Here is a 113,571-nt window from a genome sequence, read left to right as displayed (position 1 = left end):
GGTCGTGGCGATAATGCGCAAAGCTTTCGGCGGTGACGCGACGCAACTGTGCAGGGTTCATGGACGGCTCTCGGTTATACGGATGTGGGGGCTTGCGAGGCTGGCGCCTGAGCGCCGGGCGACAGGTCCAGCTGCATGAAGGTCAGGTCCAGCCAGCGACCGAACTTGGTGCCAACCTGCGGCATCTGGCCAGTGGTCTTGAAGCCTAGTCGTTCATGCAGATAAATAGAGGCCGCGTTACCGCTTTCGATGGCGGCGACCATCATGTGTTTGTCGCAGGTACGGGCGCGCTCGATCAGGGCCGACATCAATTTCGGCCCCAGGCCTTTGCCACGCTGATCGGCGCGTACGTACACCGAATGCTCGACGGTATGGCGAAAACCTTCGAAAGGACGCCAGTCGCCAAACGACGAATAGCCCACGACGTCGCCTGCCGCATCCACGGCCACCAGGATCGGATAAGCCTGTGTCTGGCGGGAGGCATACCACGCCTGACGGTTGGCCAGGTCGACCGGCTGTTCGTTCCAGATGGCCGTGGTGTTGAGCACCGCATCGTTGTAGATAGCGAGGATGCCGGGCAGATCGTCCGGCAGCGCATCGCGAATCACGTCTGGCATGGTCGAATCCTCAGGCAATCGGCTGATGCACGGTGACCAGTTTGGTCCCGTCTGGAAAGGTCGCTTCCACCTGGATTTCCGGGATCATTTCCGGAATGCCTTCCATCACTTGCTCGCGGGTCAGCAGCGTCGTGCCGTAGTGCATCAGGTCGGCGACCGTCTGACCGTCACGCGCGCCTTCCAGCAGTGCAGCGGAGATGTAGGCCATCGCTTCCGGGTAATTGAGCTTCACCCCGCGCGCCAGACGCCGTTCGGCAACCAGTCCGGCGGTGAAAATCAGCAGCTTGTCTTTTTCGCGTGGCGTCAGGTCCATAGCGTTTCCGTGTTGTAGTGTTCCGATTGCCGTGCAGTCGTTGTTGGCGCTTTTGTGGGAGGTGGCAAGCCGTCTCCCACGATTCTATGTGTGCCAGCCTTCATGTATTCCAGATTCTCGGCGTTACCGCCTCGCGTCCCAGCAGGGCCGGGCGCAGCCTTTTCCAGAGTTCGATCAGCCAGGCCCGAGCGTGCAGGGCTTCGTCGGCCAGGCAACGCGCCAGTACCAGCCCCGGCAATTGCGTCAGGTCACCGCGTACCGGGTTGGGCATCGACAGGCTGCGGCAGGCTTCAAGCAGTTCGCTGTCCACGTCGCCTGTGATCAGCAACGTGGCAAACACCGTATGGCCATCCAGCCCGATCGGCGAATCCAACAGCCCGTCGCCCCCGATGATGCGTTGGCGTTCGTGCCAGATCAATGTGCCGTCGCGGCGTATATCCAGCGCTGACTGAAAATGTCCGTGCTCGAAACGCTCGCCACTGGCCGGACGGCCCAGGGCCACGACATCCCAATAGCACAGCTTTGCGTCGCCCTGCAGCTCGATACGGGTGGTCAGTTCGGCCTGAGCGTTGCTGAATACGATGGTTTCCTGAGGCAGCCATTCCAGGGTCGCGCCGGGCGCTACCGTAAGGTCCAGTTGCTGAAACGCCGGGCTTGCTGCGCGATACCATTTGGCCGCGCCGGGGCTGGTCAGTTGTGCCCAGGCATCGGGGCCGACGTTCGCGCAGATATCCAGACGGTCGCCGCCCGCGATACCGCCGGGAGGATGAACGATGATGTGCTGACACACTTGCGGACCTTCGGCATACAGGTGCTTTTGCACCCGCAGCGGGCCTTTGTGGCGGCGCTGAACAGGGCGCGTGCTGTCGTCAAAGCGCCCGTAACCCAGCTCCAGCTCGGCGTGCCAGCTGGGGGTGAACAGGGCAGTGTTGGCGGGCAGATTCATGGTGTCTTCAATTCTGTGTCGAGGGCTGCACGATAACGGATTGGCGCATCAAATAGTCACCAGGCCGCGAACGCCTTCGGTTTCCATGTTCTCGCCACGGCCCTGCTGGACGATTTCTCCGCGTGACATCACCAGATACTGGTCCGCGAGCTCGGCTGCGAAATCATAGAACTGCTCCACCAGCAGAATCGCCATGTCGCCACGTTCGGCGAGCTTTTTGATCACTGCGCCGATCTCCTTGATCACCGATGGCTGAATGCCCTCGGTAGGCTCGTCGAGAATCAGCAGGCGTGGGCGGCTCGCCAATGCGCGGCCGATAGCCAACTGTTGCTGCTGGCCCCCTGACAGGTCGCCGCCACGGCGATGCTTCATTTGCAGCAGCACCGGGAACAGTTCGTATATGAAGGCGGGCACTTCCTTGGCCTCCGATCCGGGAAAGCGCGACAGGCCCATCAGCAGATTTTCCTCGACCGTCAAACGCCCGAAGATTTCCCGGCCCTGCGGCACGTAGGCAATACCGGCATGTACGCGCTGATGCGGTTTGAAGCCGGTGATGGCTTTGCCTTCCCATTGCACCGAGCCTTCCTTTGACGGCAACAGGCCCATCAGCACGCGCAGCAGCGTGGTCTTGCCCACTCCATTGCGGCCCAGCAGGCAGGTGACTTCACCGACCTTCACGTCGAACGACAGGCCACGCAGAATGTGGCTGCCGCCGTAATATTGATGAAGCTTTTCGACCTGCAGCATGGTTCATGTTCTCTTTGTGACAGCTTGATCTTTGGTCATGAGCGGCTTGCCAGTGACACCCCAGTGCCTGTTTTTCGCGGATAAGTCCGCTCCTACGGGCTGGATGTATCAACGGCCCAGGTACACCTCGATCACGCGTTCATCGGCCTGCACGTCATTCAGCGAGCCTTCGGCCAGTACACTGCCTTGGTGCAATACGGTGACGTGGTCGGCAATCGAGCCCACGAAGCCCATGTCGTGCTCGACCACCATCAATGAATGTTTACCCGCCAAGGTCTTGAACAGTTCGGCTGTGAACTCGGTTTCCGCGTCGGTCATGCCTGCAACCGGCTCGTCGAGCAGCAGCAGTTGCGGGTCTTGGACCAGCAGCATGCCAATTTCCAGAAACTGCTTCTGACCGTGGGACAGCAATCCTGCCGGGCGCTGCACGGAGCCTGTCAGGCGAATGGTTTCCAGCACCTCGTTGATCCGGTCGCGCTGCTCGCCATTCAAGCGGGCGCGCAGACTGGCCCACACGGATTTATCGGTCTTCTGTGCCAGTTCCAGGTTTTCGAACACGCTCAGCGCTTCGAACACCGTGGGCTTTTGAAACTTGCGCCCGATCCCGGCCTGCGCGATCTGCACTTCACTCATCTGGGTCAGGTCCAGCGTCTCGCCGAACCAGGCCTTGCCATGACTGGGCCGGGTCTTGCCGGTGATCACGTCCATCAGCGTGGTCTTGCCTGCGCCGTTGGGGCCGATGATGCAGCGCAACTCACCGACGCTGATGTACAGATTCAGGTCATTGAGCGCCTTGAAGCCGTCGAAGCTGACGCTGATGTCTTCCAGGGTCAGGATGGTGCCGTGGCGCGTATTCAGTCCTTTGCCTGCGCTTTTGCCCAGCCCCAGCGCGTCACGGCTGGTGCCTGCGTCGGAATTGGGGTCCAGCACCGGTTCCAGCATGAAAGAAGGCGTTGGCGTGGTTTTCATGACTCGCTCCTTTTCTTCAGTACGCCAATGACGCCTTTGGGCAGGTAGAGCGTGACGATGATGAACAGCGCGCCGAGGAAGAACAGCCAGTATTCCGGGAACGCCACGGTGAACCAGCTTTTCATGCCATTGACCAGACCGGCACCCAGAAGCGGGCCGATCAGCGTGCCGCGTCCGCCCAAGGCCACCCAGACCGCAGCCTCGATGGAGTTGGTCGGCGACATCTCGCTCGGGTTGATGATGCCGACCTGCGGCACATACAGCGCTCCGGCCAGGCCGCACAAGACCGCACTCAGGACCCAGACGAACAGCTTGAAACCGCGTGGATCGTAGCCGCAGAACATCAGCCGGTTTTCCGCATCGCGCAGGGCCGTCAGCACCCGGCCGAACTTGCTCTGCGCCAGACGCCAGCCGATGTACAGGCTAGCGACCAACAGGATCACGGTCGCCAGAAACAGCGTCGCTCGCGTGCCCTGTGAGCTGATGCTGAAGCCCAGAATGCTGCGGAAGTTGGTGAAACCGTTGTTGCCGCCGAAACCGGTTTCGTTACGAAAGAACAGCAACATGCCGGCGAAGGTCAGGGCCTGGGTCATGATCGAGAAATACACGCCCTTGATCCGTGAGCGAAAGGCGAAGAAGCCGAACACCAGCGCCAGCAAGCCTGGCGCCAATACCACCATGCACATGGCCCACAGGAAGTTATCGGTGCCCGCCCAGTACCACGGCAGCTCGGTCCACGACAGGAAGGTCATGAACGCAGGCAGACCATCGCCCGCCGCTTCGCGCATCAGGTACATGCCCATCGCATAACCGCCTAGCGCGAAAAACAGGCCGTGGCCCAGCGACAGCAGCCCGGCATAGCCCCAGACCAGATCAAGCGCCAGGGCGACGATGGCATAGCAGAGAATCTTGCCCACCAGTGTCAGGGTGTAGGCCGACACTTGCAGGCCGTTGTCGGCAGGCAGGAGCGAAAGCAGCGGCAGGGCCAGCAAAACGGCCAGTACCAGAATGCCCACCGTCAGCGTGCCCTTGGGGCCGACCTTTTGTGCAGCGGTTACCATCAATGGCTGGCTCATCAGTCAATCACCCGTCCTTTCAATGCGAAGAGGCCTTGCGGACGTTTCTGGATAAACAGAATGATCAGCGCCAGGATCAGGATCTTGCCCAGCACGGCGCCGATTTGCGGTTCGAGAATCTTGTTGGCGATGCCCAGCCCGAAGGCCGCCATCACACTGCCTGCCAGTTGCCCGACGCCGCCGAGCACCACCACCAGGAACGAGTCGATGATGTAGCTCTGGCCCAGGTCCGGGCCGACGTTGCCGATCTGGCTCAGTGCGACGCCGCCCAGGCCTGCGATCCCGGAGCCGAGCCCGAAGGCCATCATGTCGATGCGCCCGGTCGGCACGCCGCAGCAGGCGGCCATGTTGCGGTTCTGGGTCACGGCGCGCACGTTCAAGCCCAAGCGGGTCTTGTTCAGCAGCAGCCAGGTCAGCACCACCACGAACAGCGCGAAGGCGATGATGACGATGCGGTTGTAAGGCAGCACCAGATTGGGCAGCACTTGAATGCCGCCAGACAGCCATTCGGGGTTGGCAACTTCAACGTTCTGCGCGCCGAAGGCCAGGCGCACGGCCTGAATCAGCATCAGGCTGATGCCCCAGGTGGCGAGCAGGGTTTCCAGCGGGCGCCCATACAGATGGCGAATCACCGTGCGCTCCAGCGCCATGCCGATCAGCGCAGTGACGAAGAACGCCACCGGCAGCGCCACCAGCGGGTAGAACTCGATAGCGCCCGGTGCGTAGCGTTGGAACATCAACTGCACAACGTAGGTCGAGTAAGCGCCCAGCATCAGCATTTCGCCGTGGGCCATATTGATCACACCCAGCAGGCCGAACGTAATCGCCAGGCCCAGCGCGGCCAGCAGCAGAATCGAGCCCAGCGACATGCCGCTGAATGCCTGCCCCAGGATCTCGCCGATCATCAGCTTGCGTTTGACTTGCGCCAGGCTGGTTTCGGCAGCGATGCGCACCGATGCATCGGTTTCCACCCCAGGCGAGAGCAGCGATTCAAGGCGGGTGCGGGCCAGCGGGTCACCGGTTTCGCCCAACAGGCGCACTGCGGCAAGGCGCACGCTGGGGCTGCTGTCGACCAGTTGCAGGTTGGCCAGCGCCAGGGTCAGCGCGTCTTTTACGCTTGAGTCTGTTTCGGTCGCGACACGCTGGCTCAACAGATCCAGTTGCGCAGGGCGGGCGCTCTTCTGCAGTTGCAAGGCCGCCGCCATGCGCAGCTTTACGTCGGCCGCCAGTAATTGATGGCTGGCCAGCGCGGTCTCGACCAGACCCCGCAGCCGGTTGTTCAGGCGCAGTTTGCGCGGTTCATCGGGTGTCGGTGCGTCGGCCGCGGGTGACGCGTTGGGGTCTACGGCGACGTATTGATCGTTGTTCTCGATCCAGGCCCGCTTGCTGCTGTCGGCAGCCACCCGGCCATCGCGCAGCGCTTCAAGCAATTCGACCCGCTCAGGCATGGGTTTGGCCGCCCAGGCTTCAAGCAGTTCTGCCTGTTGCGAAGAGTTGGCCGCTGCAAAATCGCCCGCATCACTGGCCTGCGCCGCGAAAGGCAGCAACAGGGTGATGGCGAGGATCAGGCGGTAAAAGTAAGAGGGCATATCAATGGCCTTGCTGCACAAGTCTGGACAAATCCACGGCCCCGAGGGAGCGAGCGGGCTCGCGAAGGCGTTCTATCGAGCTGCACCTCTCTAAAAAGATGCACTGGCTTCTTCGCGAGCACGCTCGCTACCACTGGGCGGTGGAAGCGAGCATCCGTGATCAGTTGCTCTTCACCGCGTGATCCGGCTTCTTGTCGTTGCCTGGGATATACGGGCTCCACGGCTGGGCGCGGATCGGTTCTTTGGTCTGCCAGACCACGTTGAACTGACCGTTTTCCTCGACTTCACCGATCATCACCGGTTTGTGCAGGTGGTGGTTGGTCTTGTCCATTGTCAGGGTGAAGCCGGACGGCGCGGCGAAGGTCTGCCCGGCCATCGCTTCACGAACCTTGTCCACGTCGGTGGACTTGGCTTTCTCGACAGCCTGTGCCCACATGTGGATGCCCACGTAGGTGGCTTCCATCGGGTCGTTGGTCACGGCCTTGTCAGCGCCTGGCAGGTTTTTCTTTTTGGCGTAGGCGGTCCAGTCAGCGACGAACTTCTTGTTGACCGGATTCTCCACCGACTGGAAGTAGTTCCAGGCCGCGAGGTGACCGACCAGCGGCTTGGTGTCGATGCCGCGCAGTTCTTCTTCGCCGACGGAGAAGGCCACGACCGGTACGTCGGTGGCTTTCAGGCCCTGGTTGGCCAGCTCCTTGTAGAACGGCACGTTGGAGTCGCCGTTGACGGTGGAGATGACCGCCGTCTTGCCGCCCGCCGAGAATTTCTTGATGTTCGCCACGATGGTTTGGTAATCGGCGTGACCGAAGGGGGTGTAGACCTCTTCGATGTCGCTGTCCTTCACGCCTTTTGAATGCAGAAATGCACGCAGAATCTTGTTGGTGGTACGCGGATAGACGTAGTCGGTGCCCAGCAGGAAGAAGCGCTTGGCTTCACCGCCGTCTTCGCTCATCACGTACTCGACCGCAGGGATAGCCTGCTGGTTGGGTGCTGCACCGGTGTAGAACACGTTTGGCGACATCTCTTCGCCTTCGTATTGCACCGGGTAGAACAGCAGGCCGTTGAGCTCTTCAAACACCGGCAGCACCGATTTGCGCGACACCGACGTCCAGCAGCCGAATACCACGGCAACCTTGTCCTGGGTCAGCAACTGACGGCCCTTTTCTGCGAACAGCGGCCAGTTGGACGCCGGGTCCACAACCACCGGCTCCAGCATCTTGCCGTTCACGCCGCCCTTGGCGTTGATCTCGTCGATGGTCATCAACGCCATGTCTTTAAGCGACGTCTCGGAAATGGCCATCGTCCCGGAAAGTGAATGCAGGATGCCGACCTTGATGGTTTCGGCAGCCTGGACAGTCCACGACAGGCCCATCGCTGCGATGGATGCGGACAGGGTGAAGGCTTTGATCAGACTGCGACGCTTCATTGGACGGGCTCCATTGATCTGTTTTTTTTGGTTGGGCAGAACGACTCTTTAAAGGCTCCCAAGCAAAGGCTGTGCCCAGCCTGAGAAACGGCTTTAGAACGGGCGTTTGGGGGTGTCGCAACGGTCGGGATGCACTGAAGTGGAGCCGGGAAGGAGGGGTGGTGCGCGGCGGCGTGCCGTATTGGTGCGCAAGGTGCGCAGAACGAGAAAAGCCGCCCGAGGGCGGCTTTTTTGTATCTTGAAAGAACGAGGCCTGATCCTGTCAGGTGAGGAATTCATCACAAAACCGCCCGCCGGTTTCAGGCCTCGTCGGGTGCAATTTAAGCTGCTGCCGAAGAATTAGCAAAGCGGGAGAAAACTATTCGGTCAAAAAGCCAGACCACCACCAGCGAAACGCCAACCAGCGGGAACGCAACCGCGATCCCGAACATGATCACCATCGCGGTTTTCCAGCGGGGCAGGTCATGGCGCAGCGCAGGCACACCCAGGCCTCCCGCGGGGCGACGCTTCCACCAGATTACCAATCCGCTGACCGCGCTGAGCAGGATCATCAGGCAGGCGAGGAAGATTAACAGTTGGTTGATCCAGCCGAAAAACTTGCCCTCATGCAGCATCACGCCCATCTCGGTTGCCTTCGAAACCAGGCTGTAGTGCTGCCAGCCGACGTCCGCCAGCACCTTGCCGGTGTACTGATCAATATGCAGCGTGGCGTCGTTGCGCGGGTCGTCGGCGAACACCGACACTGTGAATACACCCTCGGCGGTCTTGGGCGCGGTAATGCTGTAGCCGGGCTCGACGCCTTTGGCGGTTGCGATGTCGACCACCTGTTGCAGGCTGATCTTAGGCGCCGCCGGGCCTGCGGACATACCGTGCTGATGCATGTGCTCGGCATGCTCGCCGGTGGATTGCGGCATCGGCGTGTTTTCCATCGCCCACGGCACGGTCTGGCTGCTGGCGGTGTTGAGTTCGCCAGCCAGTTGCGTGGACTTGGGAACGTCCGTCCACATTGCGGCAGGGAAGGTGTTCCACACCGCTGCGTACTGCTTGCCCCACATGCCGGTCCAGGTCATGCCGCTGAGCAGCATGAACAATAGAATCAGCGAACCCCAGAAACCTGTAACCGCGTGCAGATCCTTCCACAAGACACGACCGCGCGTGGTCAGGCGTGGCCAAAGCACACCTGCGACGCGGGAGCCGCGCGGCCACCAAAGGTACAGCCCGGAAATCACCAGCATGATGCCCCAGCCGGCCGCCAGCTCAACCAGCCGGTCCCCGACAGTGCCGATCATCAACTCGCCGTGCAGGGCGCGGGCAATCGCTTGCAGATTTTGCTTGGCGTCCTGAGTGCCCAGAATGTCGCCGCGATAAGGGTCGACGAAGACATTCACTTCACGGCCCTGTTCACGGATCACGAACTGGGCGCTGCCCTCGGCGTTTACAGGCGGAAAAAATTTACTGATGGCGGCTTGTGGATAAGCGCTCAAAACGCGCTGTTGAAGCTCATCGGCGCTGATCGTGTGATGGGCAGGCGTCACGCTCAGCAGATCGCTGTACATCAGATTGTCGAGCTGCGGCTTGAACAGGTAAATGATCCCGGTCAGCGACAGCATGATCATGAACGGTGCAACGAACAATCCGGCGTAGAAATGCCATCGCCAAGCCAGGTTATAGAAAGAAACAGTGGGTTTTGACACGGTAAACGCTCCCGAATAGGGATAACACAGCACGACTCGCACGCAGCTTTGGCCGAGAGCGGTCATGAAATTTTTCTGGTTCTAGGCTGTGAAAAGCGTTGGCGGCGCGCGACTTCGAGCATTGGGGAAAATCGCTCGCTGCGCATGACCGTGTCGGGTCAGCGCTGTGAAGAAGTCCGCAGGACGGGGCGGGTTGGCTGCAAGCAGCTCAGGCACGTGGGGCAGGGCGGGGCAACTGAACAGAAGGGTGCAATAGCCACATTTGGCCCACAGTGCATGATCGCTCATGCCGGTGTCGGCCGTTTTGGCGTGTTCGCTGCCGTGGTGCGCGTGTTCGTGCGATGCGCTGTCCATCGGTGCGGACATTGAGGATGGCATTGATCCACCGGCGTGCTGATCCATCGGCATCGACTGGGAAATCAATGGGCCGACGAAGATCATCAACATGGCGAACAGGCTCAGCCAAGCGCCCCGGTGTTTAACAGGGATGGCCGGTTGTTCGCGAGTACGGCGCCTAACGCTCAATCTGCAAGTCTGCTCAGTGCTGGTGTTTGGGTGCCTGCTTTTGTACCACGACCTGCACCTGCACATCTCCGGCTTGCTCGAAATGCAGCGTCATCGGGAAGCGTTGTCCGACGAGCAGCTTCGAACGGTCTTTGATGTCCAGCAGCATCACATGCCAGGCCATCGGTGCGAAGGTCACGGTGGCACCGGCGGGAATGTCCACGGCCTGAACCTGCTGCATCTTCATAAGACCGTCTGCCTGGATGTGCTCATGCAGTTGCGCCTGGCCTGCAATCGGGGTGTCGACGCCAAGCAAGCGATCCGCGTGATCGCCCTTGTTTTCGAGCACGAAATAGGCGGCGACGGTCGGCGCGTTGGGCGGCAACGCCATCGACCAGGGGTGGGCGATCATGATGTGGCCAGCGGTGTACTGGTGAGCATGTGCAAAACAGGCAGGCAACAACAGCGCGGCCAGCACAAGGGCTTTCTTGAGCATCGGGGCTCTCCGGTCAATCCATTCAGGTGCATCGAGGCACGGGCAAACGGGTGATCAGACCGGCGGAGAGGCGCGGGGGTTGGCACTCGGCCACTGCAGGCGCGGCGAGGGGTGGATCATGAACATCGCAGGCGCGAAGCGCTCCGGCTCAAGGCGGGCCACCAGGCCATGACTGAAGCCCGGCGGGAGGAGAACAACTGCCGAGCCTGAACAGCACGGACAATGCTGCATCGTGGATTGATGCCGCTGCTCATCAGGCGTGCCGTTTGACGCGCTGCCCAGATCAATAGCGATCAGCCTGGTGCCGCCGCCACAGAATGTCCCCCACAGCACCTGCTCCCCGGCCACGTGTGGCGTGCTGGGAGACAATGGCATGGCCAGCAGACTGAACAGCACTGCAAAGCAGGCAATCCAGACCGATGTCGTGCGTCGTGAAGACATTGCAGGTTCCGTTCTTATTTGAGCGATCAGCCCGGCCATTTAGCCTGAATGAGGGGGATAAGTAAAAAGGACGGGGCGTGGTGGTGTGTCGCGGGCCAAGGGTGATGATCAGCGAGTACTGGCGTGTAGCTTGAGACCAATGGCCCGCATCACTTTCATGACCGTCGTAAACTCCGGATTACCGGTTGCTCCAAATGCCTTGTAGAGGCTTTCACGGCCCAAGCCGGTATCACGCGCAATCTGCGTCATTCCATAGGCTCGAGCGATATCGTTGAGAGCGGCGCGTACCAAGGCTCCGTCACCTGAATCTTCTTCAAGGCATGCGTCCAGATAGTTGGCCATGTCTTCAGGCGTCTTCAAATATTCAGCAGTGTCGAAAGGGGTGGTGTCGTGGTTCATGATGGACTCCTCTCACAGAGGTCTTTTGCCAGTTGTATGGCGTGTTTGATATCTCGCTTTTGGGTGGATTTATCGCCTGCAATCAGGAGCAGATAAATCAGACCCGCCCGACGCGTCATGTACACCCTGTAGCCGGGGCCGCAGTGAACGCGCATTTCCAAACGCCTTGCCCGACGCTTTCGCAATCGCCGAAATTATCCTGCTCGGCTGCTTTGATACGAGCCAGAATTCTGGCCTTGCCTTTTGAGTCTTTCAGACCAGACAGCCACCTGGCAAAGAGGGAGGTTTGTTCAAAGCTATTCATCACTTTACAGTATCCCGTGGGATACAGCCTGGTCATTTATCAGCCGGTAGGGAGACTCAGGCTAGTGAATGACTTGGCAAACACAATGCGTTGTAAACGCTTCAGAACGTTCACGCAGGATGCTCGGAAAAAGATGACTGGAAAGAGAGCATCAGCCCTATCAATACGGCAAATGACGTGGCGCTGCGCTACTGCTCCAAAGCCTCCAGCACCTCTTCCACACGCCAAAACACCCGATCCGCCTCCGGCAGTTCGGGTCGTTTCAGGATCAGCACGGGCAAGCCACGTTCGCGGGCGATGTCGAGTTTGGGTTCGGTGGAATCGCTGCCGCTGTTCTTGCTGATCAGCACGTCGATGCGGCGCTGTTCGAACAGTTGGCGTTCGTCTTCCAGTTGGAAAGGGCCGCGGGCGCCGATGATGTCGCACCGCTCGTTGCCGGGGTAGCTGTCCAGTGCGCGCAAGGTCCAGAATTGGTGCTCCGGGATGTCGTCCACATGTTGCAGCGGCTCGCGACCGAGGGTAAAGAACGGTCGCTTGAACGGTGCCAGCGCGGCGATAAGCGCTGACCAATCGGCCACTTCGCGCCAGTCATCGCCAGGGCCGGCTTGCCACGCTTTACGGCGCAAGGCCCAGCAGGGAATGCCCGCAGTCTTGGCGGCGACGGCTGCGTTGTGGCTGATTTGCGCAGCGTAGGGGTGCGTGGCGTCCAGCAGCAGGTCGACGTTCTGCTCTCGTATGTACTGCGCCATGCCCTCGGCACCGCCATAACCGCCGACTTTCAATCGACACGTCAGGTCGGTCGGCACCCGTCCAACGCCCGCCAGGCTGTAAATGTGCTCGGGTCCCAAGGTTCGGGCAATGGCCAAGGCCTCAGTAATACCACCCAACAACAAAATGCGTTTCATGCCTATTCTCCAGAGACTGTGACGCCCGCCTGGCCGACGATCCCGCCTTGACGGTCAATGGCGAACACCTCGACCTGCACGCTAGCGGGCACCACGCTGCGAGCGAAATTCAACGCGTGCTGGCAAACGGCATCACCCAATGGCACGCCGACCGCAGCGCTCATCGCCAGTGCCTGCTGACTGGTGTTGGCTTCGCGTATCTGCTGTTGCAGCGTAGCGTCGGCCCCCACGTCAGATGCCCATAGCGCCAGTTGCGGCAGGTCGATGCTGGAATGACGGCTGTGCAGGTCCATGTGCCCTGCGGCCAGTTTGCTGATCTTGCCGAAGCCGCCGCACAGGCTGAGTTTAAGCACCGGCACTTTGCGCAAGTGCTTGAGCACCGCGCCCACGAAATCGCCCATTTCGATCAGGGCGATGTCCGGGATGTTGTAGAACCGGCGCATGGTGTCTTCGCTGGCGTTGCCGGTGCAGGCAGCGATGTGCAGATAACCGTTGGTGAAGGCGACATCGATACCCTGATGAATCGAGGCGATATACGCCGCGCAGGAAAACGGCCGGACAATGCCGCTGGTACCCAGAATTGACAGGCCGCCGAGAATGCCCAGGCGCGGGTTCATGGTCTTGAGCGCCAGTGCCTCGCCCCCTTCGACGCCTAGGGTGATCTCGAACCCCCCGTCATAGCCCAGCGATTCAGCCAGGTTCAGCAAGTGCTCGGTCATCATGCGGCGCGGCACAGGATTGATGGCGGGCTCGCCGACGCCCAGCACCAGACCGGGGCGCGTCACGGTGCCAACCCCGGCACCCGCCACAAAGCGCACGCCTGGCGAGGATTGCAGCCGGACGCGGGCAAAGACCAGCGCTCCGTGGGTGACATCGGGATCGTCCCCCGCGTCCTTCAGGGTGCCCGCTTCGGCGTAGTCGCCCACGCAGCGGCAGAACTCCAGACGCATCTGCACCTGCTTGCCCTTGGGCAGCACAATCTCGACCGCGTCGCTCACCTGCCCGCTGAGCAACAGTCGGGCCGCCGCAAGGCTGGTCGCGGTCGCGCAACTGCCCGTGGTCAGGCCACTGCGCAGCGGGGCGGGTTGTTCGGCGGTTTCGTCGCGCATCAGGGCTTGACCACATCCAGCAGCGTGATGGGCAGGGCCTGACGCCACGTATCGAACTCGCCCAACGGCTGGGCGTGGGCCACATGGAGGCGGGTCAACTCGCCGCCGTGCCGCTCGCGCCAGGCCATCAGCGCCGTTTCGCTTTGCAGCGTGACTGCATTGGCAACCAGCCTGCCGCCCGGGCGCAGATGCTCCCAGCAGGTTTCCAGTACGCCGGTGCGCGTCACCCCGCCGCCGATGAAGATCGCGTCCGGACGCTCGAGGCCACTCAGCGCCTGAGGTGCGGTGCCGCGCACCAGTTGCAGGCCTGGAACGCCGAGCGCATCGCGATTGAATTCGATCAATTGCTGCCGCCCTTCGTCAGCCTCGATGGCCAGCGTGCGACAGGTCGGGTGGGCGCGCATCCATTCGATGCCGATGGAGCCGCAACCGGCGCCGACGTCCCATAGCAGCTCGCCCGGCACCGGGGCCAGGCGGGCCAGTGTGATCGCTCTGACGTCACGCTTGGTGAGCTGGCCGTCATGTTCGAACGCGCTGTCCGGCAGGCCGGCGAGCGTTGTCAGGCGCGTGGCGTTGGCGTCGGCGCGGCAGTCTATGGCGACCAGGTTCAGCGCTGCGATGTCCGGGTTGCCCCATGCGCTGGCCAGGCCGTCAACCCGCCGCTCGGCGTCGCCACCCAGATGTTCCAGCACCGTCATGTGGCTCGGACCGAAACCCCGCTCGCGCAGCAGGCCGGCAATGACCGCCGGGCTGCTGCCGTCGTTGCTCAGCACCAGCAGGCGCACGCCGTGATGAATATGGGCGTTCAACGCGGCAACGGGGCGGGCTACCACGGAAAGCATCACCACCTCCTGCAATGGCCAGCCCAGCCGTGCCGCCGCCAGAGAGTAGGAGGAGGGCGCAGGCAGGATATGCATTTCTTCGAGGGCGACGATACGACTCAGGCTGGCTCCGACGCCGAACAGCATCGGATCACCACTGGCCAGCACGCAAACCTCTGCGCCGCGCTGTTCAAGGACCGGGTTGAGCGAAAAAGGGCTTGGCCATGCGCGGCGTTCGGCGCGGATGCAGGGCGGTAGCAGGGCCAGTTGACGCGGCCCGCCAAACACCTGATCGGCGCGCAGCAGAGCGTGCCGGGCGTTCCTGCCCAAGCCTTTGTAACCGTCTTCTCCGATTCCCACCACTGTCAGCCAAGGCGACATGCATACCCCTCAATCCGAACTTCCGACAGAGCGCCTTTTCATGCCTGCGGACAAAGCAGGCATAATACCGCGCCCGACGGGGTACAAGTGCTCTAATCCACGTACGGTGAAAGCCAGTCCAGTCAGTTCCTGCCAGGTGATCCATTGAACGAGCAGAAGTTCGCTCGCACATCCAGCGCAACGCTACGCCCCTCGGCCTGTCCGGGGTTGCTGCGTATCGTCCCGGCGCTGGACGGCGGTATCTGCCGGATCAAACTGCCCGGTGGGGTGTTGCTGGCCGCACAGGCGCAGGCCGTGGCTGATGCAGCGCAGACGTATGCCCAAGGCGTGATCGAGGCCACCAACCGCGCCAATCTGCAGATTCGCGGTGTAGGTGATGATCACGACGGGATGATTCAGGTCCTGATGGACGCAGGCCTGGGTCCGGAAAATCCCGACAGCGATGACGTGCGCAACCTGATGCTCAGCCCGTTGGCAGGACTGGATGCGCAGAGCCTGTTCGATGCCCGGCCGCTGGCAGCGCAGATCCTGGCGACGCTGGAAACCCATCCGCGCTTTCATGAGCTGTCGCCCAAGTTCGCGATATCGCTGGATGCTGGCGAAGCGCTGGTGATGCTGGAACACCCCCATGATGTATGGCTCTCGGCCTTGGAGTTCGACGGTCAGGTGATGCTGGCATTCGGCCTGGCAGGCTGTCCGGCCCACGACAAGCCCCTGGCTGCGGTGACGTTGGCTCATGGGCATGCGCTGGTCGTGACGTTGCTGGAGTTGTTTCTCGACCTTGCCCGCCCGGAGCACACCCGCATGCGGCATCTGCTGTCCGAGGTGTCGACTGACGAGATTCTGCGCCAGCTTTCAGCGCGACTGAACGTCGTCCTATGCGCTGAACCCGGCATCAGGAACTGGCGACGTCATGCCATCCAGCCCAATCGCCATATCGGGGTTTATCCGCAGGCCGGCCCCGACCTGGTCGCTGTCGGTGCTGTCGTGCCGCTGGGACGTCTGAGTGCAGGAATGCTCTCGGCGGTTGCGCAACTGGCCTTGGCGCACGGCGACGGCACCTTGCGCCTGACGCCTTGGCAAAGCCTGATGGTGCCCAACGTGCCGGTCGAGCGAGCGCACAAGGTGCTTGATGCGCTGCAGGCTGCGGGCCTGATCGGCTCAGAGGGGGAGCCACTGGCGCAGATGGTGGCCTGTACCGGTGCTGTCGGTTGCGCCAAAGGTCTGGCCGATACCAAGACCGACGCCCGTGTGCTGGCAGCCTGCTTGCATGAAAGCCGGGCGGTACACCTGACCGGTTGCCGACGGTCGTGCGCGGCGGCGCATGTGGCACCCGTGACCCTGCTGGCCGTCTCGCCCGGCCGCTATGACCTTTATTTTCGCGACGCAGCCCGCACCGGTTTCGGTGTGCTGCGCGCGCGTGACCTCACTATTGAAGCAGTCGGTGCGTTGTTGAACGCCGACTCACGGAGCAGCACTGCATGATTGATTACATCCGCGATGGTCAGGAGATTTATCGCAACTCCTTCTCGATCATTCGCGCTGAGGCGCGCCTGGACACGATCCCTGCCGACCTGGAAAAACTCGCTGTGCGCGTGATCCACGCCTGCGGGATGGTCGAAGTCATCGAAGACCTGCGCTTCTCGCCGGGTGCCGGTAAGGCCGGGCGCGATGCGCTGGCAGCCGGTGCGCCGATTCTGTGCGATGCGCGCATGGTGTCCGAAGGCATCACCCGCACGCGCTTGCCTGCTAACAACGAGATTATCTGCACCCTGCATGACGAAGGCGTTCGCGAAATGGCGCTGGAACTGGGCAACACCCGCTCCGCCGTCGCGCTGGAGCTGTGGCGTCCGCACCTGGAAGGCAGCGTGGTCGTGATTGGCAACGCGCCGACCGCGCTGTTCTATCTGCTGGAAATGCTGGATGCCGGTGCGCCGAAGCCTGCGCTGATCCTCGGCTTCCCGGTTGGCTTCGTGGGGGCTGCCGAATCCAAGGCCATGCTCGCCGCTGACAGTCGTGGCGTGCCGTTCGTGATCATGCAGGGCCGTCGTGGCGGCAGCGCGATGGCTGTTGCCGCCGTCAACGCACTGGCTACGGAGATCGAATGATGGCACGCGGTCGATTGATTGGCCTGGGCGTCGGCCCCGGCGACCCTGAGCTGATTACCGTCAAGGCATTGCGCCTGCTGCGTGAGTCGCCGGTGGTCGCCTACTTCGTGGCCAAGGGCAAGAAAGGCAACGCGTTCGGCATCATCGAAGCACACCTGCAGGATGTGCAGACCCTGATGCCACTGGTTTACCCGGTCACCACCGAAGCGCTGCCTGCGCCGTTGTCCTACGAGAAAGTCATCAGCGACTTCTACGACCAGTCGAGCGAGCAGGTGGCCGCGCACCTTGATGCCGGCCGCGACGTGGCGGTGATCTGCGAAGGCGACCCTTTCTTCTATGGCTCCTACATGTACCTGCACGACCGCCTGGCGGAGCGTTACGAGGCAGAAGTGATTCCGGGCGTTTGCTCGATGCTGGGGGGCGCTTCTGTGCTGGGCGCGCCGTTGGTGTATCGCAATCAGAGCCTGTCGGTGCTGTCTGGCGTGTTGTCCCATGACGACCTGAAACGCAAGCTGGCCGATGCTGACGCCGCCGTCATCATGAAGCTGGGCCGCAACTTCCATAAGGTGCGTGAAGTGCTGACAGAATTGGGCATGCATGGACGCGCGCTTTACGTCGAGCGGGCAACCATGTCCAACCAGAAAATCGTCCCGCTTGATGAGGTCGATCCGATGTCCTCGCCCTATTTCTCGTTGATCATCGTTCCCGGCGACAGGTGGCAGGGCTGATGGCGCACAACATTCCGGCCATCGTCATCCTGGGCAATGGCAGCCTGGCGACCGCACGACGTATCCAGCGTCTGTATCCCGACGCAGTGATCCACGGCCTGGCCGAGCGGGTGCAGGGGGCTGACAGCACCTACACCGAATTCGGCACCACCGTGCGTCAGCTGTATCAACAGAACACCCCGATCATTGCCCTGTGCGCGGCGGGCATCGTGATTCGCACCCTGGCACCGCTGCTGTTGGAGAAGGGCGTCGAACCGCCGGTGCTGGCTGTGGCCGAAGACGGCAGCGCGGTGGTCCCGTTGCTGGGCGGGCTGGGTGGCGTCAATGTCATGGCCCGCACGATTGCCGCAGGCCTGGCGGTCAACCCGGCGATCACCACCAGTGGCGAGCTACGTTTTGGCACCTGTCTGCTTAATCCGCCCAGCGGCTATGCGCTCGGCGATCTGGAATTGGGCAAGCGCTTCGTTTCCGATCTGCTGTCCGGCGAGCAGGTGCGCATCGAAGGCGACGCGCCGTGGCTGGCTCAGGCGCAACTGCCCGAAGACCCGCAGGCCGAGCTGGCGATTCACGTGGGCCATGCCTTGCGTACGCCGTCGGCCAACGAGCTGCTGATCTACCCGCGTAACGTGCTGGTGGCGGTGGACGACTGCTCGCCCGAACTGGCCGCTCAGGTTCGTCAGGCCTTGTGTGAGGCGCGCATTGCCGCACCATCGTTAGCCTGCCTGTTGGCAGGCGAGCAACACATGGCCGATGCCCTGCTGCATCGGGCAGCCGCAGCGCTGGACGTGCCGGTGCGCTTTGTCGCCGCAGGGTCGGCCAGTGAGATGGCGATGAGCGCCGTGCCGCAATTGCTGCCGCCCGTGAGTGGTGCAGGTATTGCCATCACCGTCGCTGCGCACCCTTTGGACATAAGCCATATCGGTCGCGGCCGTGGGCGTCTTGCCGTGATTGGTCTGGGGCCGGGCGCCGCGGACCTGATGGTGCCTGCGGTCAAGACCGAACTGGCGCGGGCCAATGATGTGCTGGGTTATGAAACCTATGTGCGCATGGCCGGGCCTTTTCGGCCCGATCAGGTGCTGCATTGCACCGATAACCGCGAAGAGATGATGCGTGCCCGCCACGCCTTCGAACTGGCTGCGCAAGGGCGTTCGGTGGTTGTGGTGTCGTCGGGCGATCCGGGCGTCTTTGCGATGGCCTCCGCCGTGCTCGAAGCCTTGCATGAGTCCGATGATCCGCAGTGGCACGCCGTCGAGCTGGAAATCCTGCCGGGCGTTTCTGCGTCGCTGGCCACCGCCGCACAGGCCGGTGCGCCGCTGGGGCATGACTTCTGCGTGCTGTCGCTGTCGGACAACCTCAAGCCGTGGGAGATCATCGAAAAACGTCTGGATTTGGCGTGCCAGGCCGATCTGGCGCTGGCGTTCTACAACCCGATATCCCGCTCACGCCCTTGGCAACTGGGGCGCGCGCTGGAGATCGTCCGTCAGCATCGCACCCCGCAAACGCCTGTCACGCTGGGCCGTGATGTGGGGCGGCCGGGGCAGACCCTGCGCGTCATCACGCTGGGCGAGTTGACGCCGGAGCAGGTGGACATGCGAACGATGGTGCTGATTGGTTCGTCTCTGACATGCACCTTTCCTCGCAACGAGGGCGGGCACTGGGTCTACACGCCACGCTGGTACGGGGCAAAGCCTCAGAAATGAAGTAGTCGTCCTCGAACGTTTTCCCGCAAGGAGGTGGGAAAACGCTTAAAGCTATCGGTGACATGCTGCCTGCGATGAGACGTTCTGTCCCGCGCGCCCGTTGAATTCAATACCAATCAAACTGCACGCCCTGTAGTTCGTTTCCCGGTATCGCCTAGGTACTTTCCTTTGGCCTGTATCTACGGGAGCCTCAGGCGCGTGGCTGTTGCCAGCCCTTTGTAAGGTGTCGCTTTGTGCCATCAGCGAAACCATCCTGAACCGCCTCGGTGACCCAACCCATCTGTTCCAAGAATTCGCTAGTCTCGCCTCGGTCCATACGGACTCATGAATTAACGGACTAATGAAATGGAACAGGACACCCTCATGAACACTAACGAAACTCTGGATTACATCGCCGGCTGTGAACTGGCTGATGATTGTGCTGCGCAGGTAAAGGGTTATGCCGCCGCAGGCATGATGGCATTTCTCGGTGCCGATGTAGCGGACGCACCGGGACTGGATGAAAGTGGCGAAGACAAGGCCGAGGGAGGCGCGGTTGTCGCGAGCAGCCTGGTCGCCTTTGCCGAGGGCGTTTCGCGGCAAAACAAGAACGACGTCATGGAGTCTTTCCTGTTCGCGACCCTGGTCGCCAACAAGGCGTTCAGCCCTGAAACCCAGGGTGATCAGTGGTACGACAAATTCAACGAAGTACTCGCCAAGATCGGTTGGCTCTCCACTCATTGGAACTATGCACGGTATCGCGGCGCACAGCAGCGTTTCACGATGGATGAGGTCGGGCTCGAAATTCTGGGGTCAGCCGTCGCGGCTGCTGCATTGCCTGGGCCTGCTTCGCTGGCGATGCTGAAAGTGGCCGGTGACGCCATAGCCGCACTGAGGGCCAAAGAGGAGCCGTTGCGCCTGTTCGAAAGCCAGACCAAGGCACACCGGGGCGGCAACTTCCGTATCGCGTCTTGTGTTGAGTCGCAGGATGGCACTGTCAACCTGGCAATGGGCGCGGTTAAATTCCAGGCGGACAGCGCGGTTACCAATGTTCTGTTCTGGGAGTGGCAAAACACACACGTTGAAACCTGGCTAGGCGAGAGCCATCTGGTGTTCAACACCGCGTTCTATGCACGTCACCGTGAACTGATTCAAGACAAGCTGGGCAGCAACGCCAAGCGTGCGATTGAAGAGTTCGACATCTGACCGATTCACTTGCGCAGGCGTCAGTCGCCTCCGTGCTCTTGTCTAAAAAGGAATTTTTCATGGAGCATGAGTTGAAAAGTGCGGTGGTCGATGCGGGCTGTCTTTTGTTCTTTTCCGAACAGCAAGACCTCGCTGCGCAACAGGATGTGCTGGATTCGCTGTTGTATGTCCAGTTGGCCGCCTCGAAGAAACACTCGAAATTTGTCACCTTCGATAAGTGGAATGAAACCTGGCTGGCGGCGGCGTCGCGTTTTGGATGGGTACTGAGTGCCAACGAGCGTATCAGTGAGCCTTTACCGGACGGCACTGTTCATGCGGTCTGGAGCCTTGCCAGTGATCTGGCAGGCCGGTCAGTCGATGCGGCCCTGATGAAGTATGCCGAGTCCTTGGGCCGCAAGATCTGTTTACAGGTTCCCGAACACGAGGCGGTTCAGCTGTTGACCAGCGAGACGCTGAGCCGTGAGGCGATGCACGACGGGCACCCGCTGACCACTGTGTCGTTGCAGATAGGCTTTGTCTGCGCTGACCGAAACATGATCCTTACGCAGATCCGCTTGGCCACGTGTCAGTCGCTCACGTCAGGCTTGCTGTTCGACACGCTCGACCCCGGCCTGATCAAGGGTAACGTCACGTTGACGTATTACTCGATGCAACTGATTGAACAGGTGTATGCGACCTTTCGCAGCGCGTTCGATGTTGCCCTTTCAGGCAAGCGCGCCACACTCCTCAAGTCACTGGGGGAGCTGTCTCATGTCCGGCAGGGATGAAAGCCTGCTGGCGGGCTCGGATCTGGTGTCGTTTGCACAGAATGTGGCCCCGGACCTGCGGCAGGACATTCTCGACTGTTTGCTTTACGCGAAAGTAACCGCTGACGCTCGTTTCTCCTCTCGGCAGGCGTGGCGCCTTTGGCTGAACGCCTACCAGCAAGCACTGGCGTCTACTGGGGGGCTGCGCTGTGCAGACATCACGGACAAACGACTGAAGATCCACAGCTTCAAGGATATCCGCAAGCTCCCCTTGCCTGTTTTTCCGGGCGGCCTGGCGCTCAGCCCGTTGTACATCAGGTCTATCGACAGGCTGATGACCAGTGAGCATGCGCAGCTGTTTTTCAGCACATGGTTCAGTTCCGGCCGTTCAGAGAGCTTTCAGGTGATGCCATGCGCGATGCAGGACGAACACGAGGCTGTCGTTCTGTCGTGCGCATTACAGATGACAACGCTGGCGCTCAGGCCTGCGCTCTATTTCTGGCAAATAATGAGCGGGGAGATGCACGTGCATGCCGTGTGTACGGCGTTCAGATTCAGTCGTATGGGGTACGAGCCGTTTCGTCAGAGGGTTAACGAAAGGATTGCCGAACATGCAGCGCAGGAAATCATGCGTCTGTAACACGCAGCGTTTTATCCAGGGAAGGAAGACGTAATGACTGCTGATGCAAGTAATGCTGCTTATCTGGGGGCCAGCTCCAGTCTGGTTGCCTTTCTCCCGGGGCTTTCGGTACAGGCGCGCGAGGACATCCAGGATGTCCTATTGGACGCCCAGTTATTTGCCGACCGATTGAATGATTTCGACACGCAGTGGAGCAACTGGATGCATTACTACCGCCGTCGGTTGAGTTCGCGCGGACTGTGCCAGACAGGTCTGGTGGTGGGTGACTCGATGGTGGTCAGCTCTATCGACGACTTGCTGGAGGCCAGCTTCAAAATCGCCGGCTCGACGGGCCGTCAGCCCTTGGGGAGCATGGTGCAGCGTGCGTTCGGCGCGCTGGGTATCCGGGAAGCTGTAGAGTCCTATTTTCAACACGGCATCGATCAGGGGCGTCTGGGCAGCTTCCAGATCGTACCCTGCGAGCACTACGACTCGAACCGTATCCTGATGGTGCTTTGCAGCTTGCGTCTGACCGTCGATGAGCGTTCAGCGGGTGGTCGACGGCTGCTGTTCTTTTTCAAGGGCGGCAGTTATGTCTTCGACCTTCACGCCTATGCTGCATGCCGCGACGATGTGAAGCGTTATCTGAATGGCAAAGCCCGGAGTTTGATCAGGGAACTCGTTATCTGAACAGTCAGGGGACCAGATATCCCCTGACGCCGGTAAAGATGATTTGTGCTGCGAGTGCGCACACGAACAGCCCCATCAGGCGACTGACAATTTGCAGCCCTTGGTCGCCAAGGATGCGCTCGATCCGGTTGGAGAGGTAAAGCACGACGCCGACCGTAAAGCTGGCCAGTGCGATGCTCACGATAGCGGCGAACTTGTCGTCCCAGTGCGGCTGGCTGACACCCATGACAAGCAGGGCGCCAATCGTGCCGGGGCCTACGGTGATGGGAATGGTCAGCGGCACGATGGTCACATCCTGCTGAATGTTATCGGTCTGTACCGCCGATTTGCCCTGAGCCATGCCCAGCGCGGAAATGAACAGCACCGTGCCCGCTCCGATGCGAAAGGCATCCACGGTGATGCCAAAGACGTCGAAAATCACCCGCCCGAACAGGTACAGCAGTACGCTGGACACCAGGGTCGCCAGGGCGACTTTCCAGGCCAGGCGCTTTTGCTCCTTGCGTGAATGGCCACGTGTCAGGCTGATGAAGCAGGACAGAACGAAGAATGGGCTGTAAAGCACCAGCATCTTCAGGTAAACGCTGGACAACACATGGAGCATGGCTTGGGCTCTTGGCGGCAGGTGACGGCCAGAGGAGTCTATCAGGCACGAGCCTGACTGACCCTGGCGTTGTCAGTTTTGCTGGTAAAGTTCGCCAGCCGAGGTCAGCCCGCGCACTTTGTCGCGTTGCGCCACCCAGTGCTCGACCAGCTCACGCAGTTGCGACAGCTCGATAGGCTTGGCCATGTGTCCGTCCATGCCCGCTTGACGTGCGCGATCCTTGTGTTCGGTCAGGATGTGCGCGGTCAATGCCACGACCGGTGTGCGCACGCGCTGATTGCCGACTTCCCAGGCACGCAGCTGTTCGGTGGCCGAGAAACCGTCGAGTATCGGCATTTCGCAGTCCATCAGCACCAGATCGTAGCGCTGCGCTTTCATGGCACGCAGTGCTTCTTCGCCGTTACTGGCCGTGTCGGGATGCAGGTTGAGTTTGCCCAGCATGCCGCGGATCACCTTGGTCGAGATGCTGTTGTCCTCGGCCACCAGAATTCTGAAATCGCTGGGCACGCGAACCGGCATGTTCAGCACCGGTGCCGGATTGATCGGCGTAACGCCCTTGTTCAGTTGCGTCAGTTCATCAGCCAGCGTGGTCTTGAGCGTGTAGCCTGCCACCGGTTTGGCCAGGATGCGCTTGATGCCGGCATTACGGGCAATGATCTTGCTTGGCGCATTGCTGATGCCTGTCAGCATGATCAGCAGGATGTCGTGGTTGAGGCTTGGGTCTTCCTTGATCTTGGCGGACAGTTGCATGCCCGTCATGCCCGGCATGTTCTGATCCAGCAGCACCACGTCGAAGTAATCCCGCAGGTGCGCCTTGGTGCGCAACAAGGCCAGTGCTTCCTTGCCGGACGCCACGGCACTGACGTTCAGGCCCCAGGCGCTGCATTGCTGCACCAGCACCTTGCGGCACGTGTCATTGTCGTCGACCACCAGCACCCTGGCATCTTTCAGCGGGCTGTCGAGGTCGACGATGGGTTGTTCGAGCAGTTTGGCGTCCAGCGGCAAGGTCAGCCACAGGGTATTGCCCGGCGTGCCGCTGTTCTGGATGCCGAATTCGCCATCCATCAGCACGATCAGTTGCCGCGCAATTACCAGCCCCAAATGGCCGCCCAGCTTACTGCTGGCCAGGAAGTTCTTGCTGTGCAGTTCGGCGTGCAGCAGAGCATCACGCTCCTCGTCCGACAGCGACTCGCCGGTGTCCTGAACGGAGATGCGCAGCCGCGGCGTGCCTGACTTTGTGGCATCCAGCGCCACGGCCAGCAGAATCTCGCCTTCCTCGGTCTTCTTCAGGGCGTTTTCCAGCAGGCTCAACAGTGTCTGGCGCAGTCGGGTCGGGTCGCCGCCGATGACGCGAGGCACTTGCGGCTGGATCAGGCTGATGAGTTCGACCTGTTGCTGCTCGGCCTTGGCGCGGAAAATGTTCAGGCAGTCCTCAACCAGCGCGCCGATGTCGAACTGCACATCGTCCAGCTCGATCTGGCCCGATTCAAGTTTGGTGATGTCGAGGATTTCGTTGATCAGCGTGAGCAGTTCGTTGCCCGCACTGTGGATGGTTTGCACGTAATCGCGCTGCTTGACCGACAGCGGCGTGCCCAGCAGCAGTTCGGTCATGCCCAGCACGCCGTTCATAGGAGTGCGGATCTCATGACTGATTTTGGCCAGAAATTCGGCCTTGGCGTTGATTTCGGCGGTGCTGGCGGCCTGATCGCGGCTGAGGCTGAACCGGTCTTCGGTGATGCTGCGATGTCGCTCGCTCAAAGCGATGCTCATCAGCAGTCCACTGACGCAGAATACGCACAGCAGGGCCAGGATCAACCATTGCGGCGGCACCAGACTCAGCCACAGCAGGCCGGGCAGCACCACCATGTAGCCGATATTGAAGGTGATCATGCCCAGCACGAACAGGCGCGCCGAGCGGTAGCCTTTCTGCCAGTGCCACACCGAGACCGCCAAAATGCTCAGTGTGGTCATGGAAACCAGCACGAAGGTCAGGATGTTGATAGGCAGGTTGTCGTCGAGCATCACCAGCAGCGCGCCGATGCCCATGAGGACAGCGTTACCCAGCAGCAGGCGGTCCAGCACTTTCACATTGCGATGCACAAAGAAGCAGTAGGTGTAGATCAGTCCGGCGATGGCGGCCATCAGCAGGGCGAGATGGGCACCAGGCGTCTGTGAGATGTGCCACGATTCAAGCGGGCTGAGCAGGTTGAGCAGCAACAAGGCGCTGAGTGCCAGCAGTGCTTCACAGGCCGCCAGCCAGAGGTTGCTGCGCGAACGTGTGTGTCCGTAACGGGTCAGGTTTTGAACGATCAGCATGGCGAGCGCACCGAACAGCAAGCCGAACAGGAACGGCTCGGTTTCGTCGGCCGCGCTTTCGACGGCGGATTCGAGCGTGATGCTGGGGCGCATTTGCTGGGTCGATACCAGCCTGAGGTAGATGTCGAGGGGAACGCTGCTTTGCGGGACGGTCAGCAGGAAATCGTTGGAAGGCAGCCGCTGATCCTGCTTGGGCACCTCGTTGCCGGTGCGCATATAGTCGACGATACGGTCGCCATCCATGACGTACATGTCGGCGCTGGCAAGATCCGGTGCGAAGATGCGCAGCAATTGTTCGTGTTGGGTCGGGTGCAGCCGGTAGTGCAGCCAGACGGCGCTTTGTCTTCCGGCGGCAGCGACCCGTTCAAGTTCAATGGGGCTGAACTGATTCTGGTAACGCGCCGAACGGATCTCATCCAGATCCAGGGAGGCCTTTTCATCGAGCAGCGTAGACCAGCCCGATCCATGATCGGCTTGCGCCGAGAGCATGAAGAGCAAGGTCATCAGCCCCACGGTCGAGGCTATGGCAATCCTGAGCCAGCGCACAATGAAATCCCTTCGTGAGTGAATAACCGATAACACTGCGTAGCGTCGGGTCAACCGGCCAGCCTCCGGGTTCAGAGGCTGGCCGGGCTGTTTATTCCTGACTTTCACCACGCTCACGGGCAATGGCACGGTAGCCAATGTCCTTGCGATAGAAGCAACCTTCCCAATCGACTTTAGCCGCCAGCGCGTAAGCGTTTATCTGAGCGCTGCCCACGCTGTCGCCCAATGCTGTAGCACACAGTACACGACCGCCACTGGTGACGACACGGCCATCCTGCAGGGCGGTGCCTGCGTGGAAAACCTTGCCGTCCAGCTTCGCCGCTTCGTCCAGACCGCTGATTGCTGCACCTTTGGCGTAGTCGCCAGGGTAGCCGCCTGCTGCCAGGACGATCCCCAGGCTTGGGCGTGGATCCCATTGGGCTTCAATCTTGTCCAGCGCTTGTGCCAACGCCGCCTCGACCAGCAGGACCAGGCTGGACTGCAGACGCAGCATGACTGGCTGGGTTTCCGGGTCGCCAAAGCGGCAGTTGAATTCGATCACTTTCGGGTTGCCCGCTTTGTCGATCATCAGACCAGCATAGAGGAAGCCTGTGTAAACGTTGCCTTCCTCTGCCATGCCCCTGACGGTCGGCCAGATGACCAGATCCATGACGCGCTGATGAACGTCCGCGGTGACCACAGGTGCAGGGGAGTAAGCGCCCATACCGCCGGTGTTCGGGCCGCTGTCGCCATCGCCGACACGCTTGTGGTCCTGACTGGTTGCCATCGGCAGCACATTCTTGCCGTCGACCATGACGATGAAGCTGGCCTCTTCGCCATCGAGGAACTCTTCGATCACGACACGCGAGCCTGCATCGCCAAAGGCATTGCCCGCCAGCATGTCGCGGACGGCGTCTTCGGCTTCGCTCAGGGTCATCGCAACGATAACGCCTTTGCCGGCAGCCAGGCCGTCGGCCTTGATCACGATCGGTGCGCCTTTTTCGCGCAGATAAGCCAGCGCCGGTTCGATCTCGGTGAAGTTCTGGTAGTCGGCGGTCGGGATCTTGTGGCGTGCCAGGAAGTCCTTGGTGAACGCCTTGGAGCCTTCAAGCTGCGCGGCACCTGCGGTAGGGCCGAAGCAGTCGAGGTTGCGGCTGCGGAACAGGTCCACAACGCCCGCCACCAGTGGCACTTCCGGACCGACGATGGTCAGCGACACGTTTTTCTCGGCGAAGTCAGCCAGTTGCTCCAGCGCCAGCACGTCGATCGCGACGTTTTCGCACTTGGCCTCAATGGCGGTGCCTGCGTTGCCGGGGGCGACGAATACTTTTTCTACGCGTGGATCCTGAGCAACTTTCCATGCCAGTGCGTGTTCACGACCGCCACTGCCGATGATCAAAACATTCATGTCAAAAACCTCGATGACGCTGATTCTGGGAGGTAGCGCGGCAGTTCATCGTCAGATGACCCCGCGGTACGAGGTCGCAATGGCGTAGGTGTATGCAAGGCGGATGGAGCTTCGCTGAGCGGAGTTGCCTCCTGGCAATGAGCATCAGCGGAGCCCCATCCAACGCAGCAGACGCCTGCGGCAGTGCGGCCGTTTCCTGAGTTAGTGGCGGAAATGGCGCATACCGGTGAACACCATCGCGATTCCGGCTTCGTCCGCCGCCGCGATGACTTCATTGTCGCGCATCGAGCCGCCTGGCTGGATGACAGCGGTGATACCCACCTTGGCTGCATTGTCGATGCCGTCGCGGAACGGGAAGAACGCGTCGGACGCCATGACCGCGCCCTGAACCTGCAGACCGGCATGTTCAGCCTTGATGGCGGCAATGCGCGCCGAGTTCACGCGGCTCATCTGGCCCGCGCCGACGCCGATGGTCTGGCGGTTCTTGGCGTAGACGATGGCGTTGGATTTGACGTACTTGGCGACTTTCCAGGCGAAGATCAGGTCGTGGATTTCCTGCTCGGTCGGCGCACGCTTGGTCACGACCTTGAGGTCGTCCGCAGTGATCATACCGATGTCACGGCTCTGCACCAGCAGACCACCGTTGACGCGTTTGTAGTCCCACGCCGGCGTGCGTTCGCTCCACTGGCCGCACGTCAGCAGTCGCACGTTGGCTTTGGTGGCCACGACAGCCTGAGCTTCGGCACTGACGCTTGGGGCAATGATCACTTCAACGAACTGGCGCTCGACGATGGCCTTGGCCGTTTCGGCATCCAGCTCGCGGTTGAACGCGATGATGCCGCCAAACGCCGACTCGGTGTCGGTGGCGTAAGCCAGCTCGTAAGCCTGGCGAATGCCACCTTCCTCGTCCGGGCAGACCGAGACGCCGCATGGGTTGGCGTGCTTGACGATCACGCAGGCTGGCTTGACGAAGCTCTTGACGCACTCCAGTGCGGCATCGGTATCGGCCACGTTGTTGAACGACAGCTCCTTGCCTTGTAACTGGGTCGCGGTCGCGATGCCCACTTCGGCAGGCTTGGCTTCCACGTAGAACGCCGCGCTCTGGTGCGGGTTCTCGCCGTAGCGCATTTCCTGGGCCTTGACGAACTGGGTGTTGAACGTACGCGGGAACTGACTGCGGCCTTCGGTGCTCAGGGTTTGCGCGGTCTGATCCACGCCACCCAGGTAGTTGGCGATCATGCCGTCGTAGGCAGCTGTGTGTTCGAAGGCCTTGAGCATCAGGTCGAAACGCTGGGCGTACGTCAGGCCGCCAGCCTTGAGGCTTTCCAGCACTTGGCCGTAATCGCTGGCGTTGACCACGATGGCGACGTCTTTGTGGTTCTTGGCGGCGGAGCGGACCATGGTCGGACCACCGATGTCGATGTTCTCGATCGCGGTCGGCAGGTCACAGCCCGGCTTGGAGACGGTCGCTTCGAACGGATAGAGGTTGACGGCCACCAGGTCGATCGGATTGATGCCATGCTCGTTCATGATGGCGTCGTCGATGCCGCGACGACCCAGAATGCCGCCGTGGATCTTGGGGTGCAGGGTCTTGACCCGGCCGTCCATCATTTCAGCGAAACCGGTGTAGTCGGCCACTTCCACTGCCGCGACGCCATTGTCCTTGAGCAGTTTGAACGTGCCGCCAGTGGACAGGATCTCGACGCCAAGCGCTTCAAGCTCGCGGGCGAATTCAAGGATTCCGGTCTTGTCGGATACGCTGATCAAGGCGCGGCGGATCGGCAGGCGGGTAGTCTGGTCGGTCATCTCAATTTCCATCAAAAGCAAAAGGAGTCAGCAAAAAAAGGCGACCGCTGTCAGGTGGGTCGCCTTTTCTGTTTTGAATGCTTAAAGCAGATCGTACTGTTTGAGTTTCTTGCGCAGCGTGCCGCGGTTTAGGCCCAGCAGCTCGGAGGCCTTGGTCTGGTTGCCCTTGACGTAGTTCATCACGCTTTCCAGAAGCGGAGCCTCGACTTCCGACAACACCAGGTTGTAGACGTCAGTGACGGATGCGCCTTCGAGGTGGGCGAAATAATTGTGCAACGCCTTTTCGACACTGCCGCGCAGGGTCTGGCCCTCTTCGCTCGGCGTGTTCAGGTGTTGTTTCAAATTGACGTTGTCGCTCACGGGTGTTGTTCCACTCACTAAAGTCTCGGTCATCATCGTCATGCGGCCACCTCTTTATCATTCTGGTTATCCGGGCCCTTGCAGCCTTGGCTGAAGAACTCCCGAACGTTGGCGCACTGTGCTTCCGTCTCTTCCAAACGATTGAATCGGGCGCGAAACTCCCTGGCGCCCGGCAAGGTTGCGAGATACCAACCGACATGTTTGCGTGCAATGCGCACGCCCATCACATCGCCATAGAAAAGGTGGAGCGCTGCAAGATGCTCTAGCAGAATGCGTTCCACTTCGTCGGATTCCAGGACCGGAAGCTTTTCGCCGGTACGCAGGAAGTGTTCGATCTCGCGAAAAATCCACGGTCGCCCTTGGGCGGCCCTGCCAATCAATAGTCCGTCCGCGCCGGTGGCCTGTAGCACGTACCGGGCTTTTTCGGGTGAATCGATGTCGCCATTGGCAAACACCGGGATCGACACCGCCTGCTTGATGGCGGCAATGGTGTCGTACTCGGCATCGCCGGTGTAAAGATCGGCGCGGGTTCGTCCGTGGACCGCCAGCGCCTGAATGCCGGCCTGCTCGGCGATCTTTGCCACGGTAAGCCCGTTTTTGTTCTCCCGGTCCCAGCCGGTGCGTATCTTCAGCGTGACCGGCACATCGACCGCCGCCACGACGGCGTGCAGGATATCGGTCACTAACTGTTCGTCTTTCAACAGCGCTGAACCCGCTGCCTTGTTGCACACCTTCTTGGCCGGGCATCCCATGTTGATGTCGATGATCTGGGCACCCAGTTCGACATTGGCACGCGCCGCGTCCGCCAGCATCTGCGGATCACCACCGGCGATCTGCACCGAGCGGGGCTCGGGATCACCTTCATGGATCATGCGCAAACGCGATTTACGGGTGTTCCACAGGCTCATGTCACTGGTCACCATTTCCGATACCACCAGCCCGGCCCCGAGTTCTCGGCACAGCTGACGGAAAGGCTGGTCAGTGACACCCGCCATCGGGGCGAGAATCAAGCCGTTCTGCAATGTATATGGGCCGATGCGTACCGCCGACATAGCCTTACCTATAGTGGGGCCGAATCATCCGCAGGCCGTGTAAAAAACCGTTTCACACGGTCTGCAACGGGTCGTCCAGCCAGTTGCCTGAGCAACCGTCAGACCGAGCCGAGAGTTTGAAAAAGGGTTGGCATGATACCCGCTCTCGATGACTGGATAAAGGCTGAATTGGATAAAATCTGAACAGTTACGTTCTTGTCACCAACAGCCCTGTTCTAAAGCGATTGGCGCTTCAAAATCGTCGATCTTGCGGCCTTTAGCCTCGAAAGTCGGAAGAGGGGCTCGCTGTCACAAGGTCATCGCGTCGGGCACAAGGCTTATTCGGGTGAGCGAAAGTTCAAGCTGTAATTCACGGCCTTGGCGCCCGGATCGAGGATGTCCAGCGCAATATGGATGGGTGTCTGAGGTGGCATTTCTTCCTTGCCCGCCATTTCGCCGCTCAGGTACTCACTCGGTTTGAACCGACGACTGGCAATGAGCTGACCACCGGTATCGGCGAATCGCAGCTCCAGCAGGGGAAAGGGCTGAGAAAAAGGCGCACGGTTGTAAATGATCGCGTCCACGATCAGGGCGCCCTGAAAGTCGGGGTGACTGCGTACTACCAGATTGCTGCTCTTGAGTTGGGAAATGTCGACTTTTGACGGCACTTTGCACCCGATCTGCGGGCAGAGCTGCTGAAACCAAGGCCGATACTGGTCTTGTCGCGCCAGTTGATCGAAGTGGTACCAAACGTACTGCGCAGCCAGGCCTGCCACTGCCAACAGAATCAGTACGCCCCACATCAGGCGGCGACCCCAGCGCGGTTTGGGTCGTTGCCAGTCCAGTTGCAGCGGATCGTCGGTGAGGTCCAGCAGGGTCTGGTCTCGCACGGCAGGCTCGTTTCGCGCGCGTTTGCCGCGCGAGTCAGGCTCTGGCTCGTCGTGCGTGTCGTCATCTTCGTCGATGTCGTGGTCATCGACCGCCGACCAGCGCTCGACCTTCTCTGTCTGCGGCTGTTTGCGCAGGCTGATAGGCGGCGCCATCGGCTCGTCATCGTCCAGCGGGCTGTCAGCCGAAAACGAGGGCTCGGTGCGATCGTTGTCATGAAGGGGGGCGGGCGACGTCACCTGTTCCGAATCGTCGATCACATGCGCCTGTACTTCGGGCAAATGGCTGACGTCATCGTTGTGCAGCGTGTCGACCCAGGCCGCGTCGTCGGTCTGTGGGGTGTCCCGATGGGCTGTCAGCATGCTGTCGTCGTGACGCGTGTTACGTACAAACGTATCCGAGCGCTGATTATCGCGCTTTTCCAGGCGAGCCAGCTCTTCGTCCAGATTCAGGTTGTCCAGGTCCATCTCGCTGACCTGCCAAGTGTCTTCATCGTCTTGCTGAGGCTGGCTGTGCGCGAGGCGCGGCGGCTGCACAGGCTCGGCAACCGGCATTACCGGCACGACGGGCACAACCGGCACGGGTGTGTCAGGTACGGCAGGCTCGACGATCAACGGCTCGCTGGCCTGTGCCGGCTTTTCGGGCTCGTCAACGCCTCGCTGCTCAAGCAGTTGTCTGGCGGCATTGAAGACCTGCAGGCACGCTCCGCAGCGCACCACGCCGCGTGCCACGCTCAGTTGTGCGTGGCTGACTCGGAAACTGGTCTGGCAGTGGGGGCACTGGGTGACGAAACTGTCGGTCATGCGGCGGTCCGGTTCAAGCAGCGGTTAACGGCGACGGCCCGTGATGCGTACCCAGCCATCACGGTTTGCAATTGGGTCCAGATCAAATGTAGCCGCATAGGCAGCGGCCACTTCCTCCCCTTGCTCGGCGAGGATACCGGACAGCGCAAGACGCCCGCCCGGCTTGACCAGTTCTGCCAGTTGAGGAGCCAGCGATACCAGCGGACCGGCCAGAATATTGGCGACCAGCACGTCGGCGGGTTCGCGGGGCAGGTCTTCGGGCAAGTAAAGCGTAAAGCGTTCGGCGGCGATGTGGTTGCGCCCGGCGTTGTCGCGTGAGGCTTCCAGCGCCTGAACGTCGATATCGGTACCGACGGCCTGCTCGGCGCCCAGCAACAGTGCGGCGATGGCCAGAATGCCCGAGCCGCAACCGAAGTCCAGTACGTTGCAGTGCTTGAGGTCCTGGCCGTCCAGCCACTCCAGGCACAACGCGGTCGTCGGATGGGTGCCGGTGCCGAATGCCAGGCCGGGGTCGAGCAGAAGGTTTACGGCGTCAGGCTCGGGGGCCGCATGCCAGCTTGGAACAATCCACAGGCGCTCGCCGAAACGCATGGGCTGAAAGTTGTCCATCCAGCTGCGTTCCCAGTCCTGGTCTTCGATGACTTCGCTAGTATGTTCAGGCAGTTCGGCGTCGGTCAGCAGGCGCAGGTGCGCCAGCGCCAAATCGGCGTCGGTGTCCGCTTCGAACAACGCCAACAGGTGGGTGTGTGCCCACAGTGGCGTGGTATTGAGTTCGGGTTCGAAAATCGGCTGGTCTTCAGCGTCCATGAAGGTCACGGACACCGCGCCGACTTCGAGAAGGGCGTCTTCGTAGGTTTCGGCTTGTTCTGGGCTGATGGCGAGACGGACTTGCAGCCAAGGCATGGCGGATTACCTTCGATTCAAAAATAAGTGCGGGCTTGACCGCGAGAAGCGGGCAAGTTTACTTCCAAGCGGTGCAAACAACAAAGCCGCATCACTGCGGCTTCGTCGTTCTGAAACACACTGGCTTATTGATTGGCCAGTTTGTGTTCCAGGTAGTGGATGTTGACGCCGCCTTCGCAGAAGCCTTCATCACGGGTCAGATCACGGTGCAGCGGGATATTGGTCTTGATCCCGTCAACCACGATTTCATCCAGGGCATTGCGCATGCGAGCCATCGCTTCTTCGCGGGTCGCGCCCCAGGTGATCAGCTTGCCGATCAGCGAGTCGTAGTTCGACGGCACTTTGTAACCGCTGTACAGGTGCGAGTCGACACGAATGCCGTTGCCGCCCGGTGCATGGAAGTGCTTGACCAGGCCAGGGCTTGGAATGAAGGTTTTCGGGTCTTCAGCGTTGATCCGGCACTCCAGCGAATGGCCCTTGATGACCACGTCATCCTGGGTAAACGAGAGCTTGTTGCCGGCGGCGATGCTGAGCATCTCCTTGACGATGTCGATACCGGTGACCATCTCCGAAACCGGGTGCTCCACCTGAACGCGGGTGTTCATTTCGATGAAGTAGAAGCGGCCGTTCTCGTACAGGAACTCGAACGTGCCTGCACCGCGGTAACCGATGTCGACGCATGCTTTTACGCAGGCAGCGAATACGTCTGCGCGTGCCTGCTCGTCGATGAACGGTGCCGGTGCTTCTTCCAGTACCTTTTGGTGGCGACGTTGCAGCGAGCAGTCACGATCACCGAGGTGAATCGCATTGCCCTGGCCGTCGGAAATGACCTGGACTTCCACGTGACGCGGATTGGTCAGGTATTTCTCCAGATAGACCATCGGGTTGCTGAACCAGGCGGCCGCTTCGGCGCGGGTCTGGGCAGCGGCTTCGATCAGGTCTTCTTCCTTGTGAACCACGCGCATGCCGCGACCACCACCGCCACCGGCGGCCTTGATGATCACCGGGTAGCCGACTTCACGGCCGATGCGCAGTGCGGTGGCTTCGTCTTCAGGCAACGGGCCGTCGGAACCCGGCACGGTGGGCACGTTGGCGCGCTTCATGGCGTCCTTGGCCGATACCTTGTCGCCCATCAGGCGGATGGTGTCGGCTTTCGGGCCGATGAAGGCAAAACCCGATTTCTCGACCTGCTCGGCAAAGTCCGCGTTTTCTGCGAGAAAGCCATAGCCTGGGTGAATCGCCGTGGCGCCAGTCACTTCGGCGGCCGCGATGATTGCAGGGATGTGCAGGTAGGACAGATTGGCTGGCGCAGGACCGATGCAGACGGTTTCGTCCGCCAGGCCCAAGTGCATCAACTCGCGATCTGCCGTGGAGTGTACAGCGACGGTCTTGATGCCCAGTTCTTTACAGGCACGCAAGATGCGCAAGGCAATTTCGCCGCGGTTGGCGATCAGAACTTTTTCCAACATCGCAGGCTCTCCCCGGTTCAAACGATAGTGAACAGCGGCTGGTCAAATTCAACCGGCTGACCGTTTTCTACCAGGATGGATTCGATCACACCGGCTTTTTCAGCCGTGATGTGGTTCATCATTTTCATTGCTTCGACGATGCAGATGGTATCGCCGACCTTGACGGTCTTGCCCACTTCAACGAATGCAGGCGAAGTCGGTGCCGGGGTGCGGTAGAACGTACCGACCATTGGCGACTTGACGACGTAGCCGTTCAACGCAGGGGCTGATGGCGCTTCGGCGGCAACTGGTGCGGCAGCAGGAGCAGGCGCAACGGGCGCGGCCATCGGAGCCGGTGCTGGCGCGTAATACGGCTGCGCAGGCGTCTTGCTGTGGCGGCTGATTCGTACGGACTCTTCGCCTTCACGAATTTCCAGTTCGTCGATGCCAGACTCTTCCAGCAATTCGATCAGTTTCTTGACTTTGCGAATATCCATCAATCATCAACTCCCAAGGGGTCTGTCAGTCGGTTCGGTAGCCGGTTCAAGCCATGAGGTCAGCTTCTGGCTGCGCCGTTCATGGCCTGGAACTCACGGCCAGTTGTTCCAGGGCGGCCTCCAGGGCCAGTCGGTAACCGCTGGCGCCAAGGCCGCAGATCACTCCCACAGCGACATCTGAAAAGTAGGAGTGATGGCGGAAAGGTTCGCGCTTGTGCACGTTTGACAAATGCACTTCGATGAATGGGATGCTCACTCCCATCAGCGCGTCACGTATTGCCACACTTGTATGCGTAAAAGCCGCCGGATTGATCAAAATAAAATCCACGCCTTCATCGCGTGCAGCGTGAATGCGGTCGATCAGTTCGTACTCGGCGTTGCTTTGCAGGTACATCAGATGGTGGCCAGCGTCGCGAGCGCGCTGTTCCAGGTCCTGATTGATCTGGGGCAGGGTGATGGTGCCGTAGACCCCCGGTTCCCGAGTGCCCAGCAGATTCAGGTTAGGTCCGTGAAGAACCAGAATGGTCGCCATGTGTGTAGTCCTTTTATTGTCTGCGAGCGTTTACGCCCGGCGACTATGCCGGAAGGGCAATGGACTGTCCAGTTAACTACAATAGGCAGCACGATGAGCGATATTCGCGCAAAGTTTGTGACTCAAGGGCTAGGTTTGGTCATTTGCTCCATTCAGACGCTCAATCAGCGCCGCAGCGTCGATTTCCCCGACGACCCGAACGTTTTGCAGTTCTTCGCCGCTTTTACTGAAAAAAAGCAGCGCTGGCGGGCCGAACAGCTTGTAGCGATCCAGAAGCGCGCGTTGCTCTGCAGTGCTGTCAGTCATGTCGAATTTGATGAGTCTGTAGCCCGACAATCGAGCGACAACGCCGGGGTCTGGCAGCACTTCATGTTCGATGACCTTGCAACTGATGCACCAGTCGGCGTACCAGTCCAGCATCAAGGGCTTGCCGTCGCGCTTTGCTTCATCGAGCACGCGGTCCAGTTCTGCGGAGGTGGTGATGGTCTGCCAGCTATTGGTGGTCAACGCTACCGCACCGCTGCTGGCCGTCGCTTGCGCCCGGCCCAGCGGGCGTGTGGGGTCGGTCTGGCCAGTGAATGCGCCGTACCAGCATGCCAGAGCGTAGACCAATAGAAACAGCCCGAGGAGCTGGGCGAGTTTTTGACGGTGCGTTTTTTCGGTGAACTCCAGCGTGCCCATGAACAGCGCGACGCCCGCGCTCAACAGGCCGACCAGCAGCAAAGTGATCTGACCCGGCAGAACGCGACTGAGCAGGGCGATGGCCAACCCCAGCAGGAGCACGCCAATGGCGTTCTTGACCGTCACCAGCCACGGCCCGCTTTTAGGCAGCCAGGCCGCGCCGCCCGTGGCCACCAGCAGCAGCGGTGCGCCCATGCCCAGGCCCAGTGCGAAGAGTTTCAAGGCGCCGCCCAGGGCGTCGCCGCTGGCGCTGATGTAAAGCAGGGCGCCCGCCAGAGGTGCGGAAACGCAGGGCGATACCAACAGGCTGGACACCACGCCCAGTACGGCAGCGCCCCACAGCGAACCGCCTTCGGTCTTGCCCGCAATCCGATCGAGCCGGTTGCTCAGGCCTTGCGGCAGTCGCAGTTCGAACAGGCCGAACATGGCAATGGCGAAGATCACGAAGAACGCCGAGAACGGCACCAGCACCCAGGCCGATTGCAGACGTGCCTGCAGGTTGAGACCCGCGCCAAACATGCCCATCAGCGCGCCGAGCAAGGCGAAGCAGACGGCCATCGGCAGCACGTACGCCAGTGACAGGCTCAAGCCGCGCAGCCCGCCTACCTGACCGCGCAGCACCACACCGGACAGAATGGGCAGCATCGGCAGGACGCAAGGGGTGAAAGTCAGGCCAACGCCTGCAAGAAAGAACAGCGCCAGCTCTTTCCAGCTCCACTCGGTCTTGGGGACGGACGCTGATGCTGACGCGGGCGGATTAGCCGCCACATCACCGATATCGATGCGCTCGGTTTCAGGCGGGTAGCACAGGCCTTTGTCGGCACAGCCCTGATACGTCACCGCCAGGGTGAAGGGGCGCTCTTCGCCGGGCTTGCGCGGCAGATCGATGTCCAGAATGCCGTGATAGACCTCCACATCACCGAAGTACTCGTCGTGTTTCTGCTCGCCTTTGGGCAGTTGTGCCTCGCCCAGGCCGATGTCGGCGGGTTCGGTGCGGAACTGGAAGCGATGGCGGTACAGGTAATAGCCGTCGGTGGCGACGAGGCGCAGTTTGATCGACTGCGGTGTGGTTTCGATCAGGCTCAGTTGAAAGGCCTGACGGACGGGCAAAAATTGCTTGCTGTTATCAAGCGCAGCGCCGCCCAGGGTGGGGGCTGGGCGACTCTCCAGCAGACTCGCTCCGAAGGCGGGCAAGGTCAGCATCAACAGCATCAGGCATAGCAAGCGGCGCATGGCGGTCCAGAATCTCTGAGCTCAAAAGTCAGCGCATGATAACGGAGTGCTTGGCTGCGTGCTGCTGCAAGGATTGTAAGGGCCAATTTCAAGACGATTCCTACAGCTTTTTGGCGCAGTGATTACCTGTCTGACGAAAAGCTGCCTCCTGATTCCTGCTCGTAGAAGGGCGGTATTGGGTGTTTGTAGGTGTCCAGCCAGCGCTGCAGGCTCAGGTCGCGCTCGGAGGGCGTGCTGGTTTGTCGAATCGTTGACGCTGCCGCGCCGCTGGCCTGCAGTTGCAGCCAGGTTTCGGTCTGGCTCTGACGCTGAGGCCGTTCGCGTGGCGAAGGGGAATCGTCTATCGCCAACGCGTTCGACGACAGTGCAATCAGCGCGGCACCGCACATAAGCAGTTTGTTCATGGTCGTACTCCGTGTGTTTGACGGCCATCTTGATCGAGCACCGCTGTCGCCTGCGTTTTCAAGGCCGCAGGCCGGGTGGCGGCGACCTTGAGCTTTTCTGCACGAGCGGTCGCGTCGGTGATCTGCGCAGGTGTCAGGCCCGCTCGCGAGGCCAGTTGGGCGGCCTGTTTCCAGTTGTCCTGATAAATCAGCAGGGTGACCAGATTCACGGCTGCCAGCGTGTCTGCCTGTTTGAGTTCCATTGCGGTCAGAAACTGGAAGCGCGCCTGCTCAAGCTGCAACTGGTTCAGGTAGACCACGCCCAGGTCGTTGCGAATCTTTTCGTCGGTGGGCTCCAGTTTGCTGGCCCGCAGCAAATGCTGCTGAGCCTGGACGTTATCGCCGCGTGCGGCAGCCAACTGGCCCAGCCCGTGCTCACCCTGCGCCGCTCGACAGGTGCCGAGCAGGCTGCGGTACAAAGGTTCTGCTTCGTTGCTGCCAAGCAATCGCAACACACGCGCCTTGCGCAGGCGCACTTCCCCCAGGCTGTCCGGCAGGCTTTCCAGGTTGGCAAGGCTGGCGTGCAGTCGGCCTTCGTCCGCCATGTTCTGCGCCAGGTTCAAGGCGAACTCCTGATCCGAGGTCAGTTTGGGGCAACTGTTACCCTGGCTCGATCCCTGCGTCCACGGCATGCTGCCATCACTTGCGCAACCGCTGAGCATCAACAGACCGAGTAGGGTAATGACTGTTTTCATGGCGTGTCTTCCTTGAATAACGTGAGCTTCAGCCGCCCAACGCGCGACTCAACGCGATAAAGCTAGGGCCTGCCAGTACGATCAGCAGGGCCGGAAACAAAAACACCATCATGACCACCGACATCTTCGCCGACAGCTTGGAAATGTATTCCTGCAAGCGTGTATGGCGTCGATCATCGATCAGTTGCTTGAGCGTCAGCAGCGATTTCAGCGCGCCGCCGCCCTGGTGAATCAATTGGTTGAGGATCACGCAGGTGTCGCTGAACTCATCCACGGCCAGCAGAACCGAGGCCTTGCGCAACTCCTCGCCCAGTTCAAGGCCTGAGTCGACGCGGGTCAGGATGACGCGAATCTCTTCGGACAGGACCGGCAACAGGTCCTTGCCTTCGCTGCTGAGCACCCGCAACGCCTGCTCCACGGCCATGCCGGATTCGAACAGGATGCGCAGCAAGGGAATGAACGTTGAGATCTCGACGACCACCTGTTTTTGGCGGGCTTTGGCATACGCCGCCAGCACGCGTTTGGGCAGTATGTAACCGATGCACAGCGCAAAGATGGGCGCGACCAGCGGTTGCGAAACCTCTTTGAACAGCAGCATCTGAGCCAGCACCACCACCGTCACCAGCCCGAACGGGACGCCGATCTGGCAGGCTGCGTACAACGAGCGCTTGCTGGCCCGCCGCCAGCCGATCCGGTTGAGCAGCAGTTGGGTTTCGCTGTCGAGGCTGATGGTGCGCTGGCCAAGGCGCGTGTCGCCCAGCAGGCGCAGCCAACTGCCGATGCGGCTTTCCCGCACCGTCTGGCCCTGTAGACGTTGAACCACCAGCCGTTCGCTGCGCCGCTGGCGGGCAATGTTGGAAATCGCCAGCAGCGCGGCAGCCAGCAGCATCATTGCGCAGAGCAGAATGGCCATTTCAGATACTCCGCAACATGCGCCAGAGCGCCAGACAGCCCACCACTTGCAGAATGAACGCGGCCATCAGCAGGGTTCTGCCGCCGCCATCGTTCCACATGTGGATCAGGTAAGTGGGGTTGACCGCCAGAAAGTAACCGGCCATGCCGACAGGCAGCAGGGCCAGCACGATTGAGGTCATACGCGTTTCGCCGGTCATGGCGCGCAGTTGTCGGCTGGCCTGTTCCCGCTCGCGAATCAGCCGGATCAGGTTTTCCATCAGTTCGCTGGCGTTGCCGCCATAGCGGTGGTTGACGCGCAAGCCCAAGGCGAACAGATGAAACTCGTCTCGCTCATACAGTTCGGCAAAGTCCCGGGCGGCATCCGGCAGGCTGACGCCGAGTTGCACGTTGCGTTCGATGCGGCTCATGCCGTCCTTCAGCGGCTGGTCTGCGGCTTCGATCCCGTGCAGGACCGCGTCCGCGAGGGTTCTGCCGGATTTGAGGCTGCGCACCGTGTGGTCAAGCAATTGTGGCAATTGCTCGACCATACGCCGCACCCGCTTGTGGTAGCGCCAGGACACGAAAAGTCGCAGTAGCATCGGCATACCGATCAGTCCGGCCACCGCACCGAACCCGTCAAACAGCGCGTAGCCGATCACAATGGTTGCCACCCACGTCAGCAGCAGCAGACGCACTCGCTCGGTAGGATGGCCAAGGCCTGCGCGCAGGAAGGCCCGGTCCAGATACACCCAGCCCGGCGTTACCGTGGCCGGTTGCACCTGCCCTGCAATGAGGCGCTCCATGACGCGCTCGCTGTCGCTCCGGCTCAAAGCCAGCAGAAACAGCCAGGCCGAGGTGCCGAGCAGCAGCACGGCGATGATCGCCAGCCACAATGACGCACTCATGTCATGGCCTCCTTCGTTTCAATAGCCGGGTCGCAGTTTTTCGCCCGCGGCGTGCATGGCCTCGCGCTGAAACCCGATGCCGGTGCGGCGATCGAGACGGAACAGGGTGTTGGTGACGTAGACGTCATCGCGAATGCCGACCACTTCCACCACCTCGCTGACCGCACGGCGTCCGTCTGGCAGGCGGGTCAACTGGATGATCACGTCCAGCGCGGCGCAGATCATCTGCCGGAGGGTCTTTTCCGGAATCTGCCGACCGGTCAGGCCCACCAGGGTTTCCAGCCGCAGCAGCGCATCCTGCGCATTGTTGGCATGCACCGTGCTCATCGAACCATCGTGACCCGTGTTCATGGCCGTGAGTACGTCCAGCACCTCGACGCCTCGAATCTCGCCAAGAATGATGCGGTCCGGGCGCATCCGCAGGGAGTTGCGGATCAGGTCGCTGGCGCGGATTTCACCATGACCTTCGGCGTTAGGCGGGCGGGTTTCCAGGCGCACCACGTGCGGGTGGTTGAGCTGCAGTTCGGCCACGTCTTCGATAGTCACCAGGCGCTGATGCGTGTCGATCAACTGGCTGAGCACGTTAAGCATCGTCGTCTTGCCGGTGCCGGTGCCGCCGCTGACCAGCACGTTGCAGCGCTTGCCCACGGCCTCGGCGAAGAAATCGAAGATCGGCTGGTCGATGGTTTGCATTGCCACCAGGTCAGCGCTCTTGAACATTTCCCGGCGAAATTTCCGGATCGACAGGCACGGCCCGTCCAGGGCGATGGGCGGGATGATGGCATTGACCCGGCTACCGTCGGGCAGGCGGGCATCCACCATCGGTGACGACTCGTCGAGCCTGCGTCCGAGCGGGGCCAGAATGCGCTGCATGACACGCTCGACGTGGTGTGAATCGATGAAGCGCAGGTCGGTGTGATGCAGCACCCCGTCACGCTCGACGAAGACCTTGTTGGGTCCGTTGACCAGAATCTCCGTGACCGAGTCATCACGCAGCAGCACTTCCAGCGGCCCGAAACCGGTCAGCTCGTCGACCAGCTCCTCTGCCAGGCGCTCCATTTCATAGCGTGAGATCGCCAGTCTCAGGCGAGCGACATATTCGGCGACCTTGTCGATGACAAACTGGGCCAGGACCGGGCGTGACCCTTCCAGCAAGTTTTTGCCGCTCTCCTCGATGCCGTCGATGATGTAGCGATGCAACACCAGTTTCAGGCCTTGACCGTCATCGGCACTGTTTTGTGAACGCGACGAAATGCCAAACAGTTTTTCGGGCATTACCTTTTCTCCCACAGACGGGCCAGCCAGCCTTGGTCAGGCTTTTCATAGGCTTCGGAGTTGTGCGCCAGGTGCTCGCCCAGTTTGCGCAGGCCGGAACACAGCGCATCCCGCGACGCCAGGTCGAACAGGGTCACGCCCTGGTTCTTGGCGTTCAGGCGCAACTCCGGGGCGTAGGGCAGCACGGCACGGATGGGCAGGCCGAATGTCTTGCCGATGGTCTCCGAGTTAGGGGCGACCGCGCGCAGGTAGCGGTCCACCAACAGCCCGGCATGCTGCAGCTTCATGCCTTTTTCGCGCCACAGGGTCAGTACGTTGAGGTTGCGTCGACAGCCCATTACGCTTTGGTCCGAGTACCACAGCAATTGGTCGCAATGGCTGACGAGCGTACGCAACGCCTCGCTGTCCGGCTGGCCGACCAGGTTCACGATCACGTGTTGAAAGTGCTGACGCAAGGCGCTGAGCAGCATGTACAGCTCGGCGGCGCTGGATTGCTCCAGATGATCGTCCGCTTCGGTGTAGGCCAGGATGCGCAAGCCACTCTGGTGGGTGGTAAAGGCGCTGTCGATCAGGGTCGAGTCGAGCCTTCGCAGGTGGCGCAGGGCGTCGCCGAAGCTGAATGACGATTCCAGGCCCAGCATGGCCAGGCTGTCGCCGCGTGGCAGACCCAGATCCAGCAACAGGGCGCGTTGTCCGGTTTTTTGCACCACCATCGCCAAGTGCGTGGAAATCAGTGCGCCGTCACCGTCGCTCTGCGCGCCATACAGCATCGACAGGCCGCTCATGTTGGGGTTGGGTGCTACGGCGGGCAGACGTTTGCTCAGGCGACGAACCAGACCCGCCACTTCGCTGGAACGCGAACCATACGCCACAAAATCCCTCGCCCCTGCACGCATGGCGTTGAGTACCAGCTGGTTATCCATGCCGTCGCCCAGTGCGACAATTGCCAGCATTGGCTTGGCTTCCAGGGCGCCTTCGATCAAGGCGCTCTGGTTCATCAGGTGTTCGCGGTCCAGCCCCACGAACACGACGCTGGCGAACGTGACGTCCACCAGCGCCAGCAGGTCATCCAGACTCCCGCTGCCCGCGCTGACCACTTGGCCCAGCGAGCCGAGTGCGCCTTGCAGCCATTCAAGGTCAGTGGTGTTGCGGGTGATCGCCAGAAACGTCTGGCTCAGGCTCTGGCTCATTGGGATAACCCGTCGCGGCGGTCGAAATCGCCGTTTTCAAGGAAATACATGCGCAGAAAGCTTGGGTCATAGTTGCGCAGGCCTTCGCCCGGCAGTGAGGGCAATTGCGCGTTGGCGGCCAGCGGCTGAACGAGGTGCGGTGTGACGATCATCAGCAGTTCGCGTTCTTCGCGCTGTATCTGCGAGCTGCGAAAGAACGCCCCCAGGATCGGGATATCGCCCAGTCCGGGAAACTTATCCACAGACGACACATTGCTGGAGCTGATCAGGCCGCTGACCACGAAACTTTCGCCGTCCGCCAGCGAGATGCTGGTGTCGGTGCGGCGAATGTTCAGGGCCGGAACCGTGGTGCCTGCGATGGTAATCCCGGCGGTAAAATCCAGTTCACTGACCTCAGGGGCGACCTTGAGCAGAATCCGGTCACGGCCGACCACGGTGGGAGTCAGGGTCAGGCGCACGCCGAACTCCTTGTACTCAATGGAGATGCCGTTGCCTTCGCCGTTGGGCACCGGCACCGGGAATTCGCCACCGGCCAGAAAGCTCGCGCTTTGCCCGTTCAAGGCCACCAGGCTCGGCCGCGCCAGGGTATAGGCAAAGCCGCTGTTCTCCATTGCGTTGATCATGCCCAGCACTTTGCTGCTGCCGCCGCCCCAGACAATGTTGAACGTTTCGTTGTTCAGCGCAATATTCGGTCGGGTGGCGCTTACGGAGCCCGGCGTCACGTTCACCCCCGGCACCGTACCGGGGCCGCCGAACAGGAAGTTGTTCGAGCCTTTGCCGAAGATCGAGGTGCTGGCCTCCTTCAGCTTGCGGCGGCTGACTTCGACGAAGCGAATGTCGGTCTGCACCTGGCTTGGCAGTTGGGCATCGGTAGAAGGCAGGGGCTGTGCATCGACCATCGACGCCGTTGCCCGGCCGCGCACGAACACCATGCTTTGGCGCGGCGCCTTGGAACACGCGGTCCAGACCATCAGGCTGGTGGTGCCGGGCGACACCCCGGTCAGCAGAAAGCCGTCATCGCTGCTGACGTGTACATCGGCCACTTTCGGGTCGCCCACGGCGATGCGGGTGATCGCCACGGGCGACTGGACGTTCTGTTGCACACCCTGACTCACTTCCACGACTGCCGGTAACGCTGCCAGCCCGTCACACGGGGCGGACGCAGCCCAGATCGATTGCGTGGACAGTGCAGTCACCATCAACACCAGCAGCGTGCGTTTTGTTACTGGCACAGAACAACAGCTCATCAAAGGCAATCCTTGCTCAATCAGGGAGTTTGTTGCGTGATCGTATTACCGCGTATGACCTCGACGGCATGTTTTGCTTGGGGCGTACCGGCTTGTGCAGGCCCGACCTTGGGGCTCAGGCTCAATTGGCTGAACGTCACCAACTGGCGATTAGCCGAATCCAGCCGTTCAGCCGCCATGCGCGTAGTGCTCTCACTGGCCCAGTAATCCTGCAGATTGCCTTCCGAGGCGCTGCGCACTGCCAGGCGCAGTACGCCGCTCTGGGTGGCGAGCATCAGACGGCCGAGCAATGCCTGTGGTACGGCGACGACCACCGTGCGTGCCGTGACGCGGCGCTCTTCCTGTTTGATGCGCTCATCGGGGCTGACGGACTGAACCGGCTTGCCGTCAAGGTCGTTGCCTAGCAACTCGCCCACACCCAGGACGCGTAGCGCAGGCACCACCACTTGACCTGAGCGATGGAGATTGTCGGCGTCGTTAGGCAAATACAGCAGCACATCCACGTAGTCGCCGGGACTCAACTGGCCGGCGGCGCTGGTCACTTCATCCACTGACAGCGCCAAGGCACGTTCCTGCGGGCGGATCATGCGTGCCAGCGTGCCCCCGGCTTCGAAACTGCTCTCGTTCAGCCAGCTGCCAGCGGTCAGGGTGCGCCAGCTGGTGCGGCCCACGACCTTGTCAATGGTGTCGAAGCTGCCTGCCGGGGCGACCTTGAGGTGCTCGACAGTAAGGTCTTGCGCCGTAATCGACGCGTAGGCTGGAACGTTGCGGGCCAACACCACGACGCTCTGGCGCATGGCGTCTTCGACAGGCACTGGAGGCGGTGAAGGGGCCTGGATCGCCTCGACTGTTTCCTTCTCGACTGACGGAGCGGCCACAGCAGGCGGCGCTTCAGGTTGCCTGCTGACAATGATCCCCAAATACCCGGCGACTACGGCCCCGAGCAGAAACAGCACAGCGAGCACCATGGTAATACGACTGCTCATGGCAACTTTCCCTTTGTCATCGCACAACTACCCGGCCCACTGCGTGAACGCGCAAGAGGGCAAGGATGAACTCATCCGTTTCGTTCTATGAAAGTAGCTCAACGTGTTCAGAACGCCATCAAAGGGCTTGCGAAAGTACCTTGCACCTTTGTCGGATTGCGTCCTCAAGCATGCTCGATAAGTGCGCTGTCATCCGGGCGTAACCGCGATTCAGCCTGTGCTCAGTCGGCTGCTTATTACTTTGCGACTAATGCTTTATTACGATTGTGGGTTTAAGAATTGGGGACAATGCTGTAGATGCAGACGGTTTCACATGTGTTGCGCATGTCGCGCCTTTCCTGGGCGCAAGGAGAAATAAGATGTTCCTTACAGTGCTTTATGTGCAGTGTTACACCCGGATCAGTTCGTTCATCAAGGACAGGGAGGGGGCGTCAGGTATTGAATATGCGCTGCTGGCGGCGATGGTAGCGGTGGCGATTGTCGCGTTTGTGCCTACTATCAGTGGGAAGGTTTCCGCATTGTTTGCTCAGATCCACGATGCGCTGTGATTTAAGCGGTTGTTGTCCGTGAGGCTCTTTTTCACTCGTGGAAATCTGGATATCCTGCTTGCGACGACTCATGTTTAAAGGTGTTCACAATGGCCGTCCAGCCTACCCGCCAGCAGTTGCTTCTGGTTGATGATGAAGAAGACGCCAACGAAGAGTTGGCAGAGCTGCTCGAAGGCGAGGGGTTCTGCTGCTTCACGGCATCGTCGGTCAAGATGGCCCTGCAGCAATTGACCCTTCACCCCGACATCGCATTGGTCATCACGGATCTGCGCATGCCCGAGGAAAGTGGTCTTCAGTTGATCAGACACCTGAGGGAACACACCTCGCGCCAGCACCTGCCGGTGATCGTTACCTCCGGCCATGCTGACATGGACGATGTGAGCGACATGTTGCGGTTGCAGGTGCTGGACCTGTTCCGCAAACCCATCTACCACGTGCGCCTGCTGGAAACCCTCAACAACCTGTTTCCCGAGCCGAAGATCTTTCAGGTTCAGTGAGTCAGTGGCTGACCGTTTTGGCGGACGCAGCGTTTCCTTAACGGTTTACCTGATCGTGTCAGCGTAGAGCGTAGGAACGATCATTAGGGGAGCCTCAATCCACCACGCTGAATTCCACCCGCGCCGTCTGACCGCTTTCGTCGAGCACGCTCAGTTGATAGCGCCCCAGCCGGTTCAGGGTCGGGGCGAAGTCCTGCTGGTTGTCGGTATCTGCTACCTGCGCGCCATCGATGAACCACCATCGTCTGCCACTGCCGCCCAGCGCCGAGAGCTTGAGGCGCAAGGTCTGTAGGCTGCCGGCGGGCAGGCGCAGGTGGTCGCCCTCGCGTACGCCGACGATGCTCAAGGGCGGAGCGAGGTTGAGGTTCTGCGGCGGGCAGTCAGGGTCGGCGGCGGGCAGTCGGGCCTCGCGGCGCTCGGCTTTGGGCAGCCAGGGTTCCAGCGGCGCAGGCCACACGGCGATGTCGTGTGGCTGAGCATCCGGGCAACCGGCCGCGACCCGCAATCCCTTGGCATTGGTCCAGATTCTCTCCTGCAATCCCAGCCCCAACGGTTGATCGGCGGCTTGCAACGTAGGCGGCGTGGTGCCGTCCAGCGTCCATGCAAAGCGTTGGCGACGACAGTTCGGGTCGCTCTTGCTCATTGGCTGGCCCAGCGGCCAACAGATGGCGGCCACCCCCACATTCATCGGCACCGGCTGTACCGGCGCGGCGATGCCACGCTGACTGTCTCGATTGACCAGCACATCGTGTACCTGGAGCATCAGAGGCGCTGCCGAGGCCAGTCCGAATTGTCCAGGCACCGGTGTGCCGTCCGGCCTGCCGATCCAGACACCCACCAGAAAGCGCGGCCCGACGCCAATGGCCCAGGCATCCCGAAAACCATAACTGGTGCCCGTCTTCCAGGCCAACTGTGGACGCTGAACCAACTCGGCACGCGGGTCGATGTCCGGCCGTGACTGACCGCTGAGAATCCGCCGAACAATCCACGCCGCCCCCGGCGACATCATGCGCCGCTCGCGCAGGCGGTCCTGTGGTTGCAAGCGCAGATCGGCACTGCGTCCGCCGCGAGCGAACGCGCTGTACCCGGCCACCAGTTCTTCCAGCCGGCTGCCCGCGCCTCCCAGAATCAGTGCCAGATTCGGTTCGGCCAAGGGCGGCAGGGTCAGCGGGACACCGCCATTGCGCAGTTCGGCGGCAAAACGTTTCGGTCCGTACACTTCCAGCAACTGCACCGCCGGCAGGTTGAGCGACATCGACAACGCGGAACTGGCCGCTATCGGGCCGCCGAAACCGGTCGAAAAGTTGCCCGGGCGATAATCGCCATACCGACGTGGCACATCCTGCAGCAGCGATTCGGAGTGAATGAGCCCGGCGTCCATCGCCATGCCATACAAGAACGGCTTCAGCGTCGAGCCCGGCGAACGCAGTGCGGTGATCATGTCCACATGGCCGAAGCGCTTGGCATCATTGATGTCGACCGACCCTACATAGGCGCGCACCGCCATTGTCTCGGCCTCGACCACTAGAATGGCCGCTGACGTTCGTTCCGGCAGACGTGCGCGCCATCCCAGCAGCAGGTCTTCCATCCGCCGTTGCAGACTGGCATCCAGCGTGGTGCGGATCAGTGGCGGGCTGTTCGGACGATTCAGGCGACGGGCCAGCAGCGGGGCAAGGCTCGGTTCCTGACGCGGCGCCAACCACAGCGGTTCTTCAAGCGCCTCGTCCACGCTGCTTTGCGGCCACACCTGAAACTCGGCCAGACGCCTGAGCACCTTGTCCCGCGCCACTTGGGCCCGTTGTGGATGACGATCCGGGCGTAGACGGCTTGGTGCCTGCGGCAACACCGCCAACAGCGCCGCTTCGGCACGGGTCAGGTTGTGTGGCGACTTGCCCAGATACGCCCAACTGGCGGCGGCCACCCCTTGCAACGTGCCGCCGAACGGGGCGCGATTGAGGTAGATGCCGAGGATCTGGTCCTTGGACAGGTGCCATTCCAGCTGTGCCGTGCGCCACAATTGGCGCAATTTGCCGAGCATCGTGCGTGAGTGTGGGTCGAGCAAGCGTGCAACCTGCATCGACAGCGTGCTGCCGCCCGACACCACCCGCGCACCGCTGACGTTCTGCCAAGTGGCGCGCACCAGCGCCAGCGGGTTCACGCCGGGGTGGCTGTAGAACCAGCGATCCTCATAGGTCAGCAGCGCTTCAAGGTAGTACGGCGACACCTGCTCGTTGCTGACCGGGTAGCGCCACACGCCGTTGGCATCGGCAAAGCGCCACAACGGCGTGCCGTCCTCGGCCAGCACCACGCGGGCCAGATCGTCCTTGGGCAGTGGCAGGGGCCAGATGCGGTCGGCCAGCCAAAGCAGGGCGATCAGCAGCAACACCACGCAAATGGCTGCGCGCAGGCATCTGTACAGGCGTGAATGTCGCAACGAGCCCGGCGCAGGTGTTCCGGGCTGGCTCAGGTTGTGCATCCATCGCACAAGAAATTCAGGTTTCAATGCAAAGAGCCTTTATCATCCACGGAACCTGACACGCCTGGCGACAGCCAAAGCGCACAGATCATTTTATTCATGGCCCCAATCAGGATGGACATATGCAGGTAGAAGGCTTTTTTGAATGGCTCGGGCAGGCAATCGGCGCGGTGATCCGCTTCTTCGTCGATGGCCTGGCGTGGCTGTTCAATGGATTCACCCACGCGGGCGGCAACTTCGTCGACGGATTGTCCCGCACATTGGGCATGGACACCTCGCTGATCAGCATTGTGGCACTGGTCATCGGGCTGATGCTGCTGTATTCCGCCGTTCGGGCTTTCATGCGAGCGTCGATTGTCTTGGGGATCATCTGGCTGGCACTGGGCCTGTGGCTGCTGAGCTGGATCATTCACTGATTCAACCCGTCACCCTGCAACGTGCCCCTGCGCAAGCGGGCACGTAAGGCAGATCACTTGCCCTTCACGACCATCTGCGCAGGCGCATCACCCAAGGCCTGCCAGTTAGGACGATACATCGACTCAACCTGCGGCGGCGGCACACGGTAAGTGCCTGGCGTCACGGCGCGGGCCAGGTACAACAGGTGCACACTGGTGCCACCGTTGATATCCAGCGCGGCCACGTAACGATCGCCCCGATATTCCTGATGCTTGATGCCGGCGTTTTCCATCGACTCGCGAATGGTTTTCACCTCTTCGCTGGCGTCTGCCAGACTGGCCGAGCTTTGTGCCAGGTTCTGGTTTTCCAGCTCAAGCCCTGCAGGTAGCAGGTCCACCACCAGCGCATCCGGTACGCGCTGACGCGCATTGACTTCAAGATGCACCAGCACCAGTTGCCCGGTTTTCAACGCGCCGACGTTCAGCGGCGCGCCGCTCAAGCTCAGGTACTCGCGGCGAATGCTGAGGTTCTCGCCACCGGCAACCGGTGCCTGAGTCGGGTAACCCGATACAGTCAGTTGCTGGTACAGCGGATCGCTGCCTTCGTTGTGGACCGAGAGTGGCGACGTCAGCAGCGGGCCGTCGAGTTTCAGGGCGGGCTGTTTGTTGCTCAGGTCGCGTGTTTCAGTGCCGCTGGTGAGTTTCGCCGCCCAGTCCTTGTCCGGCTTGTTCAGCAGGTTGCGACCGGCCAGGAACAGCGAGTTGCTTTCCTGAGTGGACAGGTAGCGATTGGCAGCCACTTCATCGGCCAAGGCAAAGAGGCGGTCATCGCGCTTGTCCTTGGCCATGTCGTTTTCTTCCAGCAGCGCCAGAATCAGTGCCTGGTCACGCAACGAGCTGCCATAGTCGGCCAGCCATTCGTTCTTGCGAGTGATCGCCAGACCCGCCGTCAGGGCCAGGTCGGCACGTGGCTTGTCGCCCATTTTTTCCAGGGCGACGGCCAGTTGCACCAGCGGCAGGCCGGAGCGTGCGTCGCTGCGGCGGTCGAACAGGCTGCGCAGGGCCGCCAGCGGCGCCTGCTGACTGCGCGACAGCACCAGACCGGCATAGGCCTGAACGGCAAAGCGGGTGTGCTCGGCGTTCTGGCTGTAGTTGACCTGAATCTGACCGGCATCCTGCAAGTAACGCAGCAGGCGTTCGTTGGCTTTCTTCAGCGAGTCCGGCGCAACGGCATAGCCCTGATCACGTGCCCGCAGCAGGAAATCGGTGACGTAAGCGGTCAGCCAGTATTCTTCTTCGCTGTCCGAACCCCACAGCCCGAAGCTGCCGTTGTAACGCTGCATGCTCAGCAGGCGCTCGATACCGATTTCGACCTTGCGCTTGCGTTCGGCGTCCGGCTCGCCGGTCAGGCCCAAGCGCTTCAACGTAGCGGCATCGGCATACAACGACGGGTACAGGCCGCTCGCGGTCTGCTCCAAACAACCGTAAGGGTAGGCTTTGAGGGCCCGAATCTGCTCGCCCAGGTTCAGCGGCGGACGACTAGACAACGACAGCATGGCTTCGCGGCCGGCAGGCTCGAAGGCTTCCAGCGCTCCCTCGGGCAGGCTCCACGGCTGATCGTTCAGGGTTGTGCGGTAATGCTTGAGCAGGGCCGGGTAGGCCGGACGCACGCCGACGGTCCACTCCCGCGAGAAGGCAGGCAGGTTTTCGCCCGGCAGGTTCAGGCCTTCCACCAACACCTTGATCTTGCCTTGACCCAGACCGCCTTGCGCCAGCACCGGTATTTTCAGGGTGGCGCGTTGGCCTTGCTTGAGTTGCAGCGTCTTGAGCTGATCGCCACCCGGAATGCTCAACTGGTCCTCGGCACTGATTTTCACGTCAAGCTTTTGAGCGGTGCCCGACAGGTTCGAGACGTCCAGCGCGACCGTGGTCTGGTCGCCACCGGCCAGGAAGCGCGGTGTCGACAGTTCGGCAATGATCGGCGCGGCGACCACGGTCTTCGCTTCGGCCATGCCATAGCGATCTTCAGTCCAGGCCTGCGCCATGACGCGCAATTCGCCGTTGAAGTCTGGAATGTCCACGCTGACTTCGCCTTCACCGGCGTCGTTCAGCGTCACGGGCGCACTTTGCAGGGCAACGATAGTGACGCTGGTGTCAGGGCGTTTGCCGCCCTTGGCCAAGGCGTCACCACCAAAGGCTAGGCTGGCCAGACGACCCTGACCGGCTTCGATCAACTGACCATAGACATCCAGTTGGTCGGCACCGTATTCCTTGCGACCGAACAGGCTGGCGAACGGATCAGGCGTGGCGTAACGGGTGATGTTCAGAATGCCCACGTCCACAGCCGAAACCAGCACATGCACCTGTTTGGGCACGCTGCCATCGGCGTTTTTCGCAGCGACCGTGAGTTTCAGCGGTTGCTTGGGACGCATCTTCTCTGGCGCAGTGACGGTCAGCGCCAGCTTGCGCTGCGAACGGTCCAGCGGCAGGTGCAGAACGCCGACGGCGCGCTTGGGCGTGACATTGGCTTTGCGCTCACCGGGACGGACCACCAGTGCGGTGACGTACAGGTCATGACGTGCCCACTGCTTGTCCAGCGGGATGTCGAACGACTTGCCTTCGACCGGCACGTCTATTTCCTTCCACCACAGCGGGCCTTCGCTCGACTCGATCAGCAGATAACCCTTACCTGCGGCAGGCGGCGTCACTGTGATTTTGGCGGTGTCGCCATCGTTGTAGGCTGGCTTGTCCAGTGCGAGCTTGACCTGGTCCGGCCGGACTGCGCCGCCATCGGTGTTGTCCTGCCAGCGATAACCGGCCCAGAAACGCATGCTGCTGACCATGCCGGTGGACGGATCTTCCACCTCGACGCGGTAAGGGCCCCACTCGACAGGAAAGCTGATCTTGACCGTTGAGTCTTTCTTGAGGCTGACGGTTTCTTCGTTCAGGTTGAGGAATTTCTCGTTGAAGTGGTAGCTCCAGCCATCATCGGCCGAGTAGTTCCAGTAGTAATCGCGGCGCTCGCGAATCAAGCGCACCTTGACGTTGTCGGCCGCCAGTTTGTTGCCTGCGGCGTCTGCCATGACGATTTCGAATTCGGCCGGGCCGTCGCCATCGGTCTGGGCTTGGCCTTGACTGGCTTCTTCGCCGTACTCATCGTCGCCAGAGCTGCTGCCGAACAGCGCACGCACACCGGGCAACTGCTCTGCAGGCCAGATCGGTTGCACCAGCCGACGCGTGATCGGGCGACCGCCGGACTCTTGCAAACTGGCTTGCAGGATCAGTTGCAGCGGGGATTTGGCGTCGGCCCACTTGGTTTCAACGTCGAGCGTGGTATGACCGTTGGGGTCGAGAGTGACCGGCTCCAGATCGACGTCGTGCTTGAGGTCTTCTTCGGTGATCGAGCCGAACTGATAGCCCGGCAGCTTGGGCACCGCTTCACGAAGAGGGCGCACGTACACTTGGCCGGTCAGGGTATTACCCGACGCTGGCGCACCATAGAGGTAGCGGCCGGTAATGTCGAACTGTGGGTTATCGGCAGGTGCTACGGGGACGTCGCTGCCCTTGAGCTCCAGTGCCAGGCGCTCCGGCAGGAAATCCTCGACCTTGAATTCGTAAAGCTGCGGCTTGCCGTCACCCAGGTCGAACACCAGTTGCCAGCGCCCGGTCGGGGCTTCGTCGGCAAGCTGCAGTTGATATTGGTAGAAGCCGTCTTTGTCGGCTTCCCAGACGAACTTGCGGCTGACCTGATCGTCAGGGCGGCGCACTTCCACGGTGATCGGCTGCGGCTTGACGTTCTTGCCGTCGTTATCGCGCAGCAGGCCGTTGAGCAACACGGTTTCGCCGGGACGATAAAGGTCGCGCGGGCCGAAGATGAAGAACTGTAGCGGGTGCGCCTGAGGGCCTGATATGTCGAACTCGGCCAGGTCCAGCGCTGAGCTGTTCAGGCGCAGCATGCTGGTCTGTTCGTCCTTGTGCGCCAGTACGACCGCCGCCTTGGCAGGCAAGGGCAGTTGCGTGTGGCCGTCGCCTTCGGTCTTGCCTTGGGCAACCACCTTGCCGTTGTCATCGTAGACATCAATGTTGACGCCGCTGATGGCCTTGCCTCCCTCCAGCGCCTGGGTGAATACGTCCAGACGATTGCTGTAACGGTGGACCGACAGGCCGATATCGCTGAGGGTAAACAGGGTCGCAGGCTGTGAATAGCTGTAAGTGCCCGAGGCGCGCATGACGGCCAGATAAACGCCTGGCTGTTGCAGGGCCTTGATCCCTGCAATCGGCAGCAGCAGGGTTTCGCGGGTGTTGCGGGCAGGCTTGAGGTCGAAGCGGCCGCCGTACACCAGATCAGCCATCGGCAGCAGTTCTTCGGAGCTGTAGCTGGACAGGCTGGATGCGCCATCCCACTGCGCGAGGAAATTGGGCATCGAGTCCGCTTTGACGCGGAAGAACTCGACGTCGACCTTATCGACGTTCAGCGCAATCACCGGCAAGCCTTCGGCGAGTCGGGTCGGCAACAGGCTGCCACGGCTGGCAAAGCCTACCGAGGGTTGCAGGTCACGGGTTTCCAGACGACTGATGAACTCGGCAGCCAGTTTGGCTTTGTTGACGGCCAGCAATCCGGCATCGACGGTCAGCACCAGCTTGCGTTGCGGCTCCAAATGGCGCAGACGCAGCTCCATCAGGTTGTCGGACAGCTCCCATGCGCCATCGATTTTGCCGTTCTTGCTGTCCACCAGATGCAGTTTTTCGCCAAACTTTTGCTCCGGGTCCAGGGGCACGGAGAAGCTCACCGACAAGGTACTGGCTCCCTCGACCTGGATTTCCGACACATCGATGACCGTCAGCTCGCGGCCTGCGTAGCGCTTGCTCAGCGCGGCCAGGTCTACCTCAGGCTTGGGCTTCGTCTCGGCCGCTGCCTGGGTGGCAGGTGCTGTCGTGGACGCAGGTTTTTCAGACGTGGAGGAATCGCAGGCGCTCAGCAGCGCAAGCGCGCAAGCCAAAAACAGTCCTTTGTTGAACATTTGGGCACTCATCGACGGCAATTGAGAGGGGGCTGTAACAGGCGCGACTATATAACAATCAAGGTTACATTTATTACAAAGCGCGCAAATAGACGTTCGGATTGAGACAGTGTTCGCAGGTGGCTGGCACGCCAGATGATCGTGCCCACGCTCCGCGTGGATATGCATCGCAGGCAGGTCTTGCGGGTGCGTACTCCGGACGCGGAGCGTCCTGAGCGGCATTCCCACGCGGGGCGTGAGGAACGATCAGTGTGGGGGCTGATGGGTAAAGGTCGCGCAAATCTTCAGTCGGCAAACCCGCGCAGCGCTGGCTACAATGCGCGCCTTGTCAGGAGGCCTCATGTCCCGTTTGTTCAGCGATTGGCGCCATCGCCCCACCCATCGTCGTGTCTGGGCGCTGGCCGCGCCGATGATCCTGTCGAATATATCGGTGCCTCTGGTGGCGCTGGTCGACAGCGCAGTCATTGGCCATCTGCCGCATGCGCATCAGTTGGGTGCTGTGGCGGTGGGCGCGACGCTTTACACTTTTCTGGCCTGGGCGATGGGTTTTCTGCGCATGGGCACCACAGGGTTTGCCGCGCAGGCGGCGGGGCGCTCGGATGGCGCTGCGCTGCGCCAGATTCTGTTGCAAGGCCTGTTGCTGGCTGTTGGTCTGGCCTCGATGCTGGGCGTGATCGCAGTGCCGTTCAGCCAATTGGCGCTGAGCCTGATGCAACCCTCTGCTGATCTGCAACAGATGACTCTGGACTTCTTCCACATCCGACTGTTCGGCCTGCCTGCGGCGCTTGCGAGTTATGCGCTGGTGGGCTGGTTTCTCGGTACGCAAAACGCTCGAGCGCCTCTGGCGATCCTGCTGACCACCAACCTGGTCAACATCGCGCTCAACCTCTGGTTCGTGATTGGTCTGGACTGGGGCGTGGTCGGTTCGGCGCGGGCTTCGGTGCTGGCGGAATGGACCGGTGTCGTGCTCGGCCTGATTCTGGCGCGCAAGGTGCTGCGCGCCTGGCCCGGTCAGATCGTCTGGGCGGCGCTGAAGCTGTGGAGCAACTGGCGGCCGTTGCTGGCGGTCAACCGGGATATCTTCCTGCGCACCCTGGCGCTTCAATCGGTGATGTTTCTGATCACCGTCCAGGGCGCGCGGCTGGGCGACGCGACGGTCGCTGCCAATGCCCTGCTGCTCAACGGTCTGCTGCTGACTTCTCATGCGCTGGACGGACTGGCGCACGCAGTGGAAGCCTTGTGCGGCCACGCCATCGGCGCTCGAGACCGAAATACGCTGCGTCGATCACTGGTCGTGGCCGGTGGCTGGTCGTTGATTGCCAGCGTCGGGTTTGCGGTGTTGTTCCTGGCGGGCGGGCAATGGTTCATCCGATTGCAGACCGACATTCCCGAGGTACGCGAAACAGCGATGATTTACCTGCCCTATCTGGCGCTGATGCCGCTGCTGGCGGTCTGGAGCTATCTGCTCGATGGGCTCTTCATCGGTGCAACCCGAGCCCGGGAGATGCGCAACGCGATGCTGGTCAGCGCAGCGGCCATCGCGCCGGTCGCCTACCTTGCGTCCAGTCATGGCAATCACGCGCTATGGCTGACCTTTCTGGCTTTCACCCTGTTGCGCGGCATCAGCCTGGGGGCCGTTGCCTTGCGCCTGACACGCAAGGATGGCTGGTTCGCTCATTAACGCTTGACCGACACCGGATCCGGGCTGTTCACGAACATCACCACCTCGTCGATGACGGGGGCCAGGCTGCGCAATGGCTTGGCAAATGCGCCGACCAGCGTGCCGTGATTGGTGCGCGAAAAATACAGCTCGCGCACCGGCAGGCCTGCTTCCCGAAGCCTGGATGCCAAGCCGCCGGTGTTGCGTTTCGGGTTTACCTCACTGTCCTTGCTGGATGCCATCAGCAGGGTTGGAGGCGCGCCTTCGTTGATGTGGTTGATCGGTTGCGAGTCGCGTGGCGTATTGGGGTACAGGAATACTTGCTGGACCTCAGGGTCTTTTATGGGCAGGAAATCATAAGGCCCGGCCAGGCCGATCCAGCCACGGAGGGTGTTGTTGGACATACCTTCCTTCGCCAGCCAGCGTGGGTCGAGCGCCAGCATCGCGGCGTTGTAGGCCCCTGCGCTGTGGCCCATCACGTAAAGCCGATCAGGATCGCCGCCGTAGGTCTTGATGTGCGCCCGGGTCCAGGCCACCGCCTTGGCCGAGTCCTTGAGAAATTCCGGGTAACGGACTTGCGGATACAGTCTGTAATCAGCGACGACCGTGACGATGCCACGCTCAGCCAGTGCCCGGCCGACAAAGGCATAGTTGGCTCTTTCACCCTGGTTCCAGCTGCCACCGTAGAAAAACACCACCACCGGTGCCTTCTCAGGACGTGATTTGGGCGTGTAGATATCCAGCCGGTTGCGCGGTTCAGGGCCGTAGACCACGTTGGGAGTTTCATGAACGCCGCTGGCCGGGGTCAGTGTGTTCAGGACTTTAAAGACGGAACAGCCTGACAAGATCGTCAGCAAGGCACCGGTCATCAGCGTACGGAAAATCGCTCGGGTCATGGGGGATCTCGGTAAGGGGCTGCGGTTGGATCAGGCAGCCTAAGCTCGGACTGCGATAACGCTGCATAGTTACACCCTCACGTTACGTTGGGACGTGGGCTGCGGATCATCTCAGTCCGGCGAGTCGTCAGGCCGGTGCGGAGGCAGTTCGCTGTCGAGCACGATTCGCGGGCTGGTCAGGGTCACGCCATCGGCGTCGATTCTGACCTGACTGGCACCGACCTGTAGCGTCAGATCGCTGCCCCTGTCCAGGTGCAGCTTCGACCCGTCATCCACATGCAGTGTGTGCGAGTGGCCCAGTACTGCCTGCCAGTCGAGTTGCATCTGGACAGGCGCCGGGTCATGTCTGTTCGCTTCTGACCCCAACAGAGACAGCGGCGTCGAGGTGCCCGTTTGCAAGGTGGCGACAATCACCGGGTTGTCCGGATCATCGACCTTGAAGTGCGCCACCACCTGCGTCGCGCCGCGACACGAGAGATGTAACGCTTTAGTGACGGGCAGCCAGCACGTGGTGTAGCGCGCATCAATGTGCTGCGTGCCCCACTCAAACTGCACCTGCACGCGGCCGGATGAATCGCGCTGCTGCAGCTCGCCTGGGGCGCCCGTTATCCAGGCTCGCTGCAGTCCGGTAACGACAGACCGAGTCGCCGGGGCAGGCGTTCGGAAACCCACCTCCCACGGCACCGCCTGAAAGCGATTCAGGTAAGGCGTGTTCATCAAACCCGCTTCTGCCGGGCGCAGGTCAACGTGGTGCTCGACCTGAGTGATCAACCACATGTGATTCCAGTCACGCTCCGCAAGGCCGGCCAGAGGCAGCAGTAACCCGCTGTTCACGAAAGGCAGGGTGCTTTCGCCTTGTGCCCGCTGGTCCGTGCGGCTGCCCGGTGCATCGCTGCCCACGCGGATCACGGAAAACTGTGTGACGCCCGGCTGGTGGGCGAACTGGCGCCAGGGCGCGATAGGGGCGCGACGAAAACCGCGCAATCCCTCACTGAATACCAGCTCATGGCGGCGTCTGGAGTGATGGAAGTGATAGTGGATGTGCTCTTCGGCACATAGGCGCTGGATAAAAGAGAGGTCGGATTCGTTATGCTGAAAGCAGGTTTCACGCGTGCGGCATTGCGTCTTGAGATCGAATCGACAGCTTTCTCCCAGGCCATGTTCCTTGAGCACGAGTGCAATAATCTGTGTGGCACTCAGTTGCTGAAACACGCGCTGGTTGTAGCGGTGGTCAAGGCACGCCAGCCGTGGGCCGAGTGTCAGCCGGTAGCATGCAGGCCCCGGTCGATAGTGCATGCGGGTCGCGCCCTGAATCTGGCCGTGAAACCCTTGGGGGCTGCCGTTGAAACTCAGGAACGCAGGCATGTACATCAGGCTCGCCAGATCGATCTCATCGCCGCTGACTTCCAGTTCGAACTTGAAGGGCTGGCTGATCGCTTCGACGGCGCTGAAAAACCGGACGCTGAAATGACGACGCAGGCGCGCGATTTCCAGGCGAAAGAACGGTTCGCTGGCGGGGTCGGGCATGGGTGATTTCTCTACCTAAAATGCGGTCGGCGATTCTGGCGGAGAAGCGGGAGAGGTAAAGGGGGAGGGCGCAGAAAAGGACGTTGCCTACATCACATGCGGATAGGGGCTTACGCAGACAGCGGATGATCGTTCCCGCGTGGAAACGATCATCCGGCAGACGTCAGGACGACAGGTACGAAGAACGCGTCAGGCCCAGACGCAGAGCGTCGAGGAAGTAGGTGCGTTCGCGCGGGGTGATCTTGGCGCTGGCAACCTTGTCCCGGTAATGGGTCATCAGTTCTTCCGGCGACAAGTGCACGTAGCGCAGCATGTCTTCGATGGTGTCGTGGGTTTCGATGCCCGCGTGGTAAACGCTGCCATCCGGGTTCTGGTAGATGTTCACCGAGTCGGTGTCACCGAACAGGTTGTGCATGTCGCCCAGGATTTCCTGATACGCGCCGACCAGGAAAATGCCCAGCAGGTAGTCTTCACCTTCGTTCAACGGGTGAACCGGCATGCTGGTCTCGATGCTCTGCTCGTCGACGTACTGCTTGATCTTGCCGTCGGAGTCGCAGGTCAGGTCCTGCAGCACCGCACGGCGCACGGGTTCTTCGCCCAGACGGTGCAGCGGCAGGATTGGCAACACCTGGCCGATGGCCCAAGTGTCCGGCAGGCTCTGGAACACCGAGAAGTTGCAGATGTACTTGTCGGCCAACTTGTCGTTGAGTTCGTCCAGCACCTGACGATGGGAGCGCTGACGTGCTTTCAACGAGTTGTGCAGACGGCGGCAGACCGCGAAATAGCACTGCTCGCCCAAGGCTTTCTGCGCCAGCGTGATTTTGCCATCGGCGTACTGGGTCGCGATGTCGCTCATGTAGTGCGTGGCGCGCCAGTAGGTTTCGGTGACCATCTCGATGTCGGTCGGACCCAGCAGGTCCACCAGCCATTGCACGGTTTCCGGCAGGCTTTCCTTGTCGGCGATTTCAGGCACTTCGTCGTTGTGTTTCTCGACGTCGGTAACCTGCACCACCAGCATGGCGTGGTGAGCGGTCAGTGAACGGCCGCTTTCCGAGAAGATGTGCGGGTGCGGCAGGCCCTGCGCGTCGCAGAACTCCTTGAGCATGCCGACCACGACACCGGCGTAATCGTCCATGTCGTAGTTGATGGAACTGGCGTTACGCGAGTGAGTACCGTCGTAGTCCACGCCCAGGCCGCCGCCGACGTCGATGTGATCGACTGGCAGGCCAAGGTTGCGCAGTTCGCCGTAATAGCGGATCGCTTCCTTGAAGCCGTGCTGGTAGTCGGCCAGGTTGGCGATCTGCGAGCCCATGTGGAAGTGCAGCAGGCGAATGCCTTGATCCAGACCCGCCTTGCGGAAACGCTCGACCACCGACAGCAACTGGGCAGCCGACAGACCGAATTTGGATTTCTCGCCACCGGTGTCGGCCCATTTGCTCGACGCCAGGGAAGACAGGCGCACGCGCAGGCCCACTTGAGGCGCTACCTTCAGTTCGGCGGCTTCTTCGATGACCAGTTCGACTTCGGATTCTTTCTCGATGACGATGAAGACGTTGTGGCCCAGCTTCTGGCCCATCAGCGCCAGGCGGATGAACTCGCGGTCCTTGTAACCGTTGCAGACGATGGTGCCACCTTTTGGCGCCAGTGCCAGCACGGCCATCAACTCAGGCTTGGAGCCCGCTTCCAGACCGATGGACACGTTCTGCGTGGCGATGATGTTCTCGACCACCGCTTCCTGCTGGTTAACCTTGATCGGGTAGAGCGCGGTGTACTGGCTCTGGTATTCCAGGCGCGCGATGTTGCTGTCGAACGCACCGGTCAACTGACGAACACGGTCCTGCAGAATGTCGGGGAAGCGAACCAGCAACGGCAGCGAAAGGCCGCTTTTGCGCAGGTTGTCGACCTGCTCGTACAGGTCGATCGGCGAGCTGCCAGCCCCGTTGGGACGAACTTCAACGCGCCCGGCTTCATTGATTGCAAAATAGCCGGCACCCCAATGGCGAATGCCATAAACGCTGCGGCTGTCCGCAACGGTCCATTGGCTGCCATCGTCTTTGCGTGTACGTCGTACGGACATCGAAGTCCCCTATAAAGAAGTCGTAGCGCCAGCCCATGACCGGCTGGGCGCAGTGTAAAGAGTGTAGGTGACGGTTTTGATGCGCTTGTCAGCCGCCCGATTTCTTTGCCTTGAAGCCTTTTTTGATCAGTTCGGCGAGCAGCGCCTCGACGTGATCGCCCTGAATCTCGATCACGCCGTCCTTGAGCGCTCCGCCCGTACCGCAGCGTTGCTTCAACGCCTTGGCCAGGTCTTTGAGTGCGTCTTCGGCCAGTGGCACGCCGGTGATGGTGGTGACGGTCTTACCGCCACGGCCTTTGCTCTCGCGACGAACACGGGCGATGCCGTCTCCGTCCGGGATGGCAGTCTGCTTGCAGGTGCAGTCGTCGACAGGCTGGCGACAGTCGGGGCAATGACGCCCTGCGTCGGTTGAAAAAACAAGGCCACCCAGGGCGGCAAAGGAAGCGGCTTTTTTAGCCACGCGAGATCCTCTTGTTGAGGACTGAAGATGGGTCGGGCTCGCTGGAGCCATCGACCGCGAAGCCCCACTCTGGCAGGGGCAGCGCTACTGGGACGACAAGGCCGGCCCAGCTTGAAAAGGTCGCGCAGTGTAACGACAAAACAGCCAGTTGCTAAGGGGTTCAATGCGCCAATTTACTGAACATTTGCGACCTGCTCCAGATAGCGTTTCAGTGCAGCCAGAGAGTCCGGGCAATACGGTTTTTCCTCGGCCTGACGCAGCACCTCTGCGACGGGCATGAAGCGCGCTTCCAGGACCTCTTCAGGCTGCAATTTCAATGCGCCATCCCATACTGCAGAAAACACGGCGCACCAGATCCGGTTGCCCGGCTGATCGAACAAAAAACGCTCGTGGGCCCGCAAGGCAACCCCACTCACACCCAGTTCTTCCTCTAGCTCACGCGCAGCGGATTGGGCGTAGCTTTCCTGCGCCTGAACCATGCCGCCTGCCGCTACATCCCAATAACCCGGATAAATAGCCTTGCTTAGCGTGCGGCGATGGACGCACAACTCACCCGCTGAATTAAACAGCAGGATGTAAGTGGCCCGGCTGATCAGGCCGCGCTCGCGCACTTGCACACGTGGCAGCGAGCCCAGCAGGTTGTCCAGTTCATCGACCCAAGCGATCTGCTCGGCATCCGAGGCGGCGCGGTGCGCGGCCTCGTGCGAAGAAATCGGCATCAACCCTGATTCAGCAACTGACGAAGGTCGATGACCGCCGCGTTTGCCCGCGAGATGTAGTTGGCCATGACCAGCGAATGGTTGGCGAAGACACCGAACGGGCTGCCGTTCAGGATCATCGGGCTCCACAGAGGCTCTTGCGAAGCTTCCAGCTCACGAATGATCTGGCGCACGCTGACCGTTGCATTTTTCTTGGCCAGTACGTCGGCGAAATCCACCTCGATGGCGCGCAGCAGGTGCGACAGCGCCCAGGCCTGGCCGCGTGCTTCGTAGAACACGTTGTCCACTTCAAGCCACGGGGTTTCGACGATCTCTTCATCTACCTGTGGTACTTCACCCGGTTTGACGGAAGCAATGGCTTCGGTTTTCAGGGTGCTGTTGAGCTTGACCCGACCCACGCTGGCCGACAGACGTTGCGACAGCGAACCCAGACGAGTCCCGACATCGCCCAGCCAGTTGTTGAGGTTGTCGGCACGGGCGTAGAACAGCGCGCCTTTCTGATTAGGGTCGGACAAACGCGCCTGATAGCGGCTCAGCGCATTGATACCGTCGGTGTACTGCGATTCGCTGGACGGCAAGATCCAACTGCGGTTGTTGAAGTTGAACAGCGGCTCGGCACGCGCCAGATCGCCATCTTCAGCCGATTGCGACTGCGAACGGGCAAAGTCCTTGCGCAGCGCACGGCTCAAGTCTCGCACCTGGACCAGCACGCCATATTCCCAGCTCGGAATGTTGTCCAGCCACAGACCAGGTGGCATGCGGTCGTTGGACAGGTAGCCGCCGCGCTTGTCCAGCAGGGTCTGCGCGACGCTTTTCAAGGTTTCAACCGTGGTGTAGCCAATCACCATCGGCTTGCCTTCACGCTCGGCCGCGGCCTGGGCATTCTGCTGCACCGGAAAAAGTGCAGGCTCCTTGCTCCAGTACCAACCGACGACCAGCGCGACGAGTAGATAAATCAAGACCAGGGCACCCAGCGCACGGCTATAGAACAGATTGCCCAGATAGCCGCGTCGTTTGACCGATGCGGTGTCAGCGGTACGCTCACCCGCGCTGCCTGCGCGGTTTTTCCAATCCAGCATGGTGGGGTCCTTTCGATCTTGAGTTGAATGCTTCACGAGGCGTTCGACCGTAACCTTACCTCAAGGTGCAATGCATGGACGTATCGGTGGCGGATTTTCCGTGCCCCCATGTGTGCTTCTAAATAAAAATACTTTTACTTCAGCGAGTTACGGGTTGCTTGAACGCCTCACTGTCCAGTGATAGCCATACGCTATACAGGCATAGTTATACGTAATGGCATAGCGCCATGTATTTGTTGTCAAATAAGTGACTTGCGGCACTCAGGTGTCGTATCGAAGGTGCTAGCATAGCGCCATCACCCCTTTCGCCTAGCGAATTCACAGTAGTCTTGATATGACCGAGCCCGAAGATCCCAGCCGTGATCGTTTAAAGCATCATTTTGCCCAACGGGTCATTCATCAGGCACGTCAGATACTTGAGACCTGGCAACGACTGCAAAAAACCGAATGGTCGGTCAGCGACATGGCCGAGCTGAAAGACTCGACGTTGCGCCTTTTGCGTTTCGCCGAGCGTTTCGAACAGGCCGAGCACATGGTCCTGGCGCAGGATATCGGCCAGGCGCTGGAAGCGGTTGAAGCCAATCGGGGTCGTCTCAACAGCAGCGCCATCACCGACCTCAATCGGTTGATGCAGCGGCTGTCGCGCACCGGCTTGCGCCACGGAGACCAACTGGAACAGACCTCACTGCCGCCACTGCGCAAGCCTGTTTATGTGGTGTTGCAGGACCACGAACGCGCCGAGCGACTGGCCAAACAGCTTGAGTTCTTCGGTCTGTCGGCGCTGTCGCTGCACAGCGTGCTGGCGTTCCAGACCGCCATGACCCAGCGCCACCCGGCTGCGATCGTGATGGACGTCGACTTCAGCGGACCTGGGCAGGGCTTGAAACTGGCCTCGCAGGTTCAGGAAGGTCTTGAACACAAGTTGCCGCTCTTGTTTTTCAGCCTTCACGAAACGGACACCCCGACCCGTCTGGCGGCAGTACGAGCGGGGGGACAGGAGTTTCTGACCGGTACGCTTGAGGCGTCGAGCCTGCTGGAAAAGATCGAAATCCTGACCTGTGTGGCGCAATACGAGCCTTATAAAGTGCTCATCATCGATGACTCACGCGCTCAGGCCACGCACACCGAGCGTGTACTCAATGCGGCCGGCATCGTTACGCGCACCTTGCTCGACCCGATCCAGGCGATGGCGGAGCTCGCCGATTTCCAGCCTGACCTGATCATTCTCGACATGTACATGCCGGGCTGCACGGGGACGGAGATCGCCAAGGTCATCCGCCACAATGACCGCTATGTCAGCGTGCCGATCATTTATCTGTCGGCTGAAGACGATCAGGACAAGCAACTGGACGCCATGAGTGAAGGTGGCGATGACTTTCTGACCAAGCCGATCAAGCCGCGCCATCTGATCACCACCGTGCGCAACCGTGCCGCACGGGCGCGCAATCTCAAAGCGCGCATGGTGCGCGACAGCCTGACCGGTCTGTACAACCACACGCATATCCTGCAACTGCTGGAAGATTGCAGCTTTCGCTCACGTCGCGAAGGCAAACCGCTGTGTTTCGCCATGCTCGACATCGACCACTTCAAGAGGGTCAACGACAGCCACGGGCACCCAATGGGCGACCGGGTGATCAAGAGCCTGGCGCTGTTTCTCAAGCAACGGCTGCGCAAGACCGACTTCATCGGCCGCTACGGCGGCGAAGAATTCGCCATCGTCATGCCGGACACCGATATCCAGAGCGCTCACAAGGTGCTGGAGGAAATTCGCCATCGGTTTGCGGAAATTCATTACCCGGCCCAGCCTGCGGATCTGTTCTGTACATTCAGCGCAGGTGTGGTGTGCCTGGGCGCTCATGATGACAGCCTGAGCCTGGCCTCCCAGGCTGATAGCGCGCTGTACCGCGCCAAGCATGCGGGTCGCAATCAGGTGCACTCGGCTGTTGCAGAGGCGCCTTATCACGTGATGCTGCCTGAAACCGAAACCTGATTTCACTCATCGTCTCAGGTTGCATTGGCGTGCTCCCGTCCACCCGCATTGCCTGGCGAAAGCGCCAGCGCCAGTTGCGTGCGATTGTGCATGCGCGTCAGGCGCAGCACTTGTGAGACGTAGAGCTTGACGGTGTTTTCGGTGATGCCCAGCTCGCACGCGATTTGATAATTGGTCTGACCTGTGCCGACCAGCCGTGCCACAGCGATCTGGCGCGGCGACAGCTTGGCAAGCACGTCAGGTACGGGGCGCTCAATGTCGTCGGCGATGTCAGTTCTGCTCCTGAGCGCCGGTCCGTCGCGGGTCTGGTCAAGGTTTTTGTACAGATCGTCGATGGAGGCGGCCAGGTACTGAAGTTTTTCATTGAGCTGACCCAACTGCTGAAGGTTTCTCTGGCGTTCGCCCAGCGCTTCGACCTGAAGCCGTACGCCTTCGAGTACCTCATTCAGATCGACGGGTTTCTGATAGTAATCGGCGACCCCTGCGCGCAGTGCCTTGATCACGTCCTTCTTTTCGGCCTTGCCGGTCAGCATGATGGCCTCGAACAGGTGCCTGCGGCCGCCGAGACGCTTCATCGCCTCGACCATTTCGATGCCGTCCATGCCTGGCATCTCCAGGTCGCAGAGTACGATCCCGATGCTTTCATCTCGTGTGAACTGCGCGATGGCCTCTTCGCTTGAAACGCACGGAATGCAGGGGTAACCGCTGCTTTCCAGGAACTCGCTCAGTTCGTCCACAACGAGAGGCTGATCATCCACAATCAGAACTTTTACCGATGAGTCTGTGTTCATGCGCTACTCCATGCGGGTCGACTACAGAACAAAAACTGAAGCCTGAATCCATTCAGCTAGTTAAGTACGGTGCTGACAAATCCCACGTCAATGAAGACTGTCACTGGATACTCACCGTAGTCGTACTTTGTGATTATGTATATAGCTATAGTGCATCCTGCGCACGATGAATCATTAACGCTGTTAACGAAAAACCGATGAATAGAAAGGGTGAGAAAGGATATTTATTTGTCATTTCCGTCCCGAGGTAGAAGTAACGTCGCGTAAGTCGCTGGTTTACAAGGGGCCATACTTTAGTATTAAGCACGCTCCAGAGTGCGACGGCGATACCGGCGCCGATAAAGGTGCCCAACAGGTACAGCGTGTCCGTTGCCAGCGCCAGTGCAGATAAAAGTTTGACGTCGCCAGCGCCCAGTCGACCCAACACGTAGCCCGGCAAGGTCAGCGCCAGAGCGGTCAACAGCGCCCAGCCCGCTTCGGCAGGCTCGGCCCCGACACAGGTATGGCCGGTGTAGGCGATATACCCGAATGCCACTAACACACCGCCTAATGTCAGCCCGTTGGAAATCTTTCGTTGCCGTGCATCCTGTTCCGCACACACACCCAACCATGCCAGTAGAAAAAATAAAACCATTGAGTAAAAACGTCCTGTTTTTCTGAAAGAAACTATGCTGTTGTAAGGTCGTAATTGTCAGAGTAGACGTCGACATGCCAAACATCCTGCCTCGGTCTTCTGCGCATCAACAACAAGGCGCTGCCGCTATTGAGTTTGCTGCGGTATTTGTCGTGTTTTTTGCGGTGTTCTATGGCGTCGTAAGTTATAGCTTGCCCTTGCTGATGGTGCAGTCCTTTAATGCGGCGGCCAGTGAGGCGGTGCGCCGCAGTGTTGCGATCAGCCCGACCGCGTCCAACTACAGCCAGTTGATCGTGAGTCAGGCCCAGAGCGTAGTCATGAATCAGTTGTCGTGGATGCCCCCTTCACTGGGGTTCAGCAGCGCCCATGTGCATGTGACCTACACGGCCGGCGTGCTGACGGCCAACATCAGTTATCCAAAATCCAGGCTGGCACAGGTCTTGCCGTTTCTGAACCTGCCAGGTATCGGCGAAATACCGCGTCTGCCCACCAACCTCTCTGCCCAAGCGAGTCTGCAACTTGTCCCTTGATAAAAGCCGGCTGGGTCGCTGGCTGGGCCGCGCCGATGCACCTTCCGTCCCGCAAACCCTTTCCCTGACCTCCGAGCCCGACCCCATTGGGGCAGATCTGTATCTGCTACTTGACGAAGAGGGGCGGGTGCAAAGCATCAGTTCCCACTTGGCAATGCGGCTGGGCATCGCCGCATCGGCGGCTGTCTCGCAGCGTTTGATGAGCCTGCTGATGCCCAACAGCGCATTGGTGATAGAAGGCGTGCCGCGCGAGTGGCAGGGGCATATGCTCGATCTGGACTTCAAGGGCGCCGACGCCCATACGCTCCACGCACGGGGCTGGGTCCAGGCGCACGGCAGGGAGTGGCTTTTGCAGTTGCTGGACATCAGTGACCTGATGGAGGAGGCCAGCGCAGCCCGCAGTCGCCAGCAATGCCTGCGGTTTGCCGGGCAGATGGCTGAGCGGGTCCGGGTTTGTCACATTGATCGACTCAAGGCGGTGGTGACCGAACAGCTAGAAGAACTGGCGCAACTCTGGCACGTCCCCTGCGTAGCGCTTGTCTTGCCGGACGCCAGCGGTGTCGGCTGGCGCGTCTATTGCCATTACAACGCCCACACGGCACCGGAACTCTGGCAGCTTGGCCAGCGGCTGGGCACAGCGCTGGACCAGTTCGACGCCAGTGTCACGCACTCGTTGTCCTTTGGTACGGGATCGTCCGCCACCGCGCTGCAAAGCGCCTTCGCCAACGCCGACGGTTTTCTGATGCCCCACAGTCGCGAGGGCATTGCCAAAGCCTGGCTGCTGTTCGGGTTTTACGATGCCCGGCGACAGGCGCCGGACCTGAGTGATCGTGAATGGCTAAACCTGTGTTCGGCGCTAGCCGGGCCGGTGTTGTTCAGGCTGTCGGAGCAGCACAACCGGCATCATGTTGAGCGTCTGGCCGTGCTTCAGGACCTGCTTGGCACCGGCTGGTGGGAGCTGTTGCCCGGCAGTGACGAAGTTCTGCTGGCCCCTCAGCTCGCCCGCAGCCTGAGGCTGGGCGACCGGGTCGAGAGTGTGGCGCGCCAGGACTGGCTGGCGCTGATCCATCCGGCAGACCGGCAAGAGCTGGCCAGTCGTCTGACGCAATTGCGCGACAAAGGCACCCCCATGCTGCTCTGCGTGCGTCTGGCGCAGTCCGATCCTGCTCAGGAAACCGTCTGGTTCCGAATCCAGGGCCAGGCGTTGATCAGTGGGCAGGTTCAGCGCGTTCTGGGCTTCATGCTGGATGTCAGCGATATCAAGAATCAGGAAACCGACGCCGCCGCCGCTCATGCGCGGCTGGACAACCTGATTGCCAGCTCTCCCGCCGTGATTTACGTGCAGCGTTATGACCAAGGCAATCTGGAGCCTACTTTCTTCAGCGACAGCCTGACGCCCCTGCTGGGCTGGACGCTGGCCGAGTGCATCGAGGGCCAACTGGCCGAATACATTCATCCCGAAGACCGCGACATCTGGTTCGAGCGCAATCGGCACTTACTGCGCGAGGGTTTTGTGAGCCGCCGCTACAGGTTGCGTGACAAGAGCGGCAGTTACCACTGGTTGCTGGACGAAGCACGCCTGCTGCGCGATGACCTGGGCATGCCGGTGGAGGCCGTCGGTCTGTGGCTGGATGTCACTGACGCCACGCTTGCAGCCGAGCAAGTGCGCAAGAGCGAGGAGCGCTACCGGATTCTGGTCGAGGACTCGCCCGCGATGATCTGCCGCTACACCCCGAATCTGGTGCTCAGTTTCGGCAACAAGCCGTTGGCCAGCTATATGGAGTGCGCGCCTGAGCAACTGACCGGCATCAATCTGGGGGATTGGCTGTCCGAGGAGCAGCGTGAGGCATTCGTTCGACGCATCAGTCAGCTCACCCCCGAGGAGCCCATGAGCACGGCGGAAATCTGCATTGAGCTGCCCGGCCGCGAATACGCCTGGTGGATCTGGGCGGATCGGGGTGTGTTCGATGAGCACGGCAGGCTGGTCGAGATTCAGGCGGTGGGCCGCGATAACACGGACGTGCGTCTGTCGCGGATGCAACTGAACCAGAGCGCCAAGATGGCGACGCTGGGTGAGATGGCCACCGGGCTGGCCCACGAGATCAATCAACCGCTCAACGTCATGCGCATGGCGGTGGTGAACGTGCTCAAGCGTTTGGGCCGAGGCGATGTGGACATCGAATACCTCACCGAAAAGCTCAACCGCATCGACACGCAGGTGCAGCGCGCCGCACGGGTAGTCGACCACATGCGCGTGTTCGGGCGGCGTTCGGAAATCGAGGAGCAACTGTTCGATCCGGCCCAAGCGGTGGAAGGTACGGTGTCGATGCTGGCCGAAGGCATGAAGGGCAAGGGCGTGCAGCTTCGCATCGCAGAGATGAGCGAGCCGGTGCAGGTGCGTGGGCATGTGGATCAGTTGGAGCAGGTGCTGATCAACCTGATGGTCAACGCCCGGGACGCACTGCTGTCGCGTCGGGAGAAAGACCGGGATTTCGAGCCGTGGATCAGCGTCGAGGTCGAGCGCGATGAAAACATCATCCGGCTGGTCGTGCAGGACAACGGCGGCGGTATCGACCCGCGCTTGCTGGAACGAATTTTCGAGCCCTTTTTCACCACCAAACCGGTCGGCGTCGGCACCGGCCTGGGGCTGTCGGTCAGCTACGGCATCGTCGATCAGATGGGCGGCCAGTTGACCGTCAGTAACGTTGGCGAGGGCGCACGGTTTCGCATCGAATTGCCGATCTTCAACGCCACCTAGATCACCAACTGGGCCTGGCCGAAATTACAGCTCAGGTTGGCACCGACGTCGGCCGGGGTCAGCGTCACGCCGAGGCCAGCCAGCAAAGGGTCCACGACTGAGGTCAGGAGCGGTTTAAGGGTGTTTTCGACAATGACATCCAGCGCATTGGTCAGGGTGCTCAGCAGCGTGGCTGCGCCGGTAATGACGTTGCCGAGGGTGTTATTAGTGGGCGGTTTGTAGACGTTGACCTTCACCCCGGAAACGGTGCCATTGAGAAGACTGCTCGGGCTGACCGAAGCTGCGCTGGGCAGAAAGTAAGGTGGGTTGTTGATCTCCGGCAGGTTGGGCGAGCTGAAGGTCGTGTTGGTCGCGGCAGACGTCCCCAAGGGAGACTGACTGACCGGGTCGAAACTGAGGCCGATCCCGCCGCCGCCGAAGGGCGTGCGGGCAGTGCAGCTCCCCAGCGCCCCCAATATTTTCTGGCAAGTCATGGTGCCGATATCGATCACCGGCAGCGGTTTCGTCGTGATGGCCGAAGGATCGGTGCTGGCCGGAAAGGCGTCGCTTATCTGGCCCAGCTTGGCGGTGATCAGCGCGGCATTGGTATGCACGCTCAGGGTTTTGTCGGTATTGCTGGTGCAGGTATAGCCGGTCACGTAAGTGTCGGCGCTGGCCAGCGAAATACTCAGGTCAATCCTGGGGCCACTGGTTGACGTAGTGTCCAGAAACTTTATATCCGACACCATGCAACTGGTCAGGCCCAGCGCGCACGTCGCTGAGGTCACCACACCCGCCAGGTTCAGGTTCAGGGCGCTGTTGAGCAGCGGCGTCAGGCTGCCCACCACCGAGCCGGCGGTATTGGCCAAGGAGGTGATCGTGCCCAGCACTGGCAGGTTGATCGACACCAGGGCACGCATCTGTGCGGTTCTTACGTAGATCCGGTCCGCGCCTGTCTTTGGGTTGAGCAGGTCTATCTTGGTGGGGTCACCGATGGCAGACAGCTGCGGCGGCTCGATCACCTGAATGCGCGTGGTCACTTGAGCCAGCCCTGGGATATTGATTTGTATCGGGGCTGAGATGCCGTTCTTGTCATTGGCCAGTTGCGCCATACCCTGCACCAGATCCAGCAGCCGCAAATTCGTATTCAATGCCGCGATATCAGTGCTGCCTTGCACGGCCAGCAAGTCACCGAGCAGAACTGTGGTCGCGCCTGCGGCGGCCTTGATCGCTTGCAGGCCTGCAATTGTGGCGGTGGTGTTCAACGTGCCGCTGGGGTCCAGCACGTTGATGGCGCTTTGAATGAGCTGGCTGACGGACACCGTGGTGGTGAGCACCTGGTCGTAACCCACGGCAGTCAGATTCAGGTCGAGCTTGAGCCTGTTCAAATAATTGAGCAGGTTCAGGTCCGTGTTGACGAGGCCCTGCCAGTTGGCGACACCCAGGTTCAGCGTTCCGCCCAAAAGGCCGCCGACGATCGGATTCAGAATCGCGGCGTTGGCGCTGTCGACTGTCATCGCGGCACTGCGAATGGTCAATGAAGCCAGCGCAGGTGTGTTGGCGGCGACAGCGGTGGCGCTGAGCTGGATATCGGGCGAAGCCGGTGAATTGTCGAATATCGCAGCGACGCCTGCCGCAATGCTCCGCGGGACAGGGTGACTGACCACCACCTGAATGGCTTGTGACTGACTGGCGTTAGCAGTGAATACCCGACGGCTCTGGGCGTTCACCGACAACGTGCCGCAACTGGCGACCAGCATACGTCCATCGCTACCCGGCGTGAAGCCGTTGCGGGTGGCGCTCTGGGTTGCGTAGCTGGCAGCGCTCGCGCCGGACGCGCAAGTGCCCTTGCGACCAGCGGCTTCCAGCGCGGCGACGTCAGCCACCCGTTGCAGAGAGCGCTTTTCCATGTAAAGCCTGCCGCTGTCGATGACCACCAGCGTGCATAGCAGCGCCAGCACCATCGTCAGCGCCGCCATCAAGCCAATTGCACCGCGCTGCCGGTCCTGCATTGCGGCGTAACGATTCAGGGGAGACATCAGCACTCCTTCGGCATCGCCGTCGCTCACTCACCCGTTGCCAGGGAGTGTAGTCAAGGCGCCGAAGGTATGCTGGCGTATGCATATCAAAGGATCAGGTCCCACACTGATCGCTCCTCACGCTCCGCGTGGGCACGATCAGCTATGCAGCTCTTAACGCGGCGGGTACTGCTCCAGGATCTTGGCGACGGTGGCGCGGACGGCGGTTTCGCGGTCGGTCGGGTTGCCTGCGTTATCGCTGAGGATGCGCTCGGTGCTGCCCCTCCAGACGAGTTTGCCGTCCTTGCCGTCGAACAGGTCGATCTGCAGGGTGGACACTTTGTAGTCCACGCTGCGGGTTTCGGTACTCATCGGCGCACCCCAATAGCCGTAGCCACCCCACGGGCCCCAACCGCCGCCGTAGTTGCTGCTGACCAGTTGCTGACGGTTTTCGACAATCAGCCAGGCTTGCACCTTCAGATCGGCAGGGGCACCGGCAGGTGCTTTGCGCAGGCCGCGTTGATCCAGCTGGTCACCAATCGACTGACGAATGCGCTGTTCGGTCAGATCGCTTTTGAGGCGCGGGTCATCCGGCTGGTACTGGACGCCGGGCTCTTTCCAGCTCCAGCTGCGATAGCCCCCGAAATCCCGCCGGGCGTCGAAGTCACGGTTGACCTGACTGGCCTGGCACGCAGCGAGCAGCAGCAGGCACGACAACAAGACAAAGCGGCGAAACATGGCCGTTCTCCAAAAGAGTTACCGGGGAGGATAGTGCGCCAGCGCCTGTTGCACGGCCTGACGTAACGCTTTGCTGCGGTCCGACAGATCATTGCCACTGCTAGCATCGGCGCTGGTGCTCCAGACGGGCTGGCCGGTGCGCGCATCGAACAGGGAGATCTGCACCACCATTACGCGTTCCTGGTACGTGCGCACCACGGGCACGCTGGCGTACCCACCATAGCCTGGGCCGTAACCGCGTCGGTAGCCGTCATACCCCATACCGCCGCCGTAATAGGGGTCGTAGTCCTCACGCACCTGCCGCAACCGGGTTTCCTGGCGGGTTATCGCGCTGACATAGAGATCCGCAGGCTTGCCACGCGCAGGGCGCAACCCTCGCTGGTCCAGCCCGGTGCCGACTGCTTCGGCGACCTGCGCCGAGTCCATCCAGGCAGTACCGGGCGGCAATTGACCGTTGAGCCATGCCCAGCTCTGATAGCGGCCATAGTCCCGCGGCGGAGCAGGGTAAGCGCTCATGTCCAGCGTCTGCGCCGCCTGTGGTGGGGCGGGGGGGATCGGCAGAGAGCTGGCGACGTAAGGATTGGTGCTCTGGCAGGCGCTGGTTGCCAGAAACAGAACGATCAAGGCGAGGCGGTGCTTCATGATGATCTCCGCAAAGTGTCAGGCTGGACGGCAAATCCAGTGCAGGTATCGACCCAGGCCTGCAAACGCCGGATGACGGCGGTGCGCCAGTTCCATTTCCAGCAGACCGGTCAGCTCGGCGCGGGCCTGAAACTCGACCGGCATGTAATCGTGGAACACCCGTACGCCGCTCTGGGTTTCGACTCGCCACTGTCCTTCAAGTTGCGTTGCCAATTCCCGCGGGTCGAGCGGTTGCTGCGGGGTGAGGCTCTGCTTCTCCCCGGCCATGTCGTTCTTGCGCAGCTTGCGGAAGTGACCCTTCAGCAGGTTGCGGTAGATGAGCGCGTCGCGGTTGTAAAACGCCAGTGACAGCCAGCCATCGGCCCGAGTAAGCCGGTGCAGCACCGGCAGGATCGTGTGCGGCTCGGCCAGCCATTCCAGCACGGCATGACAGATCACCAGGTCGTAAGTATCGGTCAGCAGATCCGGCAGCGCCTGCCACGGAGCCTGGATGAAGGTCGCCTTCTGTCCGGCTTCGGCGAAGCGCTGGCGAGCGCCCTCAAGCATCGGTTCAGCGGGTTCGGCCAGCGTGACCTCATGGCCGCGCTCGGCCAGCCACAACGACATGTGACCCAGGCCTGCGCCAACGTCCAGCACACGCAGCGGTCGCTCGGGCAATGCTTCTTCGAGATCGGCCTGCAGCACCGCCAGACGAATCGCGCCTTTGGCACCGCCATAGATTTTTTCCGCAAAGCGGGTCGCCAGCAGGTCGAAATGGCGGTCGCTCACTTGGCGAATCTCCGCTCGCTGTCCGTCAGTTTGCTGCGCACGACTTCGTTCATGTCCAGCCCCAGTTCGCTGCACAACAACAGCAAATACAGCACGATGTCGCCCACTTCCTGCCCGGCATGGGCCAACTGATCTGGCGAGAGCTCGCGAGACTGGTCTTCGCGCAGCCATTGAAAGATTTCCACCAGCTCCGACATCTCCACACTGGCAGCCATCGCCAGGTTCTTGGGGCTGTGAAACTGCTTCCAGTCGTTCTGGTCGCGGATGCGGTGCAGCCGCTGGGTCAATTCGTCGAGGTTCATCATGCTCTCCTGAAGGCGCATAGCTTCAGGGGGAACCGGCTGACAGGCAAGCGGGCTTTTGCGTTTGTTCAGCGTATGAGGCATACGCCGAAGAAATGTTATCTGTGGGAGACCCTACTACGTCTTCGCCATAGCGCTCCCACGACGCCCGGTCACTCCGCAGCAGGCTGCCAACTACCAACCATATGTACCAGGTCCGGCTGGCCTTCCAGGCGCAATTGGCCATGCGATCCCGCAGTGCTGGCAAACAACCTCACCTCGCTGGGCAGTCGCACGGGTTTTTGGAACTGCACGTTAATCTCCACGTTCGAGGCAGGCAGGTGGTCGTCCAATGCCGCCAAGGCACGGGCCTTGAGCCACATGCCGTGCGCGATGGCACGCGGAAAACCGAACAGCTTGGCGCTTGGCCCGCTCAGGTGGATGGGATTGTAATCACCGGAAACCCGCGCGTAGTCTCGCCCGATGTGCGATGGGGCCTGCCACCGTGCGTGCTCGACGACCGCCAGGTCAGCCGGTTCGAGGTGATCGTCCATTTCGCCCTCCAGCCTCACACCCGTGCACAGCAGGGTGCTGTCTTCTTCCCATAACAGACCGACACTGTCCTCGATGTGCGTCACCAGTTTGAAGGTCACGCCTTTGCGATGGGGACGCAGGTCAGTGGCCTGCACGCTTACGTACAACTGGCTGATACCGCCGAGCGGGCGATGAATCCTGATGCGGTTGGCAATGTGCACCAGCCCCATCAGCGGAAAGGGGAATTGCCTGGAGGTCATCAACTGCATCTGCAACGGGAAGGCCAGTACGTGCGGGTACGTCGGTGGCAGCAGGCTGCTCTGTGGGAACGCACAGACGTTGCGGTAGGCCTGGAGTTTGTCGGTGTCCACCGGTATCCAGCTGCGCAGGCCCATATCAGGCAGTTGAGTGCCGGTCACTTTACGGCGCAGTGCCGCCTGAAAGAACAGATTGGGCAGCGGTTGCAGGGCGTTCAGATAGAGCCAGTGGGCAGTCATCATCCATCTCCTTGAACTCAATGCGGGGTCTTACGCCCCGATCACGCTTTGACCGCAGACGCGCAGTACCTGACCGCTGACCGATCCGGTGCCGGGCTGGCTGAACCAGGCTACGGCCTCGGCGACATCCTGAGGTGCGCCGCCCTGACCGAGAGAGCTCATGCGGCGTCCTGCTTCACGCAGTGTGAACGGCATGTCGGCAGTCATTTTCGTTTCGATAAAGCCCGGTGCTATCGCGTTGATACTGATGCCGCGTGTCTTGAGACCTGGCGCCATCGCACGGGCGTAACCAATCAGCCCGGCCTTACTGGTGGTGTAGTTGGTTTGCCCGCGATTACCCGCAATACCGCTGATGGACGCCATCAGCACCACACGGGCGTGGTCATTCAATACGTCGTTATCCAGCAGGGTCTGGGTCAAGACTTGTGGTGCATTGAGGTTCACGGCCATGACCGAATCCCAGAAATCTTCCGGCATGTTGACCAGTGTCTTGTCGCGGGTGATGCCTGCGTTGTGGACCAGGATGTCGATGCCGCCCTGCACGTGCTCCAGCAACTGACCGGGCGCGTCCGGGGCGCAGATGTCCAGTGCCAGTGCTTGACCACCCAGGCGTGCGGCCAAGGCTTCCAGGTCGGCGCGGGCTTGCGGCACATCCAGCAGAATGACCTGAGCACCATCGCGGGTCAGGGTTTCGGCAATCGCAGCCCCAATGCCTCGGGCTGCGCCGGTGACCAGCGCCTTGCGTCCAGCCAGCGGACGACTCCAGTCCTGCACATGCGCCGAGCAGTTGGTCAGGTGCAGAAGCTGGCCTGAGATGAACGCGCTCTTGGGCGTCAGAAAGAAGCGCAGCGCGCCTTCCAGTTGCTGTTCTGCGTCTTCATCCACTTGCAGCAGCTTGACCGTCGAGCCGTTACGCAGCTCCTTGCCGAGCGAGCGGCTGAACCCTTCTATCGCCTGCTGAGTGCTGGCTGCCAACGGATCGGTGAGGGATTCAGGCGATCTGGCGAGAATCACGATATGGGCGCAGGTGTCCAGGCAGCGCAGCAGCGGCTGGAAGAAATCGCGCAGTTGCCTGAGCTGTTCGGTTCTCACAATCGTGCTGGCGTCGAATACCACTGCCTTGACCTTCGGCCCCTGATTGGCAACCCAGGTCGTTGCGCCAGGCATGTCGCTGCCAAAGCTGTACAGCGAATCGGTCAGGCGATGGGCAAACCCCCGCACCTGATCGGCCAGCGGCCCGGCGCTGATCAGCAACGTACCCTCAATGGGACGTAGACGCCCGGCCTGCCAGCGTTCCAGACGAGTCGGGGTCGGCAGACCGACGGCTTTCACCAGGCGACGGCCTACGTCGGAGTTGGCGAAATCGATATAGCGATCTGACGGCATGGAACACTCTCCTGAAGTCTGGGCTCAAAGGAGTGGACCACAGCCGAACGAGGTTTGTTCTTGCTCATCTACGCTGTTCATCCATCCGTTTGAAGAAAGGGAGTGTTCCATGACGCAGACTCGCCGGGTCGCCATCGTAGGTGGCAACCGCATCCCGTTCGCCCGTTCCAATGGCCCGTATGCCACGGCCAGTAATCAGGACATGCTCACCGCTGCGCTTGAAGGCCTTATCGAGCGTTTCAATCTGCATGGTCTGCGCATGGGCGAAGTGGTGGCCGGTGCGGTGCTCAAGCACTCCCGCGACTTCAACCTGACCCGTGAATGCGTGCTGGGCTCGCGGCTGTCGGCGCAGACCCCGGCATACGACATTCAGCAGGCCTGCGGCACAGGGCTTGAAGCGGCGTTGCTGGTGGCCAACAAGATTGCCTTGGGGCAGATCGAATGCGGCATTGCCGGCGGTGTGGACACGACATCCGACGCGCCGATTGGAATTAACGAGGATTTGCGCGCCATTCTATTGCAGGTCAATCGCAGCAAAAGCACAGGCGACAAGCTCAAGGCGCTGATGCAGTTGCGTCCGCACAACCTCAAGCCGGAACTGCCACGCAATGGCGAACCGCGTACTGGCCTGTCGATGGGGCAGCACTGCGAGCTGATGGCCCAACACTGGGGCATCGAGCGCGCGCCTCAGGATCAACTGGCGCTGGAGAGCCATCAGAAGATGGCGGCTGCTTACACCGAGGGCTGGCAGGATGACCTGATGACGCCGTATCTGGGGCTCAATCGTGACAACAACCTGCGCCCCGACCTGACGCTGGAGAAGCTTGCGGGCCTTAAGTCGGCCTTCGAACGAGGCGCCAAGGGCACCTTGACGGCGGGCAACTCCACGCCGCTGACAGATGGCGCTTCAGTGGTGCTGCTGGCCAGTGAGGAGTGGGCCCGTGAGCGCGGTCTGCCGGTGCAGGCCTATTGGCGCGACGGCGAGGCCGCTGCGGTGGATTTCGTCAGAGGCGAAGAGGGCCTGCTGATGGCACCGGTCTACGCCGTGCCTCGTTTGCTGGCGCGCAATGGCCTGACGTTGCAGGATTTCGATTATTACGAAATCCACGAAGCCTTTGCCGCTCAGGTGCTATGCACGCTTAAGGCCTGGGAGGACGCCGATTACTGCAAGACACGCCTGGGGCTGGATGCGCCGCTGGGCTCAATCGATCGCAGCAGGATGAACGTCAAGGGCAGCTCCCTGGCGGCGGGCCACCCGTTTGCGGCGACAGGCGGGCGGATCATCGCCAATCTGGCCAAGCTGCTGGACGCGGCAGGCAGCGGGCGTGGGCTGATCTCCATCTGCGCAGCGGGCGGGCAGGGGGTGACGGCGATTCTGGAACGCTAGCGGTCTGGCATCTGGCCGGTGGCAATAGACCCCGGTCGTCGGCATAATCGACGGCTGCGGGCCTGGCCCGGTTGACGCACAGACAGGTGATGGATGGGACTCATTATTGGCGTGACGGTACTCCTGATCCTGGTGGGAACCTTGCTTTACCTGTTCGACAAGGGCTCGAAATCCCGCTGGCTGCGTCCCTACATCGGCCTGCTGCTGATCGGTCTGTTGATCGGCGGCATGGGGCTGTTGGTCGGCCTGATCTCCGATGATGTCGAAAGCTACTTCTTGCTGGTCGCCAAGGTGGTCATCTCGCTTACCGGGATAGCGTTCTGCCTGAGGCTGATCATGCTGATCGCTAAGCGATTCATTGTCAGAAATTGAACGGGAGCGCCACGGTCAGGCGAAACAGGACAACGTGGACAATCATTTCAAGTTTCTGACGCTGCCCAGGCCCTCGGGCAGCGTTGCCAACATCTTCATCCACGGCTATTCATCGGGGCATGACCTCAATGACCGGCGTCTGCTGGCCAATAGCATTCCGGCGGCGCTGCGTCAGAGCGTGAATATCCTGGCGTTCTGGCCGTCGAGTCATTTCGCGCAAATGGACAATCGCTCCCGTGGCCTGCTGGTGGCCGCAGCGCGTATGCACCCGTTGGCCGGTGCGGCAGCGCTGGCGGGTGATCGTGCCTATCACTTTTCACGCATCCGTTCCCGTGCCGAAGCAATGGGCAAGGTGCTGCTGGCGCAACTGGACCGTTACCTCTTCGAACAGCACCCGAATGTCACGCGGGTTAACCTGATTGGCCATTCGCTGGGCGCCAGGCTGCTGATCAGCGCCCTCAAGGGGCTGGATCGCCCCCCCGAGCATGGACTGGTCATCGGCGATGTGCTGCTGATGGCCGCAGCGGCGCGGGTTTCGGGAGACGATGCCAAGGTTCTCAAGCGTCGCATCTCCGGACGGCTGGTGAACGCGTACTCCAGCGAAGACCACGTGCTGTTGCTCAATCTGGGCGAAAAAAGCCTGGGGCGAGGGCCGGTCGAGCACTTCGAAAACGTCTACATGGAGGGCTATCGCCACCACCATTACTGGACGCGCTTGCAAGAAGTCTTGATCGCCACCTGCTTCAGCGGCTGCGAAGGCATGGACCTGAACGACGTCGCGTTGCAGATGACCAATCAAGACCCAGTCCTGCAGGACACGTACTTGCACACGGTATTGGCCCGCTCACCGGATTACCTGCTGGAGGCTGCCATCAAGCACCTGAGCAGCAGCCGCTGGACGCATCTCAAGGCGTCGGAGCAAGACCGGACCTACGCCTTCGTCCGCGAATTCCAGCTGGTTGCCGGTCATTGTGTGGTCAACGCTGCGCGCCGTCGCGGCATCTCGTATACCCGGGTACTCGGCATGCTGGCCCGGCAATACGATTTGGGCGATGCCTTGCACCAGTGCGCCACCGTGGTCGAAGTCGAAGAGTTGTTGCTCAGGACCTTCTTTCAGCATGCCTTCACCGCTGCGCATCCGCTGGCCGAGATGCCACGTGCCAGCGTCAAAGCCATGCCGTGGGATGTGTATGCGCGCCATATCGATACGCTGGCTGAGCGTCTGACAGTGTCGTCCTTTTTCAAGCCTGCGGGCACGGACAGCGAGCCACTCACGTCTGCGAGCCGATCAGTGGCCACGGTTCAAGAGCCGGGTCGGCAACCCGGTTCGCTCAAAGGTCTGCTGGCGGCGATTCGCCAGGCGCCGGTGCAGCGAGTGCTGACTCGCTTCGGTGCCGCGTTCAAACCGGGCTACTCGGCGCTGATTCCAACGGTCGCCATTGTCTTCTATGCACGGGTGATGCTCGACGACGACGGGCTCATGTAATACACCGTCAGGCGGCTTGAGCGTCCTCCAGTGCGGCTTTCGACAACTGCTGGCGATGACGGCTGGCGTAACTCTCGGCAATCACCGAACAGACGATCAGCTGCATCGGGTGATAAATCATGATCGGCAGCAGAATCAGGCCAAGGCCGGGATTGCTGCCGAAAATCAGCGCGGCCATCGGCGCACCGGCGGCGAGCGATTTTTTGGTCGCGCAGAACACCGCCGCCACCTTGTCGGCATGGTCGAACTTCAACAGACGCGCGGTGCGCGTGGTCATCAGCAGAATCACCGCCAGTAGAATGGCCGTGCCGACGAAGGCGGTCAAAATGACGCTGTTGCCCTGGCTCTGCCACATTCCGGAAATCATCGAGTTGCAGAAGGCTGCGTAGACCAGCAGCAGAATCACCAGCTTGTCGATGACGTTGGTGTATTTCTTGTGCCGCGCAAAGAACTTGCCCAGTAGCGGTCGCAGCAATTGGCCCAGCACCAGTGGCAGCAGCAACAGAATGCTCAGGTTCAGCAGCGTGTCGCCCAGATCAATCCCGCCCGCGCCACTGCCAACCACCAGACTGACCAGCCACGGCGTGATGAAAATCCCCAGCACGCTGGACATGCTCGCGTTTAGGATGGCGGCCGGTACGTTGCCACCCGCGCTGCCGGTGAGGGCTACGGATGAGGAAATGGTCGAAGGCAGGGCACACAGGTAGAAGAAACCGAGCATCAGCAGGGCCGGTACGTGGGAGCCCAGCAGTTTGTCGCAGGCCAGCCAGAGAAGCGGGAAGACCACAAAGGTGAACGCTTGAATCATGACGTGTAGCCGCCAGTTGCTCAGGCCTTTCTTGATCTGCTCGCTGGAGAGGTTGACCCCGTGCAGAAAGAACACCACGAATACGCCGATATTGATGACGTACTCGGCATGCAGGTTGCCGCCTGTCGCACCGAAGCGGGGGAAGAAGTAGGCCAGCATGGTCGCCAGCACCATGCCCCACAGGAACCAGTCGGTGGCGACGCGCTTTAAATGTTTGAGTGATTGCATGGAAAACCAGGCCAGTTTTTGTAAACAGGAATGTGCGCAGGCTACTCTGTCATCCAACCGCCGTCTTGCGACATAAGGTCATAACATGCCTCCTAACGGACAGATTGATCGCCGGCCCGTGGAAGGGCAGCGGCAGATACCCGCGCTGGCCGATTTGCCGAGGCCGCTTTATGCGCGTGCCGAAAGCCTCAGCGCAGGTTCATGGACGCCGTCGCATTGTCACGACTGGGTGCAGTTTTCCTATGCCATCAGCGGCGTCTTGGGCGTCCACACCGCAGAGGGCAGCTTCTTCGCACCGCCGCAGTGGGGCGTCTGGATTCCGGCAGGTCTGGAGCATGAGGTGGTGACGTCCATGCGTGCCGAGATGCGCAGCCTGTACATCCGCACCGAAGACTCGCGCTGGGCACCGCCGCGTTGTCGGGTACTGGAAGTCACGCCGCTGGCGCGCGAACTGATCAAGAGCTTCTGCCTGTTGCCTGCCACCTATCCCGAGCAGGACAGCCAGGAGGCGCGCCTGGTGCAGGTGTTGCTGGATCAACTGGCACATCTGCCCGAGGTCGGTTTCTCGCTGCCACTGCCTCGGCACGCGCGCTTGCTCGGATTGTGCAACGAATTGATCGAGGCCCCTGATCAGCTCATCTCGCTGCATGATTGGGCAGAACGCCTCGGCACCTCCGAGAAAACCCTCATGCGCCTGTTTCAGCGAGAAACCGGCCTCAGCTTTCGCGGCTGGCGTCAGCGGGCCAGGCTGTTGTCATCGTTGAGTGCGCTGGAAGAGGGCAGCAGCGTGACGCATGCGGCACTGGCGTGTGGGTATGACTCGACGTCTGCATTCATCGCCGCGTTCAAGGGGCTGTTCGGCCATACACCCGGCGAACTCTTCAAATAATGTCGGTGCTCATTAGTGGCTACACGTTTTGCTGCGCAATATCTTTGCAGCCTCATGCGGCACGAAAGGTGCTTTAAACCGGGGTGTTGGGTGGTTTTTTGGCAATAATCCGCACAATTCAAAAGACGTTCCCCCTACTCGCTGGCGGAGGATTGCCGTATAACGGCAACAATCGCGTATCTGGCCACAAAGGACCCACAATAAAAGCTGATGAAAACTCCTAAACGCATTGAACCCCTGATCGAAGACGGTCTGGTCGACGAGGTGCTGCGCCCACTCATGAGTGGTAAAGAGGCAGCTGTTTATGTGGTGCGCTGCGGCAAAGAGCTGCGGTGTGCCAAGGTTTACAAGGAGGCGAACAAACGCAGTTTCCGCCAGGCGGCCGAGTATCAGGAAGGTCGCAAGGTACGCAACAGCCGACAGGCTCGGGCAATGGCCAAGGGTTCCAAGTTCGGCCGCAAAGAAACCGAAGACGCCTGGCAGAACGCTGAGGTGGCAGCCCTGTTCCGTCTGGCCAGCGCGGGCGTGCGAGTGCCCAAGCCGTATGACTTCCTGGAAGGCGTGCTGCTGATGGAGCTGGTGGCCGACGAATACGGCGACGCTGCGCCGCGTCTGAACGATGTGGTACTGGAGCCGGATCAGGCGCGGGAGTACCACGCCTTCCTGATCGAACAGATCGTGCTGATGTTGTGTGCCGGTCTGGTGCACGGTGACCTGTCCGAGTTCAACGTGCTGCTGGCGCCGAGTGGCCCGGTCATCATCGACTTGCCTCAGGCGGTGGATGCGGCGGGCAATAACCATGCGTTCAGCATGCTTGAGCGGGACGTCGGCAACATGGCTTTGTATTTCGGTCGTTTTGCGCCGGAACTCAGAAAGACCAAGTTCGCCAAGGAAATGTGGTCGTATTACGAGGCGGGTACGTTGTCGCCCACGACCGTGTTGACCGGGGAGTTCGACGAGCCGGAGGACGAAGCCGATGTGGGCGGCGTACTGCGCGAAATCGAAGCGGCCCGTCTGGACGAAGCCCGCCGTCAGGCCGCCCGCGCAGCCGACGATGCACCGCCGAGCAAGTCCGCCGAAGAGCCGCCACCGCCCTGGTTGCAGTGACAGATGCGCTCCGCGTCAGCCTGAAAGCGGATGCGGAGCGTCCTGAGCTGCACTACTACGCGGGAGCGTGGGAGCGATCACAAACCTCAAGCACACTGATCGTGCCCTGCTGTGCGTGGGGCTGCATTCCGTGAGCTCTGCGACACATCATGAACGGCACCCGCCCGATGCCAGATCCTTGAGGATCGGGCAATCGGGGCGGTCGTTGCCCTGGCAGTGCTCCACCAGGTCCTGAAGGGTGTCGCGTAGGCCTGCCAGTTCGCTGATCTTCCGGTTCAGCTCGACAATGTGCTGGTGCGCAAGCGCTTTGACGTCGGCGCTGGCGCGTTGGCGGTCCTGCCAGAGGGCCAGCAGTGTGCCGACTTCCTCCAGCGAAAACCCCAGGTCCCGTGAGCGCTTGATGAAGGCCAGTGTGTGCAGGTCTTCCGGGCTGTAAATCCTGTAACCGCTGTCACTGCGATGTGCCGCCTGCAACAGGCCGATTGATTCGTAGTAGCGGATCATCTTGGCGCTGAGGCCGCTTTTCTTCGCCGCTTGGCCGATGTTCATGGTTGATCTCCCGGATCTTTGGGTTTCCAGGTCTTGAGCAGCAGGGCATTGCTCACCACGCTGACGCTGGACAACGCCATCGCAGCGCCTGCCAGCACCGGGTTGAGGTAACCCAGCGCAGCCAGCGGGATACCGATCAGGTTGTAGACGAAGGCCCAGAACAGGTTCTGACGAATTTTCGCGTAGGTTCTGCGGCTGATGTCCAGCGCGGCAGGCACCAACCGCGGATCGCCACGCATCAACGTAATACCTGCCGCCTGCATCGCGACATCGGTGCCGCTGCCCATCGCAATGCCGATATCGGCGGCGGCCAGGGCGGGCGCATCGTTGATGCCATCGCCGACCATCGCCACCACATTGTGGCTTTTCAGCTGCATCACGGTGGCCGACTTGTCAGCCGGCAGCACCTCAGCGTGGACATCGCGTATACCCAGCGCATTGGCCACCACTTGAGCGCTGCCGCGATTGTCACCGGTCAGGAGGTGGCTGGTGATGCCGCGAGCATTCAGCGCTCGTACCGCCTCATCCGTTCCCGGTTTGAGCGAGTCCCCGAACGCGAACAGGCCAATGACGTGGGGCTCGGGTGCCCGTTCGATCAGCCATGACAGGGTCCGCCCTTCGGCCTCCCAGATGCGCGCAGACTCTTCCAGATCGCCCATCGGCAGGCCGCTTTCTTCCAGCAAACGTCGATTGCCCAGCACCAGATCGTGGCCCTGCACAGTGCCCGCGATGCCACGCCCGCTTAGCGCGTGGCTATTCTCGATCTCATCGAGTTTCAACTGCCATTCATGGCAGACATCCAGCACGGCCTTGGCCAGCGGATGCTCGCTGCCACGTTGCAAGGCACCTGCACGTTGCAGCAGGTGTTCCTCGTTGCCTTCGCGGGCAATCATGTTGGTGATCCGAGGCGTGCCGGACGTCAGCGTGCCAGTCTTGTCGAAGACCACGGCAGTCACTTCGTGAGCGCGCTCCAGCGATTCGGCGTCCTTGATCAGAATCCCGTAGCGCGCCGCCACACCGGTGCCCGCCATGATTGCGGTCGGCGTGGCCAGGCCCAAGGCACACGGGCAGGCGATCACCAGCACGGTCACGGCATTGATCAAAGCCACTTCCAGTGACGCGCCCACCAGCAGCCAGCCCGCGAGGGTGAAGAAGGCGATCAGCAGCACCACCGGCACGAACACCTGACTGACCCGGTCCACCAGCCGCTGAATCGGTGCCTTGCCGGTCTGGGCGTCTTCGACCAGGCGAATGACGCGTGCCAATACCGTTTCCGAACCCAGCGCCGTGGTCCTGACCAGCAGCCGACCCTCGCCATTGATGGCCCCGCCGGTGACCCGGTCGCCAGGCTCCTTGGGCACCGGCAGGCTTTCACCCGTGATCAGCGCCTCGTCGGCATGGCTGTGTCCTTCGATGACCTCGCCGTCCACCGCAAAGCGCTCGCCCGGTTTGACCAGCACCCGGTCGTCCAGCTGGAGTGCGCTGATCGCGACCTCTTGTTCTACGCCGTCGATAACGCGTATTGCCCGGTCAGGACGCAGCGCCTCAAGGGCGCGAATCGCACTGGCGGTCTGGCGCTTGGCGCGGCTTTCCAGGTATTTGCCCAGTAGCACCAGCGCGATGACCACCGCAGACGCTTCGAAATACAGATGCGGCGTGGTGCCGGGTGCGGCGGCCAGCCATTGATAAAAGCTCAGGCCGTAACCGGCGCTGGTGCCGATAGCAACCAGCAAATCCATATTGCCTGCGCCCGAGCGCACAGCTTTCCAGGCGGCGACGTAAAGGCGTGCACCGAGTACGAACTGCACCGGTGTGGCCAGCGCGGCTTGCGCCCAGGCGGGCAGCATCCAGTGCACGCCCAGTGGCGAGAGAAGCATGGGCACGACCAACGGCACCGCCAGAACGATCGCCAGCAGCAACGCCCACCGCTCTCGATTCAAGCGGCGGCCCTTTCGATCGGCTTCGACGCGTTCATCCTGCAGCAGGGTCGCGCCGTAGCCTGCGTGGCTGACAGCGTTGATCAGGGTTTGCGGATCGGTTTGAGGCCGGGCCTGCACGTGGGCGCGTTCGTTGGCCAGATTGACCGTCACGCTGTTGACCCCCGGCACTTTGGCCAAGGCACGCTCGACTCGACCTGCGCAACTGGCGCAGGTCATGCCGCTGATGGGCAGGTCGAAGGTGATGGCGTCTTGCATTTCATTCACTCCTTGAGACTGGATGCCTGCAAGGATCAACCTTGCCACATGGGCAAGGTCAAGGGCGAATCAATAGTTCAGGTCGGCCTTCTTGAGGTACATGCCCTTGAGGCTGGTTGCGATGCGGTACTTGAGGATATCCCCAGCATGCATCTGAATGGTGGTGTTGGTCGGTGCTTCCATTCCGGGCTCGCAGCCCACGATCTTGCCGGGTAACGTCCGTAGGCGCACCGACACCGGACCGGCTGGCAGGTTGAAGGACACCGAGTCCTCCTGGAACAAACGTCCGGCCAATTGATCCTGAATGTAAATGCCGATTTCACACGAGGTTGCCACTTCCAGGCGCTCTCGGGAAATGATCAGGATGCCGTAATCCTGAGCGGCCTGAACGGTGGGGGCTGCGGCGACCAGACCGAGAATGCTGAAGAGGCTGACTACTGACCAGCGCATTGCTGATACTCCTGATGTAAACGTCGATGACGGAGCTTGGCCCACGACAACGCCGAATGCCAGCCCGGCAGAAAATACAAAAACTTGACCTTGCCACAATGACAAGGTTGAAGATACGCCCCATCAACTTCAGAGGAGCACGACATGCAATTATTCAACGTTCAGGGCATGACCTGCGGACACTGTGTTCGAGCGGTGACTCAAGCGATAAAAAATGAAGACCCGACCGCCGACGTGCAGATCGAACTGGCCAGTAAAGAGGTCAAGGTGCAGAGCGCGCTGAGTGCCGAGCACATTGTCAGGCTGATCGGCGAGGAAGGTTATCAGGCGCAACTGGCCTGATCTTTCATTCACCAAAATGCACGCACGCCTGCTTCTGCCCGCAGGGCGTGGGAGCTCTCGGAGGTTACGACGGCAGCGAAGGGCTGCGCAGCGGCCCTTGAGTGCATTTGATACACCGCATGCGCAGGCCTTACTACCGGTCCGCTCCCACGATGTTTGCTGCGCGACAGATCATACGTCGAAGACCGGGTGGGGCCTTCACCGTTCAAGTACGCCGCTCACTAACAGGGTCTGCCCTAACCAACGGATGTCAGCTATCCCTATCGGAAAAATCTTGAATTAATTTCGCTGCATTCCGTCCTCTGCCGGGTAAGGCGGTTAAACTAAACGGCTGCCCCGCATCGCTATGGACGACCGATGAATTTACGCACAATTCTGATTCTTGGCGCATTGAGCGCCTTCGGCCCGTTGGCCATCGACTTCTATCTGCCTGGCTTCCCCGCTATGGCGCTGTATTTCGCCACCGATGAAAAACACGTCCAATTGACGCTGGCGGCCTATTTTCTCGGCCTGTCGCTGGGCCAGCTCGCCTATGGTCCTATGGCCGACCGTTTCGGGCGACGTATCCCGATGCTGGTGGGCGTCAGCCTGTTCACGCTGGCCTCCGTGGCCTGCGCCTTCGCGCCGAGCCTTGAATGGCTGATCGGTGCTCGCTTCGTGCAAGCGCTGGGCGGCTGCGCGGGCATGGTGTTGTCACGGGCGATCGTCAGCGACAAATGCAACGCGGTAGAGTCCGCCAAGGTGTTCTCGCAACTGATGCTGGTCATGGGGCTCGCGCCGATTCTGGCGCCCATGCTTGGCGGGATGCTGGTCGGTGCCTACGGCTGGCAGTCGATCTTCATCAGCCTGACGCTGTTCAGCGCCTTGTGCCTGACCGCGGTCGCCCTGGGGTTGCCGGAAAGCATGCCTGCCACCACCCCACGTCAGCCATTGCGTGGGGCGTTGCGCCAATACGGACGTCTGCTGACCGACCGCGTGTTCATCGGCCATGCGCTCACGGGCGGTATCGCGATGGCGGGGATGTTCGCTTACGTGGCGGGCTCGCCGTTTGTGTTCATCAAGCTCTATAACGTGCCCGCCGAGCATTACGGCTGGCTGTTCGGGATGAATGCGGCGGGCTTCATTGTGGTCGCGCAGATCAATGCCCGCATCCTGCGCAAGACCGGCCCGGCCTTTCTGCTGACACGCACGGTGTGGGTCTATCTGACGGCGGCTCTTGTGCTGCTGGGTATCACCGGTCTGCGCACCGAGGCGTTATGGCCACTGCTGGTGCCGTTGTTCATCTGCATCGCGAGCCTGGGCTGCATCATTCCCAATGCGTCGGCGTGCGCCATGAATGGCCAGTGGGCGAGGGCGGGCAGTGCGTCGGCGCTGCTGGGCTGCTTGCAGTTCAGCGTCGCGGCGGCTGCGGCGAGTCTGGTGGGCGTGCTGCACGACGGCACGGCAACGCCGATGGCGCTGGTCATCACCCTGTGCGGGGTGCTGGCCGTGAGCGCCTCGGTGTACACACGTCGCCTGCAGGCGCGGCGGGATGCGCAGGCGCAAACCGCTCAAGTCTGACCAACTCTGCCGTTGGATCAGTCAGGGGTGACTGACCCAACGCTGTTGCTTGTGTTTAGAACCCTTCCAGAACGATTTTGCCTTTGGCCTTGCCGCTTTCCAGCAAAGCGTGAGCGCGACGCAGGTTTTCGGCGTTGATGGTGCCGAAGTGTTCGCCGAACGTAGTCTTCAGCGTTCCAGCGTCCACCAGTTCTGCCACGCGATTGAGCAGGTTGTGCTGCTCGATCATGTCCTCGGTCTGGAACATCGAACGGGTGTACATGAACTCCCAGTGCAGCGACAGGCTCTTGCGCTTGAGCTTGGAGACGTCCAGCGACTTGGGGTCGTCGATCAGCCCCAGCTTGCCTTGAGGTTTGAGTGCCTCGACCAGTTGATCCAGGTGCTGCTCGGTCTGTGTCAGGCTGGCGACGTGAGTGACGGCTGCCAGGCCGACGCGCTTGAGCTCTTCGCTCAGCGGCTTGCTGTGGTCCAGCACCTCATGAGCACCCAGCTCACGCACCCATTCGGTGGTTTCGGTGCGTGAGGCGGTGCCGATGACTTTCAACGCGGTCAACTGGCGGGCCAATTGGGTCAGGATCGAGCCCACGCCACCTGCCGCGCCGACGATCAACAGGCTTTGTCCGCTTTCGCCTTTGCCTTGAACGATCTGCAGGCGCTCAAACAAAAGCTCCCACGCGGTGATCGCAGTCAGCGGCAGGGCGGCCGCGTGAGCGAAGCTGAGCGATTTGGGCATGTGGCCCACGATGCGCTCATCCACCACGTGCAGTTCGCTGTTGGCCCCCGGACGCGTCAGCGAGCCGGCGTAGTACACCTTGTCGCCCGGCTGGAACAGGGTGACATCGCTGCCGACCGCTTTCACCACGCCTGCAACGTCCCAGCCCAGCACCTTGGGCTCTCCATTCTCTGGCTGTACGTTCTGCCGGATCTTGGTGTCCACCGGGTTCACCGAAATGGCCTTGACCTCGACCAGCAGATCGTGTGCGCCAGCGACGGGTTCTGGCAGTTCGATGTCCTTGAGTGACTGAGCGTCGCTGACAGGCAGGGACTGGTGATACGCAATGGCCTTCATGAACGGATCCTCGTGTGGAAACAATGATGAGCGGATCATTAAGTATTTCCAGTAAAGATAAAACCCGCTAAAACGGCAGGCTCTTTCAATTTATTTTTGATAATTCGAGGCTGGCATGCTGCGTTTCGATGACCTGCAGTTGTTCGTTCGGGCTGCGGACCTAGGCAGTCTTTCCGCTGCCGCCCGTGTAATGGACATGTCGGCGGCGGTGGCCAGTGCGTCGCTCAAGCGCGTTGAACTGCAATTGGGTGCCCGCCTGCTGGCCCGCTCGACCCGCAGCCTGCGTTTGACGGCCGAGGGCGAGGGGTTTCTGGAATATGCGCGCGCCGCGCTTGGCAGCCTTGAGGAGGGGCAGCGCCTGCTGGCCAGCAGTCAGGACCGCTGCGAAGGCGTTTTGCAGCTTTCGGCACCTTCGGACCTGGGGCGCAATGTGCTGCTGCCGTGGCTGGATGCGTTTCAGCAGCAGCACCCGCAACTGACTGTGCGTTTGTTGCTGGGGGACCGGATTGCCGACCTGTTCCGCCAGCCGGTGGACGTCGCCCTGCGGTATGGCGAGCCGGAAGACTCTTCCCTCGTCGCGCTGCCGGTGCTGCCGACCAACCGGCGTGTGTTGTGCGCCTCGCCGACTTATCTGGAACGCCACGGCCAGCCGCAGCAGATCGAGCAGCTGGCACAGCACAATTGCCTGCTGTTCATGTTGGGCGAGCGTGTCCATGACCGATGGACCTTCGAGGACGGCAAGCGAGAAATGAGCCTGACGGTGACAGGCAATCGCTTCAGCGATGACGCCGATGTGGTGCGTCGCTGGGCCGTGGCGGGAGAAGGCATCGCCTATAAATCCTGGCTGGACGTTGCCGACGATGTAAGGTCGGGGCGTCTGCGGGTATTGATGCCGCATTTGCAAGGTGAACTGGCGCCTTTGAATCTGTTGTGTGCCCACCGTGCTCAACTCAGCAAACCGGTCAATCTGCTTCTGGACATGCTTCGTACGCGTTGCAAGCAACATGCTGTAAGCCAATAAGAACGTTTAATGTTTTATGTGGCTACATAGGCGGGGGAATCACCCTACGGAAGTTTCGGAAAATATAGTGTTTAACTGCATTTTCAATATGCAAAGTTCTCTCGAGTGAAAGAGGTTTTAACTGACAAATATTGAAAGCTTTTGGCCGTTTTGCCGTAGGCCCGTCCTTTGTTTTTTGAAGCGTTTATCAGCCAAAGCCCCGTAACCCTTGAGTTAGAAGGCTGCTGGCGATGCGCTTTCATTCGATCAGGACGCAGACTAAATTCACGCATGGCCGAGAATGATGGCCACCGAGATGGCAAGCCGGTGTGCCAAGGGTTTTTTACCCGGTCTGGCGACGGGGCATAGAGTTTATACTTGTCATTTCAAGTTGGATCCGCGTTCAACTTTACTGAGGCGTGATTGCTGTCAATATGTCATCGCAATAGATGAATGTTTCAACAGGGAGTGAACACATGGAATATGCACCTTGCATCAGCCAGATTGCGACATTGCTGGCCGACCCCAAGCGCAGCGCAATGATTTGGGCATTGATGGATGGTACTGCTCGCCCCGCCGATGAGCTGGCACTGCTGGCGGGCCTGTCGACGTCTTCGGCGGGCGCACACCTTGCGCGGCTTGCGAGCGGCGGTCTGTTGAAGCAGGAGGCGCGGGGTCGCAAGCGCTTCTTCCGGCTGGCAGCGCCGGAAGTGGCGGCGGCGGTCGAGGCGTTGGCCAGTGCTTCGTTGGCGAGTGCCGATCAGATCAGCCGCATTGTCGCGCAGCCGATGCCGTCTTTGCCGTTGCGCCGTGCCCGCATCTGTTGCGATCACTTGGGGGGCGAAATGGCGGCCGAGCTCTACCAGCGTCTGATGGGCGCGGGCTGGATCGAGCAACAGGAAAAGCGCATCGAGGTGACAAGCAAGGGCATGGCCAAGTTTGCCGAACGTGGAATCTACATACCAGCACTCGCCCAGCGCAAACGTGAAACCGTCTGCGCCTGTGCCAACTGGAGCGAGCGCAGTCCGCACTTGGGAGGCGCATTGGGCGCAGGTCTTCTGCAGTTGTTCATTCAGATGGGCTGGCTGCGCACGACCGAGGAGTCCAGCACCCTTCAGGTGTCGTCGAGCGGGCAGCGGGAAATCAGCAAGATCGCGTCGGCGGCGTGAGCTCACGCAGCGTGTGGTCAGACCCATTGGGACGCGAAGCGTCCCGGGCTGCATGCCGACGCGGAGCATCGGCACGATAATGATCTGGATTTACGGCTTCACCAACCGCGCATCCAGGCTGTTCTGCGCCAGGCGTTTCGCCTGGTCCTGGGTCATGCCCAAATGTGTGTACAACGCGTGGAAGTTTTCAGTGACGTAGCCGCCGAAGTAGGCCGGGTCGTCCGAGTTCACCGTGACTTTCACGCCGCGTTCCAGCATATCGAGGATGTTGTGCTGGGCCATGTCGTCGAACACGCAGAGTTTGGTGTTGGACAGCGGGCAGACGGTCAGCGGGATCTGTTCGTCTATGATGCGCTGCATCAGTCGTTCGTCTTCGATGGCGCGCACGCCGTGGTCGATGCGCTCGATCTTCAACAGGTCCAGTGCTTCCCAAATGTATTCCGGCGGGCCTTCTTCGCCAGCGTGAGCCACGGTCAGAAAGCCTTCATTGCGGGCGCGGTCAAAGACGCGCTGGAACTTGCTCGGCGGATGGCCCATTTCCGAGCTGTCCAGGCCGACGGCCACGAACGCGTCGCGGAACGGCAAGGCCTGCGTCAGGGTTTTCTCGGCTTCTTCTTCGCTCAGATGGCGCAGAAAGCTGAGGATCAGGCCGCTGTCGACGCCCAGTTGCGATTTTCCGTCTTTCAAAGCGCCGGTAATCCCCGCCAGCACCACTTCGAACGGGATGCCACGGTCGGTGTGGGTCTGCGGATCGAAGAACGGTTCGGTGTGAATCACGTTCTGCGCCTTGCAGCGTTGCAGGTAGGCCCAGGTCAGGTCATAGAAATCCTGCTCGGTGCGCAAAACGTCCGCGCCCTGGTAATACAGATCGAGAAATTCCTGCAGGTTATTGAAGGCGTACGCCTTGCGCAGCGCCTCCACGTCGTTCCACGGCAGGGCAATCTTGTTGCGCTCGGCCAGGGCAAACAGCAGCTCGGGTTCCAGCGAACCTTCAAGGTGCAAGTGTAATTCTGCCTTGGGCAGGGCGTTCAACCAGTCGTACATGTGCTGTTCTCATCAGGTGCAGATCGCGGGCATTCTACAGATGCACGTCGCCGCATAGGGTAAAACCTGACCGACCGTTCAACTAAGAGGCTTTTCCGGCTCTCGCCGATAGGCATACGTATCGGCAAAGCGCGACAACAGGAACTCGGCGCAGGTGGTGACAGGATAGCGGGCCGGCTGGCTTTCGCTCTGGCAACCCGGCAGGCATTCGATACGTGTGTCCGGATGAGGTTCGGCGAAAAACGGCATCGAGTAGCGATCGACACCCAATGGGCTGATGACCCTGTGCGGCGTGGACAGGTAACGGTCGTTGCTCCAGCGCGCCATCATGTCGCCGAGGTTGACCACGAACGTGCCCTCGATGGGCGGCGCGTCGATCCAATCGTCCCGCACATCACGCACCTGCAAACCGCCCGCTGCGTCCTGATAAAGCAGGGTGATGCAGCCGTAATCGGTGTGGGCACCCGCGCCCTGCTGGTCGCTCGACGTGGCGGTGTGGCGTGGTGGGTAATGAATCATGCGCAGCACGCTGACCGGGTCCTTGAAGCGCTGGTCGAAGAAATTCCGTTCGATGCCCAGCGCCAGGGTCATGGCGCGCAGCAGCGTTTGGGCCAGCGCCTGCATGTCCAAGTAATGCTGCTCCATCAGGCTTTCCCAGTCCGGCATGTCGGGATGTCGATTCGGCCCCCGCAGAGGTTTTCCGGCCAGTACATCAGGATGTTCGGCATCCATGTGCAGGCCCATGTCGAAGGTTTCCTTCAGATCGCTCGGCAGGTTGGGGTCCAGTTGTTCGGTGGCAATGGCGCCGTAGCCGCGATGATGAGTGCTTTGGGTAATGTCGATGCTGAGCTTTTGCTCCGTCGGCAGGGCGAAAAAACGCTTGGCAGCCGATTGCACCTGCTCGATCCGCTGCGCGCTGATCGGGTGACCGGTGATGTAGAAGAAGCCCCATTCGCGGCAGGCGCTGTCGATCTGGCTGGCAACGGTCTGCCAGGCTTGAGTGTCGGTGCCGTACAGCGGGGCGATGTCGATGATCGGGAGCTGGTCCATGAAGCGGTCCTGGAAATCCGGTGGTGGTCTGAGTGACCGCGCCTGCTGATCACAGGCGCAGAGGTTCAGGCAGATTACTTCGGCAGCTCGGCGGTGATGCCTTCGACGTAGTAGTTCATCGAGGCCAGCTCGGCATTGGTCGCGACCACCCCGGCAGGGATTTTCACCGTACCGGTCTGGTCTTTGATCGGGCCGGTGAACGGGTGGAATTCGCCGCTTTCGATGCTCGCGATGATCGTCTGCGCCTCAGCCTTCACGTCGGCGGGTACGATGTCGCTGATCGGCAGTTCAACCGTTCCTTCCTTCAGGCCGCCCCAGTAATCCTGTGGTTTCCAAGTGCCTGCGAGTACGCCTTCGGCAGCCTGAATGTAATGCGGCCCCCAGTTGTTGACGATGGAGGTCAGCACCGCCTTGGGACCGAAGTGCGCCATGTCCGACGCGTAGCCGACGGCGTACACGCCACGACGCTCGGCGGTCTGGATCGGGGCGGGGCTGTCGGTGTGCTGGAACACCACGTCCACGCCCTGATCGATCAGCGCGTTGGCTGCATCGGCTTCCTTGCCCGGATCGAACCAGGAGTTGACCCACACGACCTTGATCTCGGTCCCAGGGTTGTACTTGTTCAGGGCCAACTGGATGGCGTCGATATCGCGCAATACTTCCGGGATCGGGAACGAGGCGACGTAGCCGATCTTCTTGGTCTTGGTCATCTTCGCGGCAATGAAGCCACCCACGTAGCGGCCTTCATAGGTGCGGGCAAGGTAGGTGCCCATGTTCTTGTCTTGCTTGTAGCCGGTGGCGTGCTCGAATTTCACCTTGGGAAACTGCTTGGCGACTTTCAGGGTCGGGTTCATGTAACCGAAGGAGGTGCTGAAGATCAGGTCATAGCCGCCCTTGGCCATGTTGCGGATCACACGTTCGGCATCGGCGCCTTCCGGCACGTTTTCCACGTAGCTGCTGCTGACCTTGTCGCCCAGCGCCGCGACCATCGCCTTGCGGCCCTGCTCGTGCTGATAGGTCCAGCCGTGGTCGCCGATAGGGCCGATGTAGACGAAACCGACTTTCAGCGGATCGGCTGCCGAGGCGAGCAGGCTGGCACCCAGACCGACGACGGCAGTCATGGCGCACAGCAGTTTTTTCAGGGGACGGCGTGGGGTGGTCAGGTGCATCGGGTCTTGCTCCTTGCAGTCTTGTTGGAGTGGATACTCCGCCAATGCAAATAACTGACCACAAAGACAAGTTATGACGCAGACGCGCCGCAGACCGTTCTGCTACCGGTTATATGCAGCGCGACGGTGCAGGTTACAGCCCCTTCGCCGCTAACTGGTGCAGCGGGTGCTGCGTTCGACGATGCACATGGGCGTGCCCGCCACCGGCTCGCGCATGATCTGTACCTGAACATCGAAGACCCGGCATACCAGCTCGGCATCCAGCACCTCGCCGGGGGCTCCATTGGCCACCAGTCGTCCGGCCTGCATCACCGCCAGATGATCGGCATAGCGACAGGCCTGATTGATGTCGTGCAACACGGTGATGACCGTCTTGCCTTCAGCGCTGAGGGCGCGCATCAGGTCCAGCAGCTCGACCTGATGGCTGATGTCCAGATACGTGGTCGGCTCGTCGAGCAGCACGATGGACGCATCCTGCGCCAGAATCATCGCCAGCCATGCGCGTTGACGTTGCCCGCCGGACAGGTCGGACAGCGGTCGGTCAGCGAGGGTTTCCAGCTCCATGCGCTGCAAGGCCTGATCGACACGGTGCTGATCCGCGCCGCTCAGCCGCCCCCACAAACTGTTGTGCGGACTGCGGCCGTAGGCAACCAGCTGGCATACGCTGACGCCTTCGGGAATGGGCAGCACCTGCGGCAGAAACGCGACCTGGCGAGCCAGATCCCGCGCCGACAGATCGCGGTAGGCCTTGCCGTCCAGGCTCAGACTGCCGGACTGTGGCGTGAGAATGCGCGCGAATGCCTTGAGCAAAGTGGACTTGCCGCAGCCGTTGGGGCCGATCAGTGCCGTGACCTTGCCGGGCGGCGGGCTGAACGACAAGCCCTGCACGATGCGTGTTGCGCCATAACCGATGTCGAGTTGCCGTGCCTGAAGAATGCTCATGGGATCAACCTTTGAATCGGGCCAGCAGCCACAGAAAATAAGGAGCGCCGATTACCGCCGTGAGAATCCCGGCCGGGATCTCGCTGGGCGCGATCAGCGTACGACCGAGCGTGTCGGCCAGCACCAGCAGCAACGCGCCCAGCACCATCGAGGCGGGCAGCATGAATTGATGGTGACCTCCCACCAATCGGCGAGCCATGTGCGGTGCGACCAGTCCGACGAAGCTGATCGGGCCGATGATTCCGACGCCCATGCTGGTCAGCAGTACCGCGCTGCCCATCGCCAGCCAGCGCGTGCGCGTAAGGCCGGTGCCCAGGCTCTGCGCCGCTTCATCGCCCAGACCTATCAGGTTCAGCGGCTTGGCCAGCAACAGCGAAATCGGGATCAGGATCAGCAACGGCACGGCCAGTAGCACGTGATGCCAGTTGCGGCTCCACAGACTGCCGGTCAGCGCCAGCAGGGCGGTGTTGATGTCCAGTGGGTTGGACAGGATCAAAAACTCGGTAATGCTCGACAGCGTGACTGCAATGGCGACACCCGAGAGCGCGAAGCGCACCCCTGAAAACTGCACGCCGGTGTTGTACAGCGCCAGTAACAATGCGCCGCCCGCACCCCCCAGACACGCCACGAACGGCAGCGCTGACACCGGTAATTGTGGAAAACCGATGATCGCGATGGTCAACGCCAGCCCCGCGCCTTGCGTCACGCCAAGTATTTCCGGCGAGGCCAGCGGGTTGCGGATCACCCCTTGCACGATGGCGCCGGCCAGACCGAACGCACAGCCGGTGACAATGGCAATCAGGCCTCGTGGCAGGCGGTGGTTCCAGACCTCGAAGTCCTTGCTGTCATGAGCGATCAAATGGTCGAACACAGCGCCCGGCGTCAGCCAGACCGTGCCCGCGCTCAGGCTCAACAGCAGCGCCAGTAGCAACAGGCCGATCAGGATCAGCAGTCTTGAGCGAGGCTGGTTCATAGTGCGCGCCTGGCCAGAAACAGGAAGAACGGCGCGCCGATCAGCGCCGTGACCACACCAGCGGGCGTCTCGACCGGAAAGGCCACGGCGCGGCTGATCAGGTCAGAGGCCAGCACAATCGCTGCACCCAGCCCGGCGCTGACCGGGATCAGCCAGCGGTAATCGTTGCCCAGCCATTGACGGGCGATGTTCGGCGCGATCAGACCGACGAACCCAATCGGCCCGACGGCGCAGACACTGGCCCCGACCAGCACCAGACTGACGACAAACACCAGCAGACGAAGTGCACCGATGCGCACGCCCAGCGAACGTGCGGCGTCCTCGCCAAGGTTGATCAGGTTCAGGCGAGGCGCGCAGGCAATCGCCACCACAACGCCAATCAGTGTGCAGGGCCACAGCAGGCGCAGTTGCTCGCCACCGACATTGGCCAGCGAGCCGGCCAGCCAGTTCAGAACGCTTTGCGCCTGGACTTCAACGAGGATTACCGTCAGGCGGGTCAGTGCTGCACATAAAGCCGCCACCGCCACGCCCGCCAGCACCAATCGTCCTTGTGACGTAGCAGGCGACCAGGCTCCGCCGAGACTGAATACGGTAATCCAGGCCAGCGCACCGCCCAGGCAGGTCATCAGTAGTGCGCCGCCCGGGAAGGGCAGGGCAATCAGTCCGGTTGAAAACAATGCCAGACCCAGCGCCGCGCCCGCGGTTACGCCGAAAAGAGAAGGGGACGCCAGCCGATTGCGGGTGATGCCTTGCATCAAGGCCCCCGCCACGCCGAGACAGGCACCGACCAATGCGGCGCACAAGGCTCGCGGCACGCGCAGTTGCGCAACGATATAGGCAATGTTGCCGCCCTCACGGCCTAGGGTGAACAGCCCGTTCCACGCATCGATCTGCCGAATGGTGAACGGCGACAGGGCGAACAGCGACATCCAGAACAAGCCCAGACACCCTGCGGCAATCACGCTCGCCATCAGCCAACGACGCATTTACGGGTTGATCACGGCCTTGCCGCCCTTGAGCACGGCAAGCGCATCATCGGCAATCTGCTCGGACGCCATGATCCCGCGATTGCGCGCCCAGCTGTCGCCATCCACCTGCGCCACCTGTTTGTTGCGCACGGCGCTCAGCACCTGCCACAACGGCTGTTTGCTCCAGCTGTCGACAAGGCTTGGGCGACGATAATGGCCGACCAGCAGCCAGCCCGGATCCAGCGCCAGCAACTGCTCAAGGCTGACGAACTCGGTCGGCGCGGCGTTCTTGCGCACCTCCGGCACCTGCAGACCAATAGCCTTCAACACGCTGCCAGCATACGAGTGCGGGCCATGCACCGAGAAACTGTCTTCACGGGCGACGCCGAATAGCACTTTAGTATCGGCTGGAATCTGTGCCGCGACCGCTTTCAGGTGCTCGCGGTTTTCAGCGATACGCGCCTGCATCTGCGGGCCTTTGCCCAGCGCGGTGCCGATCAGCTCGGCGGATTTCAGGCTGCCTTCATAGTCCTCGCCACGCGAGGGCAGCATCAATGTGGGCGCCAGGGTTGCCAGATCGTTGTACAGCGCTTGATGACGGCCCAGGTCAGCGATGATCAGGTCCGGTTTGAGGCGCGCAATGACTTCGATATTGGGCTGCGAACGCAGGCCCACCGATTGCCATTCGCCCACGGCCTTGCGCGCCTTGGGCAGCACGCGATTGGCATCGCCATCATCGGCGGCACCTACAGGCGTCACGCCGACCGAGGCCAGGCTGTCGAGAAAGGAAAACTCCAGCACCACCACGCGCTTGGGCGCATCGGGCAAGTGAACCTTGTGCTGGCCGTCATCAATGTCGATGGGTGCTGCCTGGGTTGTGCAGGCCAAGGCTGCCAACAGGCTGCCAGCCAGCAGGTGGGAGAGTCGAAAAGCATGCATGGCGGATGTCCTTTGTCACTGAAGCAGTCGCGCCAGAAAGGTCGCGAGGAAAACGGCGGGCACTATTTCACATCGTGACGACGGGATCAAAAGTCATTTACAGCTGGGTGCCATTCCCATTCGGGGTATTTTTTGAAACCTTTTGTCACACCCTGCACTCTGAACGGCTTCACTGACAGACACCTTTACATACATCCGCGGCGATGTGTCGCAAGGGTTTGGGGAACAACATGGGCGCATTGCTCAAGCAAGAAAAGTTTTTACTGCTGGCGATCATCGCCACCTTCGCTGCCTACCCGCTGGAGCACACGCTGCTCGGCAATGGCCAGACGGTCGCCCTGGTGGCGGGTCTGGCCCTGGTAGGTTTCATTATTTGTGCATCGCTGCGCGTGGCGCATCATGCCGAAATGCTCGCAGAGAAAGTCGGCGATCCGTACGGCACGATGATCCTGACGCTGTCGGCGGTGCTGGTCGAAGTGGTGATCCTGGCGATCATGATGAGCAACGAGCCATCACCGACGCTGGTGCGCGACACCATTTACTCCGCAGTGATGCTCGACATCAACGGCATCCTCGGCCTCGCGGCGCTGATGGGCGGCATCAAGCACGGTGAACAGTCCTACAACGATGATTCGGCGCGTACCTACAGCGTCATGATCATGACCGCGATGGGTGTGTCGATGGTGGTCCCCGAGTTCATCCCCGAGGCGAACTGGAAGCTGTACTCTGCGTTCACCATCGGCGCGATGATCCTGCTCTATACCCTGTTTCTGCGCATGCAGGTCGGCCCGCACAGTTACTTCTTCAGCTACAGCTACCCCGACAAGAAGAAGCGCAAGGAACAACCCGAGGAACATGCCGAGCCGGTCAACCTGACGCGCTCCATCGCTACGCTTGTGGTCGGTGTCGTGGTCATTGGTGCATTGGCCGAAGTCATGTCCAAGACAGTCGACCTGGGCCTTGAAGGCACTGGCGCGCCGCCGGTCATGACCGCGATTCTGGTTGCGGCCATTTCCGCCTCGCCCGAGATTCTCACCGCGCTGCGTGCGGCGCTGGCCAACCGCATGCAGTCGGTGGTCAACATTGCGCTGGGTGCGTCGCTGTCGACCGTGATCCTGACCGTTCCGGTGATGGAAGCGATGGCGCTCTACAGCGGCCAACCGTTCCAGATGGCCATGACACCGGTGCAAACCGTGATGATCCTGATCACCCTGCTGGTGAGCGCGATCAACCTCAACGACGGTGAAACCAACGCCATCGAAGGCATGACCCACTTCGTGCTGTTCGCGACGTTCATCATGTTGTCGTGTTTGGGGGTTTAAAACCTGGCGTTGAGCGTTCGTCCATGAGCGCTCAACCCTGAATCAGCGCTCGCGCAGCCTGGCGGTGTTGCGCGATCAGTTGGTGCAGATCCAGCCCTTCGACCTGACCGTCGATCACCCGCCAGCGTCCTGCAATCATGACCCGATCCGCACGGTCTGCGCCGCACAGCAGCAGTGCCGACAGCGGATCGTGGCTGCCTGAGAAGCGCAGCTCATCAAGTTTGAACAGCGCCAGATCAGCCTGTTTGCCGACCGCCAGCTCACCGATGTCAGTGCGCCCCAGCAGTTGTGCCGAGCCCCGTGTGGCCCAGCCCAGTACGAGTTCCGGTGTGATCTTTTCTGCACCGTAACGCAACCGTTGCAGGTACAGCGCCTGGCGCGCTTCGAGGATCATGTTCGAGGCATCGTTTGAGGCTGATCCATCGACGCCGAGCCCGAGCGGCGCGCCTGCAGCCATAAGATCCAGCGCCGGACAGATACCGGATGCCAAGCGCATGTTGGAGCTGGGGCAATGACAAATCCCTGTGCCGGCTGCGCCCAGGCGTGTGATTTCGTCCGGATTGAAATGAATGCCGTGCGCCAGCCAGGTGCGTGGGCCGAGCCAGCCGACGCTGTCCAGATAGTCCACCGTGCGCAGCCCGAAGCGTTGCAGGCAGAAGTCTTCCTCGTCGAGGGTTTCCGCCAGATGGGTGTGCAGGCGTACGTCGAGCTTTTCAGCCAGTGCAGCACTTTCAGCCATGATCTGTGGCGTGACTGAAAACGGTGAGCAGGGCGCGAGGGCGATCTGGACCTGCGCGCCATCGCCGCGCTCGTGGTAGGTCGCGATCAGGCGCTGGCTGTCGGCCAGAATCACCTCGCCCTGTTGCACGGTTTGTTGCGGGGGCAGCCCTCCGTCCGCTTCCCCCAGGCTCATGGAGCCGCGCGTGAGCATGGCGCGCATGCCCAGTTCGCGAACGCTCTGTACCTGCACATCAATGGCGTGCTCCAGCCCGTCTGGAAACAGATAGTGATGATCGGCCGCGGTGGTGCAGCCAGACAACAGCAGTTCAGTGAGGGCGACTTTACTGGCGATGGCAAGCTTCTCGGGTGTCAGCCGTGCCCACACGGGATACAGCGTCTTGAGCCACGGAAACAGCGGCTGATTGACCACCGGCGCCCAGGCGCGGGTCAGGGTTTGATAGAAGTGGTGATGGGTGTTGATCAGGCCCGGCAGCAGCACGTGTTCACGCGCGTCGAACACCTGCGCACAGGGCAGGGTGGGTGGCTGCCCTGCGGCCAGCAGCTCAGTGATGACACCGTCCTCGATCACCAGACCGCCACGGGCGTCCAGGTCATTGGCAGTAAAAACAGCGAGGGGGTTTTTCAACCAGATACGGATCGCGGACATGGGCCGGCTCCTCTGAAAGTGGGGTTCAGGGTTAGCCAGCTCAGTGTTGCCCTGTCTGCTGATCCAGGGTGCAAGGCAGACAGCGCCTCAGCAAGGTCGGTGATTTTACTGAGGTGATCAGTTTTTAATCAAGTTGCGCTTTCAGGTGAATGTGACGCTGAGCGTCACGGGCGGCATGCCCACGCGCAGCGATGGGCACGATCGGGGTGGAGTCAAACAATTGATCGTTCCTCACGCTCTGCGTGGGAATGCCGCTCGGGACGCTCAGCGTCAGCTTTTGATCACCTACCAGGCAATCGTCTCGCCCTTGTAATTGATGAAGTGATGACCGCCCTTGCCCGCGTAGGCATTGAGCTGTTCAACCAGTCCGGTCGTGCTGGTCTGCACGTCGATGGCAGCATTCTCGCCACCCATGTCGGTCTTGACCCAGCCCGGGTGCAGTGACAACACCGTCGGGCGTGGCTCGGGCAGTTGAACCACAAAGCTGTTGGTCATCGAATTGAGCGCGGCTTTGCTGGCTTTGTACAACGTCATGGTTTCGCCGTCAGGGCAGGCCACGCTGCCCAGTACCGAACTCATGAACGCCAGTACGCCGGTTTCAGGGCGGATATGGTCGATGAAACGCTCGGCAAGGCGGATCGGCGCAATTGCATTGGTCAGGAACAACTGACCCAACTCGGCAGCGGTCGCTTGGGCGGCGCTCTGGTGCTTGGGCCCCATGATCCCGGCATTGACGAACAGCACGTCGAACACTTCACCCCTGAGCTTTTGCACCAGCACTTCCAGCGAAGCGGTATCGTCGATGTCCACCGCCTCAATTCGTACACCCTCGATGGCCTTCAGACTGTCGGCCTTTTGCGGGTCACGAACAGTGGCGGTGACCTTCCAGCCCTGTTCCGTCAGGCGTTGAACCAGCCCAAGCCCCAGGCCACGCGAGGCACCGATGATCAGCGCGGTTTTGGTCGTCATGAAAAAACTCCTTGGCAGATGTGAAGAGGTAGTCAGGGGCTCAGCGGGCACTGCTGACCCAGACGCTGATGCAGTTCGCCACGCAGTGCCGTGAGTTCGGCGATTCGCGTATCGATCAGCGCCAGCTTTTCCCGAAGCAGTGCCGCAATCGCGATATCCGGGGCGGGCGCCTTCCACAGTTCGGCAACATTGCTGCCGACTTCGTTCAGACTGAAACCCAACCGTTGCGCCACCTTGATGAACTGAACCAGTTGCACTGTTTCTACAGGGTAGTGCCTGTAGCCATTGGTGCTGCGCTGCGCAATGATCAGCCCGCGCTGCTCATAGAAACGCAGCGTGTCACGACTGACGGCCGTAGCTTCTGCCAGTTCACCAATACGCATCGATAAAACGTCCTTGAAAGTGCTTGACCCTGGAGCTTACTCAAGCCTTTAGCCTGTGGGAATCTCAACCAGCAGGAAGCAGGGTCATGTGGACATCCCGGCAATACCGTCAAGTGGTCAAAGCCAGCGGTTGGTACGACCTTATCATCACTGCGGCCTTCATCACTCCGTGGAGTTTCGCCGCACTGCATGGTGCGCTGAGTGTCTTGAGCCAGTCCTGGAATCTGTCAGGAGAACTGCCAGCCTTTGCGCCCATTCACATGCTCATGGCCAATCTCATGGGGTCGATTGTTTGTGTGTGGGCAGTTCTGAGGATCCGCAACCCGCAACCTTTGTTCGGGCGCTACGACGCAGCCGGTCGTGTGCTATTCGCGACATGGCAAGCCTACGCCTTGGCGCAGGGCGCCAGCAGCCTGTTGATCGGTATTCTGGCAGCGGAACTGTTCTGGGCCATCTTGCAGCTGTGGCCGATGCGCTGCGATGTCGATTCATCGAACACCGCTGCCGCGCAACAAACAGAGAACCCGTAGGAGCGAGCTTGCGCGCGAAGGCTATAGCCCAGGCGCAGCATTTCGGCTTTGCGCCCGGATCGCTCCCACAAAGTGATGTATCACGCGTACATGCCGTTCTTCCTCAATGCCCCGCCCGCCAAGGCTGGCCCAGTGAAACCGGTGCATACAGCCGGGTGCGCAATGCGTCGCGGGACAGCAGCACCAGAACGATGATGGTCGCGACGTAAGGCAGCATGGCCAGCAGGTTGGAGGGGATCGCCAGGCCGATGCCTTGGGCGACCAGGTGCAGGATGCTGGCCAGGCCGAACAGGTAGGCGCCCAACAGCAGGCGCCACACGCGCCAGCTGGCGAACACCACCAGCGCCAAGGCAATCCAGCCGCGCCCGGCGCTCATGTTTTCGGCCCACATGGGCGTGTAGGCAAGCGACAGGTAAGCGCCCGCCAAACCCGCCATTGCGCCGCCGAACAGCAAGGCGAGGGTGCGCACCCGCAACACCGGCAGGCCCATCGCACTGGCCGCATCGGGGCTTTCGCCGACTGCCTGAATGATCAGGCCGACGCGGCTTTTCAGCAGCGCCCAGGCCACCAGTGCGAACAAGGCAAAAGACAGGTAGACCAGCAGGTCTTGGGCGAACAGCATGCGGCCGATCAGCGGGATATCGCTCAGAAACGGAATCGCGACCGGCTCGAAACCGCTGAGTGGCTTGCCCACCCAAGCCGCCCCGACAAAGCTCGACAACCCGACGCCGAAGATGGTCAGCGCCAGGCCAGTGGCCACCTGATTGGCGTTGAACACCAGCGCCACTAGCGCGAGCAGTGCCGAGAGCAGCATGCCTGCCAGCATCGCCAGCAACACACCCAGCCAAAGATTGCCGGTACTCAAAGCGATGATGAAGCCGATCACGGCACCAAACAGCATCATGCCTTCCTGCCCCAGGTTGATCACGCCGCTCTTTTCACAGATTAGCTCGCCCAGCGCGACCAGCAGCAGCGGGGTACCGCAACGCACCATCGCGTAGAAAATGTTGCTCAGCAGATCGATATCCATCACGCGGCTCCCACGGCAGGCGTCATCTGACGCTTGGCCCAGCGCGTCTTCAGGCGTGGGCGGTAAAGAATCAGTACGTCGCAAGCCAGCAGGAAGAACAGCATCATCCCCTGAAACAACTGGGTGATGGCGGGCGGCAGGTTCAGGGTCATCTGCGCGCTTTCGCCGCCCAGATAAAGCAACGCGATCAGCAGACTGGAAAACAGAATGCCAATCGGGTTGAGGCGCCCTAGAAATGCCACGGTAATTGCCGCATAGCCATAGCCCGGCGACACCTGTGGCACCAGTTGCCCGATGGGGCCGGCGACTTCCGAAACACCCGCCAGCCCGGCCAGTGCGCCGCTGATCAGCAATGCCAGCCACACCAGGCGCTTCTCGCGAAAGCCGACGAACCCGGCGGCGCGTTTGTCCAGGCCCAACACCTTGATCTGGAAGCCGATAAAACTGCGCTGCAGCAGGATCCATACCGCGACCAGCGCCAAGAGTGCGAAATACACGCCGACATGGGCGCGACCGTCTTCCATCAGCAGCGGCAGACGGCTGGCGTCGCCGAAGGTCGCGGACTCCGGGAAGTTCATGCCCGCAGGATCCTTGAGCGGCCCGTGTACGAAATACAGCAGCAGGTTCAGGGCGATGTAGTTGAGCATGATGCTGGTGAGGATTTCGTTGGCGTTGAACTGCGTGCGCAACCAGGCCGTTACCCCGGCCCAGGCCGCGCCTGCCAGCGTGCCCGCCAGCAGGACCATCACCAGTGCCCAGCGGCTTTCCATTTCAATGATATTGACCGCCACCGCACTGCCCGCCAGCGCACCCAGCAGCAGTTGCCCTTCGGCACCGATGTTCCAGATGCGCGCTTGGTAGGCGACTGCCAGGCCCAGCGCACACAGCAGAATCGGCAGCGTCTTGACCATCAGTTCCGACAGACCGTACAGGTCGCTGACCGGTGCGATCAGCAAGGTTTGCAAGGTCACCCAGGGATCGAGCCCCAGGGCAATGAACAGCAGCGATCCGCACGCCAGCGTCAGCACGGCGGCCAGTAGCGGAGAACACCACAACATGGCGCGCGATTGCTGGCCGCGCGGTTCGAGAGAAAGCAGCATGGTTTGCTCCGTTAACCCGGCGTTTGGGCCTGGGTGTGAGAATGATCGAACTGACCGGCCATCCAGCCGCCGATTTGCACGGGGCTGGTCTGCGTCGTCGGGATCAGGTCGGACAGTTGTCCACCGCTCAGCGCGGCGAGGCGGTCGCTGATCTGGAACAGTTCGTCCAGGTCTTCCGAGATCACCAGAATCGCCGCACCGGCATCGCGCAAGGCGATGAGCGCACGATGGATGGCCGCTGCTGCGCCAACGTCCACGCCCCATGTCGGATGCGCGGCGATAAGCAGTTTGGGGTTCTGCATGATCTCGCGACCCAGAATGAATTTCTGCAGGTTGCCCCCCGACAGGCTGCGGGCTGCCGTCTGGGCGTTCGGCGTCTTAACGGCGAAGCGGCGGATGATTTCATCGGCCAGCGCACGCACCTTGCCACGCTGAATCAAACCGTTGCTGACCAGACCTTGCTGGAATGCCGTGAGCAACGCGTTGTCGGTCAGGCTCAGATCCGGCACCGCGCCGTGACCCAGGCGCTCGGCGGGCACAAAGGCAAGACCGCGCTTGCGCCGGGCATCGGGACGCAGATGGCCGACCGGCGTGTCAGCGAAACGTAGCGTAGCCGCCTGGGCGTTGGGCAATACCTGTTCGCCGCTGAGCAGGGCCAATAACTCATCCTGCCCATTGCCCGCCACGCCTGCGATCCCCACGATTTCGCCGCTGCGCACCTCAAGGCTCAGTTCCTTCAAGGAACAACCGAACGGATCAGGGTTGTGCCACGACAGTCGCTCGACCCGCAGAAACGGTGCCGTGCCGCTGACTTTTTCATACTGCGCTGTCAGGCCTTCCGCATCGCCGACCATCAGCCGTGCCAGTTCCAGGTCCGAGCACTCTGCCGGGACGCAATGCCCGGACACCCTGCCGTTTCGCAGTACGGTCGCGCTATGGCACAAGGCGCGCACTTCGCCCAGCTTGTGGCTGATAAACAGGATGCTGCAACCTTCCGACGCCAGGTGCCTCAGGGTGACGAACAACTCCTCAGCCTCCAGCGGCGTGAGCACCGATGTGGGTTCGTCGAGAATCAGCAGGCGAATGTCCTGCATCAAACACCGAATGATTTCCACCTTCTGCCGCTCGCCAATCGACAGACTATGCACCAGCCGCTGGGGCTCCAGCGCCATGCCGTAGCGCTGCGAGACTTCACGGATGCGCGGCTCCAACTGCTTGGGGGGGCCTGCTGCCGCGCCCATCGCCAGCGCAATGTTCTGCGCCACGCTCAAGGTTTCGAACAGTGAAAAATGCTGAAATACCATGCCGATGCCCAGGCTTCGGGCCTGTGCGGGGTTGCGCATGGTCTGCGGTTGGCCTTGCCAGACGATGGCGCCGGAATCCGGCTGAGTCACGCCGTAGATGATCTTCATCAACGTGCTTTTGCCCGCACCGTTTTCGCCCAGCAGGGCGTGGATCTCGCCTGGCTGGATGGACAGGTCGACAGCGTCGTTGGCCAGACAGCCGGAATACCGTTTGGTGATGTGGCGCAGCTGGAGACGCGCAGGTGTCGCGTGGTTTGACATGTCGGGCTCTGATGCAGAAGAGGGGCGCCCGTTGCTAAAGCAAATTCCTGGCCAGGGGGTCAGCTTTTGTTGGCGCGCCCTGAATCAAGCCTTTCGAAACGGCTCGTTGGGGTCGCTCTCATGATTTCAGCACCAGTTCGGGGCGCTCCGATCAACAGTGAGGGCCAATATGGCTCATTGATTTGAACAAAAAATGTACAGCTGTTCGCGAAGCCGATCCGCCAAGCCGCTGCGAGACCCTTGCACCTGTTATCCACAGGTTGTTCCACAGTTCCTGTGCGAAACGCGCCGAACCGAGAATAACGCCTGCGCGCTTAGGTGCTAACGGTGCTAAAGGTCGTTAAATGGCTGTTTTCTCGGTGATTTTATGGATGGCTGAGCATATTGTCTAAAAAGTGATCAAATGCCTGAGGCGCTTACCGGATAAGGCCTGCGGCGATATGTGCTCAGCTTATCCACAGTCGGATGCACAGCAGATGTGGGCAACTGTGCACACATGGATGAACGCTTGATTACAGCGTCGACGCGCTGTGCAGAACGATCCTGCCCCGACTCAAATCGGCCAGTTGGCGTTGCAGGGTTTCGACGTATTCCGAGCCGACGGCGACCACTAATTCCACGCCGTTGGCGGTGAAGTGTTCGGCTTCGATCAGCCCGCTCGATTCCGCCAGGCGAACCTTGACCAGCGCCAATTCGCTGAAGCTGCACTCAAGGTTGAAGGATGACCGATTGACCCGTTCCACGCGTGCCGCCTGTTGCAGGCATTTGTTGGCGCCGCCGCCATAGGCACGGGCCAGGCCGCCGGTGCCGAGTTGAATGCCGCCGTACCAGCGAATCACCAGCACCACGACTTGATCGAACCCTTGCGCCTCGATCGCTGCGAGAATCGGACGACCAGCAGTGCCGCCCGGCTCACCGTCGTCATTGCTGCGGTACTGATCGCTCAGTTTCCATGCCCAGCAATTGTGCGTAGCGTTCAGATCGCTGTGTTGCTCAATGAACGCCTGCGCGTCGGCCGGGCTTGCGATAGGGGCGGCGAGGGTGATGAAGCGGCTCTTGCGAATCTCTTCACGAAATTCGCAAGGGCCTGCGAGGGTAAAAGGCATGCGTCTATCCGACTGGTAACAAGGCACGGATTCTACAAGGCTGGTGGCGTCAGCCCACAGCCTTTGAGGATGATTCTGATCAGGTTTTCGCTGGCTTCGTCCATGTCTTGCCGCGTCAGGCGCGTGCGCCCGGTCACGCGGCAGATCTGAGACGCGAAGTCGGCGTAGTGCTGGGTGCTGCCCCACAGCAGAAAAATCAGGTGGACCGGGTCGATTGCGTCCATTTTTCCGGCATCGATCCAGGCCTGAAAGATCGCTGCCCGCCCCTGAAACCAAACGCGGTAATCCTGGCTGAAATATTCGCTCATGCACTCGCCGCCGCTGATGATCTCCATCGCGAAAATGCGTGATGCCTGGGGCTGGCGACGCGAGAACTCCATCTTGGCGCGGATGTAGCGTGCCAAGGCTTCTGCAGGATCGTCATCCACACTCAAGGTGTTGAAGGTGCTGTCCCACAACTCGATGATGTTGCTGAGCACCGCAACGTAAAGCCCCAGCTTGTTGGTGAAGTAGTAATGCAGGTTGGCCTTGGGCAGTCCGGCCTTCAGCGCGATGGTGTTCATGCTGGTGCCCTTGAAGCCGTGACGGGCAAACTCGTCCTCGGCGGCCTTGATGATGGCTTCTTCGTTCTTCTGACGGATACGGCTGGCGGGCTTGGCAACGTGAGTGCTGTGCGCGGGGACTTGAAGGGTCATGGGCAATTCCGGGCAGGTCATGGGACGCAACGGACGAACAGATAACGCACCTGCGGGCATCCCGCAAGCACAGGCCATGCAAATTAGCGTTGATGTTCAACCGGTTCGGCGTGCTGGGCCGCTTGCCGGGCCGCGACGCAGGCTTTGCGTTCTGGAAGCAGCAGGCACATGACAATGGCTGTGAGGCCGCCACTGGTGATGGCCGAGTCGAACAGAGTCTGCACAAGGTGCGGCATATGGTGCAGCAAAGCCGGTTGCGAGGCGATGCCCAGTCCAACACCGAACGACGTTGCGATAATCAACATGCTGCGACGATCCAGTGGCGATTGGGCGAGAATCCGCACACCTGCCGCCGCGACGCTGCCGAACATGACCAGCGTCGCGCCGCCCAGCACCGGTTTGGGAATCTGCTGAACGATGGCGCCAATGTGCGGAAACAGCCCCAGCACGAACAGGACGGCCCCGATGTACAGACCGACATAACGGCTGGCGACGCCGGTCAACTGGATAACGCCATTGTTCTGAGCAAAGGTGGTGTTGGGAAATGCGCTGAAAGTGGCGGCCAGCATGCAGCTCACGCCATCCCCGAGAACACCGCCTTTGAGTCTGGCCACGTAGCTTGGGCCGCTGATGGGCTGCTTGGCGAGCATGCAGTTGGCGGTCAGGTCGCCGACCGTTTCGATGCTGCTGATCAGATAAATCAGCGCAACCGGCAGGAAAGCGCTCCAGTCGAAATTGAAACCGAACCGAAATGGCACTGGAACGCTGATCAACGGCAGGTCATGAATCGGCTGTGGAACGAGCTTGCCGCTGAACCAGGCCGCCAGGCTGCCCACGGCCAGGCCGATGATGATCCCGGACAAGCGAACCCACGGCGTGTCGGAGCGGTTGAGCGCGATGATGACCACCAGCACGAATACCCCGAGCGCCAGGTTCAAGGGCGAGCCGAAGTCTGGTGCGTTGAAACCACCGCCCAGGTCCGTGACGCCGACCTTGATCAGGCTGACGCCAATCAGCGTGATCACGATACCTGTCACCAGCGGCGTGATGACGCGCCGCAATTGTCCAATGCAACGGCTCAGCACGATTTGCACCAGTGCGCCGAAAAAACACACGCCGAAGATCATCGCCATGATGTCTTCCGGACTGCCGCCACGCTGCTTGACCAGAAAGCCTGCCGATAACACGGCGCCCAGAAAGGCAAAGCTGGTGCCTTGCAGGCAGATCATGCCGGCACCGATACCGAACGGACGACGTGCCTGGATGAACGTACCGACTCCGGACACCATCAGTGCCATGCTGATCAGGTAAGGCAGGTAGGCGGTGAGGCCCAGCGTCGAGCCGATGATCAGTGGCGGGGTAATGATGCCCACGAAGCTGGCGAGAACGTGCTGCAGTGCCGCCAGAATGGCCGTCAGTGGTTTGGGGCGGTCGTCGAGTCCGTAGATGAGGTCACTGTTGTCGGCTGGATCAGGCTGCATGGCGCACTCTCGGATCAGGAAATGCCATGAGCTGGCGTGTCGTTTGCCCTATTCACTGCAAAAAGCTGTCCACCTGCTCAGGTAAGTGATCGAGAGCGACTTTTTTTGCCTGTCAGATCAATAGGCTGGGCCGGGTCGAGGTCGTTCTGCACTGCGCGCGTTCCGGCGTTGCGTTGCCAATGTGTTTCATTGGGTAGCAGCCAGGGACTCCAGGAAACTTTCCAGCACCATATGAGGGCGCCGCCCTTTGCGCGTCACGGTTACCAGACTCAGGTCGTAGAATCTTGAGTCAGGCTTCAAGGCACGCAGCCTGCCTTGCCTGACCCAGGCTTCGGCGTAATGGTCTGGCAGATAACCGATGTAGCGTCCGGTCAGAATCAGAAACGCCATCCCCTCACGATCAGACGCACTGGCAGTACACCGGAGCGACTGGTATTGAGTCTGGATATCGGCCGGCAGCCTGAAAGTAGGGGCGATGGCGTCCTGTTCGGCAAGGTGCTCATCGTCCAGCAATGAATCCGGTGCGTTGAACAATGGGTGTCCTGCGGCGCAATAAAGCAGCGAACGCTCACTGTAAAGCGGCAGGTATTCAAGACCGGACAGCACGCTGACCTGAGGCACAAAACCGACATGCAACCGGCCTTCAAGCACCCCTTGCTCCACTTCGGCCGGCGCGTTCATGCGGATGTTGATATGCACCTCCGGCCCTCGCTCCTTGAGTTGCGAAAGCGCCTGGGTGATGCGCATGTGGGGCATGGTCACCAGGTTATCCGTCACACCAATGTTCAGCTCGCCGCGCAGATGCTGATGCAGGCCGTTGACCTCGGTTCGAAAGCTTTCCAAGGCGCTCAGCAGTTGCAACGCCGACTGGTAGACCTCGTTGCCTTCATCGGTCAGTGAGAAGCCGGCCCTGCCTCGTTGGCAAAGGCGCAAGCCCAGACGCTGCTCTAGATCGCTCATTTGCTGGCTGATGGCGGAGCGACCAATTCCGAGGGCGCTTTCAGCGGCCGAGAAGCCTCCAGCCTCGACTACGCTCTTGAAAAGGCGTAACAAACGAATATCAAAATCGCTGACTTGTGCAAGAGGATCGGTGCGGCGGACGCTCATTGTTTAGTCTCCACCGAACTAAAGATCATAAAAGTTAGATTTTTCAGATTTGATCTCCGTGGCACCTTACCGAAATAACTGCTTGCTCAAGCACACACGAGGTCGCTCCAATGAACATGCTCGAGTCGTCCGATCATCCCGTCGCCAGTCAACTGAAACTGGATGCTCACTGGATGCCCTACACCGCCAATCGAAACTTCCAGCGCGATCCGCGCATGATCATTGCGGCGCAAGGCAGCTACCTGACAGATGACAAAGGTCGCAAGATCTATGATGCGCTCTCGGGGCTTTGGACCTGTGGAGCCGGGCATACCCGCAAGGAGATTCAGGAGGCCGTCTACAAACAGCTGGGTGTGCTGGATTATTCGCCAGGCTTCCAGTTTGGTCACCCTTTATCGTTTCAATTGGCGGAGAAAATCACAGATTTGACGCCAGATAATCTCAATCATGTGTTCTACACCAACTCCGGGTCAGAATGCGCGGACACCGCAGTGAAAATGGTGCGTGCCTACTGGCGTCTGAAAGGGCAGTCCTCCAAGACCAAAATGATTGGGCGCGCTCGCGGCTACCACGGCGTGAATGTGGCTGGCACCAGCCTTGGCGGTGTTAATGGTAACCGCAAGATGTTTGGCCAGTTGATGGACGTCGATCATCTGCCCCACACATTGTTGGCCAGCAACGCTTATTCCAAGGGCATGCCGGAGGCGGGCGGCATCGCTCTGGCTGACGAGATGCTCAAATTGATCGAATTGCACGACGCATCGAACATCGCCGCCGTGATCGTCGAGCCAATGGCGGGTTCTGCGGGTGTAATTGTGCCACCGCAGGGCTATCTGAAGCGTCTGCGTGAAATCTGCGATCAGCACAACATCCTGCTGATTTTCGATGAGGTCATCACCGGTTTTGGTCGCACGGGTGCCATGTTCGGTGCCGAGAGTTTCGGCGTGACGCCTGACTTGATGTGCATTGCCAAGCAGATCACCAATGGTGCGATCCCGATGGGTGCGGTGATTGCCAGTAGCGAGATCTACCAGACATTCATGAACCAGTCGACGCCGGAGTACGCCGTCGAATTCCCGCACGGGTACACCTACTCGGCACACCCCGTGGCCTGTGCGGCTGGGCTAGCGGCACTTGAGCTGTTACAGCGTGAGCATTTGGTGCAGCAGGCGGCGGACATCGCGCCTCACTTTGAGCGTGCTTTGCATGGCATCAAGGGCAGCAAAAATGTCGTGGACATCCGCAATTATGGACTGGCTGGCGCGATTCAACTTGCGCCTCGCGATGGCGACGCCATCGTGCGGCCGTTCGAGGCCGGTATGAAGCTTTGGAAAGCAGGCTTCTACGTTCGTTTTGGCGGTGACACGCTGCAGTTCGGACCGACCTTCAACAGCAAGGCGCAAGACCTTGATCGACTGTTCGACGCTGTCGGGGAAGCCCTGAATCTGATCGACTGACCGTCCCCGCCTGCAGCCTTCTTATATAAGCACCAGGCGCGAAGCGATTTGCGTCTGCTGGAAATCTTTTGGAGCTTTTCATGAGCAGCATTCAACATCTGATTCACGGTGAGTTCGTTTCTGACGGCGGGCGCACGGCTGATGTGTTCAATCCGTCGACCGGCCAGGTCGTCCACACGGTGGCGCTCGCGAGTCGTGAAACCGTTCAGCAAGCGATCGACTCTGCCAAATCCGCATTCCCTGCCTGGCGCAATACCCCGGCGGCGAAACGGGCTCAGGTGATGTTTCGTTTCAAGCAATTGTTGGAGCTGAACGAAGGCCGTATCGCTCAACTGATCAGCGAAGAGCATGGCAAGACACTGGAAGACGCGGCGGGGGAGTTGAAGCGCGGCATCGAAAATGTGGAATACGCGTGCGCTGCGCCTGAAGTGCTCAAGGGTGAGTACAGCCGCAATGTCGGCCCGAACATCGATGCCTGGTCCGATTTTCAGCCGTTGGGGATCGTTGCAGGTATCACGCCATTCAACTTCCCTGCGATGGTGCCACTGTGGATGTACCCGCTGGCGATCGTCTGCGGTAACTGCTTCATCCTCAAACCGTCCGAGCGTGATCCCAGTTCCACATTACTGATCGCTGAATTGCTGCACGAGGCGGGGCTGCCTAAAGGCGTACTCAACGTGGTGCACGGTGACAAAGTGGCGGTGGATGCACTGATCGAAGCGCCGGAAGTGAAAGCCCTCAGTTTTGTCGGTTCTACGCCTATCGCCGAGTACATCTATAAGGAAGGCGCCGCGCGGGGTAAACGTGTTCAGGCATTGGGTGGCGCTAAGAACCATGCGGTGCTGATGCCGGATGCGGATCTGGACAATGCGGTCAATGCCCTGATGGGCGCGGCTTATGGTTCGTGCGGCGAGCGCTGCATGGCGATCTCGGTTGCCGTTTGTGTCGGTGATCAAATCGCCGATGCGCTGGTGGCGAAGCTGGTTCCGCAAATCCAGAGTTTGAAGATCGGCGCGGGTACGACGTGCGGGCTGGACATGGGGCCGTTAGTCACGGGGCAGCATCGTGACAAAGTCAGCGGCTATATAGAAGACGGCGTTCAGTCGGGGGCGGCCTTGGTGGTTGACGGTCGTGGCCTTGAGGTTGCCGGTCACGAACAAGGCTTCTTTATGGGCGGATGCCTGTTCGATCGCGTGACGCCAGACATGCGCATCTATAAAGAAGAGATCTTCGGGCCGGTGCTGTGCATCGTGCGCGTCGACAGCCTTGAGGCAGCCATGCAACTGATCAACGATCATGAGTATGGCAACGGCACCTGCATCTTCACCCGTGATGGGGAGGCGGCGCGTCTGTTCTGCGACGAGATTGAAGTGGGAATGGTCGGGGTTAACGTACCTTTGCCGGTGCCTGTTGCGTATCACAGCTTTGGAGGCTGGAAGCGTTCTCTGTTCGGTGATCTGCATGCTTATGGGCCGGATGGGGTGCGTTTCTACACCCGTCGCAAGGCAATTACTCAGCGCTGGCCGCAGCGGGCGAGTCATGAGGCATCGCAGTTTGCGTTTCCCAGCTTGTAATTGAGCGAGGCCTGGATGGATATGGCCCCGTGTTTATTGGGGGTAGTGAAATAGATCTCAGGTTTTAGAAAATAACGGTTGACGCGCT

104 protein-coding genes and 1 pseudogene (1 of these 105 only partly in view) are annotated in these 113,571 nt (G+C 60.9%); 28 read left to right on the top strand and 77 right to left on the bottom strand.

What is annotated here, in order from left to right:
- The 18 genes and pseudogenes from ALP40_RS23470 to cbiE form a co-directional block, all read right to left on the bottom strand.
- Positions 1–61, bottom strand: the beginning of a protein-coding gene (locus ALP40_RS23470; RefSeq protein WP_122210534.1) for a GNAT family N-acetyltransferase. It extends 473 nt beyond the left edge of the window; only the first 61 of its 534 coding nucleotides appear in the window; its start codon is at positions 59–61; its stop codon lies off the left edge, out of view.
- Positions 62–74: 13 nt separating this feature from the next.
- Positions 75–617 (bottom strand): GNAT family N-acetyltransferase, encoded by a 543-nt coding sequence (locus ALP40_RS23465; RefSeq protein ID WP_122210533.1) that lies wholly within the window; start codon positions 615–617, stop codon positions 75–77.
- A 10-nt stretch (positions 618–627) separates the two neighbouring features.
- Positions 628–930 (bottom strand): urease subunit gamma, encoded by a 303-nt coding sequence (locus ALP40_RS23460; RefSeq protein ID WP_004887254.1) that lies wholly within the window; start codon positions 928–930, stop codon positions 628–630.
- Positions 931–1,030: 100 nt separating this feature from the next.
- Complete coding sequence (locus ALP40_RS23455; protein ID WP_122210532.1) at positions 1,031–1,876, bottom strand: urease accessory protein UreD; 846 nt, start codon at positions 1,874–1,876, stop codon at positions 1,031–1,033.
- Positions 1,877–1,924: 48 nt separating this feature from the next.
- A complete protein-coding gene (gene urtE / locus ALP40_RS23450; protein ID WP_099229555.1) occupies positions 1,925–2,623 on the bottom strand; it encodes an urea ABC transporter ATP-binding subunit UrtE in 699 nt (232 codons plus the stop codon).
- Positions 2,624–2,731: 108 nt separating this feature from the next.
- Entirely contained in the window at positions 2,732–3,592 is an 861-nt protein-coding gene (gene urtD, locus ALP40_RS23445; protein ID WP_122210531.1) for an urea ABC transporter ATP-binding protein UrtD, read from the bottom strand.
- Positions 3,589–4,668 (bottom strand): urea ABC transporter permease subunit UrtC, encoded by a 1,080-nt coding sequence (gene urtC, locus ALP40_RS23440; protein WP_122210530.1) that lies wholly within the window; start codon positions 4,666–4,668, stop codon positions 3,589–3,591. The genes urtD and urtC overlap by 4 nt, the downstream gene beginning before the upstream one ends.
- On the bottom strand, positions 4,668–6,257 hold the full coding sequence (gene urtB / locus ALP40_RS23435; RefSeq protein WP_122210529.1) for an urea ABC transporter permease subunit UrtB: 1,590 nt from the start codon (positions 6,255–6,257) through the stop codon (positions 4,668–4,670). The genes urtC and urtB overlap by 1 nt, the downstream gene beginning before the upstream one ends.
- A 160-nt stretch (positions 6,258–6,417) precedes the next feature.
- Positions 6,418–7,683, bottom strand: coding sequence for an urea ABC transporter substrate-binding protein (urtA, locus tag ALP40_RS23430; protein WP_024688750.1), 1,266 nt, complete (start codon positions 7,681–7,683; stop codon positions 6,418–6,420).
- 320 nt (positions 7,684–8,003) lie between these two features.
- A complete protein-coding gene (locus ALP40_RS23425; protein ID WP_122210528.1) occupies positions 8,004–9,377 on the bottom strand; it encodes a PepSY domain-containing protein in 1,374 nt (457 codons plus the stop codon).
- Positions 9,378–9,458: 81 nt separating this feature from the next.
- Entirely contained in the window at positions 9,459–9,866 is a 408-nt protein-coding gene (locus ALP40_RS23420; protein WP_259640748.1) for a DUF2946 domain-containing protein, read from the bottom strand.
- 49 nt (positions 9,867–9,915) lie between these two features.
- Positions 9,916–10,377, bottom strand: coding sequence for a copper chaperone PCu(A)C (locus ALP40_RS23415; RefSeq protein ID WP_122210526.1), 462 nt, complete (start codon positions 10,375–10,377; stop codon positions 9,916–9,918).
- A 54-nt stretch (positions 10,378–10,431) separates the two neighbouring features.
- Positions 10,432–10,818, bottom strand: coding sequence for a DUF2946 domain-containing protein (locus tag ALP40_RS23410; protein ID WP_122210525.1), 387 nt, complete (start codon positions 10,816–10,818; stop codon positions 10,432–10,434).
- 108 nt (positions 10,819–10,926) lie between these two features.
- Entirely contained in the window at positions 10,927–11,217 is a 291-nt protein-coding gene (locus tag ALP40_RS23405; RefSeq protein WP_122210524.1) for an addiction module antidote protein, read from the bottom strand.
- Positions 11,214–11,521, bottom strand: a pseudogene (locus tag ALP40_RS23400) (type II toxin-antitoxin system RelE/ParE family toxin). The gene ALP40_RS23405 and the pseudogene ALP40_RS23400 overlap by 4 nt, the downstream one beginning before the upstream one ends.
- 188 nt (positions 11,522–11,709) lie before the next feature.
- Positions 11,710–12,426 (bottom strand): cobalt-precorrin-6A reductase, encoded by a 717-nt coding sequence (locus ALP40_RS23395; protein ID WP_122210523.1) that lies wholly within the window; start codon positions 12,424–12,426, stop codon positions 11,710–11,712.
- A 2-nt stretch (positions 12,427–12,428) separates the two neighbouring features.
- Positions 12,429–13,535, bottom strand: a complete 1,107-nt coding sequence (locus ALP40_RS23390; protein WP_122210522.1) for a cobalt-precorrin-5B (C(1))-methyltransferase — start codon at positions 13,533–13,535, stop codon at positions 12,429–12,431.
- Positions 13,535–14,737, bottom strand: a complete 1,203-nt coding sequence (gene cbiE, locus ALP40_RS23385) for a precorrin-6y C5,15-methyltransferase (decarboxylating) subunit CbiE (protein ID WP_122210521.1) — start codon at positions 14,735–14,737, stop codon at positions 13,535–13,537. The genes ALP40_RS23390 and cbiE overlap by 1 nt, the downstream gene beginning before the upstream one ends.
- Positions 14,738–14,881: 144 nt before the next feature.
- Here cbiE and cobG point away from each other — a divergent pair, with 144 nt between their 5' ends.
- The 8 genes from cobG (at position 14,882) to ALP40_RS23345 (ending at position 22,513) form a co-directional block, all read left to right on the top strand.
- Positions 14,882–16,222: a precorrin-3B synthase gene (cobG, locus tag ALP40_RS23380; protein ID WP_122210520.1), complete on the top strand. Its 1,341-nt coding sequence runs from the start codon at positions 14,882–14,884 to the stop codon at positions 16,220–16,222.
- Entirely contained in the window at positions 16,219–16,845 is a 627-nt protein-coding gene (locus ALP40_RS23375) for a precorrin-8X methylmutase (RefSeq protein WP_004885801.1), read from the top strand. Before cobG ends, ALP40_RS23375 begins: the two co-directional genes overlap by 4 nt.
- A complete protein-coding gene (locus ALP40_RS23370; protein ID WP_122210519.1) occupies positions 16,842–17,573 on the top strand; it encodes a precorrin-2 C(20)-methyltransferase in 732 nt (243 codons plus the stop codon). The genes ALP40_RS23375 and ALP40_RS23370 overlap by 4 nt, the downstream gene beginning before the upstream one ends.
- A complete protein-coding gene (gene cobJ / locus ALP40_RS23365) occupies positions 17,573–19,273 on the top strand; it encodes a precorrin-3B C(17)-methyltransferase (RefSeq protein ID WP_122210518.1) in 1,701 nt (566 codons plus the stop codon). The genes ALP40_RS23370 and cobJ overlap by 1 nt, the downstream gene beginning before the upstream one ends.
- A 345-nt stretch (positions 19,274–19,618) precedes the next feature.
- Entirely contained in the window at positions 19,619–20,458 is an 840-nt protein-coding gene (locus ALP40_RS23360) for a hypothetical protein (RefSeq protein ID WP_122210517.1), read from the top strand.
- 59 nt (positions 20,459–20,517) lie between these two features.
- Positions 20,518–21,225, top strand: coding sequence for a hypothetical protein (locus ALP40_RS23355; RefSeq protein ID WP_122210516.1), 708 nt, complete (start codon positions 20,518–20,520; stop codon positions 21,223–21,225).
- A complete protein-coding gene (locus ALP40_RS23350; protein ID WP_122210515.1) occupies positions 21,209–21,844 on the top strand; it encodes a hypothetical protein in 636 nt (211 codons plus the stop codon). The genes ALP40_RS23355 and ALP40_RS23350 overlap by 17 nt, the downstream gene beginning before the upstream one ends.
- Before the next feature lie 33 nt (positions 21,845–21,877).
- The gene (locus tag ALP40_RS23345) at positions 21,878–22,513 is read left to right on the top strand and encodes a hypothetical protein (protein ID WP_122210514.1); all 636 of its coding nucleotides are present in this window, start codon (positions 21,878–21,880) and stop codon (positions 22,511–22,513) included.
- A 4-nt stretch (positions 22,514–22,517) separates the two neighbouring features.
- On the opposite strand, the gene ALP40_RS23340 is transcribed toward ALP40_RS23345, so the two are convergent.
- The 20 genes from ALP40_RS23340 to cpaB all read right to left on the bottom strand — a co-directional run bounded on the left by ALP40_RS23340 (position 22,518) and on the right by cpaB (position 45,180).
- Positions 22,518–23,114 carry a MarC family protein gene (locus ALP40_RS23340; protein ID WP_122210513.1) on the bottom strand — a complete coding sequence of 199 codons (597 nt, stop codon included), beginning with the start codon at positions 23,112–23,114 and terminating at the stop codon, positions 22,518–22,520.
- Between the two features lie 72 nt (positions 23,115–23,186).
- The gene (locus ALP40_RS23335) at positions 23,187–25,976 is read right to left on the bottom strand and encodes a hybrid sensor histidine kinase/response regulator (RefSeq protein WP_122210512.1); all 2,790 of its coding nucleotides are present in this window, start codon (positions 25,974–25,976) and stop codon (positions 23,187–23,189) included.
- A gap of 91 nt (positions 25,977–26,067) precedes the next feature.
- Complete coding sequence (gene purD / locus ALP40_RS23330) at positions 26,068–27,363, bottom strand: phosphoribosylamine--glycine ligase (RefSeq protein WP_122210511.1); 1,296 nt, start codon at positions 27,361–27,363, stop codon at positions 26,068–26,070.
- 201 nt (positions 27,364–27,564) lie between these two features.
- Positions 27,565–29,169: a bifunctional phosphoribosylaminoimidazolecarboxamide formyltransferase/IMP cyclohydrolase gene (purH, locus tag ALP40_RS23325; RefSeq protein WP_122210510.1), complete on the bottom strand. Its 1,605-nt coding sequence runs from the start codon at positions 29,167–29,169 to the stop codon at positions 27,565–27,567.
- Positions 29,170–29,250: 81 nt separating this feature from the next.
- Positions 29,251–29,571, bottom strand: coding sequence for a DNA-binding transcriptional regulator Fis (gene fis, locus ALP40_RS23320; RefSeq protein ID WP_002555375.1), 321 nt, complete (start codon positions 29,569–29,571; stop codon positions 29,251–29,253).
- On the bottom strand, positions 29,568–30,581 hold the full coding sequence (dusB, locus tag ALP40_RS23315) for a tRNA dihydrouridine synthase DusB (protein WP_122210509.1): 1,014 nt from the start codon (positions 30,579–30,581) through the stop codon (positions 29,568–29,570). Before dusB ends, fis begins: the two co-directional genes overlap by 4 nt.
- A gap of 317 nt (positions 30,582–30,898) precedes the next feature.
- Positions 30,899–32,251, bottom strand: coding sequence for a DUF3426 domain-containing protein (locus tag ALP40_RS23310; RefSeq protein WP_122210508.1), 1,353 nt, complete (start codon positions 32,249–32,251; stop codon positions 30,899–30,901).
- 24 nt (positions 32,252–32,275) lie between these two features.
- A complete protein-coding gene (gene prmA / locus ALP40_RS23305) occupies positions 32,276–33,154 on the bottom strand; it encodes a 50S ribosomal protein L11 methyltransferase (RefSeq protein ID WP_122210507.1) in 879 nt (292 codons plus the stop codon).
- 125 nt (positions 33,155–33,279) lie between these two features.
- Positions 33,280–34,623, bottom strand: coding sequence for an acetyl-CoA carboxylase biotin carboxylase subunit (accC, locus tag ALP40_RS23300; protein ID WP_122210506.1), 1,344 nt, complete (start codon positions 34,621–34,623; stop codon positions 33,280–33,282).
- 17 nt (positions 34,624–34,640) lie between these two features.
- Complete coding sequence (accB, locus tag ALP40_RS23295; RefSeq protein WP_122210505.1) at positions 34,641–35,099, bottom strand: acetyl-CoA carboxylase biotin carboxyl carrier protein; 459 nt, start codon at positions 35,097–35,099, stop codon at positions 34,641–34,643.
- A 79-nt stretch (positions 35,100–35,178) separates the two neighbouring features.
- Positions 35,179–35,631 (bottom strand): type II 3-dehydroquinate dehydratase, encoded by a 453-nt coding sequence (gene aroQ / locus ALP40_RS23290; RefSeq protein WP_122210504.1) that lies wholly within the window; start codon positions 35,629–35,631, stop codon positions 35,179–35,181.
- 129 nt (positions 35,632–35,760) lie between these two features.
- A complete protein-coding gene (locus tag ALP40_RS23285) occupies positions 35,761–37,545 on the bottom strand; it encodes a protein-disulfide reductase DsbD (protein ID WP_122210503.1) in 1,785 nt (594 codons plus the stop codon).
- 122 nt (positions 37,546–37,667) lie between these two features.
- On the bottom strand, positions 37,668–37,949 hold the full coding sequence (locus ALP40_RS23280) for a DUF3613 domain-containing protein (RefSeq protein ID WP_122210502.1): 282 nt from the start codon (positions 37,947–37,949) through the stop codon (positions 37,668–37,670).
- Positions 37,946–38,683 carry a hypothetical protein gene (locus ALP40_RS23275; protein WP_122210501.1) on the bottom strand — a complete coding sequence of 246 codons (738 nt, stop codon included), beginning with the start codon at positions 38,681–38,683 and terminating at the stop codon, positions 37,946–37,948. Before ALP40_RS23275 ends, ALP40_RS23280 begins: the two co-directional genes overlap by 4 nt.
- A gap of 28 nt (positions 38,684–38,711) precedes the next feature.
- On the bottom strand, positions 38,712–39,596 hold the full coding sequence (locus ALP40_RS23270) for a type II secretion system F family protein (protein ID WP_122210500.1): 885 nt from the start codon (positions 39,594–39,596) through the stop codon (positions 38,712–38,714).
- Between the two features lies 1 nt (position 39,597).
- Complete coding sequence (locus ALP40_RS23265; protein ID WP_122210499.1) at positions 39,598–40,482, bottom strand: type II secretion system F family protein; 885 nt, start codon at positions 40,480–40,482, stop codon at positions 39,598–39,600.
- Between the two features lie 18 nt (positions 40,483–40,500).
- Positions 40,501–41,757 carry a CpaF family protein gene (locus tag ALP40_RS23260; protein WP_122210498.1) on the bottom strand — a complete coding sequence of 419 codons (1,257 nt, stop codon included), beginning with the start codon at positions 41,755–41,757 and terminating at the stop codon, positions 40,501–40,503.
- Positions 41,757–42,947, bottom strand: coding sequence for a pilus assembly protein (locus tag ALP40_RS23255; RefSeq protein WP_122210497.1), 1,191 nt, complete (start codon positions 42,945–42,947; stop codon positions 41,757–41,759). Before ALP40_RS23255 ends, ALP40_RS23260 begins: the two co-directional genes overlap by 1 nt.
- Entirely contained in the window at positions 42,944–44,194 is a 1,251-nt protein-coding gene (locus ALP40_RS23250) for a type II and III secretion system protein family protein (RefSeq protein ID WP_122210496.1), read from the bottom strand. Before ALP40_RS23250 ends, ALP40_RS23255 begins: the two co-directional genes overlap by 4 nt.
- Before the next feature lie 20 nt (positions 44,195–44,214).
- On the bottom strand, positions 44,215–45,180 hold the full coding sequence (gene cpaB, locus ALP40_RS23245; protein ID WP_122210495.1) for a Flp pilus assembly protein CpaB: 966 nt from the start codon (positions 45,178–45,180) through the stop codon (positions 44,215–44,217).
- A 359-nt stretch (positions 45,181–45,539) separates the two neighbouring features.
- On the opposite strand from cpaB, the gene ALP40_RS23240 reads away from it, so the two are divergent.
- Both ALP40_RS23240 and ALP40_RS23235 read left to right on the top strand, forming a co-directional pair.
- Positions 45,540–45,728, top strand: a complete 189-nt coding sequence (locus ALP40_RS23240) for a Flp family type IVb pilin (RefSeq protein ID WP_122210494.1) — start codon at positions 45,540–45,542, stop codon at positions 45,726–45,728.
- 89 nt (positions 45,729–45,817) lie between these two features.
- Entirely contained in the window at positions 45,818–46,225 is a 408-nt protein-coding gene (locus ALP40_RS23235; RefSeq protein WP_122210493.1) for a response regulator, read from the top strand.
- A gap of 94 nt (positions 46,226–46,319) precedes the next feature.
- Here ALP40_RS23235 and pbpC read toward each other — a convergent pair whose 3' ends face one another.
- The gene (gene pbpC, locus ALP40_RS23230; protein ID WP_409077538.1) at positions 46,320–48,728 is read right to left on the bottom strand and encodes a peptidoglycan glycosyltransferase PbpC; all 2,409 of its coding nucleotides are present in this window, start codon (positions 48,726–48,728) and stop codon (positions 46,320–46,322) included.
- A 95-nt stretch (positions 48,729–48,823) separates the two neighbouring features.
- Between pbpC and ALP40_RS23225 the strand changes: the two genes are divergently transcribed.
- A complete protein-coding gene (locus ALP40_RS23225) occupies positions 48,824–49,117 on the top strand; it encodes a hypothetical protein (protein ID WP_122210492.1) in 294 nt (97 codons plus the stop codon).
- A gap of 53 nt (positions 49,118–49,170) precedes the next feature.
- On the opposite strand, the gene ALP40_RS23220 is transcribed toward ALP40_RS23225, so the two are convergent.
- Complete coding sequence (locus tag ALP40_RS23220) at positions 49,171–54,117, bottom strand: alpha-2-macroglobulin (RefSeq protein ID WP_122210491.1); 4,947 nt, start codon at positions 54,115–54,117, stop codon at positions 49,171–49,173.
- Between the two features lie 340 nt (positions 54,118–54,457).
- Between ALP40_RS23220 and ALP40_RS23215 the strand changes: the two genes are divergently transcribed.
- The gene (locus tag ALP40_RS23215) at positions 54,458–55,798 is read left to right on the top strand and encodes an MATE family efflux transporter (protein ID WP_122210490.1); all 1,341 of its coding nucleotides are present in this window, start codon (positions 54,458–54,460) and stop codon (positions 55,796–55,798) included.
- Here ALP40_RS23215 and ALP40_RS23210 read toward each other — a convergent pair.
- From ALP40_RS23210 to ALP40_RS23185, 6 genes are all read right to left on the bottom strand, one after another.
- Positions 55,795–56,673, bottom strand: a complete 879-nt coding sequence (locus ALP40_RS23210) for an alpha/beta hydrolase (protein WP_122210489.1) — start codon at positions 56,671–56,673, stop codon at positions 55,795–55,797. The genes ALP40_RS23215 and ALP40_RS23210 overlap by 4 nt on opposite strands.
- A 111-nt stretch (positions 56,674–56,784) precedes the next feature.
- Entirely contained in the window at positions 56,785–58,200 is a 1,416-nt protein-coding gene (locus ALP40_RS23205; RefSeq protein WP_122210488.1) for a type VI secretion system Vgr family protein, read from the bottom strand.
- Positions 58,201–58,363: 163 nt separating this feature from the next.
- Positions 58,364–60,277 carry an arginine decarboxylase gene (gene speA / locus ALP40_RS23200; RefSeq protein WP_122210487.1) on the bottom strand — a complete coding sequence of 638 codons (1,914 nt, stop codon included), beginning with the start codon at positions 60,275–60,277 and terminating at the stop codon, positions 58,364–58,366.
- Positions 60,278–60,365: 88 nt separating this feature from the next.
- Positions 60,366–60,737, bottom strand: a complete 372-nt coding sequence (locus tag ALP40_RS23195) for a translation initiation factor Sui1 (RefSeq protein ID WP_122210486.1) — start codon at positions 60,735–60,737, stop codon at positions 60,366–60,368.
- Between the two features lie 173 nt (positions 60,738–60,910).
- Entirely contained in the window at positions 60,911–61,456 is a 546-nt protein-coding gene (locus ALP40_RS23190; protein WP_122210485.1) for an NUDIX hydrolase, read from the bottom strand.
- Positions 61,456–62,535, bottom strand: coding sequence for a DUF2333 family protein (locus ALP40_RS23185; RefSeq protein WP_122210484.1), 1,080 nt, complete (start codon positions 62,533–62,535; stop codon positions 61,456–61,458). Before ALP40_RS23185 ends, ALP40_RS23190 begins: the two co-directional genes overlap by 1 nt.
- A 334-nt stretch (positions 62,536–62,869) precedes the next feature.
- Here ALP40_RS23185 and ALP40_RS23180 point away from each other — a divergent pair, with 334 nt between their 5' ends.
- The gene (locus ALP40_RS23180; protein WP_122210483.1) at positions 62,870–64,525 is read left to right on the top strand and encodes a PleD family two-component system response regulator; all 1,656 of its coding nucleotides are present in this window, start codon (positions 62,870–62,872) and stop codon (positions 64,523–64,525) included.
- Between the two features lie 14 nt (positions 64,526–64,539).
- Here the strand turns inward: ALP40_RS23180 and ALP40_RS23175 are convergent, their stop codons facing one another.
- On the bottom strand, positions 64,540–65,316 hold the full coding sequence (locus ALP40_RS23175; protein WP_122210482.1) for a response regulator transcription factor: 777 nt from the start codon (positions 65,314–65,316) through the stop codon (positions 64,540–64,542).
- Between the two features lie 145 nt (positions 65,317–65,461).
- Positions 65,462–65,950, bottom strand: a complete 489-nt coding sequence (locus tag ALP40_RS23170; RefSeq protein ID WP_122210481.1) for a prepilin peptidase — start codon at positions 65,948–65,950, stop codon at positions 65,462–65,464.
- A 74-nt stretch (positions 65,951–66,024) separates the two neighbouring features.
- On the opposite strand from ALP40_RS23170, the gene ALP40_RS23165 reads away from it, so the two are divergent.
- Entirely contained in the window at positions 66,025–66,480 is a 456-nt protein-coding gene (locus ALP40_RS23165) for a TadE/TadG family type IV pilus assembly protein (RefSeq protein ID WP_122210480.1), read from the top strand.
- The gene (locus ALP40_RS23160) at positions 66,470–69,238 is read left to right on the top strand and encodes an ATP-binding protein (protein WP_183136080.1); all 2,769 of its coding nucleotides are present in this window, start codon (positions 66,470–66,472) and stop codon (positions 69,236–69,238) included. Before ALP40_RS23165 ends, ALP40_RS23160 begins: the two co-directional genes overlap by 11 nt.
- Here the strand turns inward: ALP40_RS23160 and ALP40_RS23155 are convergent.
- From ALP40_RS23155 to ALP40_RS23125, 7 genes are all read right to left on the bottom strand, one after another.
- Entirely contained in the window at positions 69,235–71,256 is a 2,022-nt protein-coding gene (locus tag ALP40_RS23155) for a pilus assembly protein TadG-related protein (RefSeq protein ID WP_122210479.1), read from the bottom strand. The two genes, ALP40_RS23160 and ALP40_RS23155, sit on opposite strands and share 4 nt — an antisense overlap.
- Positions 71,257–71,409: 153 nt before the next feature.
- The gene (locus ALP40_RS23150) at positions 71,410–71,973 is read right to left on the bottom strand and encodes a DUF4136 domain-containing protein (protein ID WP_122210478.1); all 564 of its coding nucleotides are present in this window, start codon (positions 71,971–71,973) and stop codon (positions 71,410–71,412) included.
- 18 nt (positions 71,974–71,991) lie between these two features.
- Positions 71,992–72,615, bottom strand: a complete 624-nt coding sequence (locus ALP40_RS23145; protein WP_122210477.1) for a DUF4136 domain-containing protein — start codon at positions 72,613–72,615, stop codon at positions 71,992–71,994.
- A gap of 18 nt (positions 72,616–72,633) precedes the next feature.
- Positions 72,634–73,383, bottom strand: coding sequence for a methyltransferase domain-containing protein (locus ALP40_RS23140; RefSeq protein WP_122210476.1), 750 nt, complete (start codon positions 73,381–73,383; stop codon positions 72,634–72,636).
- Positions 73,380–73,685 carry a MazG-like family protein gene (locus tag ALP40_RS23135; protein WP_122210475.1) on the bottom strand — a complete coding sequence of 102 codons (306 nt, stop codon included), beginning with the start codon at positions 73,683–73,685 and terminating at the stop codon, positions 73,380–73,382. Before ALP40_RS23135 ends, ALP40_RS23140 begins: the two co-directional genes overlap by 4 nt.
- Before the next feature lie 152 nt (positions 73,686–73,837).
- Positions 73,838–74,695, bottom strand: a complete 858-nt coding sequence (locus ALP40_RS23130; RefSeq protein ID WP_183136079.1) for a MaoC family dehydratase — start codon at positions 74,693–74,695, stop codon at positions 73,838–73,840.
- Positions 74,696–74,725: 30 nt separating this feature from the next.
- Entirely contained in the window at positions 74,726–76,081 is a 1,356-nt protein-coding gene (locus ALP40_RS23125; protein WP_122210473.1) for a 3-oxoacyl-ACP reductase, read from the bottom strand.
- 109 nt (positions 76,082–76,190) lie between these two features.
- On the opposite strand from ALP40_RS23125, the gene ALP40_RS23120 reads away from it, so the two are divergent.
- The 3 genes from ALP40_RS23120 (at position 76,191) to ALP40_RS23110 (ending at position 79,326) form a co-directional block, all read left to right on the top strand.
- Complete coding sequence (locus ALP40_RS23120; protein WP_122210472.1) at positions 76,191–77,468, top strand: acetyl-CoA C-acetyltransferase; 1,278 nt, start codon at positions 76,191–76,193, stop codon at positions 77,466–77,468.
- A gap of 93 nt (positions 77,469–77,561) precedes the next feature.
- Positions 77,562–77,840: a hypothetical protein gene (locus tag ALP40_RS23115; RefSeq protein WP_122210471.1), complete on the top strand. Its 279-nt coding sequence runs from the start codon at positions 77,562–77,564 to the stop codon at positions 77,838–77,840.
- 34 nt (positions 77,841–77,874) lie between these two features.
- A complete protein-coding gene (locus ALP40_RS23110; RefSeq protein WP_122210757.1) occupies positions 77,875–79,326 on the top strand; it encodes a DUF726 domain-containing protein in 1,452 nt (483 codons plus the stop codon).
- Between the two features lie 7 nt (positions 79,327–79,333).
- Here the strand turns inward: ALP40_RS23110 and ALP40_RS23105 are convergent, their stop codons facing one another.
- The gene (locus ALP40_RS23105; protein ID WP_122210470.1) at positions 79,334–80,362 is read right to left on the bottom strand and encodes a bile acid:sodium symporter family protein; all 1,029 of its coding nucleotides are present in this window, start codon (positions 80,360–80,362) and stop codon (positions 79,334–79,336) included.
- A gap of 85 nt (positions 80,363–80,447) precedes the next feature.
- Between ALP40_RS23105 and ALP40_RS23100 the strand changes: the two genes are divergently transcribed.
- Both ALP40_RS23100 and ALP40_RS23095 read left to right on the top strand, forming a co-directional pair.
- Positions 80,448–81,251, top strand: a complete 804-nt coding sequence (locus ALP40_RS23100) for a helix-turn-helix transcriptional regulator (RefSeq protein ID WP_122210469.1) — start codon at positions 80,448–80,450, stop codon at positions 81,249–81,251.
- A gap of 210 nt (positions 81,252–81,461) precedes the next feature.
- The gene (locus ALP40_RS23095; protein ID WP_122210468.1) at positions 81,462–82,358 is read left to right on the top strand and encodes a PA4780 family RIO1-like protein kinase; all 897 of its coding nucleotides are present in this window, start codon (positions 81,462–81,464) and stop codon (positions 82,356–82,358) included.
- A 147-nt stretch (positions 82,359–82,505) separates the two neighbouring features.
- Here the strand turns inward: ALP40_RS23095 and cueR are convergent, their stop codons facing one another.
- The 3 genes from cueR to ALP40_RS23080 form a co-directional block, all read right to left on the bottom strand.
- The gene (cueR, locus tag ALP40_RS23090; protein ID WP_122210467.1) at positions 82,506–82,907 is read right to left on the bottom strand and encodes a Cu(I)-responsive transcriptional regulator; all 402 of its coding nucleotides are present in this window, start codon (positions 82,905–82,907) and stop codon (positions 82,506–82,508) included.
- Positions 82,904–85,102, bottom strand: coding sequence for a cation-translocating P-type ATPase (locus ALP40_RS23085; protein ID WP_122210466.1), 2,199 nt, complete (start codon positions 85,100–85,102; stop codon positions 82,904–82,906). The genes cueR and ALP40_RS23085 overlap by 4 nt, the downstream gene beginning before the upstream one ends.
- Positions 85,103–85,171: 69 nt before the next feature.
- The gene (locus tag ALP40_RS23080) at positions 85,172–85,552 is read right to left on the bottom strand and encodes a hypothetical protein (RefSeq protein WP_122210465.1); all 381 of its coding nucleotides are present in this window, start codon (positions 85,550–85,552) and stop codon (positions 85,172–85,174) included.
- A 144-nt stretch (positions 85,553–85,696) separates the two neighbouring features.
- On the opposite strand from ALP40_RS23080, the gene ALP40_RS23075 reads away from it, so the two are divergent.
- Entirely contained in the window at positions 85,697–85,894 is a 198-nt protein-coding gene (locus ALP40_RS23075; RefSeq protein WP_122210464.1) for a heavy-metal-associated domain-containing protein, read from the top strand.
- A gap of 357 nt (positions 85,895–86,251) precedes the next feature.
- Positions 86,252–87,454 carry a multidrug effflux MFS transporter gene (locus ALP40_RS23070; RefSeq protein WP_122210463.1) on the top strand — a complete coding sequence of 401 codons (1,203 nt, stop codon included), beginning with the start codon at positions 86,252–86,254 and terminating at the stop codon, positions 87,452–87,454.
- A gap of 55 nt (positions 87,455–87,509) precedes the next feature.
- Here the strand turns inward: ALP40_RS23070 and ALP40_RS23065 are convergent, their stop codons facing one another.
- A complete protein-coding gene (locus ALP40_RS23065; protein WP_122210756.1) occupies positions 87,510–88,523 on the bottom strand; it encodes a zinc-binding alcohol dehydrogenase family protein in 1,014 nt (337 codons plus the stop codon).
- 115 nt (positions 88,524–88,638) lie between these two features.
- On the opposite strand from ALP40_RS23065, the gene ALP40_RS23060 reads away from it, so the two are divergent.
- A complete protein-coding gene (locus ALP40_RS23060) occupies positions 88,639–89,544 on the top strand; it encodes a LysR family transcriptional regulator (protein WP_122210462.1) in 906 nt (301 codons plus the stop codon).
- Positions 89,545–89,999: 455 nt separating this feature from the next.
- Positions 90,000–90,692 carry a helix-turn-helix transcriptional regulator gene (locus ALP40_RS23055; protein WP_122210461.1) on the top strand — a complete coding sequence of 231 codons (693 nt, stop codon included), beginning with the start codon at positions 90,000–90,002 and terminating at the stop codon, positions 90,690–90,692.
- 90 nt (positions 90,693–90,782) lie between these two features.
- Here ALP40_RS23055 and ALP40_RS23050 read toward each other — a convergent pair whose 3' ends face one another.
- The 7 genes from ALP40_RS23050 to ALP40_RS23020 form a co-directional block, all read right to left on the bottom strand.
- Positions 90,783–91,736: an adenosine deaminase gene (locus ALP40_RS23050; RefSeq protein ID WP_122210460.1), complete on the bottom strand. Its 954-nt coding sequence runs from the start codon at positions 91,734–91,736 to the stop codon at positions 90,783–90,785.
- Positions 91,737–91,814: 78 nt separating this feature from the next.
- Positions 91,815–92,786: a 2-oxoglutarate and iron-dependent oxygenase domain-containing protein gene (locus ALP40_RS23045; protein WP_122210459.1), complete on the bottom strand. Its 972-nt coding sequence runs from the start codon at positions 92,784–92,786 to the stop codon at positions 91,815–91,817.
- Between the two features lie 74 nt (positions 92,787–92,860).
- A complete protein-coding gene (locus tag ALP40_RS23040) occupies positions 92,861–93,955 on the bottom strand; it encodes a BMP family ABC transporter substrate-binding protein (RefSeq protein WP_122210458.1) in 1,095 nt (364 codons plus the stop codon).
- A gap of 150 nt (positions 93,956–94,105) precedes the next feature.
- Positions 94,106–94,897, bottom strand: a complete 792-nt coding sequence (fecE, locus tag ALP40_RS23035) for a Fe(3+) dicitrate ABC transporter ATP-binding protein FecE (protein ID WP_122210457.1) — start codon at positions 94,895–94,897, stop codon at positions 94,106–94,108.
- A 4-nt stretch (positions 94,898–94,901) separates the two neighbouring features.
- Positions 94,902–95,870, bottom strand: coding sequence for an iron chelate uptake ABC transporter family permease subunit (locus ALP40_RS23030; RefSeq protein WP_122210456.1), 969 nt, complete (start codon positions 95,868–95,870; stop codon positions 94,902–94,904).
- Positions 95,867–96,856 (bottom strand): iron-dicitrate ABC transporter permease FecC, encoded by a 990-nt coding sequence (gene fecC / locus ALP40_RS23025; protein ID WP_181114562.1) that lies wholly within the window; start codon positions 96,854–96,856, stop codon positions 95,867–95,869. Before fecC ends, ALP40_RS23030 begins: the two co-directional genes overlap by 4 nt.
- Positions 96,857–97,777, bottom strand: coding sequence for a Fe(3+) dicitrate ABC transporter substrate-binding protein (locus ALP40_RS23020; RefSeq protein ID WP_122210455.1), 921 nt, complete (start codon positions 97,775–97,777; stop codon positions 96,857–96,859).
- A gap of 230 nt (positions 97,778–98,007) precedes the next feature.
- On the opposite strand from ALP40_RS23020, the gene ALP40_RS23015 reads away from it, so the two are divergent.
- Entirely contained in the window at positions 98,008–99,099 is a 1,092-nt protein-coding gene (locus tag ALP40_RS23015) for a calcium:proton antiporter (protein WP_122210454.1), read from the top strand.
- Between the two features lie 31 nt (positions 99,100–99,130).
- Here ALP40_RS23015 and ALP40_RS23010 read toward each other — a convergent pair whose 3' ends face one another.
- The 3 genes from ALP40_RS23010 to ALP40_RS23000 all read right to left on the bottom strand — a co-directional run bounded on the left by ALP40_RS23010 (position 99,131) and on the right by ALP40_RS23000 (position 101,838).
- Entirely contained in the window at positions 99,131–100,486 is a 1,356-nt protein-coding gene (locus tag ALP40_RS23010) for an 8-oxoguanine deaminase (RefSeq protein ID WP_122210453.1), read from the bottom strand.
- Positions 100,487–100,771: 285 nt separating this feature from the next.
- Positions 100,772–101,455 carry an SDR family oxidoreductase gene (locus tag ALP40_RS23005; protein WP_122210452.1) on the bottom strand — a complete coding sequence of 228 codons (684 nt, stop codon included), beginning with the start codon at positions 101,453–101,455 and terminating at the stop codon, positions 100,772–100,774.
- Positions 101,456–101,487: 32 nt separating this feature from the next.
- Entirely contained in the window at positions 101,488–101,838 is a 351-nt protein-coding gene (locus ALP40_RS23000) for a MerR family transcriptional regulator (RefSeq protein ID WP_122210451.1), read from the bottom strand.
- Between the two features lie 86 nt (positions 101,839–101,924).
- Here ALP40_RS23000 and ALP40_RS22995 point away from each other — a divergent pair, with 86 nt between their 5' ends.
- Positions 101,925–102,368, top strand: a complete 444-nt coding sequence (locus ALP40_RS22995) for a hypothetical protein (protein ID WP_122210450.1) — start codon at positions 101,925–101,927, stop codon at positions 102,366–102,368.
- A 103-nt stretch (positions 102,369–102,471) separates the two neighbouring features.
- On the opposite strand, the gene ALP40_RS22990 is transcribed toward ALP40_RS22995, so the two are convergent.
- The 7 genes from ALP40_RS22990 to ALP40_RS22960 form a co-directional block, all read right to left on the bottom strand.
- Positions 102,472–103,398, bottom strand: a complete 927-nt coding sequence (locus tag ALP40_RS22990; protein WP_122210449.1) for an ABC transporter permease — start codon at positions 103,396–103,398, stop codon at positions 102,472–102,474.
- Entirely contained in the window at positions 103,398–104,498 is a 1,101-nt protein-coding gene (locus ALP40_RS22985) for an ABC transporter permease (RefSeq protein ID WP_122210448.1), read from the bottom strand. The genes ALP40_RS22990 and ALP40_RS22985 overlap by 1 nt, the downstream gene beginning before the upstream one ends.
- 11 nt (positions 104,499–104,509) lie before the next feature.
- Complete coding sequence (locus tag ALP40_RS22980; RefSeq protein WP_122210447.1) at positions 104,510–106,063, bottom strand: ABC transporter ATP-binding protein; 1,554 nt, start codon at positions 106,061–106,063, stop codon at positions 104,510–104,512.
- A gap of 512 nt (positions 106,064–106,575) precedes the next feature.
- Positions 106,576–107,169 (bottom strand): YigZ family protein, encoded by a 594-nt coding sequence (locus ALP40_RS22975; RefSeq protein WP_122210446.1) that lies wholly within the window; start codon positions 107,167–107,169, stop codon positions 106,576–106,578.
- A 32-nt stretch (positions 107,170–107,201) separates the two neighbouring features.
- Positions 107,202–107,864, bottom strand: a complete 663-nt coding sequence (locus ALP40_RS22970; RefSeq protein WP_122210445.1) for a TetR/AcrR family transcriptional regulator — start codon at positions 107,862–107,864, stop codon at positions 107,202–107,204.
- Positions 107,865–107,947: 83 nt separating this feature from the next.
- Entirely contained in the window at positions 107,948–109,345 is a 1,398-nt protein-coding gene (locus ALP40_RS22965) for a uracil-xanthine permease family protein (RefSeq protein ID WP_122210444.1), read from the bottom strand.
- A gap of 186 nt (positions 109,346–109,531) precedes the next feature.
- Complete coding sequence (locus tag ALP40_RS22960; RefSeq protein ID WP_122210443.1) at positions 109,532–110,452, bottom strand: LysR family transcriptional regulator; 921 nt, start codon at positions 110,450–110,452, stop codon at positions 109,532–109,534.
- Between the two features lie 110 nt (positions 110,453–110,562).
- Here ALP40_RS22960 and ALP40_RS22955 point away from each other — a divergent pair, with 110 nt between their 5' ends.
- Both ALP40_RS22955 and ALP40_RS22950 read left to right on the top strand, forming a co-directional pair.
- Positions 110,563–111,909, top strand: a complete 1,347-nt coding sequence (locus tag ALP40_RS22955; RefSeq protein WP_122210442.1) for an aspartate aminotransferase family protein — start codon at positions 110,563–110,565, stop codon at positions 111,907–111,909.
- An 80-nt stretch (positions 111,910–111,989) separates the two neighbouring features.
- Positions 111,990–113,483: a CoA-acylating methylmalonate-semialdehyde dehydrogenase gene (locus ALP40_RS22950; protein ID WP_122210441.1), complete on the top strand. Its 1,494-nt coding sequence runs from the start codon at positions 111,990–111,992 to the stop codon at positions 113,481–113,483.
- Positions 113,484–113,571: the final 88 nt, after the last annotated feature.

Source organism: Pseudomonas viridiflava (assembly GCF_003702045.1).
Classification (GTDB): domain Bacteria; phylum Pseudomonadota; class Gammaproteobacteria; order Pseudomonadales; family Pseudomonadaceae; genus Aquipseudomonas; species Aquipseudomonas viridiflava_C.
Note: the sequence above shows the minus strand (reverse complement) of the source record. Positions and strands in the feature narration are given on the sequence as shown.

What these genes read in the sequence shown, in the direction of transcription:
- ALP40_RS23125 (WP_122210473.1), bottom strand. Translation starts at nt 76,081, where the DNA reads ATGCCGTCAGATCGCTATATCGATTTCGCCAACTCCGACGTAGGCCGT.
- ALP40_RS23405 (WP_122210524.1), bottom strand. Translation starts at nt 11,217, where the DNA reads ATGAACCACGACACCACCCCTTTCGACACTGCTGAATATTTGAAGACG.
- ALP40_RS23345 (WP_122210514.1), top strand. Translation starts at nt 21,878, where the DNA reads ATGACTGCTGATGCAAGTAATGCTGCTTATCTGGGGGCCAGCTCCAGT.
- ALP40_RS22960 (WP_122210443.1), bottom strand. Translation starts at nt 110,452, where the DNA reads ATGAGCGTCCGCCGCACCGATCCTCTTGCACAAGTCAGCGATTTTGAT.
- ALP40_RS23265 (WP_122210499.1), bottom strand. Translation starts at nt 40,482, where the DNA reads ATGAGTGCGTCATTGTGGCTGGCGATCATCGCCGTGCTGCTGCTCGGC.
- ALP40_RS23130 (WP_183136079.1), bottom strand. Translation starts at nt 74,695, where the DNA reads ATGACTGCCCACTGGCTCTATCTGAACGCCCTGCAACCGCTGCCCAAT.
- ALP40_RS23015 (WP_122210454.1), top strand. Translation starts at nt 98,008, where the DNA reads ATGGGCGCATTGCTCAAGCAAGAAAAGTTTTTACTGCTGGCGATCATC.
- ALP40_RS23010 (WP_122210453.1), bottom strand. Translation starts at nt 100,486, where the DNA reads ATGTCCGCGATCCGTATCTGGTTGAAAAACCCCCTCGCTGTTTTTACT.
- ALP40_RS23100 (WP_122210469.1), top strand. Translation starts at nt 80,448, where the DNA reads ATGCCTCCTAACGGACAGATTGATCGCCGGCCCGTGGAAGGGCAGCGG.
- ALP40_RS23310 (WP_122210508.1), bottom strand. Translation starts at nt 32,251, where the DNA reads ATGACCGACAGTTTCGTCACCCAGTGCCCCCACTGCCAGACCAGTTTC.
- ALP40_RS23170 (WP_122210481.1), bottom strand. Translation starts at nt 65,950, where the DNA reads ATGGTTTTATTTTTTCTACTGGCATGGTTGGGTGTGTGTGCGGAACAG.
- urtC (WP_122210530.1), bottom strand. Translation starts at nt 4,668, where the DNA reads ATGAGCCAGCCATTGATGGTAACCGCTGCACAAAAGGTCGGCCCCAAG.
- ALP40_RS23395 (WP_122210523.1), bottom strand. Translation starts at nt 12,426, where the DNA reads ATGAAACGCATTTTGTTGTTGGGTGGTATTACTGAGGCCTTGGCCATT.
- ALP40_RS23155 (WP_122210479.1), bottom strand. Translation starts at nt 71,256, where the DNA reads ATGTCTCCCCTGAATCGTTACGCCGCAATGCAGGACCGGCAGCGCGGT.
- ALP40_RS23085 (WP_122210466.1), bottom strand. Translation starts at nt 85,102, where the DNA reads ATGCAAGACGCCATCACCTTCGACCTGCCCATCAGCGGCATGACCTGC.
- ALP40_RS23185 (WP_122210484.1), bottom strand. Translation starts at nt 62,535, where the DNA reads ATGCTGGATTGGAAAAACCGCGCAGGCAGCGCGGGTGAGCGTACCGCT.
- urtE (WP_099229555.1), bottom strand. Translation starts at nt 2,623, where the DNA reads ATGCTGCAGGTCGAAAAGCTTCATCAATATTACGGCGGCAGCCACATT.
- speA (WP_122210487.1), bottom strand. Translation starts at nt 60,277, where the DNA reads ATGTCCGTACGACGTACACGCAAAGACGATGGCAGCCAATGGACCGTT.
- ALP40_RS23105 (WP_122210470.1), bottom strand. Translation starts at nt 80,362, where the DNA reads ATGCAATCACTCAAACATTTAAAGCGCGTCGCCACCGACTGGTTCCTG.
- ALP40_RS23000 (WP_122210451.1), bottom strand. Translation starts at nt 101,838, where the DNA reads ATGCGTATTGGTGAACTGGCAGAAGCTACGGCCGTCAGTCGTGACACG.
- ALP40_RS23410 (WP_122210525.1), bottom strand. Translation starts at nt 10,818, where the DNA reads ATGTCTTCACGACGCACGACATCGGTCTGGATTGCCTGCTTTGCAGTG.
- ALP40_RS23055 (WP_122210461.1), top strand. Translation starts at nt 90,000, where the DNA reads ATGGAATATGCACCTTGCATCAGCCAGATTGCGACATTGCTGGCCGAC.
- ALP40_RS22955 (WP_122210442.1), top strand. Translation starts at nt 110,563, where the DNA reads ATGAACATGCTCGAGTCGTCCGATCATCCCGTCGCCAGTCAACTGAAA.
- ALP40_RS23005 (WP_122210452.1), bottom strand. Translation starts at nt 101,455, where the DNA reads ATGACGACCAAAACCGCGCTGATCATCGGTGCCTCGCGTGGCCTGGGG.
- cobJ (WP_122210518.1), top strand. Translation starts at nt 17,573, where the DNA reads ATGGCGCACAACATTCCGGCCATCGTCATCCTGGGCAATGGCAGCCTG.
- ALP40_RS23340 (WP_122210513.1), bottom strand. Translation starts at nt 23,114, where the DNA reads ATGCTCCATGTGTTGTCCAGCGTTTACCTGAAGATGCTGGTGCTTTAC.
- ALP40_RS22970 (WP_122210445.1), bottom strand. Translation starts at nt 107,864, where the DNA reads ATGACCCTTCAAGTCCCCGCGCACAGCACTCACGTTGCCAAGCCCGCC.
- ALP40_RS23460 (WP_004887254.1), bottom strand. Translation starts at nt 930, where the DNA reads ATGGACCTGACGCCACGCGAAAAAGACAAGCTGCTGATTTTCACCGCC.
- ALP40_RS22985 (WP_122210448.1), bottom strand. Translation starts at nt 104,498, where the DNA reads ATGCTGCTTTCTCTCGAACCGCGCGGCCAGCAATCGCGCGCCATGTTG.
- ALP40_RS23050 (WP_122210460.1), bottom strand. Translation starts at nt 91,736, where the DNA reads ATGTACGACTGGTTGAACGCCCTGCCCAAGGCAGAATTACACTTGCAC.
- ALP40_RS23235 (WP_122210493.1), top strand. Translation starts at nt 45,818, where the DNA reads ATGGCCGTCCAGCCTACCCGCCAGCAGTTGCTTCTGGTTGATGATGAA.
- ALP40_RS23225 (WP_122210492.1), top strand. Translation starts at nt 48,824, where the DNA reads ATGCAGGTAGAAGGCTTTTTTGAATGGCTCGGGCAGGCAATCGGCGCG.
- prmA (WP_122210507.1), bottom strand. Translation starts at nt 33,154, where the DNA reads ATGCCTTGGCTGCAAGTCCGTCTCGCCATCAGCCCAGAACAAGCCGAA.
- ALP40_RS23390 (WP_122210522.1), bottom strand. Translation starts at nt 13,535, where the DNA reads ATGCGCGACGAAACCGCCGAACAACCCGCCCCGCTGCGCAGTGGCCTG.
- aroQ (WP_122210504.1), bottom strand. Translation starts at nt 35,631, where the DNA reads ATGGCGACCATTCTGGTTCTTCACGGACCTAACCTGAATCTGCTGGGC.
- ALP40_RS23190 (WP_122210485.1), bottom strand. Translation starts at nt 61,456, where the DNA reads ATGCCGATTTCTTCGCACGAGGCCGCGCACCGCGCCGCCTCGGATGCC.
- purH (WP_122210510.1), bottom strand. Translation starts at nt 29,169, where the DNA reads ATGACCGACCAGACTACCCGCCTGCCGATCCGCCGCGCCTTGATCAGC.
- ALP40_RS23060 (WP_122210462.1), top strand. Translation starts at nt 88,639, where the DNA reads ATGCTGCGTTTCGATGACCTGCAGTTGTTCGTTCGGGCTGCGGACCTA.
- ALP40_RS22980 (WP_122210447.1), bottom strand. Translation starts at nt 106,063, where the DNA reads ATGTCAAACCACGCGACACCTGCGCGTCTCCAGCTGCGCCACATCACC.
- ALP40_RS23375 (WP_004885801.1), top strand. Translation starts at nt 16,219, where the DNA reads ATGATTGATTACATCCGCGATGGTCAGGAGATTTATCGCAACTCCTTC.
- ALP40_RS23080 (WP_122210465.1), bottom strand. Translation starts at nt 85,552, where the DNA reads ATGCGCTGGTCAGTAGTCAGCCTCTTCAGCATTCTCGGTCTGGTCGCC.
- ALP40_RS23260 (WP_122210498.1), bottom strand. Translation starts at nt 41,757, where the DNA reads ATGCCCGAAAAACTGTTTGGCATTTCGTCGCGTTCACAAAACAGTGCC.
- ALP40_RS23355 (WP_122210516.1), top strand. Translation starts at nt 20,518, where the DNA reads ATGGAGCATGAGTTGAAAAGTGCGGTGGTCGATGCGGGCTGTCTTTTG.
- ALP40_RS22990 (WP_122210449.1), bottom strand. Translation starts at nt 103,398, where the DNA reads ATGGATATCGATCTGCTGAGCAACATTTTCTACGCGATGGTGCGTTGC.
- urtD (WP_122210531.1), bottom strand. Translation starts at nt 3,592, where the DNA reads ATGAAAACCACGCCAACGCCTTCTTTCATGCTGGAACCGGTGCTGGAC.
- accC (WP_122210506.1), bottom strand. Translation starts at nt 34,623, where the DNA reads ATGTTGGAAAAAGTTCTGATCGCCAACCGCGGCGAAATTGCCTTGCGC.
- fis (WP_002555375.1), bottom strand. Translation starts at nt 29,571, where the DNA reads ATGACGATGATGACCGAGACTTTAGTGAGTGGAACAACACCCGTGAGC.
- ALP40_RS23280 (WP_122210502.1), bottom strand. Translation starts at nt 37,949, where the DNA reads ATGAACAAACTGCTTATGTGCGGTGCCGCGCTGATTGCACTGTCGTCG.
- cpaB (WP_122210495.1), bottom strand. Translation starts at nt 45,180, where the DNA reads ATGAGCAGTCGTATTACCATGGTGCTCGCTGTGCTGTTTCTGCTCGGG.
- ALP40_RS23180 (WP_122210483.1), top strand. Translation starts at nt 62,870, where the DNA reads ATGACCGAGCCCGAAGATCCCAGCCGTGATCGTTTAAAGCATCATTTT.
- ALP40_RS23465 (WP_122210533.1), bottom strand. Translation starts at nt 617, where the DNA reads ATGCCAGACGTGATTCGCGATGCGCTGCCGGACGATCTGCCCGGCATC.
- ALP40_RS23095 (WP_122210468.1), top strand. Translation starts at nt 81,462, where the DNA reads ATGAAAACTCCTAAACGCATTGAACCCCTGATCGAAGACGGTCTGGTC.
- ALP40_RS23270 (WP_122210500.1), bottom strand. Translation starts at nt 39,596, where the DNA reads ATGGCCATTCTGCTCTGCGCAATGATGCTGCTGGCTGCCGCGCTGCTG.
- fecC (WP_181114562.1), bottom strand. Translation starts at nt 96,856, where the DNA reads ATGCGTCGTTGGCTGATGGCGAGCGTGATTGCCGCAGGGTGTCTGGGC.
- fecE (WP_122210457.1), bottom strand. Translation starts at nt 94,897, where the DNA reads ATGAGCATTCTTCAGGCACGGCAACTCGACATCGGTTATGGCGCAACA.
- ALP40_RS23065 (WP_122210756.1), bottom strand. Translation starts at nt 88,523, where the DNA reads ATGAAGGCCATTGCGTATCACCAGTCCCTGCCTGTCAGCGACGCTCAG.
- ALP40_RS23250 (WP_122210496.1), bottom strand. Translation starts at nt 44,194, where the DNA reads ATGAGCTGTTGTTCTGTGCCAGTAACAAAACGCACGCTGCTGGTGTTG.
- ALP40_RS22995 (WP_122210450.1), top strand. Translation starts at nt 101,925, where the DNA reads ATGTGGACATCCCGGCAATACCGTCAAGTGGTCAAAGCCAGCGGTTGG.
- ALP40_RS23075 (WP_122210464.1), top strand. Translation starts at nt 85,697, where the DNA reads ATGCAATTATTCAACGTTCAGGGCATGACCTGCGGACACTGTGTTCGA.
- ALP40_RS23215 (WP_122210490.1), top strand. Translation starts at nt 54,458, where the DNA reads ATGTCCCGTTTGTTCAGCGATTGGCGCCATCGCCCCACCCATCGTCGT.
- ALP40_RS23220 (WP_122210491.1), bottom strand. Translation starts at nt 54,117, where the DNA reads ATGTTCAACAAAGGACTGTTTTTGGCTTGCGCGCTTGCGCTGCTGAGC.
- ALP40_RS23135 (WP_122210475.1), bottom strand. Translation starts at nt 73,685, where the DNA reads ATGAACCTCGACGAATTGACCCAGCGGCTGCACCGCATCCGCGACCAG.
- ALP40_RS23210 (WP_122210489.1), bottom strand. Translation starts at nt 56,673, where the DNA reads ATGACCCGAGCGATTTTCCGTACGCTGATGACCGGTGCCTTGCTGACG.
- ALP40_RS23350 (WP_122210515.1), top strand. Translation starts at nt 21,209, where the DNA reads ATGTCCGGCAGGGATGAAAGCCTGCTGGCGGGCTCGGATCTGGTGTCG.
- urtA (WP_024688750.1), bottom strand. Translation starts at nt 7,683, where the DNA reads ATGAAGCGTCGCAGTCTGATCAAAGCCTTCACCCTGTCCGCATCCATC.
- ALP40_RS23150 (WP_122210478.1), bottom strand. Translation starts at nt 71,973, where the DNA reads ATGTTTCGCCGCTTTGTCTTGTTGTCGTGCCTGCTGCTGCTCGCTGCG.
- dusB (WP_122210509.1), bottom strand. Translation starts at nt 30,581, where the DNA reads ATGTCGGCGGTACGCATCGGCCCATATACATTGCAGAACGGCTTGATT.
- ALP40_RS23275 (WP_122210501.1), bottom strand. Translation starts at nt 38,683, where the DNA reads ATGAAAACAGTCATTACCCTACTCGGTCTGTTGATGCTCAGCGGTTGC.
- ALP40_RS23255 (WP_122210497.1), bottom strand. Translation starts at nt 42,947, where the DNA reads ATGAGCCAGAGCCTGAGCCAGACGTTTCTGGCGATCACCCGCAACACC.
- ALP40_RS22950 (WP_122210441.1), top strand. Translation starts at nt 111,990, where the DNA reads ATGAGCAGCATTCAACATCTGATTCACGGTGAGTTCGTTTCTGACGGC.
- ALP40_RS23115 (WP_122210471.1), top strand. Translation starts at nt 77,562, where the DNA reads ATGGGACTCATTATTGGCGTGACGGTACTCCTGATCCTGGTGGGAACC.
- ALP40_RS23120 (WP_122210472.1), top strand. Translation starts at nt 76,191, where the DNA reads ATGACGCAGACTCGCCGGGTCGCCATCGTAGGTGGCAACCGCATCCCG.
- cueR (WP_122210467.1), bottom strand. Translation starts at nt 82,907, where the DNA reads ATGAACATCGGCCAAGCGGCGAAGAAAAGCGGCCTCAGCGCCAAGATG.
- ALP40_RS22975 (WP_122210446.1), bottom strand. Translation starts at nt 107,169, where the DNA reads ATGCCTTTTACCCTCGCAGGCCCTTGCGAATTTCGTGAAGAGATTCGC.
- ALP40_RS23040 (WP_122210458.1), bottom strand. Translation starts at nt 93,955, where the DNA reads ATGCACCTGACCACCCCACGCCGTCCCCTGAAAAAACTGCTGTGCGCC.
- purD (WP_122210511.1), bottom strand. Translation starts at nt 27,363, where the DNA reads ATGAATGTTTTGATCATCGGCAGTGGCGGTCGTGAACACGCACTGGCA.
- accB (WP_122210505.1), bottom strand. Translation starts at nt 35,099, where the DNA reads ATGGATATTCGCAAAGTCAAGAAACTGATCGAATTGCTGGAAGAGTCT.
- ALP40_RS23205 (WP_122210488.1), bottom strand. Translation starts at nt 58,200, where the DNA reads ATGCCCGACCCCGCCAGCGAACCGTTCTTTCGCCTGGAAATCGCGCGC.
- ALP40_RS23045 (WP_122210459.1), bottom strand. Translation starts at nt 92,786, where the DNA reads ATGGACCAGCTCCCGATCATCGACATCGCCCCGCTGTACGGCACCGAC.
- ALP40_RS23285 (WP_122210503.1), bottom strand. Translation starts at nt 37,545, where the DNA reads ATGCGCCGCTTGCTATGCCTGATGCTGTTGATGCTGACCTTGCCCGCC.
- ALP40_RS23070 (WP_122210463.1), top strand. Translation starts at nt 86,252, where the DNA reads ATGAATTTACGCACAATTCTGATTCTTGGCGCATTGAGCGCCTTCGGC.
- ALP40_RS23415 (WP_122210526.1), bottom strand. Translation starts at nt 10,377, where the DNA reads ATGCTCAAGAAAGCCCTTGTGCTGGCCGCGCTGTTGTTGCCTGCCTGT.
- ALP40_RS23240 (WP_122210494.1), top strand. Translation starts at nt 45,540, where the DNA reads ATGTTCCTTACAGTGCTTTATGTGCAGTGTTACACCCGGATCAGTTCG.
- ALP40_RS22965 (WP_122210444.1), bottom strand. Translation starts at nt 109,345, where the DNA reads ATGCAGCCTGATCCAGCCGACAACAGTGACCTCATCTACGGACTCGAC.
- ALP40_RS23175 (WP_122210482.1), bottom strand. Translation starts at nt 65,316, where the DNA reads ATGAACACAGACTCATCGGTAAAAGTTCTGATTGTGGATGATCAGCCT.
- urtB (WP_122210529.1), bottom strand. Translation starts at nt 6,257, where the DNA reads ATGCCCTCTTACTTTTACCGCCTGATCCTCGCCATCACCCTGTTGCTG.
- ALP40_RS23145 (WP_122210477.1), bottom strand. Translation starts at nt 72,615, where the DNA reads ATGAAGCACCGCCTCGCCTTGATCGTTCTGTTTCTGGCAACCAGCGCC.
- ALP40_RS23370 (WP_122210519.1), top strand. Translation starts at nt 16,842, where the DNA reads ATGATGGCACGCGGTCGATTGATTGGCCTGGGCGTCGGCCCCGGCGAC.
- ALP40_RS23030 (WP_122210456.1), bottom strand. Translation starts at nt 95,870, where the DNA reads ATGAACCAGCCTCGCTCAAGACTGCTGATCCTGATCGGCCTGTTGCTA.
- ALP40_RS23455 (WP_122210532.1), bottom strand. Translation starts at nt 1,876, where the DNA reads ATGAATCTGCCCGCCAACACTGCCCTGTTCACCCCCAGCTGGCACGCC.
- ALP40_RS23020 (WP_122210455.1), bottom strand. Translation starts at nt 97,777, where the DNA reads ATGCATGCTTTTCGACTCTCCCACCTGCTGGCTGGCAGCCTGTTGGCA.
- ALP40_RS23165 (WP_122210480.1), top strand. Translation starts at nt 66,025, where the DNA reads ATGCCAAACATCCTGCCTCGGTCTTCTGCGCATCAACAACAAGGCGCT.
- ALP40_RS23360 (WP_122210517.1), top strand. Translation starts at nt 19,619, where the DNA reads ATGGAACAGGACACCCTCATGAACACTAACGAAACTCTGGATTACATC.
- cbiE (WP_122210521.1), bottom strand. Translation starts at nt 14,737, where the DNA reads ATGTCGCCTTGGCTGACAGTGGTGGGAATCGGAGAAGACGGTTACAAA.